The sequence below is a fragment of the Micrococcus antarcticus genome, assembly GCF_044872765.1.
Classification (GTDB): domain Bacteria; phylum Actinomycetota; class Actinomycetes; order Actinomycetales; family Micrococcaceae; genus Micrococcus.
In genome coordinates, this window is sequence record NZ_CP085253.1 from 801,681 (window position 1) to 915,052 (window position 113,372).

General features: G+C 73.3%; 99 protein-coding genes, 1 tRNA gene, 3 pseudogenes and 1 other annotated feature (2 of these 104 cut by a window edge). Of the genes and pseudogenes, 42 read left to right on the forward strand and 61 right to left on the reverse strand.

All coding sequences use genetic code 11. The features are described 5' to 3' along the window. Positions 1-2,598, forward strand: partial view of a Pls/PosA family non-ribosomal peptide synthetase gene (locus LG274_RS03695; RefSeq protein WP_298713723.1) — the 3' portion only. The gene continues 1,404 nt to the left of window position 1, outside the view; the window shows 2,598 of its 4,002 coding nt (coding positions 1,405-4,002); the start codon falls outside the window, past its left edge; the stop codon is at positions 2,596-2,598. After that, positions 2,595-3,995: a M1 family metallopeptidase gene (locus tag LG274_RS03700; protein ID WP_404465471.1), complete on the forward strand. Its 1,401-nt coding sequence runs from the start codon at positions 2,595-2,597 to the stop codon at positions 3,993-3,995. The genes LG274_RS03695 and LG274_RS03700 overlap by 4 nt, the downstream gene beginning before the upstream one ends. Before the next feature lie 28 nt (positions 3,996-4,023). On the opposite strand, the gene LG274_RS03705 is transcribed toward LG274_RS03700, so the two are convergent. Genes LG274_RS03705 through pheS form a run of 3 tightly spaced genes read right to left on the reverse strand, consistent with a single transcriptional unit; the run spans position 4,024 to position 8,352 of the window. Further along, entirely contained in the window at positions 4,024-4,677 is a 654-nt protein-coding gene (locus LG274_RS03705) for a 4'-phosphopantetheinyl transferase superfamily protein (RefSeq protein WP_298713730.1), read from the reverse strand. Between the two features lie 11 nt (positions 4,678-4,688). Further along, the gene (gene pheT, locus LG274_RS03710; protein ID WP_404465473.1) at positions 4,689-7,265 is read right to left on the reverse strand and encodes a phenylalanine--tRNA ligase subunit beta; all 2,577 of its coding nucleotides are present in this window, start codon (positions 7,263-7,265) and stop codon (positions 4,689-4,691) included. Between the two features lie 4 nt (positions 7,266-7,269). Continuing rightward, the gene (gene pheS, locus LG274_RS03715) at positions 7,270-8,352 is read right to left on the reverse strand and encodes a phenylalanine--tRNA ligase subunit alpha (RefSeq protein WP_248117127.1); all 1,083 of its coding nucleotides are present in this window, start codon (positions 8,350-8,352) and stop codon (positions 7,270-7,272) included. A gap of 86 nt (positions 8,353-8,438) precedes the next feature. Between pheS and LG274_RS03720 the strand changes: the two genes are divergently transcribed. Both LG274_RS03720 and LG274_RS03725 read left to right on the forward strand, forming a co-directional pair. Further along, positions 8,439-8,861 (forward strand): CHY zinc finger protein, encoded by a 423-nt coding sequence (locus LG274_RS03720; RefSeq protein WP_366370904.1) that lies wholly within the window; start codon positions 8,439-8,441, stop codon positions 8,859-8,861. After that, positions 8,858-9,292 (forward strand): hypothetical protein, encoded by a 435-nt coding sequence (locus LG274_RS03725; protein WP_298713742.1) that lies wholly within the window; start codon positions 8,858-8,860, stop codon positions 9,290-9,292. The genes LG274_RS03720 and LG274_RS03725 overlap by 4 nt, the downstream gene beginning before the upstream one ends. A gap of 50 nt (positions 9,293-9,342) precedes the next feature. On the opposite strand, the gene LG274_RS03730 is transcribed toward LG274_RS03725, so the two are convergent. Next, positions 9,343-9,999: a pyroglutamyl-peptidase I gene (locus tag LG274_RS03730; RefSeq protein WP_404465476.1), complete on the reverse strand. Its 657-nt coding sequence runs from the start codon at positions 9,997-9,999 to the stop codon at positions 9,343-9,345. A gap of 72 nt (positions 10,000-10,071) precedes the next feature. On the opposite strand from LG274_RS03730, the gene LG274_RS03735 reads away from it, so the two are divergent. Then, on the forward strand, positions 10,072-11,184 hold the full coding sequence (locus tag LG274_RS03735) for an Rv2578c family radical SAM protein (RefSeq protein ID WP_404465478.1): 1,113 nt from the start codon (positions 10,072-10,074) through the stop codon (positions 11,182-11,184). An 18-nt stretch (positions 11,185-11,202) separates the two neighbouring features. On the opposite strand, the gene LG274_RS03740 is transcribed toward LG274_RS03735, so the two are convergent. Then, a complete protein-coding gene (locus tag LG274_RS03740) occupies positions 11,203-11,685 on the reverse strand; it encodes a (deoxy)nucleoside triphosphate pyrophosphohydrolase (protein WP_404465480.1) in 483 nt (160 codons plus the stop codon). A 56-nt stretch (positions 11,686-11,741) separates the two neighbouring features. Here LG274_RS03740 and LG274_RS03745 point away from each other — a divergent pair, with 56 nt between their 5' ends. Together LG274_RS03745 and LG274_RS03750 are read left to right on the forward strand one after the other, a co-directional pair. Beyond that, entirely contained in the window at positions 11,742-12,971 is a 1,230-nt protein-coding gene (locus LG274_RS03745; RefSeq protein WP_298713753.1) for an MFS transporter, read from the forward strand. A 119-nt stretch (positions 12,972-13,090) separates the two neighbouring features. Then, on the forward strand, positions 13,091-13,366 hold the full coding sequence (locus tag LG274_RS03750) for a GlsB/YeaQ/YmgE family stress response membrane protein (RefSeq protein ID WP_319076231.1): 276 nt from the start codon (positions 13,091-13,093) through the stop codon (positions 13,364-13,366). Positions 13,367-13,478: 112 nt separating this feature from the next. Here the strand turns inward: LG274_RS03750 and LG274_RS03755 are convergent, their stop codons facing one another. The 4 genes from LG274_RS03755 to infC all read right to left on the reverse strand — a co-directional run bounded on the left by LG274_RS03755 (position 13,479) and on the right by infC (position 16,441). Continuing rightward, a complete protein-coding gene (locus LG274_RS03755) occupies positions 13,479-14,366 on the reverse strand; it encodes an RNA methyltransferase (protein ID WP_366370901.1) in 888 nt (295 codons plus the stop codon). 126 nt (positions 14,367-14,492) lie between these two features. Continuing rightward, positions 14,493-14,879, reverse strand: coding sequence for a 50S ribosomal protein L20 (gene rplT, locus LG274_RS03760; protein WP_298713759.1), 387 nt, complete (start codon positions 14,877-14,879; stop codon positions 14,493-14,495). A gap of 86 nt (positions 14,880-14,965) precedes the next feature. Next, the gene (gene rpmI / locus LG274_RS03765; protein ID WP_248117147.1) at positions 14,966-15,160 is read right to left on the reverse strand and encodes a 50S ribosomal protein L35; all 195 of its coding nucleotides are present in this window, start codon (positions 15,158-15,160) and stop codon (positions 14,966-14,968) included. Between the two features lie 117 nt (positions 15,161-15,277). Continuing rightward, positions 15,278-16,441, reverse strand: coding sequence for a translation initiation factor IF-3 (gene infC, locus LG274_RS03770; protein ID WP_404466000.1), 1,164 nt, complete (start codon positions 16,439-16,441; stop codon positions 15,278-15,280). Between the two features lie 285 nt (positions 16,442-16,726). Between infC and LG274_RS03775 the strand changes: the two genes are divergently transcribed. Further along, positions 16,727-17,098 carry a DUF1844 domain-containing protein gene (locus LG274_RS03775; RefSeq protein WP_248117151.1) on the forward strand — a complete coding sequence of 124 codons (372 nt, stop codon included), beginning with the start codon at positions 16,727-16,729 and terminating at the stop codon, positions 17,096-17,098. Between the two features lie 87 nt (positions 17,099-17,185). Here the strand turns inward: LG274_RS03775 and LG274_RS03780 are convergent, their stop codons facing one another. Further along, on the reverse strand, positions 17,186-17,605 hold the full coding sequence (locus tag LG274_RS03780) for a hypothetical protein (protein WP_298713762.1): 420 nt from the start codon (positions 17,603-17,605) through the stop codon (positions 17,186-17,188). Positions 17,606-17,974: 369 nt separating this feature from the next. Here LG274_RS03780 and LG274_RS03785 point away from each other — a divergent pair, with 369 nt between their 5' ends. Then, the gene (locus LG274_RS03785; protein ID WP_248117155.1) at positions 17,975-18,223 is read left to right on the forward strand and encodes a WhiB family transcriptional regulator; all 249 of its coding nucleotides are present in this window, start codon (positions 17,975-17,977) and stop codon (positions 18,221-18,223) included. 15 nt (positions 18,224-18,238) lie between these two features. Here the strand turns inward: LG274_RS03785 and LG274_RS03790 are convergent, their stop codons facing one another. The 3 genes from LG274_RS03790 to LG274_RS03800 are packed head-to-tail and all read right to left on the reverse strand — an operon-like array spanning position 18,239 to position 21,986. Further along, complete coding sequence (locus LG274_RS03790) at positions 18,239-19,747, reverse strand: sensor histidine kinase (RefSeq protein ID WP_404465485.1); 1,509 nt, start codon at positions 19,745-19,747, stop codon at positions 18,239-18,241. After that, the gene (locus tag LG274_RS03795) at positions 19,717-21,342 is read right to left on the reverse strand and encodes a CpaE family protein (protein WP_404465487.1); all 1,626 of its coding nucleotides are present in this window, start codon (positions 21,340-21,342) and stop codon (positions 19,717-19,719) included. Before LG274_RS03795 ends, LG274_RS03790 begins: the two co-directional genes overlap by 31 nt. 2 nt (positions 21,343-21,344) lie before the next feature. Beyond that, the gene (locus tag LG274_RS03800) at positions 21,345-21,986 is read right to left on the reverse strand and encodes a flagellar biosynthesis protein FlgA (protein WP_404466002.1); all 642 of its coding nucleotides are present in this window, start codon (positions 21,984-21,986) and stop codon (positions 21,345-21,347) included. Between the two features lie 257 nt (positions 21,987-22,243). On the opposite strand from LG274_RS03800, the gene LG274_RS03805 reads away from it, so the two are divergent. Next, positions 22,244-22,480, forward strand: a complete 237-nt coding sequence (locus LG274_RS03805) for a helix-turn-helix domain-containing protein (protein WP_248117160.1) — start codon at positions 22,244-22,246, stop codon at positions 22,478-22,480. 21 nt (positions 22,481-22,501) lie between these two features. Here the strand turns inward: LG274_RS03805 and LG274_RS03810 are convergent, their stop codons facing one another. Beyond that, positions 22,502-23,065: a hypothetical protein gene (locus tag LG274_RS03810; protein WP_404465489.1), complete on the reverse strand. Its 564-nt coding sequence runs from the start codon at positions 23,063-23,065 to the stop codon at positions 22,502-22,504. 187 nt (positions 23,066-23,252) lie between these two features. Here LG274_RS03810 and LG274_RS03815 point away from each other — a divergent pair, with 187 nt between their 5' ends. Together LG274_RS03815 and LG274_RS03820 are read left to right on the forward strand one after the other, a co-directional pair. Continuing rightward, positions 23,253-24,026, forward strand: coding sequence for a LysM peptidoglycan-binding domain-containing protein (locus tag LG274_RS03815; RefSeq protein ID WP_404465491.1), 774 nt, complete (start codon positions 23,253-23,255; stop codon positions 24,024-24,026). A gap of 83 nt (positions 24,027-24,109) precedes the next feature. Further along, a complete protein-coding gene (locus LG274_RS03820; protein ID WP_248117166.1) occupies positions 24,110-24,628 on the forward strand; it encodes an Rv3235 family protein in 519 nt (172 codons plus the stop codon). Positions 24,629-24,643: 15 nt separating this feature from the next. Here LG274_RS03820 and secA read toward each other — a convergent pair whose 3' ends face one another. The 6 genes from secA to mtrA all read right to left on the reverse strand — a co-directional run bounded on the left by secA (position 24,644) and on the right by mtrA (position 33,587). Then, complete coding sequence (gene secA, locus LG274_RS03825; protein ID WP_404465495.1) at positions 24,644-27,379, reverse strand: preprotein translocase subunit SecA; 2,736 nt, start codon at positions 27,377-27,379, stop codon at positions 24,644-24,646. 200 nt (positions 27,380-27,579) lie between these two features. Then, positions 27,580-28,269 (reverse strand): ribosome hibernation-promoting factor, HPF/YfiA family, encoded by a 690-nt coding sequence (hpf, locus tag LG274_RS03830; protein ID WP_298713780.1) that lies wholly within the window; start codon positions 28,267-28,269, stop codon positions 27,580-27,582. 209 nt (positions 28,270-28,478) lie between these two features. After that, on the reverse strand, positions 28,479-29,270 hold the full coding sequence (locus LG274_RS03835) for a ComF family protein (protein ID WP_404465497.1): 792 nt from the start codon (positions 29,268-29,270) through the stop codon (positions 28,479-28,481). Between the two features lie 98 nt (positions 29,271-29,368). Continuing rightward, positions 29,369-31,153, reverse strand: a complete 1,785-nt coding sequence (locus LG274_RS03840; RefSeq protein WP_404465499.1) for an LpqB family beta-propeller domain-containing protein — start codon at positions 31,151-31,153, stop codon at positions 29,369-29,371. Continuing rightward, positions 31,150-32,847 (reverse strand): MtrAB system histidine kinase MtrB, encoded by a 1,698-nt coding sequence (mtrB, locus tag LG274_RS03845; RefSeq protein ID WP_404465501.1) that lies wholly within the window; start codon positions 32,845-32,847, stop codon positions 31,150-31,152. Before mtrB ends, LG274_RS03840 begins: the two co-directional genes overlap by 4 nt. Before the next feature lie 59 nt (positions 32,848-32,906). Then, a complete protein-coding gene (gene mtrA, locus LG274_RS03850; RefSeq protein ID WP_248117191.1) occupies positions 32,907-33,587 on the reverse strand; it encodes an MtrAB system response regulator MtrA in 681 nt (226 codons plus the stop codon). Between the two features lie 168 nt (positions 33,588-33,755). Between mtrA and LG274_RS03855 the strand changes: the two genes are divergently transcribed. Together LG274_RS03855 and LG274_RS03860 are read left to right on the forward strand one after the other, a co-directional pair. After that, a complete protein-coding gene (locus LG274_RS03855; RefSeq protein WP_404465503.1) occupies positions 33,756-34,472 on the forward strand; it encodes an RNA polymerase sigma factor in 717 nt (238 codons plus the stop codon). Then, a complete protein-coding gene (locus LG274_RS03860) occupies positions 34,463-35,524 on the forward strand; it encodes a CU044_5270 family protein (protein WP_404465505.1) in 1,062 nt (353 codons plus the stop codon). Before LG274_RS03855 ends, LG274_RS03860 begins: the two co-directional genes overlap by 10 nt. A 20-nt stretch (positions 35,525-35,544) precedes the next feature. Here LG274_RS03860 and LG274_RS03865 read toward each other — a convergent pair whose 3' ends face one another. From LG274_RS03865 to LG274_RS03890, 6 genes are all read right to left on the reverse strand, one after another. Further along, positions 35,545-36,651 carry a hypothetical protein gene (locus tag LG274_RS03865; protein ID WP_404465507.1) on the reverse strand — a complete coding sequence of 369 codons (1,107 nt, stop codon included), beginning with the start codon at positions 36,649-36,651 and terminating at the stop codon, positions 35,545-35,547. Beyond that, positions 36,644-37,060: a chorismate mutase gene (locus LG274_RS03870; RefSeq protein WP_248117199.1), complete on the reverse strand. Its 417-nt coding sequence runs from the start codon at positions 37,058-37,060 to the stop codon at positions 36,644-36,646. The genes LG274_RS03865 and LG274_RS03870 overlap by 8 nt, the downstream gene beginning before the upstream one ends. Positions 37,061-37,070: 10 nt before the next feature. Continuing rightward, on the reverse strand, positions 37,071-38,207 hold the full coding sequence (mnmA, locus tag LG274_RS03875) for a tRNA 2-thiouridine(34) synthase MnmA (protein WP_248117201.1): 1,137 nt from the start codon (positions 38,205-38,207) through the stop codon (positions 37,071-37,073). A gap of 312 nt (positions 38,208-38,519) precedes the next feature. Then, positions 38,520-39,722, reverse strand: coding sequence for a cysteine desulfurase family protein (locus LG274_RS03880; protein ID WP_404465509.1), 1,203 nt, complete (start codon positions 39,720-39,722; stop codon positions 38,520-38,522). Between the two features lie 76 nt (positions 39,723-39,798). Next, positions 39,799-40,497 carry a TrkA family potassium uptake protein gene (locus LG274_RS03885; RefSeq protein WP_248117205.1) on the reverse strand — a complete coding sequence of 233 codons (699 nt, stop codon included), beginning with the start codon at positions 40,495-40,497 and terminating at the stop codon, positions 39,799-39,801. Next, positions 40,490-41,839: a TrkH family potassium uptake protein gene (locus LG274_RS03890; RefSeq protein WP_248117207.1), complete on the reverse strand. Its 1,350-nt coding sequence runs from the start codon at positions 41,837-41,839 to the stop codon at positions 40,490-40,492. Before LG274_RS03890 ends, LG274_RS03885 begins: the two co-directional genes overlap by 8 nt. Positions 41,840-41,928: 89 nt before the next feature. Between LG274_RS03890 and LG274_RS03895 the strand changes: the two genes are divergently transcribed. The 3 genes from LG274_RS03895 to LG274_RS03905 all read left to right on the forward strand — a co-directional run bounded on the left by LG274_RS03895 (position 41,929) and on the right by LG274_RS03905 (position 44,924). Beyond that, positions 41,929-42,867 carry a J domain-containing protein gene (locus LG274_RS03895; protein WP_404465512.1) on the forward strand — a complete coding sequence of 313 codons (939 nt, stop codon included), beginning with the start codon at positions 41,929-41,931 and terminating at the stop codon, positions 42,865-42,867. Positions 42,868-42,976: 109 nt separating this feature from the next. Beyond that, complete coding sequence (locus LG274_RS03900) at positions 42,977-43,456, forward strand: tRNA (cytidine(34)-2'-O)-methyltransferase (RefSeq protein WP_319076305.1); 480 nt, start codon at positions 42,977-42,979, stop codon at positions 43,454-43,456. Between the two features lie 7 nt (positions 43,457-43,463). After that, the gene (locus tag LG274_RS03905) at positions 43,464-44,924 is read left to right on the forward strand and encodes an anti-sigma factor domain-containing protein (RefSeq protein ID WP_404465514.1); all 1,461 of its coding nucleotides are present in this window, start codon (positions 43,464-43,466) and stop codon (positions 44,922-44,924) included. Between the two features lie 58 nt (positions 44,925-44,982). On the opposite strand, the gene LG274_RS03910 is transcribed toward LG274_RS03905, so the two are convergent. Next, on the reverse strand, positions 44,983-45,783 hold the full coding sequence (locus LG274_RS03910) for a PIG-L deacetylase family protein (RefSeq protein ID WP_404465516.1): 801 nt from the start codon (positions 45,781-45,783) through the stop codon (positions 44,983-44,985). Continuing rightward, on the reverse strand, positions 45,780-47,201 hold the full coding sequence (locus LG274_RS03915; protein ID WP_404465518.1) for a S1C family serine protease: 1,422 nt from the start codon (positions 47,199-47,201) through the stop codon (positions 45,780-45,782). The genes LG274_RS03910 and LG274_RS03915 overlap by 4 nt, the downstream gene beginning before the upstream one ends. Positions 47,202-47,438: 237 nt before the next feature. Here LG274_RS03915 and LG274_RS03920 point away from each other — a divergent pair, with 237 nt between their 5' ends. The 3 genes from LG274_RS03920 to LG274_RS03930 all read left to right on the forward strand — a co-directional run bounded on the left by LG274_RS03920 (position 47,439) and on the right by LG274_RS03930 (position 52,144). Continuing rightward, positions 47,439-49,622: a TPM domain-containing protein gene (locus LG274_RS03920; protein ID WP_404465520.1), complete on the forward strand. Its 2,184-nt coding sequence runs from the start codon at positions 47,439-47,441 to the stop codon at positions 49,620-49,622. Between the two features lie 146 nt (positions 49,623-49,768). Continuing rightward, positions 49,769-50,572: a PspA/IM30 family protein gene (locus LG274_RS03925; RefSeq protein WP_404465522.1), complete on the forward strand. Its 804-nt coding sequence runs from the start codon at positions 49,769-49,771 to the stop codon at positions 50,570-50,572. Between the two features lie 192 nt (positions 50,573-50,764). Then, positions 50,765-52,144: a sodium/glutamate symporter gene (locus LG274_RS03930; protein ID WP_404465524.1), complete on the forward strand. Its 1,380-nt coding sequence runs from the start codon at positions 50,765-50,767 to the stop codon at positions 52,142-52,144. Between the two features lie 139 nt (positions 52,145-52,283). On the opposite strand, the gene LG274_RS03935 is transcribed toward LG274_RS03930, so the two are convergent. From LG274_RS03935 to LG274_RS03945, 3 genes are all read right to left on the reverse strand, one after another. Then, positions 52,284-52,357: transfer RNA gene (locus LG274_RS03935), tRNA-Met, on the reverse strand. A 110-nt stretch (positions 52,358-52,467) separates the two neighbouring features. Beyond that, positions 52,468-55,617, reverse strand: a complete 3,150-nt coding sequence (locus LG274_RS03940; RefSeq protein WP_404465526.1) for a UPF0182 family protein — start codon at positions 55,615-55,617, stop codon at positions 52,468-52,470. 129 nt (positions 55,618-55,746) lie between these two features. Further along, positions 55,747-56,826: a PDZ domain-containing protein gene (locus LG274_RS03945; protein WP_404465528.1), complete on the reverse strand. Its 1,080-nt coding sequence runs from the start codon at positions 56,824-56,826 to the stop codon at positions 55,747-55,749. Between the two features lie 204 nt (positions 56,827-57,030). Between LG274_RS03945 and LG274_RS03950 the strand changes: the two genes are divergently transcribed. Beyond that, positions 57,031-58,431: a zinc-dependent metalloprotease gene (locus LG274_RS03950; RefSeq protein WP_404465530.1), complete on the forward strand. Its 1,401-nt coding sequence runs from the start codon at positions 57,031-57,033 to the stop codon at positions 58,429-58,431. Between the two features lie 14 nt (positions 58,432-58,445). Here the strand turns inward: LG274_RS03950 and LG274_RS03955 are convergent, their stop codons facing one another. Continuing rightward, entirely contained in the window at positions 58,446-59,180 is a 735-nt protein-coding gene (locus tag LG274_RS03955; RefSeq protein WP_298713795.1) for a M48 family metallopeptidase, read from the reverse strand. A gap of 102 nt (positions 59,181-59,282) precedes the next feature. On the opposite strand from LG274_RS03955, the gene LG274_RS03960 reads away from it, so the two are divergent. Continuing rightward, positions 59,283-60,140, forward strand: coding sequence for a ThiF family adenylyltransferase (locus LG274_RS03960; protein WP_404465533.1), 858 nt, complete (start codon positions 59,283-59,285; stop codon positions 60,138-60,140). A gap of 66 nt (positions 60,141-60,206) precedes the next feature. Here LG274_RS03960 and LG274_RS03965 read toward each other — a convergent pair whose 3' ends face one another. Further along, positions 60,207-62,336: an ATP-dependent DNA helicase UvrD2 gene (locus LG274_RS03965; RefSeq protein ID WP_404465535.1), complete on the reverse strand. Its 2,130-nt coding sequence runs from the start codon at positions 62,334-62,336 to the stop codon at positions 60,207-60,209. Between the two features lie 120 nt (positions 62,337-62,456). Between LG274_RS03965 and LG274_RS03970 the strand changes: the two genes are divergently transcribed. Continuing rightward, entirely contained in the window at positions 62,457-63,644 is a 1,188-nt protein-coding gene (locus tag LG274_RS03970) for a macrolide 2'-phosphotransferase (RefSeq protein WP_404465537.1), read from the forward strand. Here the strand turns inward: LG274_RS03970 and LG274_RS03975 are convergent. The 3 genes from LG274_RS03975 to LG274_RS03985 are packed head-to-tail and all read right to left on the reverse strand — an operon-like array spanning position 63,619 to position 71,060. Then, positions 63,619-67,098: an ATP-dependent helicase gene (locus LG274_RS03975; protein WP_404465539.1), complete on the reverse strand. Its 3,480-nt coding sequence runs from the start codon at positions 67,096-67,098 to the stop codon at positions 63,619-63,621. The genes LG274_RS03970 and LG274_RS03975 overlap by 26 nt on opposite strands. Further along, a complete protein-coding gene (locus LG274_RS03980; protein WP_404465541.1) occupies positions 67,086-70,553 on the reverse strand; it encodes a PD-(D/E)XK nuclease family protein in 3,468 nt (1,155 codons plus the stop codon). The genes LG274_RS03975 and LG274_RS03980 overlap by 13 nt, the downstream gene beginning before the upstream one ends. A gap of 30 nt (positions 70,554-70,583) precedes the next feature. Continuing rightward, the gene (locus LG274_RS03985; RefSeq protein ID WP_404465543.1) at positions 70,584-71,060 is read right to left on the reverse strand and encodes an MGMT family protein; all 477 of its coding nucleotides are present in this window, start codon (positions 71,058-71,060) and stop codon (positions 70,584-70,586) included. A gap of 66 nt (positions 71,061-71,126) precedes the next feature. On the opposite strand from LG274_RS03985, the gene LG274_RS03990 reads away from it, so the two are divergent. Then, positions 71,127-71,813, forward strand: a complete 687-nt coding sequence (locus tag LG274_RS03990) for a 3'-5' exonuclease (protein WP_404465545.1) — start codon at positions 71,127-71,129, stop codon at positions 71,811-71,813. A 21-nt stretch (positions 71,814-71,834) separates the two neighbouring features. Here LG274_RS03990 and hemL read toward each other — a convergent pair whose 3' ends face one another. The 3 genes from hemL to LG274_RS04005 form a co-directional block, all read right to left on the reverse strand. Further along, a complete protein-coding gene (gene hemL, locus LG274_RS03995; RefSeq protein ID WP_404465547.1) occupies positions 71,835-73,163 on the reverse strand; it encodes a glutamate-1-semialdehyde 2,1-aminomutase in 1,329 nt (442 codons plus the stop codon). Continuing rightward, positions 73,160-74,146 carry a porphobilinogen synthase gene (gene hemB / locus LG274_RS04000; protein WP_298713820.1) on the reverse strand — a complete coding sequence of 329 codons (987 nt, stop codon included), beginning with the start codon at positions 74,144-74,146 and terminating at the stop codon, positions 73,160-73,162. Before hemB ends, hemL begins: the two co-directional genes overlap by 4 nt. Before the next feature lie 90 nt (positions 74,147-74,236). Further along, positions 74,237-74,770 carry an ATP-binding protein gene (locus LG274_RS04005; RefSeq protein WP_298987325.1) on the reverse strand — a complete coding sequence of 178 codons (534 nt, stop codon included), beginning with the start codon at positions 74,768-74,770 and terminating at the stop codon, positions 74,237-74,239. Between the two features lie 92 nt (positions 74,771-74,862). On the opposite strand from LG274_RS04005, the gene LG274_RS04010 reads away from it, so the two are divergent. Then, a complete protein-coding gene (locus tag LG274_RS04010; RefSeq protein WP_298987320.1) occupies positions 74,863-75,405 on the forward strand; it encodes a GNAT family N-acetyltransferase in 543 nt (180 codons plus the stop codon). Further along, positions 75,387-75,926 carry a GNAT family N-acetyltransferase gene (locus LG274_RS04015; RefSeq protein ID WP_343281973.1) on the forward strand — a complete coding sequence of 180 codons (540 nt, stop codon included), beginning with the start codon at positions 75,387-75,389 and terminating at the stop codon, positions 75,924-75,926. The genes LG274_RS04010 and LG274_RS04015 overlap by 19 nt, the downstream gene beginning before the upstream one ends. A 454-nt stretch (positions 75,927-76,380) precedes the next feature. Here LG274_RS04015 and LG274_RS04020 read toward each other — a convergent pair whose 3' ends face one another. From LG274_RS04020 to LG274_RS04035, 4 genes and pseudogenes are all read right to left on the reverse strand, one after another. Further along, positions 76,381-77,298 (reverse strand): hypothetical protein, encoded by a 918-nt coding sequence (locus LG274_RS04020; protein WP_298987316.1) that lies wholly within the window; start codon positions 77,296-77,298, stop codon positions 76,381-76,383. 168 nt (positions 77,299-77,466) lie between these two features. Then, entirely contained in the window at positions 77,467-78,273 is an 807-nt protein-coding gene (locus LG274_RS04025) for an AAA family ATPase (RefSeq protein ID WP_404465552.1), read from the reverse strand. After that, positions 78,274-79,659: pseudogene (locus LG274_RS04030) on the reverse strand (Mu transposase C-terminal domain-containing protein). Position 79,660: 1 nt separating this feature from the next. Continuing rightward, complete coding sequence (locus LG274_RS04035; protein ID WP_404465554.1) at positions 79,661-80,260, reverse strand: recombinase family protein; 600 nt, start codon at positions 80,258-80,260, stop codon at positions 79,661-79,663. Positions 80,261-80,482: 222 nt separating this feature from the next. On the opposite strand from LG274_RS04035, the gene LG274_RS04040 reads away from it, so the two are divergent. The 6 genes and pseudogenes from LG274_RS04040 to LG274_RS04065 all read left to right on the forward strand — a co-directional run bounded on the left by LG274_RS04040 (position 80,483) and on the right by LG274_RS04065 (position 86,251). Then, positions 80,483-81,199: an FAD-dependent oxidoreductase gene (locus LG274_RS04040; RefSeq protein ID WP_404465556.1), complete on the forward strand. Its 717-nt coding sequence runs from the start codon at positions 80,483-80,485 to the stop codon at positions 81,197-81,199. Positions 81,200-81,422: 223 nt separating this feature from the next. Then, complete coding sequence (locus tag LG274_RS04045; protein ID WP_404465558.1) at positions 81,423-81,701, forward strand: FAD-dependent oxidoreductase; 279 nt, start codon at positions 81,423-81,425, stop codon at positions 81,699-81,701. Further along, on the forward strand, positions 81,698-82,168 hold the full coding sequence (locus tag LG274_RS04050; protein ID WP_404465560.1) for a MarR family winged helix-turn-helix transcriptional regulator: 471 nt from the start codon (positions 81,698-81,700) through the stop codon (positions 82,166-82,168). The genes LG274_RS04045 and LG274_RS04050 overlap by 4 nt, the downstream gene beginning before the upstream one ends. A 434-nt stretch (positions 82,169-82,602) precedes the next feature. After that, positions 82,603-83,768 (forward strand): IS3 family transposase gene (locus LG274_RS04055; RefSeq protein ID WP_248126795.1). Its coding sequence is split into 2 segments (ribosomal slippage): positions 82,603-82,879 and positions 82,879-83,768, totalling 1,167 coding nucleotides; the frame shifts between segments, so codons are not numbered across the junction. A 79-nt stretch (positions 83,769-83,847) separates the two neighbouring features. After that, positions 83,848-85,011 (forward strand): annotated as a pseudogene (locus tag LG274_RS04060) (IS3 family transposase). Between the two features lie 14 nt (positions 85,012-85,025). Then, positions 85,026-86,251, forward strand: a protein-coding gene (locus LG274_RS04065) for an IS3 family transposase (protein ID WP_404464938.1) whose coding sequence is annotated in 2 segments (ribosomal slippage) — positions 85,026-85,299 and positions 85,299-86,251 — 1,227 coding nt in all. Because the reading frame shifts where the segments join, the coding sequence is not laid out codon by codon here. Further along, positions 85,298-85,399: a sequence feature (AL1L pseudoknot), on the forward strand. Its footprint overlaps the gene before it by 102 nt. Positions 86,252-86,506: 255 nt before the next feature. Here the strand turns inward: LG274_RS04065 and LG274_RS04070 are convergent. The 5 genes from LG274_RS04070 to LG274_RS04090 all read right to left on the reverse strand — a co-directional run bounded on the left by LG274_RS04070 (position 86,507) and on the right by LG274_RS04090 (position 91,885). Then, the gene (locus LG274_RS04070; RefSeq protein ID WP_041290833.1) at positions 86,507-87,217 is read right to left on the reverse strand and encodes a DUF305 domain-containing protein; all 711 of its coding nucleotides are present in this window, start codon (positions 87,215-87,217) and stop codon (positions 86,507-86,509) included. A gap of 59 nt (positions 87,218-87,276) precedes the next feature. Then, positions 87,277-89,517, reverse strand: coding sequence for a copper-translocating P-type ATPase (locus LG274_RS04075; protein ID WP_404465563.1), 2,241 nt, complete (start codon positions 89,515-89,517; stop codon positions 87,277-87,279). A 75-nt stretch (positions 89,518-89,592) separates the two neighbouring features. Then, a complete protein-coding gene (locus LG274_RS04080) occupies positions 89,593-89,922 on the reverse strand; it encodes a heavy-metal-associated domain-containing protein (protein WP_404465565.1) in 330 nt (109 codons plus the stop codon). Positions 89,923-89,993: 71 nt separating this feature from the next. After that, positions 89,994-91,163, reverse strand: coding sequence for a HAMP domain-containing sensor histidine kinase (locus tag LG274_RS04085; RefSeq protein WP_343281977.1), 1,170 nt, complete (start codon positions 91,161-91,163; stop codon positions 89,994-89,996). After that, positions 91,160-91,885 carry a response regulator transcription factor gene (locus LG274_RS04090; protein WP_343281976.1) on the reverse strand — a complete coding sequence of 242 codons (726 nt, stop codon included), beginning with the start codon at positions 91,883-91,885 and terminating at the stop codon, positions 91,160-91,162. Before LG274_RS04090 ends, LG274_RS04085 begins: the two co-directional genes overlap by 4 nt. 156 nt (positions 91,886-92,041) lie before the next feature. Between LG274_RS04090 and LG274_RS04095 the strand changes: the two genes are divergently transcribed. Continuing rightward, positions 92,042-92,908 carry a F510_1955 family glycosylhydrolase gene (locus LG274_RS04095; protein WP_298713843.1) on the forward strand — a complete coding sequence of 289 codons (867 nt, stop codon included), beginning with the start codon at positions 92,042-92,044 and terminating at the stop codon, positions 92,906-92,908. Between the two features lie 440 nt (positions 92,909-93,348). Continuing rightward, positions 93,349-94,575 (forward strand): annotated as a pseudogene (locus tag LG274_RS04100) (IS3 family transposase). Between the two features lie 24 nt (positions 94,576-94,599). On the opposite strand, the gene LG274_RS04105 reads toward LG274_RS04100, so the two are convergent. The 4 genes from LG274_RS04105 to LG274_RS04120 are packed head-to-tail and all read right to left on the reverse strand — an operon-like array spanning position 94,600 to position 97,162. Then, the gene (locus LG274_RS04105) at positions 94,600-94,914 is read right to left on the reverse strand and encodes a hypothetical protein (RefSeq protein WP_404466087.1); all 315 of its coding nucleotides are present in this window, start codon (positions 94,912-94,914) and stop codon (positions 94,600-94,602) included. 24 nt (positions 94,915-94,938) lie between these two features. Beyond that, entirely contained in the window at positions 94,939-95,469 is a 531-nt protein-coding gene (locus LG274_RS04110) for a DUF1697 domain-containing protein (protein WP_343281980.1), read from the reverse strand. Then, a complete protein-coding gene (locus LG274_RS04115) occupies positions 95,466-96,176 on the reverse strand; it encodes an alpha/beta hydrolase (protein WP_343281981.1) in 711 nt (236 codons plus the stop codon). Before LG274_RS04115 ends, LG274_RS04110 begins: the two co-directional genes overlap by 4 nt. Continuing rightward, the gene (locus tag LG274_RS04120) at positions 96,173-97,162 is read right to left on the reverse strand and encodes an alpha/beta fold hydrolase (RefSeq protein ID WP_404465569.1); all 990 of its coding nucleotides are present in this window, start codon (positions 97,160-97,162) and stop codon (positions 96,173-96,175) included. Before LG274_RS04120 ends, LG274_RS04115 begins: the two co-directional genes overlap by 4 nt. A 143-nt stretch (positions 97,163-97,305) precedes the next feature. Between LG274_RS04120 and LG274_RS04125 the strand changes: the two genes are divergently transcribed. Together LG274_RS04125 and LG274_RS04130 are read left to right on the forward strand one after the other, a co-directional pair. After that, positions 97,306-97,743, forward strand: coding sequence for a MarR family transcriptional regulator (locus LG274_RS04125; protein WP_343281983.1), 438 nt, complete (start codon positions 97,306-97,308; stop codon positions 97,741-97,743). A 585-nt stretch (positions 97,744-98,328) separates the two neighbouring features. Further along, a complete protein-coding gene (locus LG274_RS04130; RefSeq protein ID WP_319076290.1) occupies positions 98,329-98,751 on the forward strand; it encodes an HIT family protein in 423 nt (140 codons plus the stop codon). Between the two features lie 126 nt (positions 98,752-98,877). Here LG274_RS04130 and LG274_RS04135 read toward each other — a convergent pair whose 3' ends face one another. Genes LG274_RS04135 through LG274_RS04145 form a run of 3 tightly spaced genes read right to left on the reverse strand, consistent with a single transcriptional unit; the run spans position 98,878 to position 101,694 of the window. Continuing rightward, complete coding sequence (locus tag LG274_RS04135; RefSeq protein WP_037161208.1) at positions 98,878-99,696, reverse strand: AAA family ATPase; 819 nt, start codon at positions 99,694-99,696, stop codon at positions 98,878-98,880. Continuing rightward, a complete protein-coding gene (locus LG274_RS04140) occupies positions 99,693-101,090 on the reverse strand; it encodes a Mu transposase C-terminal domain-containing protein (RefSeq protein ID WP_404465571.1) in 1,398 nt (465 codons plus the stop codon). The genes LG274_RS04135 and LG274_RS04140 overlap by 4 nt, the downstream gene beginning before the upstream one ends. 7 nt (positions 101,091-101,097) lie before the next feature. Beyond that, positions 101,098-101,694 (reverse strand): recombinase family protein, encoded by a 597-nt coding sequence (locus LG274_RS04145; RefSeq protein WP_010534181.1) that lies wholly within the window; start codon positions 101,692-101,694, stop codon positions 101,098-101,100. A gap of 193 nt (positions 101,695-101,887) precedes the next feature. Between LG274_RS04145 and LG274_RS04150 the strand changes: the two genes are divergently transcribed. The 4 genes from LG274_RS04150 to LG274_RS04165 all read left to right on the forward strand — a co-directional run bounded on the left by LG274_RS04150 (position 101,888) and on the right by LG274_RS04165 (position 104,594). Then, positions 101,888-102,247 carry a helix-turn-helix transcriptional regulator gene (locus tag LG274_RS04150; RefSeq protein WP_006590980.1) on the forward strand — a complete coding sequence of 120 codons (360 nt, stop codon included), beginning with the start codon at positions 101,888-101,890 and terminating at the stop codon, positions 102,245-102,247. Next, the gene (locus LG274_RS04155; RefSeq protein ID WP_036381382.1) at positions 102,244-102,846 is read left to right on the forward strand and encodes a cadmium resistance transporter; all 603 of its coding nucleotides are present in this window, start codon (positions 102,244-102,246) and stop codon (positions 102,844-102,846) included. Before LG274_RS04150 ends, LG274_RS04155 begins: the two co-directional genes overlap by 4 nt. A gap of 314 nt (positions 102,847-103,160) precedes the next feature. Beyond that, positions 103,161-104,231 (forward strand): NYN domain-containing protein, encoded by a 1,071-nt coding sequence (locus LG274_RS04160; protein ID WP_404465574.1) that lies wholly within the window; start codon positions 103,161-103,163, stop codon positions 104,229-104,231. Between the two features lie 129 nt (positions 104,232-104,360). Then, on the forward strand, positions 104,361-104,594 hold the full coding sequence (locus LG274_RS04165; RefSeq protein ID WP_298712077.1) for a hypothetical protein: 234 nt from the start codon (positions 104,361-104,363) through the stop codon (positions 104,592-104,594). A 15-nt stretch (positions 104,595-104,609) separates the two neighbouring features. On the opposite strand, the gene LG274_RS04170 is transcribed toward LG274_RS04165, so the two are convergent. From LG274_RS04170 to hemE, 6 genes are read right to left on the reverse strand one after another with little or no spacing between them, the layout of a single operon-like run. After that, on the reverse strand, positions 104,610-105,515 hold the full coding sequence (locus LG274_RS04170; RefSeq protein WP_404465576.1) for a uroporphyrinogen-III synthase: 906 nt from the start codon (positions 105,513-105,515) through the stop codon (positions 104,610-104,612). A gap of 1 nt (position 105,516) precedes the next feature. After that, on the reverse strand, positions 105,517-106,716 hold the full coding sequence (gene hemC, locus LG274_RS04175; RefSeq protein ID WP_298712072.1) for a hydroxymethylbilane synthase: 1,200 nt from the start codon (positions 106,714-106,716) through the stop codon (positions 105,517-105,519). 6 nt (positions 106,717-106,722) lie between these two features. Continuing rightward, positions 106,723-108,078: a ferrochelatase gene (locus tag LG274_RS04180; RefSeq protein WP_404465578.1), complete on the reverse strand. Its 1,356-nt coding sequence runs from the start codon at positions 108,076-108,078 to the stop codon at positions 106,723-106,725. Further along, a complete protein-coding gene (gene hemQ / locus LG274_RS04185) occupies positions 108,078-108,794 on the reverse strand; it encodes a hydrogen peroxide-dependent heme synthase (RefSeq protein ID WP_298987458.1) in 717 nt (238 codons plus the stop codon). Before hemQ ends, LG274_RS04180 begins: the two co-directional genes overlap by 1 nt. After that, on the reverse strand, positions 108,791-110,341 hold the full coding sequence (locus LG274_RS04190; RefSeq protein ID WP_404465580.1) for a protoporphyrinogen/coproporphyrinogen oxidase: 1,551 nt from the start codon (positions 110,339-110,341) through the stop codon (positions 108,791-108,793). Before LG274_RS04190 ends, hemQ begins: the two co-directional genes overlap by 4 nt. After that, positions 110,338-111,531, reverse strand: coding sequence for a uroporphyrinogen decarboxylase (hemE, locus tag LG274_RS04195; protein ID WP_298987462.1), 1,194 nt, complete (start codon positions 111,529-111,531; stop codon positions 110,338-110,340). The genes LG274_RS04190 and hemE overlap by 4 nt, the downstream gene beginning before the upstream one ends. Before the next feature lie 105 nt (positions 111,532-111,636). Here hemE and LG274_RS04200 point away from each other — a divergent pair, with 105 nt between their 5' ends. Both LG274_RS04200 and LG274_RS04205 read left to right on the forward strand, forming a co-directional pair. Further along, positions 111,637-112,995 carry a glutamyl-tRNA reductase gene (locus tag LG274_RS04200; protein WP_404465582.1) on the forward strand — a complete coding sequence of 453 codons (1,359 nt, stop codon included), beginning with the start codon at positions 111,637-111,639 and terminating at the stop codon, positions 112,993-112,995. Then, positions 112,992-113,372 carry the 5' portion of a TetR/AcrR family transcriptional regulator gene (locus LG274_RS04205; RefSeq protein ID WP_248117630.1) on the forward strand. It continues 267 nt past the right edge of the window, so only the first 381 of its 648 coding nucleotides appear in the window; its start codon is at positions 112,992-112,994; its stop codon lies beyond the right edge, outside the window. Before LG274_RS04200 ends, LG274_RS04205 begins: the two co-directional genes overlap by 4 nt.

A 113,372-nucleotide genomic window follows, 5' to 3' on the forward strand; every position in this document is an offset into this window, starting at 1 on the left:
CTGCCGGCCGCCCTCGTCCCGCGCCTCGCCCTCGTGGAGTCCCTGCCCACCAAGACCTCCGGCAAGGTGGACCGCCACGCCCTGCCCTGGCCCCTGCCGGGCGCCGAGGCCGCGGACGAGGGCGCCCCCGAGATCGACGAGTCCACCCCCGCGGGCTGGGTCCTGCGGCAGTGGGCGGACATCCTCGGCCAGGCCCCCGCCGGGCCGAAGACCGACTTCTTCGCCGCCGGCGGCGGCTCCCTCGCCGCGGCGCAGCTCGTGGCACGCCTGCGCCAGCGCCACCCCGCGGTCACGGTGCAGGACGTGTACCGCCACTCCAAGGCCGGCGCGCTCGTCGCCGCCGTCGTGGGTGAGGAGGGCGACGCCCCGGGCATCGAGGTGCACGACCGCCACGTGGCCCGCACCCGGCACCGCACGCAGTGGGCGCAGACCCTCGTGGGCCTGCCCGTGTTCGTGCTGCCCGCGCTCCGCCTGGGCGTGTGGACGGGCCTCGTGCTCAACGTCCTCGCCCTGACCGGCCTGGCCCCCGGGCTGCCGACCGTGTCGTGGTGGGTGCTCGGCGTGGCGGCCCTGCTCGTCGTCACCGCGCCGGGTCGCATGCTCATCGCCGGCCTCGCGGCGCGGCTGCTGCTGCGCGGCGTGGAGCCCGGCTCCTATCCGCGCGGCGGCCGCGTCCACCTGCGCCTGTGGCTGGCCCAGCACGTCACGGACCTCGTGGACCCGTACTCGCTCGCCGGCGCCGCGTGGGTCCCGGCCTACGCCCGCCTGCTCGGCGCGAAGATCGGCCCGGACGTGGACCTGCACTCGGTGCCCCCCGTGACCGGCCTGCTCGAGATCGGCGAGGGCGCGTCCATCGAGCCGGAGGTCGACCTCTCGGGCTACTGGGTGGACGGCGACGTCGTCCGGATCGGCCGGATGCACGTGGGCGCCGGCGCCGTGGTCGGCGCCCGCTCGACGCTGATGCCGGGGGCCCGCGTGGGCGCCGGCGCGCACGTGGAGGCCGGCTCGACCGTGGCCGGCCGCCTGCGCGGCGGCCAGCGCCACGCCGGATCTCCCGCCGCCAAGGTGGGCAAGGTCAAGGCGGACGGGCCCAACGTGGCGCCACCCCGGGCCACGGGCTGGCGCATCGCCTCCACCGTGGGCTCCACCGTGCTGGCCCTGCTGCCGCTCGTGGCGGCCGCCGCCGCGCTCGCCGTGGGCGCGTGGTCCCTGGCGTGGTGGCCGGAGGCGGGCGCCGCGGCCACCCCGCTGGCCGCCGTCGGGCAGACCGCCCTGCGCCTGCTGGCCGCCTCGCCGCTCATGGCGGCGGTGTGGTTCGGCACGCAGATGCTGCTGGTCCTGCTGACCGTGCGCGTGCTCTCCGTGGGCATCACGGAGGGCCACCACCCCGTCCGCTCTCGGGTGGGCTGGCAGATCTGGGCCACCGAGCGTGTCCTCGACGCCGCGCGAGACCAGCTCTTCCCCCTCTACGCCTCGCGCTTCACGCCCGTGTGGCTGCGCTGGCTCGGCGCGGAGATCGGCCGCGACGTGGAGGCCTCCACCGTGGTCCTGCTGCCGAAGTTCACCCGCGTGGGCGACGGCGCGTTCCTCGCCGACGACACCATGGTCTCCTCCTACACCCTGCAGGGCGGCTGGATGCACGTGGGCCCGGCGAAGGTGGGCAAGCGCTCCTTCGTGGGCAACTCGGGCATGGTCCCGGGCGGGCGCACCCTGCGCCGAGACTCGCTCGTGGCCGTGCTCTCCACGACGCCGGCCAAGACGAAGGCCGGCTCCTCCTGGATGGGCTCCCCGCCCGTGCGCCTGCGCCGCACCGAGGTCGCCGCGGACGCGGCCCTGACCTACGACCCGCCGGCCCGGCTCAAGGCCGCGCGCACCGCGTGGGAGCTGCTGCGCGCCATCCCCGTGTGGCTCCACGTCGCCCTCACCATCGCCGTCGGTGCGGCACTCGCCGCGCTGGCCGCCGTCGGGGGCTGGCTCCTGGCCGCCGTGCTGGGCGGGGTCGTGCTGCTGGCCGCGGGCGCGGTGGCGGCCGGCATCACCGTGCTGGCGAAGAAGCTGTTCGTGGGGCGCATCCGCACCTCGGAGCACCCGCTGTGGTCCTCGTTCATCTGGCGCAACGAAGTGGCCGACACGTTCACCGAGTTCCTCGCCGCCCCGTGGTTCGCCCGTGCCGCCGCCGGCACGCCCGCACTCGTGTGGTTCCTGCGGGCGATGGGCGCGCGGATCGGGCACGGCGCGTGGGTCGAGTCCTACTGGCTGCCCGAGGCCGACCTCGTCACCCTCGGCGACGGCGCCACCGTGAACCGCGGATGCGTGGTGCAGACGCACCTCTTCCACGACCGCGTCATGGCCCTCGACGAGGTCACCCTGGGCGACGGCGCCACGCTGGGCCCCAACTCCGTGGTCCTGCCCGCGGCGCGCCTGGGCGCGGGCACCACCGTCGGCGCCGGCTCGCTCGTCATGCGCGGCGAGGACCTGCCCGCCGGCACCTGGTGGCTCGGCAACCCCGTCGCGCCGTGGCGCATGCCGGACGGACCGGTCGCCGTCGTCGAGCACGGAAGCACCGCCGCCCCCGCCACCACCGCAGAGGAATCATGAGCACGGACCCCTACATCCTCGGAGTCGGCACGGACGTGGCGACCATCGAGCACATCGACCTGACGCTCGACGTCCGGCTGGCCGCCAACCGCGTGGCCGGCGTGGCCGTGCTGCGCGTGCGGCTGCGGCGCCAGACCTCGAGCGTCGAGCTGGACCTGCACCGCCTCGCGGCGCAGTCCGTGACCGGAACGGTGGACGGGCGCACGCTGAAGGTCCGGCACTCCCAGCCGCGCCGCACGCCGCACCGCCTCGTGGTGCAGCTGGGCGAGAGCCTCCCCGAGGGCGCCCTCGTGGAGCTGACGGTGACGTACGCGGGCACCCCCGCGCCGCGCCGCAGCCCGTGGGGCACCATCGGCTGGGAGGAGCTCACCGACGGCGTCCTCGTGGCCGGGCAGCCGCACGGCGCGTCCACGTGGCTGCCGTGCATCGACTCCCCCGCGGTCCGCTCGACGGCACAGATCACCCTGACCTGCGACGCCGGCTACCTCCCCGTGGCCAACGGGATCGGCCGGCCCGTGCGCACCCGCGGCTCCCGCGTGACGTGGCAGTGGCGCATGGACCGGCCCGTTCCCGCGTACCTGCTCACCGTGCAGATCGGGCGGTACCGCCGCGTGGACGCACCGACGGCCGTGCCCGTCCCGGCCGGCCGCGGGGCGCACGCGGCCGCCTCCCGTGTGGCCGCCGACGCCGACGCGGGCCTGCCGCCGCTGAGGCTCGTGGTCTCGCCCCGCCAGGAGCAGCGCGCCCGCGCCGCGCTGGCGCCCCAGGCGCGGATGATGTCCGCGTTCGTGGACGCCTATGGCGCCTACCCGTTCGAGGAGTACACCGCCGTCGTGGCGGACGAGGTCCTCGAGATCCCGCTCGAGGCGGCCGGCATGTCCCTGTTCGGCACCAACCACCTGGACGGCTCGTGGGAGTCGGAGCGGCTGATCGCCCACGAGATGTCCCACCAGTGGTTCGGCAATGCCGTGACGCTGGGCCGCTGGTCGGACCTGTGGCTGCACGAGGGCTTCGCGTGCTACTCGGAGTGGCTGTGGGCCGAGGCGTCGGGCCGTTCCAGCATCGCCTCGATGGCCCGCCGCGCGTGGCACCGGCTGCGCGAGGAGCCGGAGGACCTCGTGCTCGTGGACCCCGGGCCGCGGGACATGTTCGACGACCGCGTGTACAAGCGCGGCGCCCTCACCGTGTTCGCGCTGCGCGAGCTCCTCGGCCCGCGCGCCTTCCGCGACATGGTCCGGGCCTGGGTGGCGCAGCACCGCTTCGGCACGGTGGACACCGCCGCGCTGCGCGCCCACGTCCACGCGTGGGCCGAGGCGGAGGGCGTTGAGGGATCGGACGTCGACGCGCTGTTCGAGGCGTGGACCGCGAGGGCGCCGCTGCCGGCGTTCCCGGGCTGACGCCGGCGGCGGTTGCGCCCGCGCGCGGTCATCGTCCGCGTCGCACCCGGAAGGCCAGCGCCCCGACGGCGCCGGGGACGACCGTGTCGTCGAGGTCGACCACGCGCATGCCCGCGGGAGGCCGCAGGGCGGGGACGTCGGTCGGATCACCGGTGAAGCCCGTCCCGGCGGCCTTCACGACAGCCTCCTTGCGGGTCCACAGCACCGCGCGGGCGGCCGGGCGGGCGGCCTCGTCGTGATCTGCGAGCCAGCCGCGCTCCCGAGGCGAGAAGGCGACGTCCCCGAGCGCGGCGTCCGTCGCGAAGGCCGGCGCGTCCTCCCGCTCCAGGTCCAGCCCGAGGCCGGCCCCCCGCCCCGCTCCGGCCCACCACGCGCCGAGCCGGACGCGCATGCCCGGCGCCCCGGGCACCGCCACGTGCGTGAACGAGACGAGCGCGCAGCGGCCGGTCGGCAGCCCCGTGAGGGAGGGCGCCCCGTGGTCCGTCCCCCCGCAGGCCGGGCACGCGTGCCCCAGCCCCAGCGGGCCCACCGGCTCCCCCCACACATCGGCGAGCGCCGACGCGATCTCCTCCAGGAGGGCGGCGGTGGCGGCGACGGCCGCCCCCGCGGGTGCGGAGACGGCCGTCGTCAGACCCCAGCGGCCCGGAAGGCCACCCGGGGCGGGAGCGTGGCGCGCGCCCACGGGAGGACCGTTCAGCGCTGCACCGCGCCGTGGCGCCGGGCCGCGAGCTCGGTGGCCGCGGCGCGGGCCTCGGAGGCCTCGTCCGCGGTGAGCGTGCGGTCCGGGGCCCGGAAGCGCAGGGAGAACGCCAGCGACTTCGTGCCCTCGGGCACCCCCGGCCCCTCGTACACGTCGAACAGCGCGACGTCCTCGAGCAGCTCGCCCGCCCCCTCGGCGAGGGTCGCGCGCACGTCCCCGGCCACCACGGCGGCGTCGACGACGAGGGCGACGTCCTGCGTGCTGGGCGGGTACGTGGAGATGGCCTCGGCGACGACGGCCTCGGGCGCCGCCGCGGACAGCGCGTCCAGGTCCAGCTCCCACGCGCTCAGGCGCGCGGGCAGGTCCTCCGCCTCGAGCCACTGGGGGTGGAGCTCGCCGGCCACGCCGACGACGGCCTCGCCGTCCGCGACGGCCACGACGAGCTCGGCGGCGCGCCCGGGGTGGAACGCGTGGTGCGCGCCCTGCCGGACCGTGAGCTCGACCCCGAGCAGGTCCGCGACGTCCAGCGCGGCGGACACGGCGTCCTGCCAGTCCACGGCGCGCCCGGCGGCGCCGGGGCCCACGGGGGCCTCGTGCCCGACGAGGACACCGCCCACGTGCCACGGCTGCGCGGGCACGCCGGAGGACAGTCCCTCGAGCACCTCGGCGGAGGGGTGCACGCCGCGCGGCGGCACCTCGGGCGAGCCGAGCGCGCCCGAGGGCAGGAACACGCGGCCCACCTCGGCCAGCGCGAGGTCACGGAAGCCGCGGCCCAGGTTGCGGCGCGCGGTCTCCACGAGGCCCGGCAGCAGCGAGGTGCGCAGGAACCGGAACTGGGAGGAGATCGGGTTGGCGAGCGAGACCGTCGCGAGCGCGTCGGCGGCCGCATCCGTCGCGGCGCCGAACCGGCGGTTCTGCTCCTCGGAGACGAACGGGTACGTCAGGACCTCGGTGTGCCCGCCGGCCGCGAGCGCGGCGGCGACGCGGCGGCGCTGGGCCTGGGCGCGCGTGAAGCCGCGGCCCGGGGGCGCGACCGGGACCACGGAGGGGATCTGGTCGTAGCCGCGCAGGCGCGCGACCTCCTCGACCAGGTCCTCGGGGATCTGCAGGTCCGTGCGCCAGGACGGAGCGGTGACGCGCAGCAGCGGCGCACCGCCGTCGCCGGTCTCGCCGACCTCCACCTCGGCGCCGAGGGAGCGCAGGGTCTCCACGACCTCGTCCGGGGTGTACTCCACGCCCACGCGGGCGGTCGGGTAGTCCGCCGCCATCTCGACGACGGCGGGGGCCGGGCGCTCGCCGACGTCCGTGACGCCCTCGGCGGCCACGCCGCCGGCCAGCTCGACGAGTAGCTGCACGGCGCGCTCGGCGGCCTCGTCCGCGACCTCCCAGTCCACGCCGCGCTCGTTGCGCTTCGAGGCCTCGGAGGGCAGGCGGTGGCGGCGGCGGGTGCGGGCGATGGAGACCGGATCGAAGTTGGCCGACTCGATCACGACGGCCGTGGTGGCGTCCGAGACCTCGGTGCGCTCCCCGCCCATGACGCCCGCCAGGCCCACGGCGCCGACCTCGTCCGCGATGACCAGGTCCTCGGCGTCGAGGGTGCGCTCCTTGCCGTCGAGCGTGGTGAGGGTCTCCCCCGGGGCGGCCCGGCGCACGGTGATGCCGCCCTGGAGCTTGTCCGCGTCGTAGAAGTGCAGCGGCTGGCCCAGCTCCCACATGACGTAGTTGGAGACGTCCACCGGCAGGGAGATGGAGCGGATCCCGGCAAGGCGCAGCCGTGAGGCCAGCCACGGCGGCGTCGGACGGGAGGCGTCCACGCCGGTCACGGTGCGGGCCACGAAGCGCGTGCAGCCCGGGTTCCCGTAGATGGGCGCGTCGTCGTCGAGCGTGACGGGCACGCCGGCGTCGTCGGCCGCGGGCGGGGCGACGGCCTCCGCCGGGTCCGTGAACGGCCTGCCCGTGGCGTGCGCGTACTCGCGGGCCACACCGCGCATCGAGAACACGTAGCCACGGTCCGGCGTCACATTGATCTCGGCGGCCTCGTCCCGCAGGTCCAGGACGTCGCGCACGTCGGCGCCGAGCTCCGGATCCAGACCGAGGGTGGAGAGCACCAGGATGCCCTCGTGGTCCTCGCCCAGGCCGAGCTCGCGGACGGAGGCCATCATGCCGGCCGAGACGTGGCCGTAGGTCTGGCGGGGGCTGATGCGGAAGTCGCCGGGCAGGACGGCGCCGGGCAGGCACACGGCCACCTTGTCCCCGACCTCGAAGTTCTGCGCGCCGCACACGATGCCCTGCACGCCGGAGGGGTCGACGCCCTCGCCCGTGAGGGTCTGCTCGGCGCCGTCGGGCACCACGCGGACGGAGCACCAGTTGATGGTCTTGCCGTTCTTCTGGGGCTCGGGCTCCTTGGTGAGCACCTGGCCCACCACGATGGGGCCCTCGAGCTCGGCGGCGGGACGGTGGACGTCCTCCTCCTCGAGGCCGACGCGGACGAGGTCCGCCATGACGTCCTCCGCGCGGTGGTCGGCGGGGACGGGGACGAACTCCCGGAGCCAGTTCAGGGGGATGCGCATTGGATCAGACCTCCATGCCGAAGTGCTGGGAGAAGCGGACGTCGCCCTCGATCATGTCCCGCATGTCCGGGACCTCGTTGCGGAACATGAGCGTGCGCTCCACGCCCATGCCGAACGCGAAGCCGGAGAACTCGTCCGGGTCCAGGCCGGCGGCGCGCAGCACGTTCGGGTGGACCATGCCGCAGCCGCCCCACTCGATCCAGCGGGGGCCGCCCTTGGCGCCGGGATGCCAGATGTCCAGCTCGGCGGAGGGCTCGGTGAAGGGGAAGAAGTTGGGACGCAGGCGGATGGCCGCCTCCGCGCCGAACATCTGCCGCGCGAAGTACTCGAGCGTGCCGCGCAGGTGGGCCATGGTGAGGCCGCGGTCCACGGCCAGGCCCTCGAACTGGTGGAACACCGGGGTGTGGGTGGCGTCCAGCTCATCCGTGCGGAACGTGCGGCCCGGGCAGAGCACGTAGGTGGGCGCGCCGCGCTCCAGGAGGGAGCGCATCTGCACGGGGGAGGTGTGGGTGCGCAGGAGCAGATGGGCCTCGGCGGGCTCCACGAAGAAGGTGTCCTGCATCTCGCGCGCCGGGTGGTCCGGGGCGAAGTTGAGCGCGTCGAAGTTGAACCACTCGGACTCCAGCTCGGGGCCCTCCGCGATCTCCCAGCCCATGCCGACGAAGATCTCGGAGACCCGGTCCATGGTCAGGGACAGCGGATGGCGGGCGCCCGGGCGGCGGCGCCGGACGGCGGCCGTCACGTCCACGGTCTCCTCGCGCAGGATCCGCTCGGCGTGCTCGGCCTCCAGCACCGCGGTGCGGGCCGCGAGTGCCTTGTTCATGCGGCCGCGCGCGGCGCCCATGACCTTGCCGGCCTCGGCCTTGCGCTCCTTGGGCAGGGCACCGATCCCCTTGTTGGCCAGGGTGAGCGGGGCGCGGTCGCCGGTGTGTGCCAGGCGGGCGGCCTTGAGCTCGTCCAGGTCGTCCGCGGACTCGAAGGCGGCGAGGGCGGCCTGCACGGCCGCGTCCACCGCCTCGGCGTCCACGGGGGAGATCTCCGGAGCGGGCGCGGCGGACTCCGCGCCGGGCTCGGTGCTGGGTGTCATGGGGGCAACGACCTTCGCGTGCTGGCTGATGGGGGCGGGCCCAGTCTAGTGTCCGGGTGGGGACGGACACCTCTACGCTGAGCGGCATGACCGACGCCCCCGTCCCGCCGTCCGTGCCCGTCCGCGGGGTCGCCGTGGACGGGCAGACCCGGTGCGCCCACTACGCGAGCCCCCGCGACGTCGTCGCGATGCGCTTCGCGTGCTGCGACGCCTACTGGCCCTGCCACCGGTGCCACGCCGAGCTCGCCGGCCACCCGGCCGTCCCCGTGCCGGCCACGGACTTCGCCCGGCCGCATGTCCTGTGCGGAGTGTGCCGCGCCGAGCTGAGTGTCCACGCGTATCGCGCGGCCATGGCCGCCTCCCCGGACGGCGACGGCGGCGCCTCGCCCGCCTCGCCGGCGTGCCCCTCGTGCGGGGCGGGCTTCAACCCCGGCTGCTCGGCCCACGCGCACCTGTACTTCGCGGTGCCGGAGCCCGGCCGGGCCGCGGCCGAGGGGTCCGACCGATGAGGGCCGCCCGGACCCGCGGCCTGTGGAACCTCGTGAACCTGTCCACGCCCCTGGGACTCGTGGGCGCCGTCGTCGCGCGCTGCGAGCTGCGGCCGGGTCCCCTGGGCCTCATCGAGGCGCGCGGGTGGACGGCCCCCTTCCCGGGTGGGGCCGCGTTCACGGTGGGCGACGTGGTGTTCACCCGGCCCGGGCTGCGGATGACGCCGGAACTGTGGCGGCACGAGGGCGCCCACGCGGCGCAGTACGCGGCGTGCCTCGGGCTGCCGTTCCTGCCGGCCTACGCGCTCGCGGCGGCGTGGTCCTCCTGGCGCACGGGCGACCCGGCCTCCCGCAACGCGTTCGAGCGTGGCGCCGGGCTGGTGCGCGGCGGCTACGTGGAGCGGCCCGTGATCCGCACGCTCTCGCTTCGGCCGCTCCGGCGACGCGGCTGAGCGGCGGCCGGGTCGGGCGGAACGGGGCTCGGGCGCGGGCGGAGCGTCCCTCAGTGCAGGGTGCCGCCGGGGACGGTCAGGTCCGCGCCGCCGTCGAGCGCGGCCAACGCGGTCTCCGCCACGGCGCGTGCGAGGTCGGCGGCCGGCAGCCCGGGCGCGTCCGCCGTCGGCCGGTGCTCGATGTCCCACGGCACGTGCACGAACCCGGCGGCGCGCGCCGTCCCCGGAGCGTCGAGCAGCGCGTACATGACGTGGTTGCACACGAAGGCGCCCGCCGAGAGCGAGGGCTCTGCGGGCACGCCGGCCGCGCGGATGCGGGCGACGGCGCGCTTGACGGGCAGCGTGGCGAAGTGCGCGGCCGGGCCGCCGAGCCGCACGGGCCGGTCCACCGGCTGGTCCCCCGCGTTGTCCGGAATGCGGGCGTCCTGCAGGTTCACGGCCACGCGCTCCACGCGCACGGACCCGGTGCCGCCCGCCAGCCCGACGGCGACCACGGCCTCCGGGTGCATCTCCCCCAGTGCGGCGGCCAGCGCGGGCCCGGCCGCGGCGAACACGCACGGCAGCTCGACGGCGTGCGCGCTCACCCCCTGCGTCGAAAGGAGGCCGACGGCGGCGCGCGCGGCGGCGATCGAGGGGTTGTGGGCGTCCCCGCCGAAGGGCTCGAAGCCCGTGAGGAGGACGCGGACGGGGGTGGCGTGGACGGTCATGCGCCCAGGGTAGGCGCGAAGAGGAATCGAACATGCTTGCGATGTCATTCGAACATGTGTTCTACTGAGGTCATGCGATGGGAAGCGCAGACCCTGCGGTCCGAGGGCGGATCCGAGCAGGCGGAGGACGGCACACCGGCCGGAGCCCCCGCTCTGCTCCCGCTCTCGGACCTGCAGCGGAGCATCACCACGCCCGAGTTCGCAGGCATCACGTTCCACGAGGTCCTGGCCAAGAGCGTGCTGAACTCCGTCCCGGAGTCCTCGGCGATGCCGTTCCGCTGGACCGTGAACCCGTACCGCGGCTGCACCCACGCGTGCCGGTACTGCTACGCCCGCAGCACGCACTCGTTCCTGAACCTGGACGCCGGGGCGGACTTCGACCGGCAGATCGTCGTGAAGGTGAACGCCCCCGAGGTGCTGCGCCGGGAGCTCGCGCGGCCCACGTGGGGCCGCCAGAGCGTGGCGCTGGGCACCAACACGGACCCCTACCAGCGCGCCGAGGGCCGGTACCGGCTCATGCCCGGGATCATCGCCGCCCTCGCGGACTCGGGCACCCCGTTCTCCGTGCTCACCAAGGGCACCCTGCTCGCTCGGGACGTCCCGCTGCTGCGTGCCGCCTCCCGGTCCGTGCCCGTGCAGGTCTCCCTCTCCCTGGCGGTCCTGGACCCGGCCGTGGCGGCAGCGGTGGAGCCGGGGACGCCGTCCCCGGCCGCGCGGCTGCGCCTCATCGAGCAGCTCGCCTCCGCCGGGGCCGAGGTCACCGTCATGGCCATGCCCCTGCTGCCGTGGCTGACGGACTCGGAGGGGCAGATCGACGCGCTCATGCGGGCGGTCGCCGGAGCGGGCGCCGCCCACGCGCTGGCCGGCGCCCTCCACCTGCGTCCCGGCGCCCGGGAGTGGTACCTCGCGTGGATCGAGCGGGACCATCCCCATCTGCTGGAGGGGTACCGCCAGATGTACGCCCGGTCCTCGTATGCCCCGGCCGCCTACCGCCGCACGCTCGCGCGGTCCGCGGCCGAGGCCGCCCGGCGGCACGGGCTCGGCCGCCACGGCGCGCACGGCGTGCGGCGCGACGACGGCCCGCGCACGGACGGCTCCCCCGCTCCCGCGCCGCGGCGGACGGGGCGTCCCGGGCCGACGGCGGGTCGCTCGGACCTCGCGGAGGCGCAGCCCGCGCTCTTCTGAGCGCGGCGGCCGCCGCGCTCAGGCGAAGGCGTCCTCCAGCTGCGCCAGCACGGCGTCCACGATCGGCCGGTCGGCGGGGATCCACGGGTGGGCGTGGAGGTCCTCGGCGGTCAGGGGCGTCCACGCGAGCCGGTCATGGTCCTGCAGGGCCGCCGGTTCGGCCGATCCCTGCTCGAGGACGCCGTAGAACACGCGCATCCGGGCGCCGTCGGCCAGCTTCCATCCGATCGTCTCCGGAGCCGCCACCTCCGCGCCCAGCCGCACGCGCGCGCCGAGCTCCTCCCGGATCTCGCGCAGCAGCGCCTCGCGGTCCGACTCCCCCGGCTCGACCTTGCCGCCCGGGAACTCCCACAGCCCGGCCAGGGACGCGGGGGCGCTGCGGCGGGCCGCCAGGAGGACACGCGGGGCCGCGGCGTCGTCGAGGAGGGCGACACCCACCACCGTCCGCCTCGCCGGCGGGGGCGGCACGGTGGGCGTGGCGTGCGATGTGTCGGAGGTCATGTGGCCACCCTAGCCAGCGGCGGCGACCCGCCCGGTGCACTCCGTAGGCTTGAGCGGTGCTGACCCCCTCTCCCGACTCTCCCACCCCCTCCGGGCCTGACGCCCTCGTGCGGCGCCGCCCCGCCCGCCTGCTCCCCGCGATCCTGGCGCTCGCCCTCGGCAGCTTCGCGATCGGCACCACCGAGTTCGCGATGATGGGGCTCCTGCCGCAGGCGGTCGACGACCTCGGCGTGGGATTGGAGACCGGCGGCGTGCTCATCTCCATGTACGCCCTCGGTGTGGTCGTGGGCGCCCCCGTCCTCGCCGCCGCGTGCGCGCGCATGGACCGCCGGCTCACGAGCATGCTGCTCATGGCCCTCTTCGCGATCGGCCACGCGGCCTCCCTGCTGGCCCCGGACGTCACCACCATGATGCTCGCGCGCTTCGTCTCGGGCCTGCCCCACGGTGCGTTCTTCTCCGCCGCCGCCCTCGCGGCCGCGGACCTCGCCGGCCCCGCCCGGCGCGGCCAGGCGATCGCGTGGGTCATGGCGGGGCTCTCGGTGGCCAACGTGATCGGGGTGCCCCTGGCCACGGCCGTGGGCCAGGCGTCCGGCTGGCGCTGGATGTTCGTGATCGTGGCGATCTGCGCCGTCGGCTGCATCGCGGCGACCGCATTCCTCGTACCTCCGGTGCCCGCCCCGCCGGGCTCGTCCGTGGCGAACGAGGTCCGTGGCCTCGCCTCCCCGCGGCTGTGGGCGACCGTCGCCGTCGGGGTGATCGGGTTCGCGGGGATGTTCGCCCTCTACACCTACATCACGCCGCTCCTGACCCGGGTTGCGGGGCTGGATCCGCGGTGGGTCCCCGCCGTCCTGGCGCTCTACGGCGTGGGCATGGTGGTCGGGACGCTCGTGGGCGGCGCCCTCACCGACCGCGACCCCGTGCTGACCCTGCGCGTGAGCTTCGCGGCGAGCGCGGTGGCGCTGCTCGGTGTCGGCCTCACCGCCTCGTGGCTGCCCGTCATGATCGTGTTCCTCTTCCTGGTGGCGGTGACCGGCTCCGGCATCGCCCCGGCCCTCCAGGTGCTGCTGGTGGACTCCGCGCCGTCCGCCCCGCAGCTGGCCGGGTCCCTCAATCACTCCGCGCTGAACATGGCCAACGCGATGGGCGCCTGGGTGGGGGCGACGGCGATCGGCGCGGGGGCATCCCTGCAGGTCCCGCCCACGATCGGCGCGGGGATCGCGGCGCTCGGACTGGCACTTTCCCTGATCCTGGTGAGCCGCAGACGGATTTCCGCGTCGGGAAAATGAGAGTCGGGTCACCGCATTGATCGGTTGTCAGCGGGTGACATACCCCCATAGGGGTTGATACAGTCGCAGGCGTAACGGCGTCACACAAGTGCACGTCCCACCATCGAAAGGTCTTCATCATGGGCTTCATTGCTTGGATCATCCTCGGCCTCATCGCCGGCGCCATCGCCCGCATGATCCTCCCCGGCTCGCAGGGCTCGGGCTGGATCGGCGCGCTCATCACCGGCGTCCTCGGCGCTCTCCTCGGCGGCTGGATCGGCCAGCTCCTGGGCTTCAACCCCAACCAGGAGTTCTTCTCCCTGACCACCTGGATCTTCGCGATCCTTGGCGGCGTCATCGTTGCAGCCATCTGGCAGGCCGTCGCCGGCCGCATGGGCCGCGGCACCCGCGTCTGATCCTCGCGATCTGACACGCACCGCCTGAAAGGGGCGGGGGACCGGACACCCGGTCTCCCGCCCCTTTCGCATGCCCGCATCGCGGGCCTCCCGCGTCCGGCGGGCCCCGGGGTCAGGCCCCGTCGGCCCGGGCGTCTCCGTCGCGCGGAGCCGCCATCGCGGAGGCGTAGAGGCACACCGTGGCGGCCGTGCCCACGTTCAGGGACTCGGCCGCCCCGTACAGCGGCACCGCCACGCGACGGTCGGCCCGGGACATCTCCTCGTCGTCCAGGCCCTGGGCCTCGTTGCCGAACAGCCACGCCGTGGGCCCGCCCGTGATGTCACGGGGCAGCGTGTCCAGGCGGTCCGGCGCATAGCCGTCGGCCGCCCACACCTGCAGGCCCGCGGCCCGCGCCCGCTCCGCCGCCTCTCCCACCGGCACGCCGACCGCCAACGGCACGTGGAAGAGCGATCCCGCGGTGGACCGCACCACCTTCGGGTTGAAGGGGTCCACGGAGCCCGGGGTGAGGACCACGGCGTCCGCGCCCGCGGCGTCCGCGGCCCGCAGGACGGTCCCCGCGTTGCCGGGGTCCTGCACCCGGCAGAGCACCGCGGCCAGGCGGGCGCCCTCCAGCACGGCCGACGCCGAGCGCTCCTCGGGGATCCGGGCCACCGCCACGATCCCCTGTGCCGTCACCGCATCCGACATCGCGCCGAGCACCTCGGCCGTGGCCGTGCGCACGGGCACGTCGGTCAGGCGCCCCACCAGTGCGGCAAGGTCCGGGTCGCGCTCGGCGAGCCCCTCCCCCACGAACACCTGCACCAGGACGTGGCCGGCGGGCCATTGCTCGACGGGCGCCGGCCCCTCGCCCAGGTGGGCGCGCAGGGCTTCGCGGCACCCCTGGGGGCCCTCCACGAGGAACGTGCCCGTGCGGCGTCGGGCGGAACGGGTGGCCAGTGCGGCGACGGCACGGACGCGGTCCGCCCGAGGATTGGCGAGCAGGGCGGCGTCCGGGGTCATGCGGGGGCTCCTTCGGGGTGGGGCAGGGGCGGGGACGCCGATGGGGGCGGGCCGGAATCGGCCCGCCCCCATCGGCGTGGTGCTCACGTTCGCGCGCGAACCGCGCGACGCGCGCTCCGTGTCGGCTCAGCGGCCGGCGGCCGGGGCGTTCACGTCCTCGGGCAGCGCGGCGCGCGCGGTCTTCACCAGGGCGGTGAAGGTGGCGGCGTCCGAGACGGCGATCTCGGCCAGCATGCGGCGGTCGACCTCGACGCCGGCCAGCTTCAGGCCCTGCATGAAGCGGTTGTAGGTCATGCCGTTGGCGCGGGCGGCCGCGTTGATGCGGGTGATCCACAGGCGGCGGAAGTCGCCCTTGCGCTTGTGACGGTGCTGGTAGTTGTAGGTGAACGAGTGGAGCAGCTGCTCCTTCGCCTTGCGGTACAGGCGAGACCGCTGACCGCGGTAGCCGGACGCGCGGTCCAGCATGGTCCGACGCTTCTTGTGGGCGTTCACTGCCCGCTTCACACGTGCCACGTGCGACTCCTATCTGTGATGCCCCGCCGGTGCGTCCGAGAGCACGTCGGCGGGAGGGTGCCCGGCACAGGGCCGGACGGGGGTGATCAGATGCCGAGCATCCGCTTGATGGTCTTGATGCTGCCCTTGGAGACGACCTTGTCGCCGGCGAGGCGGCGGGTCAGGCGCGAGGACTTGTGCTCCAGGTAGTGGCGGCGGTTGGCCTGCTGGCGCATGATCTTGCCGGAGCCGGTCACGCGGAAGCGCTTCTTGGCACCGCTGTGGGTCTTCATCTTCGGCATGGCTGCCGTTCTCCTTCGTTCTTCAGCTGCCGGACACGGGTGGTGCGGCAGTGCTGTGCTCACCCATCCCGTGCGGGATGGGCTGGACTGGGACGGCCCGAGGGCCGACGTCGACGCTCAGGCCCCCTTGGCGCCCGGCTTCGGCGCACCGCCACGCGGGACGCCGGGCTTGGGCGGGGTGGGCATCGGCCGAACGGCGCCCGGCTTGGGGGCACCGGGCTTCGGGGTCGCGACGGGCTTGGGGGCGGCGGCGGGCTTCGGCGCCGACGCCGGCTGGGTGACCGGTGCCGGGGCGCTCGGCTGGGCCGCGGGGCGCGGAGCGGACTCCGACGTCGGCGCGGCGCCGCGGCGCGGCTCGGCCGAGCGGGGCGCGGACTGCGGACGCGGAGCCGCCTGCGGGCGGGCGGGCCGCTCCTGGGCCGCCGGGCGCGCCTGCGGCGCGGGGGCCTTCACGGACTCGGAGGGCGCCTGCGACGCCGGGGCCTCGGGGGCCTCCACCGCAGGAGCCGACGGGGTGGTGCGCGGCTCGGCCGCGAGACGGCGCAGCTCCTCCGGGAACGCGTCGCCCACCGAGTTCGAGACGGGCGCGGCGTTCTCCTTGGCCTTCTTCTCCGCGGCGGCACGCGCCTCACGGGCGGCCTGGTCACGGCGCGAGCCGCCGTCGGCACGCTCGCGATGACCCTCGCCGGAGTCCTTGCGCTGCTCGGCGCGGGCCTCCGCCTTGGTCTTGTGCGGGCCGATGACCATGACCATGTTGCGACCGTCCTGGCGCGGCTGCGACTCGACGCTGCCCAGGTCCGCAACGTCCTCCGCGAACTTGTGCAGGAGCTTGATGCCGAGCTCCGGGCGCTGCTGCTCGCGGCCGCGGAACTGGATGATGGCCTTCACCTTGTCACCCTGGCCCAGGAACTTCTTGGCGTGGCCGGTCTTCGTCTCGTAGTCGTGCGTGTCGATCTTCAGGCGGAAGCGGACCTCCTTGAGGACCGTGTTCACCTGGTTCTTGCGCGATTCACGGGCCTTCACGGCGGCCTCGTACTTGTACTTGCCGAAGTCCATCAGCTTGCACACCGGAGGCTTGGCCGTGGGGGCCACCTCCACGAGGTCGAGGTCGGCCTCGGCCGCGAGCCGCAGTGCGTCCTCGATGCGGACGATGCCGGCCTGCTCGCCGTTCGGGCCGACGAGGCGGACTTCCGGAACGCGAATACGCTCGTTGATGCGGGGATCGCTGATGGCGCTACTCCTGTGTTGAGACGACGGGGTGGACTCCGCGCGGCGCGACAGGACGGGCCTCTGAAACCAGAGAAGGCCTCCCCTGCGGTGACGCAGACGGAGGCCTCGACGCGATCCCGACGGACGGGACCCTCGACAACGGGACGCGACGGGCGAGACGCGCCCGGCGGACCGATCGGTGACCCGGCAACTCGGCCCGGCGGTGCCGGACATGCTGCTGACGCGGGTGGGAGGAGGCCTCCACTTGTCCTCCCGGGGCTGGCGCCGCGGCACCGGGCCCGTGGGCCAGACTGCTGCGTGCACAGACCGGGAGTGGTCTGTGGGAAGCTTACCACCATGACCGATGAACGTCACCCCCAGGCCCCGCAGGACGCCGGCGCGCCGGCCGAGATCCGCGACATCCACGAGGTCCCCGCCGTGGAGGTCATCACCACCACGGCCGTGCACCTCATGACCGCCGCCGCCGTGAAGGTGGGACTCGCCGACAGCCCGGACGCGCGAGAGCTCATCGACCTCGACGAGGCCCGCAAGCTCATCACGGCCCTCGCCGGCCTCGTGGTGTCCGCCGCCCCCGAGATCGGCAGCCAGCACGCCGGCCCGCTCCGCGACGGCCTGCGCTCCCTGCAGCTCGCCTTCCGCGAGGCCTCCCCCTTCCCGGACGCGCCGGGCAAGGGCCCGGGCGAGAAGCTCACCGGCCCGGTCAACTGACCGCGCCCACCACAGACGGGCCGCCGCCTCCCTCGGAGGCGGCGGCCCGTCGTCGTCCCGGAGCCCGGGTCCGTGCCGGCTGACGCCTCAGCGGCGGTCCGCGCCGGCGGGCGTCCCATCGGAGGCGGGTGAGAGGTGCCGGGTGACCGGACCCGTGAACAGCGCGATGAGGGCGGCGCCGGAGAGCACCAGCAGCCCCGCCCCCAGCGGTGCGGCGCCCATGCTGATGAGCCACCACGAGAGCAGCACGGCGAACAGCTGCACCGCGGTGGTGGCGCCCCGACTCCAGGCACGCCCGCGCACCATGGCCACGGCGGCGGCGCCGACCCACACCCCGAGCAGCAGGTAGAGCACCGCGAGGAACACCTGGGCTCCGGACGGCAGGACGCCGCCGCCCACGTGGGCCAGGGCGTCCACGGCGAGCCACAGCAGGGCGATCGACTGGGCGGCGAGCACGCCCGCCACCAGCAGGACGGCCGCGGGCGGGCGGCGACGGGACGGGGCCATGGGGGACTCCCCTTCGGGTGGTCGAGACGACGATGGGCGGTCGGCAGCGGGGCGCGCGGCCGGCTCCACGCTACGCGCTCCCGGCCGCGGATGCCGCTCGCCGAGGTGACGAACGACTCACCCGCGCGGCCTGTGATCGTTGTCATTCACCTCTTGTTCACACTGGGGCCCCGTGCGAGGATTGTTCCCAATGCAATCGACGGGGGCCGAATCGCCAAGACTCGGTCCCCGTTCTGATGACCGGGTCGTGCACGCCCCGGGGCCCGGCCCAGAGCCCGTGGAGCCCCGAGCGCCCACTCCAGGCCGCGGCCACGACTCCCCGGGGACCCACGACGGACCCGGGACACTAGACAGAAAGCGAGCATCCCCATGGATTGGCGCAGCAAGGCCGCGTGTCTCGACAAGGACCCGGAGCTCTTCTTCCCGGTGGGCAACACCGGCCCGGCCCTCCTCCAGATCGAGGAGGCCAAGGCCGTGTGCCGCACGTGCGACGTGATCGACACGTGCCTCAAGTGGGCCATGGAGTCCGGCCAGGACTCCGGCGTCTGGGGCGGCATGAGCGAGGACGAGCGCCGGGCCATGAAGCGCCGGGCCGCCCGCGCGCGCCGCGCGTCCTGACCCGCCGACGCGGCGTCAGGACGCTGGCACCCGCACGCTGACGCGCGTGCCGCCGTCGGGGAGCCGCTCCCAGCGGATGGCGCCCCGCAGGTCCCCCTCCACCAGCGTCTGCACGATCCGCAGCCCGAGCCCCGACGACGTCGGCGCCGGCTGGAAGTCGCCCGCCTCCCCCTCGAGGGGAGCGCCTGTTCCGCCGTCCTCCACCGTGACCACCAGGACACGGCCCGAGGGCGTGTCCTCCTGACGCGCGCGCAGCGCGACGTGCCCCCCGCCCGGCCCGGTCCCATGCTCCACCGCGTTCGTGGCCAGCTCGTTGAGCACCAGGGCCAGCGGCGTGGCCACGTGCGTCGGGAGCTCGCCGAACTCCCCCGTCACCTCCGTGGCGAGCGGCCGGCCGTCGCCCGCCACCTCCACCGCGAGCCGGAACTGCCGCTGCAGGAGGCCGTCCACGGGGATGTGGCCGTCGATCTCCTCGCTGAGCGTCTGATGCACGAGCGCGATGGTGTCCACGCGTTGCATCGCCTGACGCAGTGCACGCCCGGCCTCAGTGGAGTCCATCCGCCTGGCCTGGATCCGCAGCAGCGAGCCCACGGTCTGCAGGTTGTTCTTCACGCGGTGGTGGATCTCGCGGATCGTGGCGTCCTTGCTCACGAGACGCTGCTCCTGACGGCGGAGCTCAGTGACGTCGCGGAGCATGAGGAGCGCGCCCGTCCAGCCGTCACCGCCACGCAGGGGGACACTGCGCACCGTCAGGGTGGCGCCGCCGGCCTGCACCTCGGTGCGCCCGGCCCGCCGGCCGCCGAGGATGGACCACGCGCCCTCCTCCACGGGACGCCGTGCCGCGGCGGTGCTCAGCAGGATGTCCGTGAGCGCACGCCCGAGCAGCGGTGCGGTCACGCCGAGGCGTCGCAGGGCCGAGACCGCGTTCGGGCTCGTGAAGCGCGCCCGCGAGTCCGCGCCCAGCACCACGAGCCCGTCGCCGACGCGCGGGGTTCCCCCGATCCAGAAGGCCGGCGGATCCTCCGGGTCGGGCCAGCGGCCATGCTGCATCATGTCGAGCAGCTGGTCCGCGGCTGCGCCGTAGTTCTCCTCGATCGCCGAGCGGGCGGGCCGGCTGTTCGGGTCCGCGTGGGCGCTCACCACGCCGATCACCCGTCCCTCGCGGACCACGGGCCACAGCCGCACCTGGAGGGTGCCGCCAGGGGCGACCACGGGCTCCACGCCCTCGCCCGGGGCGTCGGCCCGCCACACCCGGTCCACGAGGGCACGCAGGTCGGCGCGGACCCGAGAGCCGACGATGTCGCGCTGGAACAGCGTGGGGGCCGTGAAGGGACGCACCTGGGCCACGGCCACGTAGCCGCCGGCCGGCTCGGTGTGCGGCACGGGGTACCAGAGGACGAGGTCGGCGAGGCCGAGGTCGGCCACGAGCTGCCAGTCCCCCACGAGCATCTGCAGCCAGGAGCGCTCCTGCTCCCCCAGGTCGGGGTGCGAGTTCAGGGGGTCCGACGCGAGAGTGCTGACCATGGGACCAGCCTACGGCCGCTCCCCCGCCGCCCTGCGGCAGCCTCCTCCTCCGTGCCCGACCGCGTCGCCCGCCGCCGACGGCGCCCGTCCCCCGGCGGCACGGCCCCCTCCCTGCGCGCGAGGGACGCGACGGACCGGCGCAGGGGGCTGGACGGGGCCGCCTCAGCGAGCACCTGCCCGCCCAGCAGTGCACGGTCCGCGGCGCCCGGGTCCCACGGAAGGAACGCGGCCACGGGCACGGGAGGTCCGTAGCGCGCCCAGACCGAGCTCACCTGGGCCCGCGGCGACACCCCGGACGCCCCGGCCCGCGTGCGGTTCACCACCACGCCGACGCCCTCGGCGGTCACCGTGCGGCCGAGGGCCTCGACCCCTCGGATGAGGCGCGGGAGGCCCACGGCGTCCGCCGTCCCCACCGCCAGCACCCGGTCCGCGGCGCCGAGCGCGGCGAGCGTGGCGGCGTTGCGCTGTGGGGCGGGGACGTCGAAGGAGAGCTCCTCGTCCTCCTCGAGGCTGAAGCCCACGTCCACGACCACGCGGTCCCAGTGCTCGCGTGCCGCGCCCAGGATGCGCTCGACGGCCGAGCCTCGCACCTCCGGCCAGCGGTCCGGCCGGGACAGGCCCGTGAGCACGTCCATCTCCGCCCCGGCCACACGGACGCGCACGGCGGCCTCCACGAGATCGGCGGCCGTGATGCGCTCACGGTCCGCCCGTCGTGCTGCCCGGGACACGCCCGCCGTCTCGTCGGCCAGGCCCAGATGTGCGCCGACGGCCGGTCCGTAGGTGTCCAGGTCCACCAGGAGGGTGGCCAGCCCCGTGAGCGCCAGCTCGGCCGCCACGTTCACCGCGACGGTGGTGCGGCCCGGGGCGCCCGTGGGTCCCCAGACCACGACGACCCGACTCGGCCCCCGTCCCGAGGCACCGTCGCCCGGGCCGCCGTCGTCCGTCGCCGCCTTCGGCGCATCGTCCCCCACGTCCTCGGTCAGCACCGTGGGGGCCGCACCGCCGTCCGTCGTGGCGGCACCCTCGCCGGTGTCCGGCGCGGGGCCGCCCCACACCTCGGAGAACGCGGAGTCCGGCACGGGCTGCCCTGCGAGATCCCAGCGCGCCGTGGGATCGACGCCCACCGGGAGGGATCCGGTGTCGACCTCCACGGTGCCGGGGACGGCGTCCACGGAGTCCACGAGGGCCTCCACTCCATCCGGCTCCTCCTCGGCCAGGCCGGCCGTGGGCTGCACCCCCAGTGCGGCGGCGCGCGCCGCGTCCTGGATCGCGCGGGCCAGCTCGAGGGGCGCGGCGTCGGCGCGCAGGCACGGCACGCCGAGCTCGCGGAGGCGGACCCGCTCGGAGCGGATGTCGCTCAGGGCCACGATGCCCACGGGCCGCGGGGCCGCCTCGAGCTCGTCCAGGAACGCGCGGGTCAGCTCGTCCGATCCACCGGCCACCAGCACGGCGTCCACCATGCCGGAGCGTGCGGCCGCGATCAGCTCGGCGAGGTCGGCGGCGCGACGCAGGACCGTGACCTCCCTCTGACTGCGTTCGAGGACCCCGATGAGGTCCGTGCCGGGCGCCACGGTGACGGCCAGGGAGATCCGCACGGTCAGGCCGCCCCGAGGGCGGGGACCACCGTGATGCGGGCGTCCGTGACCTTCGCGTCGAGCAGGCGAGGCAGCACGTCCTCGTCCACCATGAGCTGCACGCGTGCGGCGGGTCCTCCCCCCAGGGCGCCCTGGTCCTCGGCGAGCTCGATGATCTCGATCCCCTCCGCGAGCCGCTGCGGGTCCGCGTGACCGCGGCCGCCCTCCACCGGCGCGGCGACCCACACGTCCACCCGGTCACCGACCCCGACGCCGTCCGGCAGCGGCTCGTCGAGCTCCACCCCGACGGGCCGGCGACGCTGGGGGTCGACCTCTCCGAGCAGGCGCAGCGGCACCAGCTCGCCCGCCCGCACGGTCCCCGACGCCACGCGGCCCGCGGGCGGCGGCCCGTCCGCGCGCAGGTAGAGGTGCCCGGCGTCGCCGAGGTTGGCCTCCGCGGGCGCGAACTGCTCCGCCTCGACGGGGGCTCCGGGGACGATGTCCCGCGTGGCCGCCCAGTACGACTGGGTGCGCTGGGATGCGGAGACCAGGGCGACGACCCCCGCGACCGAGGCGAGCACCAGCACGAGCCCGACGATCAGACGCGGATCCCGCCACCGCGGACGACGCAGCCGCGTGCCCTCGGCCGGCGCGTTGACGTGCATGGACACGGTGGGTCCCCCTTCAGGACGGGCCCGGCGAGGGGCCGCGCGGGCCTGAGCACCCCGTCGGTGCCTCCCCCGCTCCGCGCTGGCACCAGGGTATCCACCGACGGCGCGGGATCCCATGCCTGGCGCCTGGGTGTGGAAAAGTGTCCGGAGCCGTCCCGGTCACGATTCAATGGGGGACGACGACGCGGTCGCGACCCCGACCGCGTCCGCCCGCCTCGGAGCTCCGGGGCGACGACCCGTGGAGGAGCATCGTGCAGCGCTTTCTGACCCTGACGGACGTGGCCGAGGTCCTCAACGTCTCGGCCGGGCAGGCTCGCGCGCTCGTGCGCAGCGGAGAGCTCCAGGCCATCCAGGTCGGAGGCCGCGGCCAGTGGCGGATCGAGCAGTCCTGGCTGGACGAGTTCATCCAGCGCCAGATGGAGCGCACGCAGGCCCGCGTGCGGGAGTGGGCGGAGTCCGGGACGGACATGGACGCGGACGTGCGCTGAGCCGGCCCGTCGGTCCCGTCCTCACTCCAGCCCCTCCGCGCCCCGCACGAGCCCGACCGCGGAGAACGGCACCACGAGCACGCCCCGCACCGCTCCGCGGCGGCGCGCCTCGTCGCGGGCGTGGCGGGCGATGTCCAGGTGGTCCGCGCCGACCCGGTCCACCGTCCCCTCCACGATCACATCGCCCCGCAGGCCGACCACCGTGACGGCGGCACGCGAACGCGCCACGCCGCGCAGCACCGCCGCCAGCCCGATCTCACCGGCCACGCCGGCAGGCTCGGGGACCGCGGCGCCCAGCGACCCCTCGACGGCCGCCACCGCGGCCGTCCGCACGACGGCGGAGCCGCCTCCGGTCAGGTCGACGCCGAACCACGTCCGCCCCACGGTCCGCACCCGGACGTGGAGGGCCTGTCCCCCCACGAGGTGCACGCGGAGCTCCGCGCCGCGGGCGCCGCGGAGCCGGTCCGCCAGCGTGATCCCGGCCCACTCCGCGCGCGTGAGCTCGGCGGCCTCGGCCACCGTGCCCTGCCACCCGAGGTCTGCCCAGCGCGCCTCGATGTCCTCGAACAGTCCGTCCCACCGCATGCCGCCAGCCTAGGGGTGCGGCAGCGGCGGGATGAGGTGCGCCGTCCGTCCGACGTCGCCGCGTCACCGAATGACAGCAAACGACATCAAAGGACACCATTGACAATCGAACGGGACCAGGTTTGACTGTGGATCGTCAAGCGACACCGGCCACGGGGCCGGCACCGCACCAGGCCTGGAGGGGACCATGCCGCACATCCTTGACCATCACGCCGCCCACACAGCGGGGTCCGCGACGCGCACCGACGTGGCGGGGACCGTCCTGCTGACCCTCTCGGGGCCCGTCCTGCTCCTCTCGGCCGCCACGTTGACGGCGGCCGCTCCGCGCGGCCCCGGCCCTCAGCTGACGCACGCCCTCGGCCTCGCGGCCGGGGGCGCCGGTGCCTTCCTCCTCCTGTGGTGGTGTCTCGGCGCGCTCGGCATCGCCCTCATGGCGTTCGGTGAGCACGCGGGCCACCGCGGGCTCACCCGGATCGGCTCCCGCATGGCCCCCGCCGTGATGCGGCGGGCGGCCTGCGCCGTCCTGGGGCTCCACCTCATCGGTGCCCCCGCCGCCTGGGCCGCACCCGCGCCGGCCCCCGCCACGGCGGCGGCGCTCGCCGATGCGTCGTGGACAGCCGCTCCGAGCCCCACACCTCGAATCGGCACGGTCCCCGGACCGCTGCCCGACGCTGGCTGGATGCCGCGCTCCCCCACCCCTGCCCCGCCCGGCTCCGCGGACCGGCCGACGCAGGATCGGCCCACGGTGACCGTGCGGTCCGGGGACTGCCTGTGGGACATCGCCGAGGAGGAGCTCGGCCCGGACGCGACGCTGCGCGAGGTCGACCTGCGCTGGCGCGAGTGGTACCGGGCCAATCGGGCGGTCATCGGCGAGGACCCCCACCTGATCCTGCCGGGCACCGTGCTGGTGGCCCCGGTCTTCTCCCCCCATGTCCCCGAGGCCGGCGGAGCCCGCAGATGACACGCGCGGTCCACTCCGACCCCGGCACCCGCCTCGACCATTCCGCCCGCCGTCCCCCTGCCCTCAGCCTCCCGGAGGATCCCATGACCGCTCTCGCCGCCGCCCACCCGCCCGTCGCCATGTCCCGCCCGTCGTCCGCACCACCCGTCCGAGGGCAGGGCCGCCCTGGCCAGGAGAGCCTGCTGCACGGCCCTGCCCGCCGGCCCTCCGCACTGCCTGGCACGGAGGAGCTGGTGCGGCGGGCCGCCGCGGAGCAGGGACGCGAGGAGCTGCGTCGCGCCAGGTCGCTCGTCGCAGTCGTCGCCGTCGCGTGCGTCGAGGTGGAGGCGGGTCGGCGTCCGCTGCGCGACCTCGCCGGCTGGCTCTCCCCGGAGGTCTACGACAAGGTCGCACGGCGGCTGGAGCTGCTCGCCTCGTCACCGGCGACGCGCGGCACCGGCACGCCGCCGCCCCGACCGGTGGGCGCACGGGTGTGCGAGGTCGCCCCCGGCCGGATCGAGGCCAGCGCCACGGTGTTCACCGACGGGCGCGCCCGGGCCTTCGCCCTTCGTCTCGAGCGCCGTCTCAGCCGGTGGAAGGTGACCACGGTCGAGATGGGCTGACGCCGGCCCGCCTCGTCAGTCGCGGCGTTCGCGTCGCTGGGCGGCGCGGCGGGACCGGCGGTTCGTGCCGGCCTCCACAGTGGCCCCGGACTCCGTGGTCACCTGGGTGGCCGTGGCCGTGCCGTCCTCCGAGGGGCCACTCAGGCGCAGCTGCGCGGGCTGCCGCGGGGCGTCCACGCCCTCCACGCTGATCTGCGGCGTCATGGTGGCCGCGCGGGCGTCCTTGATCCCCGGCAGGCTCGTCGGGGCCGGGGCGGCGGAGATCTGCGCCTGGAAGAGGGTGCGGACGGACTCCTCGCGGATCGCGGCGAGCATCGCCTGGAACAGGGTGTAGCCCTCGCGCTGGTACTCCACCAGCGGCTCTCGCTGGGCCATCGCGCGCAGGCCGATGCCCTCCTTGAGGTAGTCCATCTCGTAGAGGTGCTCCTGCCACTTGCGCCCGATCACGGAGAGCACGACGCGCCGCTCGGCCTCGCGCAGCGCCTCGGAGCCCACCTGCGCCTCGCGATCCTCGTAGGCCAGCAGGGCGTCGGAGACCAGCTCGCGGCGCAGGGTCGTGGCCTTGAGGCGGCCCCGTCCGCCGGTCTCGGTGAGCACGTCCTCCGGACTGATGCCCACCGGGTAGAGCTGGGCGAGGTCCGCCCACAGGGCGTCCAGGTCCCACTCCGTGGGGTGGCCGTGCTGGGTGGCGGCGTCCACGATGCCGCCGACGGCGTCCTCCACGAACTGGCGCACCCGCGCCGCGAGGTCCTCACCCTCGAGGATGGAGCGGCGGTCCGCGTAGATGGCCTCGCGCTGGCGGTTCATCACGTCGTCGTACTTGAGGACGTTCTTGCGCTGCTCCGCGTTGCGGCCCTCCACCTGGGTCTGCGCGTTCTGGATGGCCGCGGAGACCATCTTGAACTCGAGGGCCATGTCGTCCGGGATGGAGGAGCTGTTCATGATCCGCTGCGCCGCGCCCGGGTTGAAGTTGCGCATCAGCTCGTCCGTCAGGGACAGGTAGAAGCGGGACTCGCCCGGGTCGCCCTGGCGGCCGGAGCGCCCGCGCAGCTGGTTGTCGATGCGGCGGGAGTCGTGGCGCTCGGTCCCGAGCACGTAGAGGCCCCCGGCCTCGATCACGGCGTCGTGGTCCTCCCGGACGGCCGCCGTCGCCTCCTCGAGCACGGCGGGCCAGCGGGCCTCGTACTCCTCCGGATGCTCAGTGGCGTCGAGGCCGAGCTCCTGCATGCGGGCCACGGCCGCGAACTCGGCGTTGCCGCCGAGCATGATGTCGGTGCCGCGGCCGGCCATGTTGGTGGCCACGGTGACCGCGCCCGGGCGGCCGGCCTGCGCGACGATCGCGGCCTCGCGCGCGTGGTTCTTCGCGTTGAGCACCTCATGGCGGATGCCCTCCTTGGCCAGGAGCGTGGAGAGGTACTCGGACTTCTCCACGGACGTGGTGCCCACGAGCACGGGCTGCCGGGCGGCGTGGCGGTCGACGATGTCCTTGACGACGGCGTCGAACTTGACCTTCTCGTTCTTGTACACGAGATCGTTGCGGTCAACGCGCTGCTTCGGCCTGTTCGGGGGGATCACCACGACGCCCAGGCCGTAGGTGGACGTGAACTCGGCGGCCTCGGTCTCCGCGGTGCCGGTCATGCCGGAGAGCTTGTCGTAGCCGCGGAAGTAGTTCTGCAGCGTCACGGTGGCCAGCGTCTGGTTCTCTGGCTTGACCTCCACGCCCTCCTTGGCCTCGATCGCCTGGTGGACGCCCTCGTTGTAGCGCCGGCCCGCGAGCACGCGGCCGGTGTGCTCGTCCACGATCTGGACCTCGCCGTCCAGCACCACATAGTCCTTGTCCCGCTTGAACAGCTCCTTGGCCTTCACGGCGTTGTTCAGGAACTGGATGAGGGTGGTGTTCTGGGACTCGTAGAGGTTCACGATGCCGAGGTGGTCTTCCACGGCCTCGATGCCCGGCTCGAGGATGCCCACCGTCTTCTTCTTGTGGTCCACCTCGTAGTGGGTGCCCTCCTCGAGGCGCCGCACCACGCGGGCGAACTCCGCGTACCACCGGTTGGCCTCGCCCTGGGCGGGCCCGGAGATGATCAGCGGCGTGCGGGCCTCGTCGATGAGGATCGAGTCCACCTCGTCCACGATCGCGTAGTGGTGGCCGCGCTGGACCAGCTCGTCGAGGGACCAGGCCATGTTGTCCCGCAGGTAGTCGAACCCGAACTCGTTGTTCGTGCCGTACGTGATGTCCGCGTTGTACTGCGCGCGGCGCGTGGCCGGGTCCTGGCCGGAGAGGATCACGCCGGTCTCCATGCCGAGGAAGCGGAACACGCGGCCCATGAGGTCCGCCTGGTAGGACGCCAGGAAGTCGTTCACGGTGATGACGTGGACGCCCTTGCCGGTCAGGGCGTTCAGGAAGGCCGGCGCGGTGGCCACGAGGGTCTTGCCCTCGCCGGTCTTCATCTCCGCGATGTTGCCGCGGTGCAGGGCGACGCCGCCGAGGAGCTGCACGTCGTAGTGCCGCTGGCCGAGGGTGCGTCCCGAGGCCTCCCGGACGGCGGCGAACGCCTCCGGCAGCAGCAGGTCCAGGGACTCGCCGTCCGCGTGCCGCGCCTTGAGCGCGTCCGTCTCGGCGCGGAGCTCGGCATCGCTGAGCGCTCGGAAGTCCTCCTCGAGCAGGTTCACGGCGTCCACCGTCCCCCTCATGCGCGAGAGCACACGGTTGTCGGAGATCTTCAGGACGCGGTCGATGATCGAAGGCACTGGTTCCTCTGCTCCCTAGCGGTGTGGCCGAGCACGCGGGGAGCGCACCCTCGGCCGGCCGATGCGCGGTCTTCTGCGACAGTCTACGGTCCGAGCCCGGACGCGCCGCGGCGCCCGCTCGGTGGCGCGGGTGCCGCGGCGCACGGGGCAGTCCGCGGAGCACCCCGGCGACGACGTGCCTGCCGCCGGGGTGCCCGTGCTCAGTCGGCGGAGGCCTGGTACTCCCGCTCCTGGACCCTCTGGCCGGCCACGTGGTCGGCCGGCAGGGACTCGTCGAGGCGGATGACGCCGTAGCTCCACCCGCGGCGGCGGTAGACCACGGAGGGGACGCCGGTCTCCGCGTTCTGGAAGAGGTAGAAGTCGTGGCCCACCAGCTCCATGGCGTCCACCGCCTCGTCCACGCCCATCGGGGTGGCGGGGAACGCCTTCTCGCGGATCCGCACGGGCGTGCCGGGCTGGGGCTCGCCGTCGTCGGCGGCGTCCTCGCCGGCGGTCGGAAGGTCCGCTCCGGTCGCGGGCAGCGGCGGGACGAAGGCCACCTCCCCGGCACCGCGGGAGGACGCCGCGCCGCGGCCCGTCCGGCGGTCCTTGCGACGGTCACGCAGGCGGCGCAGGCGCTCGGCGAGTCGCCCGCAGGCCAGGTCAAAGGCGGCCAGCTTGTCGTCCGCCGAGGACTCGGCCCGGATCACGTCCCGCGGCCCGCGCACGGTGAGCTCCACGGTCACGGACTCCTCGGAGTGTCGGTGGTGCGAGCATTTGGTGACCTTCACCTCGAGCTGGGTGGCGTCGCCGGCCAGCGGCTCCAGCCGTGCCGCTCGCTCCGCCACATGCTCGCGGAACCCGTCCGTGAGCTTGAGGTCGTGGGCGATGTAGCTGACATCCATGGTCATGGCGTCCTCCTGGTCCGACGGTCACAGACGCCCCGCCGCGCAGAAGGGGTGGACGACCTCTCGGACCGCCTCCCGACCCTGCAGGTCGGCGACCGGTCAGAGGGGAGACCTCCTTCCAGCCGCCGGCGGGACGGGAACCGGGGAACCGGTTCCGTGCCCGCCACCCTACGCCGCGGGGCTCCCGCATTCCAGTGGTTTCGTGACGCGCCTCACGGTCCAGGTCTCGTCGTGGTCCCCCGCCGCCCCGGCTCCACCCCGGCCACCACCACCGCCCCCACGGGCCGGGCGCCGGCCTCCCACGCGGCCGCGGCGAGCGCCCTGAGGGTGGCTCCGGTGGTGACCACGTCGTCCACCAGGAGCACCGGCGTCCCCGCGGGCACGCGACCGGGCATCGGCCGCCAGCGGCGGGAACGGCGGCGGCGCTGCGTGGCGCCGGATCCCGCATGCTGCGGCGCACCGCCCGCCCAGCTCGGCATGGCCGCGACCGCGCCCCGGGGCGCCATGACGAGGTCGGAGCGCACCCACTCCGGCGGGAGACCACGGGCGAGCTCCGCCACCGGGTCGTAGCCGCGCCGGCGGAATCCGGCCGCGCTGCCCGGCACGGGGAGGAGGAGGGCGGCAGCGGCGTCCGGCACGCCGGGGTCGCACCGCAGGGCCGCCGCGGCCAGGGCGAGGGCCTCCCCCAGCGGCGCACGCAGGTGCAGGGCGTGGTGGTCCTTGAAGGCCAGGAGCGCGGTGGACAACGGCGGCTCGTACACCCCGGCGGCCATCACGGGCAGGGGTGCGCCGCCGGGGCCGAGCGGGAGCGCCAGCGCCCCCTCCTCCACGCGCCGCGGCCGTGCGAGCGCCGCCTCCAGGTCACGGCGGCACACCGGGCACAGCCGGGTGGCCGGCTCCCCGCACACGACGCACTCCGCGGGCAGGACCAGGTCCACCAGCCCCTCGACGATCGCGCCGACTCCTCCGGCACCGCCCCCGTGCCGGCTCTCACTCCCCCGCATGGGACCAGGCAAGCACCGCCGTGGACGGCCCGCCCCCGCGCGTGCCCCCGCTGGGGACGAGGGCGCCCCCGGTGACTCCTGTGCAGGGGCCTCGCGGCTCAGCCGGGGAAGGCCAGATCGCGCACGGGCCGGCTGAGCTCCTGTGCCCGCCACGAGGACCCGACCAGCATGAACACGGTGTCCTGCGTCTCGGCGTACAGTGTGCCGCGGTCCCCGGCCGAGACGCCGGTGAGCCCGGAGAGCGGGTTGAGCTGACGCGTCGTGCCGGCGAGGTCGATGATCTCCGGGGTCACCCGGTCGTCCTCGTCCCTGGCTGTCGCGCTGGCGATCAGGCTGGTGTCCCCCACCCACTCCACCAGGTCCGGATCCTCCTGGCTCGGCAGCAGCAGCGGCTCGGTCAGGGAGGCGGGCACGCCGTCGGAGCCTCGCACGACGCCGGCCACCCGCACGGTGCGCCGCTCGCCGTCGTCCACCACGAGCGCGGCCCGGGCGCCGCCGCGGGAGATCCGCAGGGCGACGATGCGCTCGCCGTCCTCCAGCCACGGGGCGGTGACCACGCGCCCGGAGCCGTCTCCTCCGGGCTCGAGGGGGCTCGCCTGGATCCGCGCGGACCCGCCGGCGTCGACCGTCCAGGCCCAGCCGAGCGCGTCGATGCTCGGCGGGGTCAGGCCGGTGCCCCTCACGGCCTGCTCCAGCCTGCCCTCCGCGGTGGCGAGGTAGAGGGAGGTCCGGTCCTGAGTGAGGAACGCGAACCGGGTGCGGTCACGGCTCATCGCGGGGACCGCGGGGTGCAGGTCGGCGACGTTCGGGACCCCGCCCACGGGCGTCACGCTCAGACCCTGGAAGAACGCGAGTCCGCCGGTGGAGGGGGCGACGCCCACCTGCACCGACTCGGCGGGCGGGTCGACCTGGACCGGGACGGGGGTGGCGTCGCCGCCGCTCGAGGCCAGGGGGGCGCCCTCCACCGAGACCTCCACCCGGTTCACGGAGGCCAGGCCCGTGAGCGTGAGCCGCAGCTGCTCCTCCATGCGGTAGCGCGCCTCCGCGTCGGCGCCCTCGACGGCGGCGTCCACGAGGTCCACGCGGGCCACGCCGGCTTCGTCCACGGGGACCGCGGGGTGGGTCAGGTCGGTCCCGGAGCGCACGGGGAACGCGGACACCGTGGCCCCCGTGAGGTAGGGCGCGGGGCCGTGGAGCAGCGCGCGCGTCGCGGCCGTCACCGTGGTCCCGCGATTGACGAACCACCGCACGTCCGCGACGGCGTAGGTCATGGTCTGGTCGAAGAACACCAGGTCGTGCGGAGCGTAGACCTGGGTGAACTGGGAGAGGGAGAGCAGTGTGCCGTCGTCGACCGCCGAGATCCGCGGGCCCTGCTCGGTCTCGTCGAGGGTGATCTCCCAGGCGCGAGTGCTGCCGGGCGGGGCCATGGTGCGCAGCCCGTACTCGTCCACCTCGGAGTCCACCTCCACCTGGATCTGGTAGGAGTCCTCGGCCACCCGCGTGATGGTGGGCTGCGCCGAGTAGACGACCGTGCGCTGGGCCGGGTTCCACTGCTGCGTGGCGGGACCGGTGAGGTACTCGCGGGCGATCTCGTAGTCGTCCTGCGGGCTCGTGCCCGCCAGGATGAACCCGCGGATCACCTCCTCGGCGTCCGCCCCGTCGGCGGGGCCGGGCGGACGGAACTGCGGGGTGTCGGCGGAGGCACGGTTGTCCGCGAGGGGCTCTCCGGTGCGCACCGGGGAGGACTGGGGGATCTGCGTGCAGCCCGCCAGCACCAGGCAGGCCGCGAGGGTCGCGGACAGGGCGGCCGTGCGCCGCCCGCGGGAGGTGGGCGGGCGGAGCGGGGCTCGGCGGCGCGGCTCGGCTCGATGTGGATCGCTCACGATTCCTCCTCGGACAGGGGCGGGGCGGGGATCGGGTGGGATCCGGCCCCTGAGGGGTCGCCCCCCGGACTCCGGCCGTCCGCGGCCGCCGCGGCGATCACGGCGTTCCAGCGCGTCTCGGGCAGCGGGCGGTCCAGGTCGTCGGCGCGCCGCCGGCCGGACTCGGAGTACTGGGGCGGGGTGCTCATCGCGGCGCGCACGAGCGGCTCGGGCGCCTCCATCCCGGCCGGGGTGGCGGACCGCCGGCGGGGCAGGGAGAGCATGAAGCATGATCCCACGCCCAGCTCGCCCCACGCCTCGAGGCGGCCGCCGTGCAGCCGGGTGTCCTCCGTCGCGATGGAGAGGCCCAGACCGGAGCCGCCCGTCGTGCGCTTGCGCGACGGGTCGGCCCGCCAGAAGCGGTCGAACACGCGCTGGACCTGCTCGGGGCTCATCCCGACGCCGTGGTCCACGACCGCCACCGTGACCACCTTGACGTCGGCGCCCACCACGACGTCGACGGGCGCGCCGTCCGCGTGCTCGATCGCGTTGTTGACGAGGTTGCGCAGGATCCGCTCGATGCGTCGAGGGTCCACCTGGGCCTCGAAGGTCTGCCCCTCCGCCCGGCCGAGCGGCACGAGGTAGACGGGCACCTCCGCCTGCTCGGCGAGGGGCTGGGCGGTGAGCACCACGTCACGCGCCAGCTCCAGCAGATCGGTGCGCTCGAGCGCGAGCGAGGCCGCGCCGGCGTCGAAGCGGGTGATCTCCAGCAGGTCCGCGAGCATGGCCTGGAAGCGGTCCACCTGGTGGTGCAGCAGCTCGGTGGAGCGTCGGTTCACGGGGTCGAAGTCCTCGCGGGAGCCGTAGAGCACGTCGGCGGCCATCCGCACCGTGGTGAGCGGGGTGCGCAGCTCGTGAGAGACGTCGGAGACGAACCGCTGCTGCATCTGGGAGAGCTGGGCCAGCTGGGTGATCTGATCCTGGATGCTGTCCGCCATCCGGTTGAACGAGGTCCCCAGACGCGCCAGCTCGTCCTCGCCGCGCACGGGCATCCGCACGGCCAGGTTCCCGCCGGAGATCGCCTCGGCGGCGCTGGCGGCCTCCTGGACCGGGCGGACGAGACGGCCCGCCGCCCACGTGGACAGCACCACGTTGAGGACGATGAAGCCCGCGCCGAACACGAGCAGGACCCGCAGCACGGAGTCGAGGGACTCCTGGACGTCGGAGAGGTCGTAGACGAGGTACAGCGCGTAGCCGGCCCCCGGGGGCAGCACCACCTGGGTGCCGAAGGCGAGCGCGGGCCGCGGGACGCCGGCGGCGTCGGGCAGGGAGATGCTCGCGTCGTACACCCCGGGGCCCTGGGCCACGGCCCGTTGCAGGTCCTCCGGGATCACGGACGGATCGAACTGCGCGGAGGAGATGGTGCCGACATAGGCGGACTCGGACTCGGGCAGCGGCGTCAGGTGGAAGCGACGACGGATCGTGGTGCCCGTGTCCCCCTCGAGCGCACGCAGCGTCTGGCTCACGAGCGCGTCCGTGCTCTGGTCGTCCGAGGCGGTGGAGCCCGCGAAGGTCTCGTGCACCCGGCTCAGACCGCGCCGGGCCTCGGCCTCCACCTGCTGGTACCGGGACTGGAAGAGGGCCTGGGTGATCTGCTGCGTGAGGAACCCGGAGAGGGCCAGGCCGGCCACGAGTGTCAGCAGGGCGGCGAGCACAGCGCTGCGCAGCCGGAGGGACTGGGCCCAGCGGTGGCGCAGTGCCGTCCACGCGCGCGTCAGGACTGGCCCGCCTTGTACCCCACGCCGCGGACGGTCAGCACCACGGACGGGTTCTCGGGGTCACGCTCCACCTTCGAGCGCAGGCGCTGGACGTGGACGTTGACGAGGCGGGTGTCCGCCTGATGACGGTAGCCCCAGACCTCCTCGAGCAGCATCTCGCGCGTGAAGGCCTGACGCGGCTTGCGGGCCAGCGCCACGAGGAGGTCGAACTCAAGGGGCGTGAGCGAGAGGGCGGTGCCGCCGCGGGTGACCTGGTGGCCGGCCACGTCGATCTCCACGTCCCCGATGCGCAGCAGCTCCGCGGGGCGGGTCTCGCCCTCGCGCAGGCGCGCGCGCACCCGGGCCACGAGCTCGGCCGGCTTGAAGGGCTTGGGCACGTAGTCGTCCGCGCCGGACTCCAGCCCGCGGACCACGTCCGCGGTGTCGGACTTGGCCGTGAGCATCACGATCGGCACGTCCGACTCGGCGCGGATCAGCTTGCAGACCTCGATCCCGTCGATGCCGGGCAGCATGAGGTCCAGCAGCACGAGGTCCGGGCGCTCGGCGCGGAACGTCGGCAGAGCGGACGTGCCGTCGGCGGCGAACGCGGGCTCGAAGCCGTCGTTGGTCAGGACGATGCCGATCATCTCCGCGAGCGCCTCGTCGTCGTCCACCACCAGGATCTTGGCCCTGCTCATCGTTCCTCCTCGTCCGCTTCACGTCCGGGCGTCCCCGACACTTCGGATCGTAGCGCCCCGGGCGGACGCCGGGCGCCCTCGGCCGTCACCGCCGCCCGGAACGTCACCGATTCGTGACGACGGCCGACCCCGGTGGGAACCCTGCGCCGCCCGCGGACATGATGGGGCATGGACACCTCCTCGACTCCGCCGCTGACGGACCTCGGCGACGTCGCCCTCTGGGCCCTCGTGCGGGGCGACGACGCCGACGCCTTCGCCGCCGCCTTCGATCGCCATCAGGCGCGAGTGCACCGTCACGCCCGGCGCTGGACGGTCACGCCGCACGACGCCGACGACCTCGTGGCCGCCGTATTCCTGGAGGCATGGCGCCGCCGGGAGGACGTGAGCGTCGTGGACGGATCCGTCCTCCCCTGGCTCCTCGCCGCCGCCAACAACGTCCAGCGCAATCGTGCCCGCTCCGCCGTGCGCAGCAGCCGTGCCATGGAGCGCCTTCGCCGCCGCAGCGCGACGTCGGCCCCCGACCACGCGGACGACGTCGCCGAGCTCGTCGACGCCGAGCGGCGCGCCGACACCGTCCGGCGGGCGTTCGCGCGGCTCGACCCGATCGCCCAGGACGTCCTGACCCTCTGCGTGCTGGAGGACCACCCGATGGCCGCTGCGGCCGAGGTGCTCGGCTGTCCCGTCGGCACCGTGAAGTCACGGCTGAACCGGGCCCGGCGCAGCCTGCGCCGGGCCCTCGAGGACACCGCACCGGACGCCCCCGTCACCGCCCTCCCCTCGGTGCCGGCCGCCGGCCCCGTCCCTCCCCGCCGTTCCGACACGCCTCGCATCGTCACCCGCCCCGCGTCGCCCACCCTCACCGAGAGGACCGCCTCATGTCCGTGAGCACCCGTCACCAGCCCCCTGCCGACGCGCTCGGCCCCGCCCTCGACTCCGCACTGCTCGGCCGCGCAGACCGCTCCCCCTCCCCCGATCGGGTCGCGGCGCTGCGGGAGCGCATCCTGGAGGACGCCTCGTCCGAGGCGGTCCTCCCGGCCTCGGAGACCGACTCCTCGCGCCGTCCCCGCGCTCAGCGGTGGCTCGCCGCGGCCGCCGTCGGCGCCGTCGTCGTCACGGGCCTCGGCGTGGTGCCGGGTGCCGTCGCGGAGGCGGAGGCGAGCCAGGTCCTCACCGACACGGCCGCGGGGATCCGGTTCACCGACGACCTGGTCCCCGGGCCGGGCCAGTACATCCGAGTGGACTACCGCCACACCCAGAAGGCGATGTCGGGGCCGGGCGGAGTGCAGGATGCGCTCTCTTACGGCCGGGCCCGCTACCTCCCGGCCGACCCGGGCCGCGACGCCGTCGACGTGCCCGATCCGACGCTCGCGGCGGACGGCAGCGTGCTCTCCCAGGAGCCCTCGACCTCCTACCGGGCGGACGCGATGGGGCCGGGCAGCCTGCCGCAGAGGCTCGAGGTCGACAGCCTCGAGGAGGTGCCCCGGGATCCCGACCAGCTGATCCGGTTCTTCCGGGACCGGTATCACGGCGGCTCCGCCTCGAGGGACGCGAACCTGTTCGTGCAGCTGACCGACACGCTGCGCGAGCCCGGCCTCCCCGCCGACCTGCGTCGAGGCCTCGTCGCGGCCCTGGCCCAGGCACCCGGGGTCCGGGTGGAGGAGGCGGTCACGCTGTCCGATGGGCGCACGGGCGTCGGCGTGAGCCGCGCCGAAGTCCTGCGGATGGGGGCCATCGAGCAGATGGTGCTGGACCCGACCACGGGGCAGGTGATCGGCGAGCGCGATCTCGTCGGATTCGGCGTCGGGGAGTTCGGGACGACGGAGGTCGTCTCGGAGTCGACCACCCGGCTCTCGATCGTCGACGAGGCCCCGAGGGCCCAGGTGCACATCGACGACCACATGGGGCCGAACGGGGAGGACATCACCCACCTCCCCTGAACCCCGGGACACCCGACGTCTCAGCCGAGGAGCTCGCCGACCCGCGCGTTGAGCTCCTCGGCGTCGGTGCGCAGCCGGCGCAGCACGGCTGCGTCGTGCCGCCCGCCGACCGTCAGCGTCACGCGGCGCAGCAGGGCGGGGTCCATGCCCATCCGGTCCCACGTCCGGACGATCGTCGCGGGCCGCTCGGCGGTGCGCAGGGTGACGCGGCGGCCGGCGTCGGCCCAGCCCGCGACGACGCCCCACTCCTCAGGCGTGGAGCCCGGCCCCTCGAGCGCGCCCACGGGGAGCATGAGGGACACCGGCTGCCGCGTCGTCCCCGTCTCCGACGGGGGCGGCGCGTCCGGGAGCGCCTCGGCCGCGAGCGCAGCCAGCGCGGCATGGTCCGGCGCGCCGTCCTCGGACCCCACGCCCGCCCGGCCCGGAGCGAGCCACGCATCCTCGATCCCCCCGCGCGCCCTGAGCCCGGTGAACAGCTCGCGCCACACGTGCCGCGCCTCGTCTCGGGGCATCGAGCGCACGGTGCGGTATCCGCTCGCGGTGGGCAGGGCTCCGGCGAGCACCGCGGCGGCCCACGGCTCGTCCAGCACGACGCCGAGACGGCGCGCCCCGGTGGTCTCCCGCAGGCGCCCGAGCGCCTCGATGAGCCCTTCCCGGTAGGACTCGGCGACGTCGCGGCGTGCACCGGCGTCGATGAGCACGCGTTCACCGCCGGGCAGCCACAGCGCCCCGAGCAGACTCAGCGGCCCGCGCACGCGCACCGCGAGGCGCTCGGTGGAGACCCCCTCGGCGCCGGCCGTGTCTGCCCAGCGGTGGGCGTCCTCGCGCCAGAAGGACGCCGCCCGCCGCCGGTCCATGCCGGAGCCGACGACACCGGGCGGGCTCACCCGCCAGCCGTGGGGCTGCAGGTCCACGGGGAGCTCGTGCAGGAGGGCGGCCGAGCGTCCGACGTCGTCCGCGCCGGGGCCGCGGTCCGGCAGCTCGGGGAGCACGGGCCAGTGCTGGCCCTCGAGCTCCCCGTGGGTCGCGCGGTGGGCCTCCGCGGCATCGGTCCCGGACCACGGGGACCCGCCGAGGGCGCGCACCGACGTCGCCGACGGTGGCTCAGTGGCGACCGGCTCAGGCACGGGCCCCTCCGTCAGCATCACGGGCGGCGTCCTGCCGGACCACGGGGACCGTTCCGGTGCGGGGGCCGACGTCCTCGCCCGCCGCGATGGCGCGGTGGTGGCGGATGACCTCGGCGATGACGAAGTTCAGGAACTTCTGGGCGAACGCGGGCTCGAGCTCGGCGTCGTGGGCGAGTCGCTGGAGGCGCTCGATCTGCGCGGCCTCTCGTCCCGGATCCGAGGGAGGGAGGTCATGCTCGGCCTTCAGCCGGCCGACGCGCTGCGTGAACTTGAAGCGCTCGGCGAGGAGGTAGACGAGCGAGGCGTCGATGTTGTCGATGCTTCCGCGGATCGCGAAGAGCTCGTCGAGGACGGCCGGGTCGGTGGACGCGTCGAGGGAGCTGGCATGCGGGTCGTAGTCGGCGCTCATGACGGGAAGACTACGCACCCGCGGGAGCGGCGAGGCGGGCGTTGCGCGCGGCGTCGATGGTGGCCTGGCCGAGCACGCGCGTGCCCCGGTAGAGCACGGCGGACTGTCCGGGGGCGACCCCGCGCAGTGCCGCGGCGGGCTCGATCTCCCAACGGGGGGCGCCGTCGTCGCCGGCGGCCTGGCGGGCGCGGGCCGGGACGATCTCGCCGTGGGCGCGGAACTGCAGCTCGCAGTCGAACCAGTGCCCGGCGGCGGCCTCCGGCAGCGGCGACCCCGCCCACGTCGGGCGGATGCCGGTGATGCGGTCCACGTCCAGCAGGTCGCGGCCGCCGACCACCACCGTGTTGTCCTTCGGGCGCACCTCCAGGACGAAGCGGGGCCGGCCGTCGGCGGCCGGGCGGCCGATGGCCAGCCCCTTGCGCTGGCCCACGGTGTAGGCCTGGGCGCCGGCGTGGGTGCCGAGGCGCTCGCCGTCGGGGCCGACGATGGGGCCGGGCTCGAGCTCGATGCGCTCGGCGAGCCAGCCGCGCGTGTCCCCGTCAGGGATGAAGCAGATGTCGTGGGAGTCCGGCTTCTGGGCGACCGTGAGGCCGCGCTCGGCCGCCTCGGCGCGCACGAGCGCCTTGGACGGGGTGTCCGCCAGCGGGAAGAGGCAGTGGGCCACCTGGTCCGCGGTCAGCACGCCGAGGACATACGACTGGTCCTTCGCGTCGTCGGCGGCGCGGTGGAGCTCGAGCGCCCCGTCCGCGCCGGGGCGCACGGCGGCGTAGTGGCCCGTGCAGACGGCGTCGAAGCCGAGCTCGAGGGCACGCTCGAGCAGGGCCGCGAACTTGATCTTCTCGTTGCAGCGCAGGCACGGGTTGGGCGTGCGGCCCGCGGCGTACTCGGCCACGAAGTCGTCCACCACGTCCTCCTGGAACCGCTCGGAGAAGTCCCACGTGTAGAAGGGGATGCCGAGCCGCTCGCACGCACGCCACGCGTCCTGCGCGTCCTCGATGGTGCAGCAGCCCCGCGAGCCGGTCCGCAGCAGGCCCGGCATGCGAGACAGCGCCAGGTGCACCCCGACGACGTCGTGACCGGCGTCCACCGCCCGCGCGGCGGCCACGGCCGAGTCCACTCCCCCGGACATGGCGGCGAGGACCTTCATGGGGATGCCTTTCGACGGGGAGCAGGGCTGGACAGTCTACCGAGCCGGCCCCAAGACCGTGCATGGTCGCCGCCGCCCGATGGGTCCTCCTGCCGCGAAGGCGCGGGGGGGGGATCAGGAGCGCAGCCGCCAGCACCGCAGAGAGGCCCAACCCCCACCAGAAGAGCGTCCCGGCCGCTCGGTGACGACAGGCACGCCTCTGCACTCGACGCCGTCCCCGTCGGCATGTCCCCTCCATCTGCCGCGCGCTCACGCGACCCCAGGGCAGACGATCACCTCAGCGCCCCCAGGACGAGGGGCTTCATCGACTGCTCACCGTCCGGAAGGACGCAGCCGCCCCAGCGCCCCCACGAGCGCCGCCACGTCCTCCGCCGTGCTCGTGTGCCCCAGCGTGAACCGCTGCGTCGCCCGCGCATCCGCCTCGGTCCGCCCCGGCAGCGCGAGCACCACGTGGGACGGCTCGGCGACGCCGGCCGTGCACGCCGAGCCGGAGGACGTGTCCAGCCCGGCCATGTCGAAGCCGAACAGCAGCGCATCCGCGCTCTTCCCCGGCACGGTGACATGCACGTTCCCCGGCAGCCGCCGTGTCCCGGCGGGCAGCCGCTCCCCCGTGGCCGGGTCCACATCGCGCGGCCCGGTGAGCGTCACGCCCCCCACCGCGTCGACGGCGGCGATCACCTCGTCCCGCAGCGCACCGAGGCGCTCGGCCTCGCCCGACTGCTCGGCCACCGCCTCCTCGACGGCGGCCGCCAGCGCCGCCGCCAGCGCCGCCGACACCGTCCCGGAGCGCAGGCGCCGTTCCTGCCCTCCGCCGTGCGCCACCGGCTCGAGCGACACGTCCCGCCGCACGATCAGCGCCCCCACGCCGACGGGCGCGCCGAGCTTGTGCCCCGACAGGGCGAGCGTCGCCGGCCCGGACCCTGCGAAGTCCACGGGCACCGCGCCCACGGCCTGCACCGCGTCGGTGTGCATAGGCACCCCGTGCTGCGCCGCGATCCGTGCCGCCTCCGCCACGGGCTGCACCGTGCCGATCTCGTTGTTCGCCCACATCAGCGTCGCCAGTGCCGTGCGGTGCGGCGCCTCCGCGAGGGCCGCCGCCCACGCGCCGAGGTCGACGGCGCCGTCGTCGTCCACCGGGACGAGCACCGACTCGGCGCCCTCATGGGCCACGAGCCAGTCGACCGTGTCCAGGACGGCGTGGTGCTCGATCCCGGTGTGCACGATCCGCGTGCGGCCCCGGTCCGCCGCGCGGCGCGCGCGGAAGAGCCCCTGGACGGCGAGGTTGTCCGCCTCCGTGCCCCCGGAGGTCAGCACCACCTCGGACGGGTGCGCCCCGACGGCGGCCGCGATGCGCTCGCGGGACTCCTCGAGCCCCAGCTTGGCGCGGCGGCCCGTGGCGTGCAGCGAGGCGGGGTTGCCCACCTCCCCGGCCGCGCTGGCGAACGCCGCGAGCGCCGCGGGCCGCGCCGGGGTCGTCGCGGCGTGGTCCAGGTAGACGCGTCGGGGCGTGGTCACGGGGCGGACGGGGTCACGGGGCGGGTCTCGGGCACGGGGCGAGTCTACGGAGCGCGGGCACGGACGCCGCCGCCCCTCAGCGCAGCGCCGCGAAGGCCTCCACGGCGCGCGTGGGGCCGGCCACGAGCAGCGTGTCCTCGGGCACGAGCACGTGATGGCCGGGCGGGTACGCCCATCCGTCGCCGCTGCGCAGGGCGACGACGCGCACCCCGGTCTCCCCCGCCAACCCGGCCGAGCGCAGGTCCTGCCCGAGGTGGCGCTGAGGCGCGGACGTGCGCACGATCGCGAAGCCGGGCTCGACCTCCACGAAGTCGTCGAGGGCGTTGAGCACGAGGTGGGCCACGCGGCGGCCCATGTCCCGCTCGGGGTGGACCACGTGGGCCACGCCCAGCTGCTGGAGGATCGCGCCGTGCCGGGGGTCGTTGGCCTTGGCCCACAGATGCGTGACGCCGAAGCGCAGCATCAGCGAGGTCGTCAGCACGGACCCCGCGAGGTCTCCGCCGATCGCCACCACCACGTGGTCGGCCTCGTGCACGGACAGCTCGCGCATGGCCTCCTCGTCTGCGGTGTCGGCGCGCACCACGTAGGTGAGCCGGCCATGGAGGGACTGGACGACGGCCGGGTCGTGGTCGACGCCCAGCACGTCACGGCCGGAGGCCATGAGCTCGAGGGCGACGGAGGCACCGAAGCGGCCGAGGCCGAGCACCACCACGGTGGAGCCCAGGGCGCCGGTGGACGGCTTGGCCGAGAACAGGGAGCGGAGCGGATCAGCCAATCAGGGGCCTCTCTTTCGGGAGTTCGTAGTGGCGCGTGCGGGTCTTGAGGGCCAGGGCGCCGGCCACGGTGGCCGGGCCGATGCGCCCCACGAACATGAGCACCATGAGCACCAGCTGCGCCAGCGGCGGAAGCTGGGCGGTGATGCCGGTGGACAGCCCCACGGTGGCGAACGCGGAGACGCATTCGAAGAGCACTTGGTCGGTGGTGAAGGACGTCATGCCCATGAGCAGCACCGTCCCCGTGATCACCGCGGCGGCCGAGAGCATGATGACCGTGATCGCCTCGCGATGCGTCGAGCGGGACAGGCGGCGGCCCATCACGTTCACGGCCGCGTCGCCGCGCAGCTCGGTGACGACGACGGCGCCCAGCACCACGGCCGTCGTGATCTTCACGCCGCTCGCCGTGCCGGCCGGGCCGGCGCCGATGAACATCAGCAGGTCCGTGGCCATGAGGGTGACGGGGTGCATCTGCCCGTAGTCGAGGGAGTTGAAGCCGGCGGTGCGGGTGGTGACCGACTGGAAGAACGCGGCGAGGACGCGGGAGGCCGGGTCCAGGGCACCCAGCGTGCGCGGGTTGTTCCACTCCATCACGAGGTACATCGCGGTGCCCGCGGCCAGCAGCGCCACGGTGCCGACCACCACGATGCGCGCCGTGAGCGGCCAGCGGCTTGGCCTGCGGAAGTGCCGGACGAACGTGACGTACACGGGCAGGCCCAGGCCGCCGGCGATGATCGCGGCGGCGATCGGCAGGCACACGAACGGATCGGCCACGAAGTCCATGAGGTTCGCCGAGTGCAGGGCGAAGCCGGCGTTGTTGAACGCGGAGACGGCGTGGAAGAGCCCGTGCCACGCCGCGGTGGGCAGCGGCAGGCCGTGGCCGAGCCAGAACCGCAGGGTCAGGCACGCCGCCACGCTCAGCTCCACCGCCGCGGAGACCGTCACGAGAAGGCGCAGCACGCCGGGCAGGTCCCCGATCCCGGAGGTGCGCGAGGAGGCGGCCGCGTCCAGCCGCTGGGTCAGCCCGAGGCGACGCATCACCAGCAGGCCCATCAGGGAGGCGAACGTCATCACGCCGAGGCCTCCGAGCTTGATCAGGCAGAGGATGACGACCTGGCCGAACCCCGTCCAGAACGTCTCGGTGTCCACCACGCCGAGGCCCGTCACCGTGGTGGCGCTCGTGGCGGTGAAGGCCGCCTCGAGGAGCGTGGGCGCGCGGCCGGCATAGGACGCGGGCAGCCGCAGGGCGGCGGTGCCGAGCGCGATCACGACGAGGAAGGACAGGACGACCGCCTGCACGGGACGCAGCCGCGGACGGCCGGGCATGCGTGGCGCTGAGGGCATGGGCACGAGCCGGGAATCTACACCCGCGTGGGGCGCCACGCGGAGCACTCCCGCGATTCCCGGCGCGAGGCGTGCGACACAATGGTGCGATGGCGCACGACGACGGGGACCACCGCACCGCGTATGAGGTCCTGGGCGTGCCCCGGGCCGCCACGGAGGAGGCGGTCCGCCGCGCCTACCGCCGCGCGGCCCGGCAGACCCATCCCGACGTCGGCGGGGACCCCGCGGCCTTCCGCGCGCTCACGAGGGCATGGGAGACCCTGGGGGACCCCGAGGCCCGCCGGCGGTATGACCTGTCCCTCCCGACGGACCCCGCGCGGGGCGCCGCCGGGCCGGGGGCGGGAGCACCGTCCGCGCGCGCGGCCGAACGGCCCGGCGCGACGCCCGTCCGCTACGACCCGCCGCCGGGCGAGGCGTCCGCGGACCTGGCCGTGCTGGACCTGGCCCGATCGAGCCAGCGCGTGCACGGCGCGCCCCGGCCCCGGGGCCTCCTGCCGGACGAGCACCGCGTGCTGCGTCAGGCCCGGACCCTGGACCTGCTGATGCGCCACGTCCTCGACGCGCTGCCGGCCGCGCGCATCCTGACGGGCCTGCGCCTGGCCGGCCGCTGGGGCCGGCCCCTGGACGTGGACCACGCGGTGCTCTGCGGGCACCGCCTGGCGCTGATCGGATCGGTCCAGGTGCCGGACGGCGTCTACACGTGGGACGGCACGGACCTGCGGGCCGGGACCCGCCCCGTCGCGCCGCCGCTGCTGAGGCCGGCCATGATGGCGTGGCAGCACGCCCTGCCGCACGTCACCGTGGGCGGCTTCGTGCTCGTCATGACGGACCGGGACGCCATGCACACGCCCGTGATCCGGCACGCCCGCGGCGCGGACGACCCCGCCGCGCAGGAGGACCTCCTCACCGAGCCGCCGGCCGCGGGCAAGACGTTCCTGCGGGACCTGCTGCTCTTCCTCGGCTCGGGCGAGCACCGCGACCTCGTGGACCGCCGGGTCCTCGGCGCGCTCGTCGCCCGGCTGCACTGACCGGGCCCGGCACTACCATGGGCGGGTGCCCGATCTCCCCGCGTCCGCGCCCCTCAACCCCCATGCCGCAGCGGAGCGGGGCCCCGCTCCCGGCACGCCCGGGTTCCGGATCCTCCTGCACTCCCCGGAGATCCCCGGCAACACGGGCAACGCGATCCGGCTCGCCGCCATCACGGGTGCGGAGCTCCACCTCGTGGAGCCGCTCGGCTTCGGCTTCGAGGACGCCCACCTGCGCAGGGCGGGCCTGGACTACCACGACCTCGCCGTCGTGACCGTGCACCCGGACCTCGAGGCGGCGTTCGCCGCGCTGGGCCCCGCGCGGGTCTTCGCGTTCACGGCCCGGGGCGGCGTGCGCCACGACGAGGTGGCCTACGAGGCGGGGGACGTGCTGATGTTCGGGCGCGAGTCCACCGGACTCGACGCGGAGGTGCTGGCCCACCCGCGGGTCACCGCCGCGGTCCGCCTGCCGATGCAGCCGTCCCGGCGCTCCCTGAACCTGGCCAACGCCGTCTCGGTCGCCGTGTTCGAGGCGTGGCGGCAGCACGGCTTCGCGGGCTCCGCGGCCCCGGACGGCGATTCCCTACACTGAGGTCACCATGGACACGACTGACGCGCACGAGACCCCCGCCCCCGCGCTCGAGGAGCAGGGCGGGCGCTCGCCCTCCGACCCGCTCACGGTGGACGCCCTGCTGCGTCAGAGCGCCCGGGGGGACCGCGCGTCCTTCTCCGCGTTCTACGACGCGACCGTGCCGTGGGTGCACGGGATGGCGGCGGCCATGTTCCGCTCCCCGCGGGACGCGGCCGAGGCGACGCTGCAGACCTACCTCGCCGCGTGGGAGGCGGCCCCCGAGGCCGAGCTGGACCTGAGCGAGAAGGACGACGCCGCCCACCGCGAGCGCCTCGTGTTCGCGTGGCTGGAGGTGCTGGCCCACCGTGTGATGACCGGACTGCTGCGAGAGGAGGCGGAGCCCGGTCGGGGCCGCCTCCCCGACGGCGCCGGGCCGGCCGCCTCCGACCGTCACGCACCTCCGGAGGACCTCAGCGGGCGGGTCGATCCCGCCGCCTTCGAGGCCGTCCGCGGTGCGTGGCTCGGCGGCCTGACCGACGCCCAGCTCGCCGAGCGACTGGGCCTTCCGCGCGACACGGCCCGCACCCTGGTGCGCAACGGCGTCCGCCAGCTCACAGCCGCGCACCGCACGCTGGCCCGCGGACTCGACCAGCCCGCCGACGCGGACGCGGCCCGGACGACCGACGTCCCCCTCGGCGCCACCACCGCCGAGGACCTCGAGGCCGGCCGCGGCGCCCAGCTGGCGGACCTGGCCGCCCTCCATGCCCTGAGCCCCGAGGACCACGCCGCGGCCGTCGACGCCGTGCGCCGCCGCGGCGGCGGTGACCTGGCGGTGTGGCGATCGCGCGTGGACGGCGCCCGCCGCGCCGTGACATGGGCCTTCCGCGGCGTCGTGGCGGAGCCGCCCTCGGCCCTGCTGGACGACCTGCTCCACCGCCTGCCCGCTCCGGCCGCGGAGGACGCGGCCGGCAGGCCCGTCCGTCCGCCCCGGGACCGGCGGCGACCGCTGAAGATCGCGCTGCTGGCCCTCCTGACGCTGCTCGTGGTGGCCGCGGGCGCGTGGGTGGCCTGGGACCAGTTCTCCCGTCCCGGGATCGTGCACCGTGTGGAGTCGGCCCAGGACCTCTACACCACGTCCACGTATCCGGGGCGCCAGGGCGGGACGCTCCAGGCGTTCCTCTCCCCGGATCAGAACAGCGGGTTCGTCACCGTCAACGGCATGCCCCGGCTTCCCGAGGGCAGGGCCTACCAGGTGTGGCTCTACCCGAAGGACGGCTCGGCCCCCTCCTCGCTCGGGCAGTACGGCTCCGGCGACTTCGGGGACCCGCTGGCGTTCCGCGGTCTGGACCGGTTCGCCGCGCTCTCCCTCACCGAGGAGGCGGACGACTCTCCCGCCGTCCCCACCTCGAAGCCCCTCGTCAGCATCAGCCTGGACCCCGGCTCGCACACCGGGCCCCAGTACGGCGGACGCCCCTCCGGCCACGGCTGAGACGCACCGACCCGCATCGATCGCGGCCCCCGCTCCTCTCGGGCGGGGGCCGCGGCCGTCAGAAGCCGGCGATCGTGCCGGGGCCGTTGACGGTGACGAGGTGGAAGGCCTCGGCCGAGCCCGCGGGGCCGGCCGGGCCCGCGGCGGCACGGTGGTTCTCCGCCAGCATCCCCCGCACGTGCCGGCGCATCCCCTCCAGGTCCGGGTGCTGGGAGAGGTGCGCGTCGAGGGCGCGCAGCTTCACGTCCTCCAGCCCCGTGACGTCCACGGCGAGGTTCCTCCGCTCGGCGGGCGCCGTGTAGAGCATCAGGTGGCGGATGCGGAACGCCTCGAGGCCGGCCTCGGCCAGCTCCGGGTAGCCGTACGGATTCTCCACGGCGGGGTACGCCGCGCGGACCACCGCCTCCCCGCACGCGAGATGGTCGGGATGGGCGGCCTGCATGCGCTCCCAGTCCCGCTCGGGGTGCGGGGAGAGGACGACGTCGGGGCGCACCTCGCGCATGAGGCGCACGAGCGCCCTGCGGACCCGGTGGTCCGGCTCGAGGTGGCCGTCCCGCTCCCCCAGGAACCGCACGTCCTCCACGCCGATCGCGGCGGCGGCCGCGCGCTGCTCGGCATGCCGGCGGGCCGTCATGGCCTCGGGCCCCGCGGAGTCGAAGCCGCCGGCGTCGCCGTCGGTCACCACGCACAGGACGACGCGCAGCCCGGCCGCGCAGAAGCCCGCCAGGGTCGCCGCGGCGCCGAAGTCGAGGTCGTCCGGGTGGGCGCCCACGGCGAGGACGGTGCGCCAGCCGTGCTGCCGGGCGAGCGCCGCGGGGGTGACCAGGGCGGTCGCGGCCGCGTTCGTCGCGGGCGTCACGCGGCGCCCCCGTCCGCGAAGGTGACGTCCGCGGTCCTCTCCTCGCCGCCACGGCGGTAGTGCACGGTGGCGGTGTCGCCCACGCGCTGCTCACGGACGACGGCGGTGAGGGACTGCGCGTCGGAGACGGCGCGCTCCCCCACGGCGGTGATGACGTCGCCGGACTCCAGCCCCGCCGTCGCGGCCGCGGAGTCGGCGACGACGTCGCGCACCCGCGCGCCGGCGCTGAACACGGCCGCCGAGTCCTCCGATCCGCCCTTGGCCTGCGCAGGCTCGGGGGTGACGCTCACGCCGAGCATGCCGTGGGTGGCCTCGCCGTCCTCGATCAGGTCCTGCGCGATCCGGTGCGCGTAGTCCACCGGGATGGCGAAGCCCACGCCGATGTTGCCGGCCTCCCCGGAGCCACCGGCGCCGCCCGCGGAGGCGATCGCCACGTTCACCCCCACGAGGCGGCCCTGGGCGTCCACGAGGGCGCCACCGGAGTTGCCCGGGTTGATGGCCGCGTCGGTCTGCACCACGTTGATGTACACCTCGCCGTGCTGGGCCTGCTGCGCGGAGTTCGGCAGCTCGAACCGGAAGCGCTCCGAGCCGGGTGCGCCGGCGGCGGCGTCCTGCTTCGGGGCCTCCGAGGAGGCGACCGCGATCGTGCGGTCCAGCGTGGAGATGATGCCGTCCGTCACCGTGTTCGGCAGGCCCAGGGGCGCGCCGATCGCGATCGCGTCGTCGCCCACCTTCAGGTCCTTCGAGGAGCCGAGCTCGATGGGGGTGAGCCCCTCGGCGTCGATCTTCAGCACCGCGAGGTCGGAGAGCGGGTCCGTCCCCACCACCGTGGCGGCGTACACCGTGCCGTCCGAGGTGCGGACCGTGAGGGACGGGTCGGCCGCCTGCCCGCCCAGGGTCACCACGTGGGTGTTGGTCAGGATGTGGCCCTCGGCGTCGAGGATCGAGCCGGAGCCGGACCCAGAGCCCTGGGGCGAGGTCGCGGAGATCGTCACGACGGAGGGCAGCGCCTTCCCGGCGGCCTGCCCCACCGCGGTGGCCCCCGTGGGCGGGACGGAGCCGCCGGGCGTCGCGCCGGCCTGGGCCTGCTCTCCCTGCCCCGCACCGCCCTGGCCCTCCTGGGCGGTGCCGGCGACGGCGGCCGGGGCGTCGTCCGCGAGGCGGCTCACGCCGGCGCCCACGCCGCCGCCCACGAGCCCGGCGGCCAGCACGGCCGCGGCGAGCGCGCCCACGCCCACGCGGCGCGCCGGACGCACGGCCGCCGCGCCGGAGCGCGTGCCGGCTTCAGGCTCATGATGGGGGGTGGCACCCTGGTGGAGGGTCGCGTCCTGGAGGGGGGCGGTCTGCGGCCCCCGCGTGGTCTCGTCCACGGCGTCCTGCCTCTGCTGCTCGTTGCCTGGAGGCCCGGTGCGGGCCACGCTCTGCGAGCGGACCCGGGCCCTCCGCGCGTCGGTCCTGCCCCGGCGGCGCCCCCATCGTTCCCCCTCCGCCTGGACGTGTCCTGAACGTCTCATCCACATGCGGGACGAAGCAGGGCGGGGCGGACGGGACCCCTGGTTCCCCCGCCGGGCGGCCCCTACACTCGAGCGCAGGTTCCCCCGGGCGCCGCCCTCCTGGCGGCGTCCGCTCCGCACGCCCACCGAAGGAGCGCCTGCATGGCCATCCCCGCCCCCACCACGCACGTCGGCCGGCTCAGCCGCGCCGTGACCGCGGGAGGCGTGGGCCTCGGCCTCGCCGCGCTGGCGGCGCCCGCCGCCCACGCCGTGGTGGCCGTGCCGCCGGGCGTGCAGGTGGTGGACGAGGCGGGCGTCCTCTCCTCCTCCGAGGAGCAGCGCCTCACGCAGGACATCCAGCAGATGCGCCGCGAGACCGGTCAGAACCTCTACGTGGTGTACGTGGACCAGTTCGGCGTCGGGGGCTCCCAGGGAGTGGTGGAGGACGTCAATGCGTCCCGCCCCCTGGGCTCGAATGACCAGGTGCTGGCGATCGCGGTGGAGGAGGGCCTCTACGGCTTCGACGCCGGCAGCGCCCTCAACCGGATGCAGGGGGACATCACCTCGGCGTACATCGGTCCCGCCCTGCCGACGTCGGACCCGGCCGACTGGCTCGCCCCGGCCGAGGCCGCGATCGCGGGCGTGGACGACGCCGCCGACGGCGCGCTCGACGGCCGGGGGGCCAGCGGCGCGCAGCTCGATCCGGGCGGCCCGCTCCCCGCGGGCGCCGGGGCCGGCGGCGCCGCCCGGCAGGACTCCGGGCAGCAGGACGCCGCCCCCTCCGACGGCGCGGGCGGCCCGCTGACCGGCCTGCTCGGCGCCGGCGCGGTGGCCGCCGCGGTGGCCGGCGGCGTCGCGGTGGCCCGGGGCCGCAAGCGCAAGGGCGGGGGCGAGGCCCGCGGCCGCGAGGTCGCGGCCGGTCCCGCTGCCCCGCGCGACCCCCTGGACGCGCTCCCGGTGGAGGAGCTGCGCACGAAGGCCGGCTCCAAGCTGGTGGCCGCGGACGACGCGATCCGCTCCTCCGAGCAGGAGCTCGGGTTCGCGATGGCCTCCTACGGGGAGAAGTCCGTGGGGACGTTCCGCGAGGACCTGGACAAGGCGAAGGAGCACATGCGCGCCTCCTTCCAGCTCCAGCACCAGCTCGACGACGAGATCCCGGACACCGAGGCCGACCAGCGCTCGTGGCTCAAGGAGATCATCGCGCGCTGCGACGAGGTCGGCGCGGCGCTGGCCGCCCACGAGAAGGAGTTCAACTCCCTGCGGGACCTCGAGAACCGCGTGCCCGAGGCGCTCGCGGGCATCGCCGCCAAGGTCCCGGCGGCCGAGGAGCGCGTCCGGCGGGCGGAGTCCGCGCTCGTCGCCCTGCACGGCTCATACGCCGAGTCCGCCCTCGCCGAGGTCAAGGACAACGCCGCCCAGGCACGCCAGCGCATCGAGTTCGTCCGCACCGCGGAGGCGAAGGCGAAGGAGGCCTGGAACTCCGGGGATCGCTCCACCGCCGCCCTGGCCGTGCGCGCCGCAGAGGAGTCCCTCGCCCAGGTGGACACGCTCACCGCGGCCGTCGACGGTGCGGACCAGTCCCTGCGGACGATGCTGCAGAACGTGCACACCGGCATCGCCCAGTCCGAACAGGACGTGGCCGAGGCCGAGGCCGTGGTCCGCTCCGGCGCCCACGCCGACCTCGCCGGCCCCGTGGCCGGCATGAAGCAGACCCTCACCACGGTCCGCTCCTCCCTCGCCTCCGGACGACCTGACCCGCTGGACCTCCTGCGCCGTCTCGAGGCCGCGCACCGACAGCTCGACGTGCCGCTCTCCAGCGTGCGCGACGGCCGCGAGCAGGCCCGCCAGGCCGCGCAGATGCTCCAGGCGGCGATCGCCCAGGCCCAGGCGCAGATCGACGGGACGGCCTCCTTCATCGGCGCTCGCCGCGGCGCCGTGGGATCCGAGGCGCGCACCCGGCTCGCGGAGGCGGACCGCGCCCTCCAGACCGCCATGCAGCTGGGCGGCTCCGACCCCGTGACGGCCCTGCAGCACGCGCAGCGCGCCTCCCAGCTGGCCGACCGCGCGAGCGAGCTCGCGCAGGAGGACGTGAGCGGCTTCGGCTACGGCGGCGGCATGGGCACCATGGGCTACGGCCCCGGCATGGGCTACCAGCGCAGCGGCGTCGGCGGCGGCTTCGCGGGCGGACTCGGCGGCGCGCTGCTCGGCGGCATCCTCATGAACTCGATGCTCGGCGGCGGCCACCACGACTCGTGGGGCGGCGGCGGCTTCGGCGGATTCGACGGCGGCGGGCTCGGCGGCGGCGACTTCGGCGGCTTCGGCGACATCAGCGGCGGAGGCTTCTGATCGCCCACGACTCCGGCGTCGACGCGCCGGCCCCGGCCCGGTCCTGACCGGCACGGGACCCGTCCGCCCTCGGGCCGGCCGGGACGCACGAACCACCGCGGGCCGCCGGCCCGCGGGAAGTGGAACACCGACGAAAGGCAGACATCATGGTCAAGCAGTCCATCCTCGGTCGCATCAGCACCCTGGCCAAGGCCAACATCAACGCCATGCTCGACAAGGCGGAGGATCCCCAGAAGATGCTGGACCAGATGGTCCGGGACTACACGAACAACATCGCGGAGGCCGAGGCCGCCGTCGCCCAGACCATCGGCAACCTGCGCATGATCGAGGACGACTACCGCGAGGACCAGGACGCGTCCCGCAGCTGGGGCCAGAAGGCCCTCGCCGCCTCGCAGAAGGCCGACGACTTCCGCAGCAGCGGCGACACCGCCTCCGCGGACAAGTTCGACAACCTCGCCAAGGTCGCCATCGAGCGTCAGATGGACGCCGAGCGCCAGATGAAGTCGGCCGAGCCGACCATCACCTCCCAGCGCGACATCGTGGAGCGGCTCAAGACCGGCCTCGACCAGATGAAGGTCAAGCGCCAGCAGCTGGTCTCCAAGCGGGACGAGCTCACGGCCCGCGCGAAGTCCGCCCACGCCCAGTCCGCCGTGGCCGACGCCGTGAAGTCCATCGACCTGCTGGACCCCACCTCCGAGGTCAACCGCTTCGAGGAGAAGGTCCGCCGTGAGGAGGCCCGCGTGCGCGGCCAGCAGGAGCTCGCCTCCTCCTCCCTGGACGCCCAGTTCGAGTCCCTCGAGGACCTCGGCGAGCAGACCGAGGTCGAGGCGCGCCTCGCTGCCCTCAAGGCCGGCCAGTCGCCCGCCCAGATCGAGTCCTCCGCCGCCGAGGGCCAGAACCTCCAGCTGGACTACGCCGAGGACGAGACGGCCACCCGGGCCCAGGCCTGATCGCCTGCGGGACGACGCCGGCCGCGCCGCGGCCGCGTCCGCCCCTCGACGACGGCGACGTCGAGCACCCCTCCCGGGTGCCCGGCGTCGCCGTTTTCGCGTCTGCGGGGGCGGATTGCTAGGGTCCCCCAGTCCCCCGCATCCCTCGGGGGATCCTCGTTCCTCCCTCGCACCCGACAGGGGTACCTCCACATGCAAGACCAGTTCACGGCGTGGTCCGTCCTGGTGGACGGGGGGCTGATCGGCGCGCTGCTCGCCGTCGGCACGCTCGGCCGCGCCCTCATCAAGCCCCTCCAGACCCTGATGATCCCCGCCTCGGTGATCGCCGGCATCCTGGGGCTGGCCTTGGGCCCGAACGGCGCCGGATGGCTGCCCTTCAGCTCGCAGCTGGGCACCTACGGGTCGATCCTCATCGTCATCGTCTTCGTCTGCATCGCGCTGACGGACGACTTCGACGTGCGCAAGATCGGCCGTCCCGTGGGTTCGTTCGCGGCCTACGGCGTGCTGATCTACGCGTCCCAGGTGGCCCTCGGCGCGCTCGTGGCGCTCGTGGTGCTCAAGCCGCTGTTCGGCACCCCGGACTCCTTCGCCGCCCTGCTGTTCGCCGGCTGGGCCGGCGGCTTCGGCTCAGCCGCGGCCGTGGGCCAGGCATACGCCGCGAACGGGGACGCGACCGTGACGTCCCTGGCGTACACCTCCGCCACCGTCGGCATGATCGTGGGCGTGGTGGGCGGCATCATCCAGGCCAAGATCGGCGCCAAGCGCGGGCACGCCCAGGAGTTCGCCGGCCTGACGTCCATCCCGGACGAGCTGCGCACCGGCGTGCTCAGCCAGGTGGAGGAGCGCCCCGTGATCGGCCGCCACACCTTCTCCGCCGCCTCCGTGGAGTCCCTCGCATTCCAGGTCGGCATCGTCGCCATGATCGCCGCCGCCGCCCACGGCGTCGTCACGTGGATCACCGCCGTGTGGCCGCAGGTCGTGGGCGAGGGCGGGCCCCAGCTGATCATCCCGGCGTTCGCGATCGCGTTCATCATGGGCCTGGTCGCGCGCGTGCTGTTCCAGGCCACGCGGACCGCGCAGTTCCTGGACTCCGCCTCGCTCAACTCGGTCTCGGGCACCGCCACGGACATCCTCATCGTGTGCGGCATCGCCTCGATCGCCCCCACCGTGGTGGTCGAGTACTGGCAGCCCCTGCTCGTGCTCTTCGTCGTGGGCCTGGCCCTCGCGCTGGCGCTCGGCACCTTCGTGGCCCCGCGCGTCATGACCGACTCGTGGTTCGAGAAGCAGCTGTTCACGTGGGGCTGGGCCACCGGCGCGGTCGCCACCGGCGTGGCCATGCTGCGCATCGTGGACCCCAAGCTGAAGTCCGGGACCATGGAGCAGTTCGGCGTGGCCTACATTCCCGTGGTGCCCGTCGAGATCGCCGCCGTCTCCTTCGTGCCGCTGCTGCTGATCGCGGGCCTGGCCTGGTCGGTGGTGGGCATCTGGGGCGCGATCGCCGTCGCCGCGATCCTCGTCTCCATCTGGCTGCGGCGCACGGATCCGGCGCGCCGGACGGCCGTGAAGGCCTGAGCGTCCCGCACTCCGACGGCGGCGTCGGGCGGTCCCCCACCACGAGCGGTGGAGGTCCGCCGGACGCCGCCGTCGTCTCAGCCGGGGTCCTCCCGGACACGCACGAAGGCCCCCAGCAGATGCTGGGGGCCTTCTCTCGTTGCGGGGGCAGGATTTGAACCTGCGACCTCCGGGTTATGAGCCCGGCGAGCTACCGAACTGCTCCACCCCGCGGCGACTCGTATGACTATACACACCCGGAGCAGTGCGTTCAAATCGAGGACAGCCGCCCGTCACCTGACGGCCACGCCCCCGCCATCCGAGACGGCGGGGGCGTGGTCGGATCAGCCCGCGGGCTGGGGCTCGGGGGCCTCCTCCGCCCCGTCCGCGGGCGGGGTCCCGCGCAGGGCGTCGTCGGCGGCCGTCGCCCGCTTCAACGCCTCGTCGAGGCGCTTCTGCTGCTCGCCGTAGGCGGCCCAGTCGCCCGCCGCCATGGCCTCCTGGCCGCGCGCGATGGCGTCCTGCGCCTCCGCGAGCGCGGCGCTCAGCTCCTGGTCCGCGGGCTTCGGCTCCCCGGGCTCACCCTGACCGGGCTCACCCTCGCCGTCGCCCTGATTCTCCTCCGGGGTCACGGCCCCGGAGTCGCCGCCGAAGACCTGGTCCAGGGCCTCCTGGAGGGTGTCGGCGAAGCCCACCCTGTCCCCGAAGGAGACCAGCACCTTGCGCAGGGTGGGGTAGGACGTGGCGCCCGAGGAGCGCACATACACGGGCTGCACGTAGAGGATGCCGCCCGCCACCGGGAGCGTGATCATGTTGCCGTTGAGCACCTCGGAGGCGCCCTGGCGCAGCAGGTTCAGCTCCTGGGAGACACCGGCGTTGGAGTCGAAGTTGGCCTGCGCCTGGCCCGGCCCGGGGACCGTGGTCTGGCGCGGCAGCTCCAGCAGACGGAGCGTGCCGTAGCCCTCGGCCCGCTCACCGTCCCTGCCCGTGCCGGCGTCGCCGCTGGCCGAGAGGAACCCGTAGAGGACGTTGCGCTGCTGCGAGCCCTCGGTGATCTGCGGGATGTAGGTGGTGGTCAGCGAGTACGCGGGCTCGTCCTGGCCGGGCACCTGCAGGGTCATGTAGTACGGGGGCTGCTTGACGTTCGGGTCGTCCTGCGTGGGGTCGGCGGGCACGGACCAGGCGTCGTTGTTCTCGTAGAAGTCGTCCGCGTCGGTCACGTGGTAGCGGCCCAGCAGCTCGCGCTGCACCTTGAACATGTCCTCCGGGTAGCGCACGTGGTCCAGGAGGGCGGCGCTCATCTCCGAGTAGGGCTTGAGCGAGGACGGGTACACGCCCTGCCACGCCTTCAGCAGCGGGTCCTCCTCGTCCCAGGCGTAGAGCTCCACGGAGCCGTCGTAGGCGTCCACGGTGGCCTTCACGGAGTTGCGGATGTAGTTCACCTGGCCGGTCAGCAGCGCCCGCTGGTCGCGGTTCAGCGCGTCCTGTGTGGCGTCGCCGAGGCGCTGCGACGTGGAGTAGGGGAACTGGTCGGACGTCGTGTAGGCGTCCACGATCCACTTCACGCGCCCGTTCACGATCGCCGGGTAGGCGTTGGTGTCCACCGTCAGGTACGGGGCCACCTTGCGGACCCGCTCCTCCGGATGGCGGTCGTAGAGGATCTGCGAGGCGCTGTTCACATCCGAGGAGAGCAGGAGCTCGGGCGAGCCGAACTTCACGGCGTAGGCGAGCTTGTTGAAGAGCCCGCCCACGGCCGGGCCGCCGTCGCCGGCGAAGGTGTAGGCCGTGTCCTCCCCGGAGTCCGCCGTCTGGGGGCGGTCGCGCTCGACGGCGGGGGCACCCTCCGGCGCGCCCACCACGGAGTACTCGGGCGAGTTGAGCCCGAAGTAGATGCGCGGCTCGTACTGGGAGTCGTCGGTGAGCGGGCCCCGCGAGGGGATCTCGGAGAGCAGGAACGAGGGACGGCCGCCGGCCGCCACCTCGGAGGCGTCAGCCATGACCATGCCGTAGCCGTGCGTGTAGATGGCATGGCGGTTCACCCAGGACTGGGAGTCCTCCACGTTCACGTCGCGCGCGGCGAGGATGGTGTCCCGGGACTCGCCGTCCACCTCGTAGCGGTCCACGTGCAGCGTGCCGGGGAACGAGTAGTAGGGGCGGAACTGCTGGAGCTGCCCGAAGGTCTGCGAGATGAGGTTCGGGTCCATGAGGCGCACGTTGGCCGTGTTGGCCTCCTCGCCGGCGAGGGCTCCCTCCTGCGCCTCGACGCTGCCCTCGTAGGTGGTCACCTGCACGTCGTCGAGGCCGTAGGCCTCACGGGTCATCCGGATGTTGCGATCGATGTACTCGGCCTCGAGCGTGCGCTCGGAGGGCTGCACCTGATACTGCTGCACCAGGTACGGGTAGGCCGTGCCCACCACGAGGGCGGTGATGACCAGCACGGCGGTGCCCACCAGCGGCAGGCGCCACTGTCCGGAGAACACGGTCCACACGAACAGCGCGGCCACGATCAGGGCGGTGACCGCGAGGATCGCGGAGGTGGGGATCACGGCGTTGACGTCCGTGTACATGGCGCCCGCCCACGAGCCGGTCTGCGACTGCGTGGTGCGGTACCGGTTGAGCCAGAACGTGACGGCCTGGAGGAGCAGGAACAGCGCCAGCGTCACGGCGATGTGGACCCGCGCGGAGGGCGTGACGGACAGTCCCCCGGAGTCCTCCACCCGCACGGAGCCGTACAGGTAGTGGATGATCAGGCCGGCGATCCCCGCCACGAGCACCACGGAGACGAGGTACCCGACCACGAGGGTGAGGAACGGGAGCGTGGCCAGGAAGAACATGAGGTCCAGGCCGAACTCGGGGTCCGTCTGGCCGTAGGGCACCTGGTGGAGGAACAGCTGGACGGTCGTCCAGCCGTTCATGGCCGCCGAGCCCGCGAAGAGGCCCAGGATGACCGGCACCGCGAGGAACACGAGGCGGCGCATGGGCTCGAGCTGGCGCTGGGCCTGGCTGAGCGAGTCACGCGCGTCGGCGGGGGCGTCCTGCCGGCGGTGGCGCCACGCGAGCCGCATCGCCAGCCACACGGCGGAGCCCATCAGGAGCGCGCCGATCAGGAACAGGGCCGCCTTGGTGAGGACCTCGGTCCAGAAGACGTCCTCGTAGCCCACCTGGGAGAACCAGAGCACGTCCGTGTACACGTTGGTGAACAGCACGAACAGGCCCACCAGGATCGCCACGGAGACGATCGTGAGCACGAGCGCACTGGGGCGGCCGGGGGTCGCCGGCCGGGGCCGGCCGGCCGCCGAGCTGCCGTTGCCGTCGCCGGGCCCGCTGGGACCGCCGCTGCCGGGGCTCGCGGGCCCGCCGTCGCCCGGGCCCATGGGGGCGCCGCCGAAGGGGCCGAAGCCGCCGAAGGGGCCGGAGCCCCCCGCGCCGGCGGATCCGCCGCCGTCACGGGGCGGGCCGCCGAAGGGCCCGCCGCTTCCCTGTCCGAAGCTCACTGTCTCTCCTCTCCCCGCCGGGGGCGGGGTCTGCGGTCGGCGCCGTGCCGGGCGGCACGGGCGTCTGGGGTCCGGGGTCGTCCGCCGCGGCCACGGAGGGGACGCGCGGGATGTCGAAGGGCGGGGGGATCACCCACAGGTGGGCACCCCGTCGGGGGTCTCGCCGCGGCCCACGGCCTCGACCACGCCACGTGCGGTCGTGAGGGTGTCCACGGCGTAGACGGCGATGCCCTCGGGCACTCGGCCGTCGAGGTCCGCGCAGTTGGCGGCCGGGGCCAGGAACACGGCCGCTCCGGCGTCGGCGGCGCCGCGCACCTTCTGGGCGATGCCGCCGATGGGACCGACCTGGCCTTCCTCGGTGATGGTGCCGGTGCCCGCGATGTGCGCGCCGCCCGTCATCGCGCCGGGCGTGAGGCGCTCCAGGACGGCGAGGGCGAACATGGTGCCCGCGGAGGGACCGCCGATGTCCTCGAGGCTGATCTCCACGTCCACCGGGAAGTCGTACACGGTCTCGAGGAACACGCCGATCTGCCACGCCTGGCCCGCGCCCTCCGGCGCGGCGCGCACGGGGACCTCCACGTCCGTCTCGACGCCGTCCCGGAGCACACGCAGGGCGACCGGCCCGGGGCCGGCGGCGTCGACCGCCGAGCGCAGGGCGGCGACGTCGTCCACGGGCGTCCCGCCCGCCGCGAGCACCTCGTCGCCGGCACGCAGCACGTCGCGGGCCGGGCTGTCCGGGGCGAACTCCCGCACGGCGAGCCCGCGGCCGTAGTCGCGGCCGAGCTCGTGCAGGGCGGCCGCCGTCGCCAGGTCCTGGGAGGCGGTCATGGCCCCCGCGTTGGACTCGCTCACCTGGTCCGCGGACACGCCCGTGGGGTAGACCAGCTCGCGCGGCGTGGTGTCGCGTCTCGGGTCCACGAGCGCGCTCGCAAGCTCGAGGACGGAGGTGGAGCCCGTCGGCGGGCCGGAGACCATCACGGTGGTCATGTCCAGGGCGCCCTCCCCCGGGTCTGCCCGGGAGGCGCCGTCGACGGTGAGGACGGGGTGGCCGTCGGCCTCCCCCAGCACGTCGATGGCCGGGCCGGGCCCCTCCAGCAGGTACGGCGCGGGCAGCGCGAGGGCGGTGGCCGCCGAGGCGGCGGCGATCCATGCGGAGACCGACGGGCGCGCGGCGCCGCGGCGGCTCCTTGCGCGGGGCACTGCGGGCACGCGACACCGACTTTCCTGCCGTGGTCCTGGATCAGGGGCCGTCGCCGCAGGCGCGGACGCGCTGGCGGGGGGACGGTCGCACCAGTCTACGGGGCCGCCGCGGCCGGGGCCGGGCCGGAGCGCCGTCGTGCGCCCTGCGCGAACCGCGGCGCCGCGCCGTCCATCCGTGGGCCTGGCGCGAGGCCCGCGGATACGCTGTTCGGCATGACTGACCACCCGCAGACCCCCGGATCCGACGACGGCCGCGACCCCCTGGAGGACATGCTCCGGCAGATGTTCGGCGGGCAGGCCCCGGACGTCGAGGAGATCCGCCGCGCCATGCAGGGCATGGGCGGGACCGGCGGCATGCCCTTCGACCCCTCCCGGCTGGACCCCGCCATGATGCAGCAGGCCATGGCGCAGTTCCAGGCCATGATGAACCCGGGCGCGGGCTCCGAGGGCCCGGTCAACTGGACCCTGGCCAAGCAGGCCGCGCGCCAGGCGGTCGCGGGCGAGGACCCCGCCGTGGGCTCCTTCGCTCGCCGCGAGGTGGACGAGGCCCTGCGCCTGGCCGAGCTCTGGCTGGACGGCGTGACGGACACGGAGTCCACGGGGCAGATGGGGGCCGCGTGGTCCCGCGCCGAGTGGGTCGAGGCCACCATGGAGAACTGGCAGCGGATGACCGGCCCCGTGGCCGTCTCGCTCGCGAACGCGATGTCCGCCGCCATCGAGCAGCAGCTGCCCGGCCAGCTGCCCGAGGGCATGGACCCCTCGATGCTGGGCGGCCTGCAGCCCATGCTCAAGAACATGGGCGGCACCATGTTCGGCCTCCAGCTCGGCGGCGCCGTGGGCGCGCTCGGCAAGGACGTGCTCTCGGGAACGGACATCGGCCTGCCGATCGCCGGCCACCGCCTGGCCCTGATCCCCGTGAACATCGAGGAGTTCGGCGACGGGCTCAGCGTCCCGGACGACCAGGTGCGCCTGTACCTCGCGCTGCGCGAGGTGGCCCGCATGCGCCTCTTCCTGCACTCCCCGTGGCTCGAGCGGGACCTGTTCGCCGCGATCGAGCAGTACGCGGCCGGCATCCGTCTGGACGTGAGCGGGATCGAGCGGGCCGCGGAGTCCGTCGACCCCATGGACCCGGAGTCCATGCAGGCCGTGTTCGACGGCGCCTCGTTCATCGCAGAGCCGGATGCCACCCAGCGCGCCGCCCTCGAGCAGCTCGAGCTGCTCATCGCCCTCGTGGAGGGCTGGGTCGACGTCGTCGTCGCCGAGGCGGCCACGCCGCTGGAGTCCGCGAGCGCGCTGCGCGAGACCATGAACCGTCGGCGCGCCTCCGGGGGACCCGCCGAGCAGGCGTTCGCCGCCCTCGTGGGCCTCGAGCTGCGCCCGCGCCGCCTGCGCGAGGCGGCCGCGTTCTGGGAGCACGTCACGGCCGAGCAGGGCAAGGAGTACCGCGAGGCGATCTGGCGCCATCCCGAGCGCCAGCCCACGGGCGAGGACCTCGACGACCCCACGGGCTACGCGGAGCGCCGCACGGCCGCGGACGCCTCCACGGACGCCCTCGACGACGAGCTGCAGCGGCTACTCGACGGCGGCTTCGGCGAGGCCCCCAAGGAGGGCTGAGCCCCGCGCCTGCCTCAGCCCCCCTCGACGTCGTCGCTCCAGCCCGGGGCGGCGACGTCGTCGTCTGCGGAAGCGGGCCCGGCGGCGAGGCCGCGGCCCTGCGCGTAGGTGACGCCGGCGAGGAACGCCATGGCCTCGGCGTAGCGGGGGTGGCGGGCGACGAGCCTCTGGAAGCGGGGCCCGTGGCCGGACTCGAGCAGGTGGGCCACCTCGTGCACCAGGACGGCCTCCACCACCCAGTCGGGCATGCCGCGCAGCTGCGCCGAGAGCCGGATGGTGCGCCGAGCCGGGGTGCACGATCCCCAGCGGTGCCGCTGCCGCGTGGACCACGTGACGCTCACCGGATCCGCCTCGCCCCCGTAGTGCTCGGCCGAGACGCGGCGCGCCCAGGCCAGCAGGGCGGCGTCGCCCGGGGCGGAGGCCCCGGGGTCGGGCGTGGCGGGCGAGGACGCCCCGGGCGTGGACGTGCGGGGACGGCTCGGATCAGGCCCGGCGCCTCCGTCGGTCGGCGGCGTGGGACCCGCGGGCGCCGGGGCCGCGCCCGCGCGCTCGACCATGCGGGAGATCCATTCCCGCTCCTCGGCGCGGGAGAGCCGGGCGGGGACGGAGACCTGCAGGCGGCCCTCGCGCCACACGGCGGACACGGTGCGCGTGCGCGCGGTGGAGCGCACGAGCCGCACCGGCGTGCCCTCCCAGTCCAGGTCGACGGTCTCGCGGACCGGGCGGGAGGCGGGGCGACGCGGCGGCATCACACCATTGTGCGCGACGGCTCCGCGGATCCCTGTGGATGAGGCCCCCGCGGCGCCTCCCTCGTGACACCGTGGGGCCACGTCGAGCGATCGGAGACCTCCATGCCCCGCCCCCTCCCGCTTCCCGACGGCGAAGGCCGTCCCACCTCCTCCGCTCCTCCCCACGGCCCGCCCGTGGACTTCCCCGACGGCGTCCACGTCACGGGGCTCGGCCGCACCGGGCTGGCGATCGCCCTGCTCCTGGCCAGCCGGGGCATGGGCCCGCTCGCCCTGTGGGATCCCACGCCCGTGGGGGCGTCGGACCTCGGCACGGGCTACCGGCCGGCGGACCTCGGCCGGCCCCGTGCCGTCGCGGCCGAGCGGCGGATCCGCGAACTCCACCCGCGCGAGCAGGTGTTCGCCCACCATGGGCCGGAGGCCGTGCTCATGGGGACGGCCACCGTCTCGGTGACGCGCGGACGGATCGACGAATCGCTCGTGGCGCGGGCGCTGGCCGCCGAGCACCCGCTCCTGCCGGTGGTCGTGGACGAGGAGTCGGCCGTCGGGCCCTGGACGATCGCCGGATCCCCCGGGTGCGCCCTGTGCGAGCACGTCCGCCGCCCGGCGGAGGAGGCCGCCACCGGCCGCAGCCGCGACGCGGCGTGGGAGGACGGGCCGGGCGAGGAGGATCCGGAGAGTGTGCTCGGGGCACTGCGCACCGCCGTCCTCGTCCACGACCTGCTGGTCGCGGGCTCCTCCTCCCCCGCATGGCAGGGCGTCGTGCGCAGCTGGGCCTATGCGCTGGACGAGACCACCGAGGGCGTCCGCCCGCGGCACGGGTGCCCGTGCGACCCGGACGGGATGGCGGCGGACCTGGCCGCGCTCACCCGGGAGCTGAGCGGGGAGCTGCACCAGGAGTTCGGGGTGCTGCCCGGCTTCGGCGGGCCGCCGGACCTCGGGGAGCCTTCGTCGGGGGCCTGACCCGGGCGCGTGATCCGACCCCCCGGCATCTCGGGCGGGCGTGGTGACTCAGGCGGACCTGGTGACTCAGGCGGGCGCGGTGCCGTGGAGCAGCTCGAGCACGTCCGGGCCGTAGCGGTCCAGCTTGGCCTTGCCCACGCCCGGGACCTTGATGAGGTCGAGGGGGGTGGCCGGCATGGCCTCCGCGATCGCCACGAGGGTCGCGTCCGTGAACACCACGAACGCGGGCACCTTCCCCGCGCGGGCGGTGCTGGCGCGCCAGTCCCGCAGGGTGTCGAGAACGGCCTCGTCGTAGGTGGCCGGGCAGTCCAGGCAGCGGCCGACCTTGCGCTCGGCGCCCGTCTCGAGGGCCTTGCCGCACGTGCGGCACGTGGCCACGGTGGCGCCGCGCCGCCGACCGCGGGGTGCGCCTGCCCCGGACGCGGCGGCGGGGGCGTGCTCGCGGGTGCCGCCGAGGGTCGGGTCGATGTCCCGCAGGAAGCGGGAGGCCCGCCGCGAGGCGCGCCCGCCGGTGCCGCGGGAGAGCGTCCACGTCAGCGACAGATGCTGGCGGGCGCGCGTGATGCCCACGTAGAGCAGGCGGCGCTCCTCGTCGATCTCGGCGGGCGTGTCCGCGAAGGAGATGGGCATGAGCCCCTCGGACAGCCCCACCAGGAAGACCGCGTCCCACTCGAGGCCCTTGGCCGAGTGCAGGGAGGCGAGCGTGACGCCCTGCACCGTGGGGGCGTGCTGGTGCTGGGCGCGCTCGTCGAGCTCGGCCACCAGCTCGGTGAGCGTGAACTCGGCCCCGCGGGCGGCGGCCAGCTGGTCGGCGAGGTTCACGAGCGCGTGCAGCGACTCCCAGCGCTCGCGCGCCGCGCCCGTGGCGGCGGGCGGCTCGGCCGAGTACCCGAGGGAGGCCAGGACGTCCCGTGCACGGGCGGTCACCTCCTCCCCTGTGAGGCCCGGGTCGGCGCGTGCCGCGGCGCGCAGCTGCAGGATGCCGTCGCGCACCTCGCGGCGGGAGAAGAAGCGCTCGCCGCCCCGCAGCTGGTAGCCCAGTCCCGCCGCGGACAGAGCGGTCTCGAACGCCTCCGACTGGCCGTTCGTGCGGAAGAGGACCGCGATCTCGGCGGGCGGAGTGCCCCCGTCCACGAGCTCGCGGATCCGCTGGGCCACCCAGCCCGCCTCGGCCTCGTCGTCCGTGCACTCGGCGAAGACGACGTCGGGCCCCGCGGGGCGCTGCGAGGTGAGCTGGAGCGGCTCGGGCCAGTGCGGGAGCCGGCGGTCGCGCTGCCCCTCCGCCGTGCGCGCCGCGAGGAGCCGGTTGGCGGCCTCCACGATCTGGGGGCTCGAGCGGTAGTCGCGCACGAGCTTGACGACGGTGGCCTCCTGGTGGCGCTCGCGGAAGCCTGTGAGGAAGCGGGAGGTCGCGCCCGTGAACGAGTAGATCGTCTGGGAGGAGTCACCCACCACGCACAGGTCCGCGCGGTCCCCGAGCCAGAGGTCCAGGAGGCGGTGCTGCAGCGGGGAGACGTCCTGGTACTCGTCCACCACGAAGACGCGGTACTGGTCCCGGATCGTGGCCGCGATGCGCGGCTCCGTGGAGAGGATGCCCACGAGGATGAGCAGCACGTCCTCGAAGTCGATCATGTTGCGGGCGGTCTTGGCCTCCTCGTACCCCGTGTAGAGGCGTGCCACGGTGGTGGCGGTCCAGCCCGAGGGCATCTCCCGCCCCTTGGCCGCCTCGGCGTATCCCTCGGGAGCGTGGAGGGAGACCTTGGCCCACTCGATCTCGCCGGCGAGGTCGCGCAGCCCGGCGCGGTCCACGCTCATGCGCATGCCCTGGGCCACCTGGGTGAGCAGGCGCACCTTGTTCTCCACGAGCGTGGGCATCGGACCGCCGACGGCCTGCGGCCAGAAGTACTGCAGCTGGCGCAGCGCGGCGGAGTGGAACGTGCGGGCCTGGACGCCGTCCACCCCGAGGTCGCGCAGGCGCGTGCGCATCTCCGCGGCCGCGCGCGCAGTGAACGTCAGCGCGAGGGTGCGGTGGGGGTCGAACACCCCGGAGGCGACGCCGTAGGCGATGCGGTGGGTGATGGCGCGGGTCTTGCCCGTGCCGGCGCCGGCCAGGATGCACACGGGGCCCCGGAGGGCGGTGGCGGCCTGCCGCTGCTCGGCGTCGAGCCCGCGGAGGATCTCATCGGGAGTGCTCATGCGGGACGAGTCCTCCTCGGTGTCCAGGGTCTGCGCGTCCGGCGACGTCCCACCGTACCAACCCGCGGACGCCGGTGCGCCCCACCGCGCTCGGGCGTGGGCGCGCATAGGGTGGACCCCGTGCACCGTCAGTCCCTCCACCTCGCAGCCCTGGCCGCCGCGGCCGTCCCCGGCCTGACCCCGGTCTCGGTGGTCGCCAGCCCGGACGACCCCGCGGACTTCTCCGCCGCCGTCGTCGTGGACGCCCAGCGCCAGTGGTGGCGCGTGCGCTCCCCGCGCACCCCGGAGGCGGGGATCCGCCTGGAGACCGAGCTGCAGGTGCTCGCCGCGCTCACCCCGCGCGTGCGCGCGGCCCTGCCCTTCCGCACGCCCTCCGTGGCCGGCGCGGTGCGCCTGGGTGGCCTGCGCACCTTCGTGTACCAGGACATGCCGGGCCGTCCCCTCCCCCTCGAGGACCTCGTCGTGCTCGGCGAGCCCGCGGTGCAGGACGTCGGCCGCGTCATCGCGGCCGTGCACACCCTGCCCTCCTCCGTGGTGGACCTCGCGGACCTGCCGGTCTACACGGCGGAGGAGGTGCGCAACCGCCGGCTGCATGAGCTGGACCAGGCCGCCACCACGGGTCGCATCCCCCCGGTGCTGCTGCGCCGCTGGGAGGAGGCCATGGAGGAGGAGGCCCTGTGGTCGTTCTCCCCGGTGCCGGTGCACGGAGACCTGCACGAGGACAACCTGCTCGTGGAGCGCGGCCGGGTGGTCGGGGTGACCGGCTGGACCGACCTGCACGTGGGCGATCCCGCCGTGGACCTCGCGTGGTTGGCCGCCGCCGAGGACCCCGACTTCGCCGAGCGCGTGCTGGACGCCTACCGCGGGCGGCGCGCCGACGCCGGAGCCGGTGACGACGGGGACGAGCACCTGATGCGCCGCGCCTCCCTCCTCGCGGAGTTCGCGCTGGCCCAGTGGCTGGTGCGTGGCGTGGACCGCCACGACGCGGACATGATCGCCGAGGCGGAGGACATGCTGGCCGAGCTGGCCGACGCTGTCCGGGGCCGCACGCACGGGAGCGCACCGGAGCACGCCGACGGCGAGGCGGCCGACGGCGAGCCGGCGGGCGACGCGGTGGATGCCGACGACGAGGACGCCGACGGTGACGACGCGGGCCGCGAGCGCGAGCCGGACGAGGCCGACGACCAGACCGCCGCCCTCACCGTGGTGCCGGCTCCGGGCCGGGAAGCGGACCGGGCCGCCGCCCGGGGTGCTCGCCGGGCGCAGAGCCCCGGCGACGGGATCACGGGCGGTTCAGCGCCTCGGTGACGATGCGCTCGAGCTCATCCTCCCCCGGCAGGTGGGCGAGCGAGCGCTCGACGCCGTGCGCGACGTAGACGAAGCTCGCCCCGATGTTCTCGAGCGGGATCCCGTGCAGGCGTGACCACGCGAGCCGGTAGACCGCCAGCTGCAGGCCCTTGACCTCGAGGTCGCGGTCCGACGGCACCGCGCCCGTCTTCCAGTCCACCAGCTCCCACGCGGCCTCGGGATCGAGGGGCATCCCCTCGCGGGCTCCCGAGCAGTAGATGGCGTCCACGCGCCCGCGCAGGGTGATCCCGGCGACCGTGGTCTCCACCGCCGCCTCCACGAACGCGGGGGTCCGGTCCGCCCAGCGCGAGGACCGGAACCACTCCTGCATCGGGGCGAGGTCCAGGGCGTCGTCCACCCACTGGTCGGCGGCGTCCGAGGGGTCCTCGATGTCCAGCATGCCCGTCGCGCCGAACCGGTCCTCGAGCCAGGCGTGGAACGCCGTGCCGCGGCGCGCCGCGTGGGCGGGCGGACGCGGCATGGGCCGGCGCAGCTGCTCGGCCACCGCCTGCGGGTCCGCCGCCAGCTCACCGTAGAGCGAGACGGAGACGTGGCTCGGCAGCGCCACCTGGCCCCCGGTCCCGGCGATGTCCCGGCGCCGCAGCAGCACCCAGGCGAGCTCCCGGGCGATCTCCGGGTCCGCCTCGAGGTCCTCGGGGGCCGCGCCTCGGACGCGCGCGGCCGCGGACTCGACCGCGGCACGCCGCGGCCGGGAGCGGGACGGGAGCTTCTCCCAGCGGTCCTCGTCCTCGGGGTCCTCCGGGTCAGCGACGGCGACCTCCGGCCCCGTCAGCGGGTCGAACGGCCACCAGGCGGCGAGCAGGCGGCCGGCCATGGGGTTCTCCTCCGTCAGCTCGGAGGGGTCCGGCTCGTGGCCGATCTCGATCCCGGGGAACGAGCCGGCGAGCGCGGCGACCTCCTCAAGGAACTCGGACGGCGCCGCGGGGTTCTTGTTCGTCCCCTTCCAGCGGGTGGTGCTCAGCCACAGCCGGCTCCGCGCGCGGGTGAACGCGACATACGCGAGCCGCCGCTCCTCCCGCCTCCCGTGGGCGTCCACGGCGATCTGGTAGGGCTCGGGCAGCCCCTCGGCATCCTTGGACGTGTAGGTCCTGCCGGCCGACTGCGCCCAGTCGCGCATGTTCTCAGCCCATCCGGCGTCCCACTGCGGCAGTGAGGCCGCGTCACCGCGCAGGGCCCACGGCAGCGCGCCGTTCGCGGGCGCGGTCCAGCGGTCGGACCGAGCCGAGGGGAACGAGCCCTCCATGAGCCCCGGCACCGCGACGACGTCCCACTCCAGTCCCTTGGACGCGTGGGTCGTGAGCACCTGGACCACCCCGGGGGCGGGCTCCCCGGCCTCGATGCCGAGGCCCTTCTCGTGCTCCTCCACCGACGCCGTCCAGGCGAGGAACGCGGAGAGCCCCGCCGCCGCCGTCGTGCCGGCGGCGAAGCCGCGCGCCGCGTCCTGGAACGCGTTGAGGTGGCGGCGGGCGGAGGCCCCGGACGCGTCGGGGCGCAGGGCCACCTCCACGTCCAGGCCGATCTCCCGCTCGACCTCGGCGATGAGCTCGGCGGGCTCCGCGTCCGCACGAGCGGAGAGGCGCCGCAGGAGGCGGTTGGCCTCGCGCAGGCGGCGCAGACCCTCGTCCGAGAAGCCGCGCCCGCGGGAGCCGGTCCAGTCGAAGCCCTCCCGTGGCAGCGAGTCGAGGGCCTCCAGCAGGGCGGGGGCGTCGGTGTCCTCCTCGGGGCTCACGTCCGCGGCCTCGACGTCCGCCGCCCCCTCGGCTCCGGCGGCCCGCAGGCGGGAGACGAAGCGGGCGCGTTCGTGGAGCACCTCGAGGTCCGCGGGGCCGATGCGCCACCGGGGGCCGGTGAGCATGCGGACCACGTGGTCGTTGCGGGAGGGGTCGGCGAGGACGTGGAGGACGGCGAGCACCTCGGAGACCTCGGGAAGGGAGAGCAGTCCCGAGAGGCCGAGGACCTCGTAGGGCAGGCCTGCCTCGTCGAGGGCCGCGAGCACCGGCACGAACTGCGCGCGCGTGCGGCACAGGACCGCCCGCGTGAGGCGGGTCCGGCCGTCGGCCGCGACGTCCGGCAGCGCCGCCAGCCGCTCCGCGAGCGCCCTCGCCTCCTCGTCCTGGGTGACGTGCCGGTCGATGCGCACCTCCCCCTCGCCCGTTCCGGGGCGGGGGCGGAGGGGTCGCAGCTCGATGGGCGAGCCTGCCCCCGCCTCCGCGTGGACGACGAGCGGAGCCGCCACTGTGTTGGCCGCCTCCAGCACCGCCTCGTCGTTGCGCCACGCGACGGTCAGGTGGGAGACGTCCGCGTTGACGCGCCGAGTCCCGCCGTCGGGGAGCGCCTGGACCCGCGGGAAGGTGCCCGGGAAGGCGAAGAGCTGGCCGGCGGAGGCGCCGCGGAAGCCGTAGATGGACTGGTGGGGGTCGCCGACGGCCGTGACGCAGTGCCCGAGCCCGGGCGCGTCCGCCTCGGGGCCGGTGGGGCCGAAGAGCCCGGCGAAGATCTGCATCTGGGCGTGTGAGGTGTCCTGGAACTCGTCCAGCAGGACGACGGGGAAGCGACCGCGCTCCTGCTCCCCCGCACAGGGCACCTCCCGGGCGATCCGCGCGGCGTGGCGTAGCAGGTCGCCGAAGTCCATCGCGTCGCGCTCCTGCTTGGCCTCGTCGTAGCGGGCCACGAGGTCGGCCATGAGGGCCCGGTCCTCGAACGCCTCGATCAGCTCGAGGATCACGCGGGAGGGCTCCTTCATGCGGGCCGGGAGCGGGAGCCCCCGGCCCTGGGCGACGAGCGCCTCCAGGTGCGCACGGACGTCCTCGGGGGCCACGAGGTGCTCCGCCATGTCCCCCGCGAGGCGCAGCGCCTGGGAGATCAGCGTGGAGGGCCGGACGCCGAGGCGGTCCGCCACGATCGGATGGGACTCCACGACGCCGGCCATGATCCGGTGCGCGTCGGCGTCGCCGAGCAGCACGGCCTCGGGCTCCACGCCGATGCGCAGCCCGTGGTCGCGCACGAGCGCGCCCGCGTAGGAGTGGTACGTGGACACGGCGGCGCGGCCGAGGTCCTCCGGCTCGCCGTCGAACCCGGGGATCACGAGCCCGGAGCGCAGCAGGGCGTCCACCTTGTCGTTGATGCGGTGGGCCAGCTCGCCGGCGGCCTTGCGCGTGAACGTGACGCCGAGGATCTGGTCGGGCCGCGCGTGGCCGTTGGCCACGAGCCAGACCACGCGGTCGGACATCGTGGCGGTCTTGCCGGAGCCGGCGCCGGCCATGACGAGCCGGGGCGTGAGCGGAGCGGTGATGACCTCGGCCTGCTCGTCCGTGGGCGGATGCACCTTCAGGCGGGCGGCGATGTCCTCCGGCGCGTGGACCGCGGCGGGGACGTCCATGTTCAGCGGTTCCATTCGGTGACCTGCCTTCCTTCGGCGCAGAGGGGACAGACGGACGGCAGGGCGCAGCCGGCGGACCCGTCGTGGAGGGCGAGGAAGCGGGGCCCGACGGTCCGGCGGGCGGCCGTGAAGACCTGGTCGAGGGCCCAGCGGTCCTCGTCGGTCAGCGCGGCCTGCTCCTGCACCTTCGTCTTCTGGGTGCCCGCGCCGAGCTGGACGAGCGCGGCCCCGGCCGGGGCGGACGGCTCCGCCAGCTGCGCGAGGGCGGCCCGCAGCGCCGGGTCGGCCTCCGGGTCATCCCGCAGCACCGACACCCCGTGCGCGCGCAGGGCGACCTGGTAGGCGGCGAGCTGCGGCTGGCGGGGCAGCTCGGCCGCCGACGGCGCGCGGCGGCCCGTCTTGAGGTCGACGATGTACGGGCGTCCGGCCGCGTCCACCTCGAGCCGGTCGATGACGCCGTTGATCAGCACCGTCAGTCCCGCCCACGTGAGTTCGGCCCGCATGGGCACCTCCTGGGCCAGGGCGCGCCGCCCCGCGGCCCGCACGACGGAGAGGTAGCCGAGGTAGGCCTTCGCCAGCTCGCGGGCCCGGGCGTGCTCGAGCTCGCTGACCCACCCCCCGGGCAGGCCCAGCTCCGGCAGGCGACGCTCGAGCTCGGCGCGCACGGCCTCGGGCGGGCCGTCCGGGTGGTGCTCGGCCACGGAGTGGACGAGGGTGCCCACGGACTGCGCCAGCGTCGCTCCAGCCTGGGACCCCACGTGGTAGAGCAGCCAGTTGAGGGGATTGGTCAGAGCAGTCTCCACGCGGGACGGCGAGAGGCGGACCGGGTGGTGGGCCACGTCCGTGAGGGCCTCCTCTGTGGACAGCGGCGCGAGGCCCCACCAGTGCGCGGGGTCTGCGGTCTCCACGCCGTCCGCGGCCAGCCGGGCGAGGGCCGCGGCGGCCGCCGCCGGATCCACGGCCCCGGCGCCTTCCTCCCCCTGCTCGAGGGCGCGGCGGAGCCGCGCGACGAGCGCGCCGGCCGTCAGCGGCGGCGCCACCTCCGTGAGGGGGCGGACGCCGCTCTCATCGTCGCCGGGTTCCGCGGGGGCCAGGAGGTCGAGGAAGTCGGAGGGCATTTCGTCCTCGTTCCGCACGGCGGTGGCGAGGACGCGGCGGCGCGCCCGGGAGACCGCCGCCGCCAGCATGCGCAGCTCGTCCTGCCGCGTCTCCTGCAACCGGGTGCGGTGGTCCGTCGGCCACGCGGAGGGGTCGGGCGCGAGCAGCAGGTCAGCGAGGTCCGTGGCGCCGAGCAGCTGGCCGCGCAGCCGCGTGTTGGGCCAGACGCCGTCCTGCAGGCCCACGACGATCACGGTGTCCCAGTCGCGACCGGCGGCGACGGCGGAGGCAGGGGTCAGCACGTGGACGGCGTCCCCGGTCTCCGCGCGGCGCGCGAGGGTGTCCATCGGCAGGTCCTGGGACTCCATGTACCCGCGGAAGTCCTCGGGCGAGGATCCGGGGAACTGGTCCACGAAGCGCTCCGCCACCTGGAACAGCGCCACGACGGCGTCCAGGTCTGCGTCCGCCCGCCGCGCGTCCCGGCGGGTGTCCGCCCCGTCCACCCGCCCGAGGGCGATCGAGCGCCAGCGGTCGGCCCGGCCGGAGGCCGACCACAGGGCCCAGAGCACGGTCTCGGCCGTCGCCCCGGGAGCGGCGGCCGCCTCGAGGCCGGCGCGGAACATCCACGCCACGCGCCGCAGGGCACGATGCCGCCCGGCCTCCTCTCCCGCGAGCGCCGGATCCGCGAGGGCGGCCACGAGCAGCTCGTCCGACGAGCGCCGCCCTCCGCGCGCCCGCTCAGCCCGCAGCAGGTCCTGGCGCAGCCGCCGCACGTGCAGCGCCGTGGCCGCTCCGTAGCGCCCGGTCAGCAGGCCGACGAGCTCCTCAGGGTCCAGCACGGAGACGACGTCGGTCTGGGGGTCCCCCGCCAGGGTGGCGCAGGCGCCCAGGAGGGTCAGCAGCGGGGCCACCGCCGGCTCCTCCTTGAGCACGGTGCCCGACGCGTCGCGGGTGACCGGCACGCCCTCCGCCTCGAGATGCCGGGCGAGCGCCGCGACGCGGGAGCCGGAGCGGGCCACCACGAGGAGCCGGTCCAGCGGCACGGACTCCTCGTGATGCACCCGCAGGACCCGCTCGAGGACGAACTGGTCCTCGTCCGCCCGCGAGCGCACGACGTGGCCGCGCACCTCGCCGCCCTCCTGTGCCGGCAGCGCCGTGCGCCGGGCCCGCTCGACCGGCTCGTGCCGCTGCCGGACCCGCCGGGCCACCCGCAGGTACCCCTCGAGCACGCCGGCCGCCATGCGGTGCCCCTGGGCCAGGACGACGGTCCGCTCCCCCGGCGCCGGCGACGCCGGGGCGCCCGGCACGGGAGCCGGGTCCAGGGCGGTGGGGTACTCGCGGACGAGGTCCGGGCGGGCGCCGCGGAATCCCTCGACCGTGGTGTCGGGGGTCGCCGTGAGGAGGACGTCCCTGCCGACGCCGAGGACGCGGAGGAGATCGTGCACGGCGGGGGTGGCCTCCTGGAGGTCGTCCACCACGAGGGCGCTCAGCCGGGCGCGTTCCGCCCGGGCGAACTCGACGCCGGCACGGTCCCGCTCCGGGTCCTCCGGGAACCGCTCCGTCAGGACGAGCGCGGCGGCGCGGATGAGGCCGGCGGGGTCGAAGGCCTCCGCCATGCCCAGGTCCAGGCGGTCCCGGTAGTCCTGGACGAGGACGGCCGCCGCCTCCCACGCCGGCCGCCGGTGCACCTCGCCCAGCTCCTGCAGGCGGCCGGGCTCCACCCCGAACTCGCTCATACGGTCCACCAGCTCGCGCACCTCACGGCGGAACCCCCGCGTGCCCACAGCGGGGACGACGTCGGCCGGCCACTCCGGACCGGCCGCGTGGCCCTGGGCGTAGCCCTCCAGGAGCTCGGCGATCACCGTGTCCTGCTCGGCGCCGGACAGCAGCCGCGGGGCGTTCGCCAGGTGCCGGAGGGGGCCCGTGACGCGGGCGCGGCGGAGCAGGTCGAACGCGTAGGACGCCCACGTGCGCACCGGCGTGACGGCGCGCGTGCCGTGCCCCGTGGCCTCGAGGCGCTCGGTCAGGGCGTCGCGCAGACGGGCCGCGGCGTCCCGGCTCGGCGCGAGGACCAGGAGGGACTCGGCATCCGTCCCCGCCTCGAGCCGCCGCGCGGCGTACTCCACGGCCGCGGTGCTCCGCCCCGTGCCGGGCGCACCGAGCACGAGGACGGCCCCGTGCCCGGGGGCGAGGCCCGCCACGGCCTCCTGCGCGGGGGTGAGCTCGACCGTCTCCGCCCGCTGCCGCCCTTCGCGGACGAGGAGGGCGTGCACGGGCGGCGCAACGGGCTCCTCGGCCTCGTCCGCCGCGAGGATCGCGGCCTCCTCGAGCGCCCCGTCCGGGGCGGCTGCGGCGTGCTCGTGTGCGCTCATGGGGTCATCCTCCCATCGGCGCGGGACAGGTTAAGGGGTGCGCCCGCTTGCCGGGCTGATGCTCCCGCGGCCGTGGTCCACGCGCGCCGCGAGGTCGGCGATCACCGCGAGCGCGGGGCCGTCGCCGTCGTCGTGGGGATCCCAGGCGGCACGGGCCAGGTCCACACGCGGCAGCCCGCCGGCGGCCGGGCGCAGCGGCGTGCCCTCGCGATCGCGCGCGGGCGCGGCGCGGGCGGCGAGGTCCTCGGGCAGGGACCCGTCGGCCCGCACGACGCGCCACCACGGGGTGCCCGGATCCGCCTCGGCCATCGCGCGTCCAGCCTGTCGCGCGCCGCCGCGGCCCAGGATCCGCGCGAGCGCCCCATAGGACACGGCACGCCCCGGGGGCACGAGGCACGCGACGGCGGCGAGCGCCTCCGCCACCGTCAGCGGACCCTCGGGTGGCGCGGCGGGGAGGGGAGGAGCGCGGCGCGGCGGAGCGGGGCGCGGGACGGCGGCGGAGGACACGAGCCCATCCTGCCCGCCCGCCGGAGGGTGCTTCACGCGTCCGGCTCCGGCGGTAGCGTGGCGGACGTGAATTGGCATGAGCAGATCCGAGCCGGGTTCGACCTCGAGACCACGGGCAGAGACCCCCAGCAGGCGTTGATCGTGACGGCCACCATCGTGATGGTGGACGCCTCGGGCGCGGCCGTGTCCGCCGCCGAGTGGCTCCTGGACCCGGGCGTCCCGATCCCGGAGGAGGCGGCGCAGGTGCACGGTGTCACCACGGAGCGGGCCCGCGCCGAGGGCATGCCCGCGGCGCAGGGGGTCATCGAGATCACGGAGACGCTGCGGGACCTCTTCGCGGCCGGCATCCCGGTGATCGCGTTCAACGGGGTGTACGACTTCACGGTCATGGACCGTGAGGCGCGGCGGCACGGCCTGACCCCGCTCGACGCCGCGCCCGTGATCGACCCCTACGTGCTGGACAAGCAGCTGGACCGCTACCGCAAGGGCAAGCGCACTCTCACCGCCGTCTCGGAGCACTACGGCGTGCAGCTGGAGGACGCGCACACCTCGGCCGCGGACGCGCTCGCCGCCGTCCAGGTCGCGGACCACCTGGCCCGCAAGTACCCCGCAGTCCAGATCGAGCTGTCGGAGCTGCACGCGAGGCAGGCCCAGTGGAAGGCCGAGCAGGCCGCCAGCTTCGAGGAGTACCTGCGCCGGAAGGATCCGGCGGCCACGGTCTCGCGGGAGTGGCCGGTCGAGCCCGGCACCTGACCCTCGGAGCTCGGACCGCTTTCAGCCCTGCGGCGTCGCGGCCGCGGCCGCCCTCACCGCGCCGGGAAGGGCCTCGAGGACCGTGCCGATCGCGGCGTCGTCGTGCGCCGCCGAGACGAACCAGGCCTCGAAGACCGACGGCGGCAGGTACACGCCCGACTCCAGCATCGACTGGAAGAACGGGGCGTAGCGGAACACCTCCTGGCCCTGCGCGTCGGCGTAGTCCTTCACGCCGCCCTTCGACGTCCCGAACGCCACGGAGAAGAGCGTCCCGGCGCGCTGGATCGAGTGGTCCACGCCCTCCGCGTCGAGCGCCGCCACGAGGCCCTCGCGGACCGCGTCGGAGGCGCGCTGCACGGCGGCGTACACGGCGTCGTCGGCGCTGCTCAGCGTCGCGTACCCGGCGGCCATCGCCACCGGGTTCCCGGAGAGCGTGCCCGCCTGGTACACCGGGCCGAGCGGGGCCAGGTGGTCCATGATCGCGGCCGAGCCGGCGAGCGCGGCGACGGGCATGCCGCCGCCGATCACCTTGCCGAAGCACCAGATGTCCGGGGTCCAGCCCTCGGGCTCCCCGCTGAGGCCCCACGCGCCGCGGCTCGTGGCGCGGAAGCCGGTGAGGACCTCGTCCCAGATCAGCAGCGCACCGTGACGCTGCGTGATCTCGCGCAGGAACGCGTTGAAGCCGTCCTGCGGCTCCACCACGCCCATGTTGCACGGCACGGCCTCGGTGATCACGGCGGCGATCTCGGACCCGCGCTCGGCGAACGCCTTCTCCAGCTCCTCGCGGGAGTTGTACGTGACCACGAGGGTCTCGGAGGCGGCGGCCTCGGTGACGCCGGCCGAGCCGGGCAGTGCCGCCGTCGCGACGCCGGAGCCGGCGGCGGCCAGCAGGCCGTCGGAGTGGCCGTGGTAGCAGCCGGCGAACTTCACGATGAGGTTGCGGCCGGTCACCCCGCGCGCGAGGCGCAGGGCGGTCATGGTGGCCTCCGTGCCGGTGGACACGAAGCGCACGCGCTCCACGGGGACCTTCGAGGCGATCAGCTCGGCGAGCGCGGTCTCCGACTCGGTGGAGGTGCCGAAGCTGAGGCCGCGGTCCACGGCGGCGTGCACGGCCTCCACCACGGCCGGGTGGCCGTGGCCGAGCAGCATGGGACCCCACGAGCAGACGAGGTCCACGTACTCGCGGCCCTCGACGTCGTAGAGGTACGGCCCCTGCGCGCGCTCCATGAAGCGGGGCGTGCCGCCGACGGAGCCGAACGCGCGCACCGGCGAGTCGACGCCGCCGGGGATGACGGTCTGGGCCGCGGCGAACGCGGCGGCGTTGGTGGTGCGGGGGGTGCGGGTGCTCACAGGGAGCCCTCCTTCATCCAGCGGCCGAGCTCGGCCGCCCAGTAGGTCAGCACGGTGTCGGCGCCGGCGCGCCGGATGGAGAGCACGGACTCGGTGATCGCGGCGCGGCGGTCGATCCAGCCGTTCGCGGCGGCGGCCTCGATCATCGCGTACTCGCCGGAGATCTGGTACGCGGAGACCGGCACGTCGGCCATCTCGGCGACATCGCGCACGATGTCCAGGTAGCTCATGGCGGGCTTCACCATGACCATGTCCGCGCCCTCCTCGAGGTCGAGCGCCACCTCCAGCATGGCCTCGGTGCGGTTCGCCGCGTCCATCTGGTAGGTCTTGCGGTCGCCCTGCAGGGCGGAGTCGACGGCGTCGCGGAAGGGGCCGTAGAACGCGGAGGAGTACTTCGCGGCGTACGCGAGGATCGCGGTGTCCTCGTGGCCGGCGTCGTCCAGGGCCTCGCGGATGACGCGCACCTGGCCGTCCATCATGCCGGAGGGGCCCACGACGTCGGCGCCCGCCTCGGCCTGCGCGACGCCCATACGCCCGTAGATCTCCAGGGTGGCGTCGTTGTCCACGGCGCCGTCCTCGCGGAGCACGCCGCAGTGGCCGTGGTCGGTGAACTCGTCCAGGCAGAGGTCGGACATGACGACGAGCGCGTCCCCCACCTCGGCCTTCACGTCGCGGATGGCGGCGTTGAGCACGCCCTCAGGGTGCAGGGAGGCGGAGCCGGTCGCGTCGCGCGTGGCCGGGACGCCGAACAGCATGATGCCGCCCAGGCCCAGCTCGGCGGCCTCGGCCGCGGCCGCCTTGAGCGAGTCGGTGGTGTGCTGCACCACGCCCGGCATGGACGCGATGGGCTGCGGCTCGGCCACGCCCTCCTTGATGAAGGCCGGCAGGATCAGCTCGGCCGGGTGGAGGCGGGTTTCGGCGACCAGGCGGCGCATGGTGGCGGACTGGCGCAGACGGCGGGGGCGCTGGTGGGGGAACGACATGGCCTCGAGTCTAGGCCGTGGGCCGGACGCGGCACGGGTGCGCGGTCCCCCTCAGGACGCCGCCCGGGCCGCCGACGGCGAGGGCGCGCGTCACCGGCGGGGCAGGGCCGCCAGCGCGTCGCGCAGCGCGGCCGCGCGGGTGGTCGTGTCGATCACGGTCCGGGGACCGTCGCGGTCGACGTCCCACGCCACCCAGCCGTCCGCCTGGACGTCATCCCAGGTCGGGACCCGGTGTCCGGGGATGTCGGCCGCGCGCGTCTCGACCCGGCGGCGATGCTCCCGTTCGTCAGGCAGGACCGTCTCCAGGACCACCAGCCGCGCGCCCGCCCGCGACGCGGTCCCCGCCCAGCCGGCCCGGGAGGCGGGGACGGGATGGACGGCGTCGACGACGACGTCGTGGCCCAGCAGCAGGTTGGAGACCGCGAGCTCGTGCACGACGGCGTAGCCCGCAGCGCCCACGTGGTCCTGGACCCGTCCCAGTGCGGTCTCGACGGCGTCCACCCGCAGACAGCAGGCGCCTGTCGCCCGCGCGAGCGCCTGGGCCAGCGTGGTCTTGCCCGTCCCGGCGCGTCCGGCGAGCACGCACAGCCAGGGCCGGTCGCCTCCCTCGATCACCGTTGCCATGGGGCCCATGGTGCCGGTGACGACGCCGGCGCGCCCGCCGACCCGCCGGGGCGGTGTTGACATCCGCACGCCGACCCGATCCCGTGGGGCCCATGACTCCCCCGATCCACCTGCGCCCCCTCCGCCCGGACGACGCCGACGAGATGGTCGTCGTCCTCTCGGATCCGGCCCTGTACACGTTCACGGGCGGCGAGCCTCCCGCCCGGGAGGGCCTCTCCCGCCAGTACGCCGTCCAAGCCCGCGGCCACTCCGACGACCGCAGCGAGACGTGGCTCAACCACCTGGTGGTACTCGACGACACCGGGGAAGCCGTCGGCTACGTGCAGGCCACCGTGCCCGTCTCGGGCGGGCCCGCCGAGATCGCGTGGGTGATCGGCGTCCCCTGGCAGGGCCGGGGCCATGCGACCGCCGCGGCGCGCCTGCTGCTCGACGAGCTCGCCCGGCGCGGGGTCCCCGAGGTCGTGGCCGACATCCACCCCGACCACGCTGCCTCGGCCGCCGTGGCACGGCGGCTCGGCCTGCGCCCCACCGGACACCTCGTCGACGGCGAGCAGCGCTGGGAGGGACCCGTCGCCGTCGCGGACGGGGCCGTCCCGGCCATGAGGAGAGGAACCCCGTGCCCACCGACCTGCTAACCCTCCACCTGTCGCCGGCGCGGCCTGGCGAGCACGTGCCCGGCGGCCTCGAGCTGCGAGGCCTGGAGGTCGAAACGGCTGACGAGCTGGCCCGGTGCTACTTCGCCAGCTACCCACCGGGCGTCGCCGCCTCCGACCTGGCCGAGGCGCGCGAGGAGATGGACGCGACCTTACGCGGCGACTACGGGGAGCTGCGCGCCGAGGCGAGCGCCTCAGCGTGGGTGGAGGGCCGCCGGGCCGGGGCGGTCATGGTCGTCACGCACTCGATCTGGGACGCGGACCTCGCGGGGCCGTTCATCATCGACCTCTTCACCGATCCCGCCGCGCGCGGGAAGGGGGTCGGGCGCGCCCTGGTACAGCACGCCGTCGACGCCTGCTCCGCCGCCGGCGACCCCGCCCTCAGCCTGCGCTTCGGCGAAGGCACCTCCAAAGCGGCCATGGGGATCTATCGGCGGCTCGGATTCCGACCCGTTCGGCAGGGGGAAGCCGGTCATTCCTGGCCGAGCCGCTTCGCGCCATGACGCTGGGCATCGAGACGGAGCGCGTGGGCATCCCGAGCGCCCTCGCCGCCGACCCCTGGCGCCCTGCGTGCGGCGCCGAGCGTTCACCCGTACCAGGTGGCTCCCGGTTATCGCTCCAGCAGCCACGCCGGCTCTGCGCCGGACGCCGTCCTGCCCGGCGCGCTCGACTCATGGACCTGGCCTCGCAACACGTCCATGAGCACCGCCTCAAGATCGCCCGGGCATCTCGTAAGCAGTCGGCTCAGGTCCGTCCGCTGCCCGGTCACCCGTCCCGGGTCCGCCGGTGGCGGCCGCCCCTGCCAGGGCACCACCGTGAGGACCCCCGCGATCACGTCAGCATCCAGGAGCCACGCACAGCGGTTTCGGCTGAAGTGCCGCCGCTCCAGCTCGACGACAAGCCTGCACACCGCCTCCATAGAGGGCATCGATCCGGAAGAGGACGGCCTGCGGGTGCTCACCTCTCCCCCTTCTGAGTACGGTCACCCGCCCGTGCCGGCCCCGCGGAGCCGATATCAGCGGCAGTCGCGCGGCGGATCCATCCGCCGCCGGGCCCACGGTGCCAGCTTTGCCTGGGCTCGTCCGACTCGCGCACCGTGTCGGTGAGCCATACGGTGGTGTCCGGGCCCCACCCGGCGAGGACCGTGGCCGCATCAGCGTCTACGGACAGCGCCCGGGTGGCTGAGCTGAGATAGCCCATGGTGGTCAGATGCACCGCGTCCCACTCCGAGGCGACCTGCTCCCAGTCCGGTATGACCCAACGGCCGGACCGGCCCGTCACCCGGTACCAGTCGTGCCGGCGTGAGGCACTCACCTCCAGAGGGAACTCCCGGCACAGCCGCACCCAGTCACCGGGGGCGTGGATCTCATACGTCCTCCCCGCCCCCTGCACCGGGATCACCGTGGCCGCCTCCGCGCCGAGAGCGTCCTCGACGAGGTCCAACCCGGTGGGGATCTGCCCGAAGCCAGCAGTGACTCCCTGAGGGATCGACCACCAGCTCCCGGACCAGTTCGCCGTGGGGTCGGCCGGGCGTTCGACGGTGGCGCGAGCCTCCTGCAACCGCTCCTCCTGGGCCCATTCCGACAGGACGCGACCCGGGTGACGGGTCAGCCGGGTCGGATCCTCGAAATCCCGCCAGTCGGCGACCCACTGCACCGGCTGGCGTGGACGTCCCCAGGGCCGGGACGCGGGTGAGGCCACGACGGCGGCGGCCACGGGTGCCAGGGCGGCGCGGATGACCGACTGCCCAGCCAGCACGTCCTCCCCGTCGGGCTCCTGCCAGTACCTGGCCGATTCCACGGCGCTGACCAGAGCCGACTGGACCACGTCGTCCGAGAGGCCCGAGAGGTCGAGACCGGTCAGGGCCCCTGCCACCTCGTCCGGGGATACCGTCGGAGGCGAGACCGGGACGCGGCGGCCCTCGTGGACAGCCCACACGAGACGGGCGCCGCCCCGATCCGGGTCCAGCTCTTGCCCGAGCCAGAACACCAGGTCTGTGGAGTTGATCGGTGGATGGCGTGCTTCTGGTGGGGGTGAGTGGCGTTAGCTGGTGATGAGGGTGCTGACGGCTGCTTCGATGACGTCGTCGGTGATGGTGTCGAGTTGGTTGATCTTCAGGACGCGTCCGATTTGGGGGAAGAGGCGCTCGAGGAGGCGGAAGTTGCCTCGGGTGATGCGTTCGATCGCGGCGATGGCCTGGGCGTCGGTGAAGTCTTCGGGGTCGAGGGTGCGGCCGAGGCGCTTCCAGTGGCGGGTCAGGACGAACAGCAGTTCCTCGCGCGCGAGGGCGCGGTAGCGGTGGGAGAACCCGAGGCGGCTGTAGAGCTGGGGGTAGTGGCGGAACCGCTGGTCGATGCCGGGCATCCCGATGAACATGAGGGCGACGTGGTGGCGGTCGTGGAGGTCTCGGAGTAGCTCGAGTGAGGTCGGCGTGAGACGTTCGGCCTCGTCGATGATGATCAGCTCGGTGAAGTCGATGGTGCGGGGAACTTCGGTGGTCGTGATCTTCCCGATCGCGCAGAGATGCTCGTAGATCAGCACTCCGACCTTGCCGCGGTAGAACTCGATGTCGCGCATGAGATCGCGGTGCTTGGCGAGGACCTCTGGGGTGTAGAACACGGTGCGGGAGCGGTGGGCGGCGGCGTAGTGTTTCAGGTCGGCCTCGCTGCGTGGCCCCCAGGCTTGGATGAAGGGTTCGAGGGTGTCCCAGTGGGCGTACCGGCGGGCGGACTCCGTCTTGCCGACCCCGGCCTCGCCGTGGCAGATGCCCATGGTGACGTCCTTGCGGATGGCGCCGGCGAACTCGGTGAAGCGGCGGTGTTCCTTGGTGACGATGAAGTCGCGGTTCATCTACTCGTCCTCTTCGTAGGTCTTCAGGCGCTTCCTGGGCCGTCGCGCGGGAGCGGGCGGGTCGTCAGGGGGTCGTGGAGTCGTGGGGATGCGGTCGTTGATGTCTTTGCGCAGTTGCCGGCGGCGGGCTCGTCGGGCGGTTTCGATGTCATGGAGGCTGTAGCGCTGGTTGGGGTGGGCTTCGTCAATCGCTGTGCATACGAAGGAGTCGTGGTCGTATACCCGGATCTCGGACAGGTCCCGGGGGTCGTAGCGGATGGTGACCGTGCGCCCGACGAACGAGGCGAGCGTGGGCGAGAGGTAGCGCTGGCCTTGGAAGTGGATCCCGTCGCGCTGGACGGTGCGATGCTTGGAGACCCGCAGAAGTAGCCCGTCGAGCTCTTCGAGACTCTCGGGGAGTCGCGGCAGCCATCCCTCAGGGATCCAGGCCACCTCCGGGCTCGTGCGGATCGCGGTGTGCGTGCGCTGGTTGTACTGGCCGACGAACTCCCCGACGGCTCGGTCGAGACCAGGAAGGTCCAGCACCGGCACGGGGTGTGGGTGTCCAGGGGTGAGGCGCCCGGGCAGGGTCGCGAGCAGTTCGGTGTTGACGGTGTGGAAGAACCGCTCGATCTTTCCTCTGCCCTGGGGGCGGGCGACGGCGGAGTGGATGATGCGGATCTTCAACGTGATCGCGGTGTACTCGAGATGATGGCTGGTGAAGTCGCGGCCATGGTCGACGTAGAGCACGTCCGGGATGCCGCACATCGGCCAGGCGGGGTCGCTCTTGGGCCAGATCGCTTGGCGCAGCGCCAACGCGGTGTTCATCGCCGAGGGCGCGCCCTCGAAGACCATGTACCCGCAGATCGCCCGCGAGAAGTCGTCCATGACCGTGGTCAACCAGGGCCTGGATGGTCTCCCGCTGGGGTCCTAGATGAGGATGTCGAGCTCGGTGTGGTCGACCTGCCACAGGGCATTGGGGTGCTCTGCGCGATGGCGGAAGACGAGCTCGTGGCGATCCCGGTAGGACGCTGGCCCCTCAAGCGCGAGCGTCACCATCGCTGGATCCAATGCCTGCACGACCGACCGCACCGTCGCGTAGCTCGGCGTGCTCACGCCTCGTTGTGCAGCCTCGGCTACGGCCAGGCGGTGCAGCGTCGCGATGGTCGGGCGAGGCGTGGTCAGAGCCAGGTGCTCCACGAACGCCAGCAGCTCAGGCGCGGTCCGACGCACGCCGGCATCGGCGCGCTGCGCCCGCTCAAGAGCCGAGATGCCACCTGTCCGGTAGAGGCTGTGTCAACGCGAGAGCGTTCGCTCTCCCACTCCGGTCTCCCGAGCGAGGCTCGCCAGTGGGATGCCGTCTTCGACGTGGAGCCGCAGGATCTTCCACTTCTGCGGCCCGTCCATGTCACGCCTGCGCGATGCTCTCGCGAGCGGCGGCGTCCCGCTGGTGGCGGTAGAGCGTCGCCCGTGACCATCCCACCAGGCGCGCCGCCTCCTCAGCGGTGCGCCCCTTCGCTCTCTCTTCGGCAGCGATCGCGAGCTTGCGATCCACGACCTCCGGGTTCACGGGCGGCCGGCCGAATCTCGTGCCCTGGGCCCGGGCTGCTGCGATTCCCGCGTTGACGCGCTCGGTGATCAGCTCGCGTTCGTACTCCGCCAGTGTTGCCAGCATCCCGAGCATGAGCCGGCCCGACGACGTCTCGGGATCGATCCCGTCGGAGACCGACTGGATCTTCACGCCGCTGTCCCTCAGCAGGTTCACGGTGTTGAGCACGTCGATCAGCGACCGGCCCAGTCGGTCGATCCGCCAGACCACCACCGTGTCCTCAGGCTCCGCGTAGGCCAAGAGCTTCTTCATGCCCGGACGCTCCGCTGCGCTTTTCGCCCCGGATGTCACGTCCGAGAACACGTCCCGCTTTTGCACGCCGGCGGCAAGGAGAGCGTCGAGCTGCAGTGCCGGGTCCTGCCCCGCCGTCGACACTCGCGTGTACCCCAGAAGCCTCATTACCACATGATGCCCCATAAAATCGGTCCGTCGGAAGATCTGAGACAAAAACGGTGCGACGACTTCTCGAGACACTCCGGCCAACTGTGCCCAGCTCGAGACGATCCGCCCGCCACCCGAGCGGATGTCTCACAAAACTGTACCTTCACGAGATGCTTGGTCATCCGGCCGGATATGCAAGAACCATCGAGCGGAGAATCAACCTCTTGATACTATTGCGGCATGAGGATCATCGTGTGTGGGGCAGGTATGGGTGGTCTCGCGCTGGCACACGGACTCTCGGGGAAGGCTGAGGTCGTAGTTGTAGAGCAGGATGTCGCTGCCGCGGAGACGGGCGGGTATCGCATTAGCCTCAACGATGAAGCCTGCGGCGCACTCGCAGATTTGATCCCAGGGGCGCTGATGGAAGAAATCCGGCTGGTATCAGACACCGGGAGCGCGTTCGAGCAGTTCACCATCGCGGACTCCCAATTGCGTCCGATCGTGGTCGCGGCTGAACCCACCGGACAGGACCGCATCTTGGCGCAACGCCAAGTGCTGAGAGTCCTGCTTGCGAGGGACATCAGCGCCTCGATCCGATTTGGATCGACAGTGCGCGATGTAGCACAGGATGACACGGGTGCAGCGGTCACGCTTTCAGATGGCTCCGTTGTTGATGGTGACCTTGTGGTGGCCGCCGACGGCGCAAATTCGACGGTCATCTCTTCGTTCCTCGGCACGTCGCCCACCCGCGATCTTGGTCTCACCGGTATTGCGGGATGGGCACCGCTCGGAACAGACGACCCGCCGACCTACCTGCGCCGGGGTCCGGCCTTGGCGTTCGGGGCCGACGGCACCGGCGTCTTCCTCTCGATCTACAACCCCCCCCTCGCGACCTGCGACCGACCCGACAGTTGCGGCTTTGACCGGCGGGCCAGCTCTTATCTGGGGCACGATTAACCGCAGCGAGAGCCTCAGAGGCACCCGACACACATCGGCAGGTGACCTGGTCCAGCAGGCGGGCGCGTTGCTCACGCGATGGTCGCCCTGGCTAACCGAGCACGTGTCGGCCTCGGACCTCGAACGTGTTGCAGCGTTCAGGTTCCGGGCGGCAAACCCATCCGGACCGATCGCAGATTGGACGCCTCGCAGTGTCACGGGGCTCGGAGATGCGATCCACGCGATGCCACCGACCGGCGGTCGGGGTGCGTCGACGGCCATCTGTGATGCCGCCGACCTCGTTGATGCCATCACCGAGCATCTGGATGGCGCCCCGTTACACTCCGCACTCGCCCGCTACCAGCGTTCTATATCACCCCGGGCCCGCGCAGCGATCCGTGAGTCCCTTGGTCCCGTGCGAGTAATCAACGTTCTGCGTCATCGACCAGCGCAAGCCCTGGCCCGACCTCTGCTGAGCGTCGCGGGTGCGTGGGGACAGCGTCGCTATCGCGGCACGCCATGAAGGCGGCGCTCCGATCAGGAGGTGACCCCAACCTTGTCTTGGTGCTGTGGGAATTGCAGCAAACTGCGCGTGAAGCCGCACGTCATCTCGAGCGGACAACCAGAGCCGCGGGGATCAGCACGGCCGAGTTCGGCGTGCTGGCGTGCACAACCGATGACCCTGGGATCACGCAGGCGCAGATCGCGCGCCAACTCCATATTCGCCCTCAAGCGCTTACCGCTACCGTCAACAAGCTCCAGCGCCGCGGCCTCATCCGCGGCAGTACCGAGGGCCGTGGGCGACCATCTCACCTCACAATCACCGATCAGGGACGAACTGCCCTCGACGCCGCATGGCCATCGATCGTCGCCCTCAATGAGCCCGCTAACCTGCAGCTCACAGAGGATGCAGCGAGCTCTCTTGCCGCACAGCTCGCCCAACTGCGTGAGAACCTGGCCATGACCGGACCAGCGACAGCGCCTCGCTGACGACGTCGTTGAAGCCGCAGCGGTCGTCGTGGATCACCGTCACATAGCGGCCACACAACGCCGCCACCGAGCTATCAACTCCACACACCAGGTCCGCGACCCGCGGGCTGAGCGCCCTCGCCGCTTCGAGGCAGAGACGCCGCCCCCGCGGACCGGCCAGCAGTGCCTGTGTGCTCGCTTCCATCGGACCATCCTCCCCCGACCCCCACGACTCGTCGAGGGCCACCTCCGCCCCCGTGGCCCCGTCGTGCTGGAACCACAGCGTCGCCTCGGCCCGAAACGGTCTTGCCTGTCGCGCTCGGCTCGCGCTGGATGTGCTCACCTTTGACTCGCGGCGAGGGTCTGCCGTGAGTTTGGTTGACATCTTGACCTGACCTATGGGTCGGTTTCCAGTTGACGTCGCTAGCCGATGGTCTTCATGGAAGGCTCATCGCATGCCCCGCCCGTACCCTCCAGAGTTCCGTGCCCGGGCCATCGCTCTGGTCCGCGAAGGCCGACAGGTCAAGCAGACCGCGCAGGCCCTCGGTATCCACGAGGTCACCCTCCACACCTGGCTCCGACAGGACGACATCGACCACGGCCGCCGGTCTGGACTCAGCAGTCGCGAGTCTGCCGAACTCCGCGCGGCTCGCGGTCGCGTCCGGCAGCTCGAGCAGGAGATCGCGATCCTCCGCCGCGCTGCGACATGGCTCGACGAGGAGGGAGGAGTGGACCCAAAAGGGCGCACCCGGTGATCGACAGACTCGTCGACGCCGGAGCTCCAGTGCACACCTGCTGCCGCCTTCTGGGCGTCTCTCGCCAGGGCTACTACCGCTACCGGAAGCGTCCCACCAGCGCCACCGAGCTCCGCCGACGCTGGCTGACTGGACTGATCCGCGAGATCCACATCGCCTCTCGTGGCACCTACGGCTACCGCCGGATCCACGCAGAGCTCACCATGGGCATGAAAATTCCCTGCTCGAGCCGACTCGTCTGGGTCCTCATGACCCGCGCGGGGATCGGAGGACTCCCTGGGCCGGCCCGCATCAAGCGCCTCAAGGGAGTCGCCACCGCAGACGACCTGGTGAACCGGAAATTCCATCGCCTCGAACTCAACGAACTGTGGGTCACCGACATCACCGAGCATCCCACCCGCGAAGGCAAGGTCTACTGCGCCGCGGTCCTGGACGCTTGCAGCCGCAAAATCATTGGCTGGGCCATCGACTCCAAGCAGGACTCCACCCTGGTCGTCAACGCCCTGGACATGGCCATTCGAGCACGCCAGCCAGATCCTGGAGGGATCGTGCACGCAGACCACGGAGTCCAGTTCACCTCCTGGGTCTTCACGCAGAAGATCCGCTCCGCGGGCCTGCTGCCCTCGTTCGGGACCGTGGGAGACGGCCTGGACAATGCGATGATGGAATCGTTCTGGTCGAGCATGCAGATCGAGCTGCTGAACCGGAAGAAGTGGAAGACCCGGATCGAACTCGCGAACGCGATCTTCGAGTACATCGAGGTGTTCTACAACCGCCACCGCCGACACTCCTCACTCGAGTACGCGACACCGAACGACTACGACCTCGCCCGCACCCCGCAGGCACTCGCAACCACCGGAAGCTAGTGATCGAGAGTGGAAACCAGGCCATAGGTCAGGTCATCTGATCTGTGGTCCCGGGATGGACTGCTGGAAGGATGGCCTCATGCCCGCTGCATACCCCCGAGAGTTCCGCCAAGACGTGGTCGCGATCGCCCGCAAGGGCCAGATGCCGATCGCGCAGGTCGCGAAGGACTTCGGCATCACCGCCTCCTGCCTGCGTCGCTGGCTGGCCCAAGACGATGTCGAGGCCGGGATCCGGCCGGCCATCACCAAAGCTGAGAACGAGGAGCTGAAGGCGCTCAAGCGCCGCAACCGTGAATTGGAGATGGAGAACGAGGTCCCACGCCGCGCCGCCGCGTATCTGTCGCAGGCGAACCTGAAATTGGGTCAGTCCCCACAATGACCTATCCCGTCGTGAAGGACCTGGCCCGCGACGGGATCCCCGTGAAACTCTCCTGCCAGGTCCTCGGGTTCACCCGTCAGGCCTACTACCAGTGGCCGGCCGAACCTGTCAGCGCGCGGGAATGGTCCGACGCGCATGCCGCCAACGCCGACCTCGATGCCCATGCTGATGACCCGGAGTTCGGATACCGGTTCCTGGCTGAGAAGCTCCGCGACCGTGGCCTGGCCGTATCGGACCACCAGACGTTGAAGGCCTGCCGGCTCGTGCGTGTCCGCTGCTGCCACTGGATCCGCCGCGGCTCGGGCAAGCGTCCTGGCCCTGCCGTTCATGATGATCTGGTTCGTCGTCAGTTCCGCGCTGAGAAGCCGAACCAGTTGTGGCTCACGGACATCTCAGAGCATTGGGCCGGGGACTTGCAAGCTCTACCTCTGCGCGGTCAAGGACGTGTTCTCGAACCGGATCGTGGGCTACTCGATCGACCGGCGGATGAGCTCGCAGCTGGCCGTGGAGGCCCTGCAGATGGCTCTGGCCCGGCGCGGAGGAAAAGCCGGCGTCCAGGGCTGCCGTGTGCATTCGGATCGTGGGTCGCAATTTCGATCCAGGCGATTCGTGGAGACGCTGCGGGTCAACGGCCTGGTCGGGTCGATGGGCAGGGTCGGTGCTGCTGGGGACAACGCGGCGATGGAATCCTTCTTCGCGCTGTTGCAGAAGAACGTGCTGAACCGGCGTCGCTGGCAGTCCTTCGACCAGCTCCGGCTCGCGATCGTGAGCTGGATCGAGCGGACCTATCACCGCCGTCGTAGGCAGGCCCGTCTCGGGAGACTCACCCCTGAAGCGCTCTGGGTTTCGTTCCGATCCAACTGAAGGAGAATCGGAACATGCCCAAGAAGTACACCCCCGAGCTGCGTGAGCGCGCTGTGCGGATGGTCCTGGAACGCCAAGCCGCTCAAGGAGGGCCTCGCTCGCACTCCATCCGAGCCATCGCCCCGCAGGTCGGAGTCGGTGAAGAGACGCTGCGCATGTGGTGCAACCGCCACGGCCACGAGATCACCCAGGCGCCGGCGGGAGAAGATCTGCAGCAGGAGAACAAGCGCCTCAAACGTGAGCTCGCTGAAGCCAGGCGTGCGAACGAGATCCTCAAAGCCGCCTCGGCTTTTTTCGCCAGGGAGCTCGACCGCCCCACGACGAGATGATCGCGTTCATCGACGAACACCGCGATCAATTCGGGGTCGAGGCCATCTGTCGCACCCTGCGTGCGACGGAATGTGGGTTCATCACCTCCCGCGGCTACCGGGCCGTGAAGAGTCGACCGGCTTCCGCTCGGGCCCTGCGCGATACGATCCTCATCGAGGAGCTCAAGCGGATCCATGCGGAGAACTACGGCGTCTACGGGGTGCGCAAGATGCACCATGCGATGCGCCGCGCCGGGTGGGAGATCGGCCGGGACCAGGTCGCCCGCCTGATGAAGCTCGCCAGCGTGGAAGGGGTTCGGCGCGGCCGCAAGCCGATCACCACGAGGCCGGCAGGCGAGCCGGATGCTCGTCCTGACCTCGTGGAGCGCTGCTTCACCGCCGAGCGGCCGAACCAGCTGTGGGTCGCTGACATCACCTACGTCAGGATCCTGGGCGGGTTCTGCTATGTCGCTTTCATCACCGACGTCTACTCCCGGCGCGTCGTGGGATGGGCGGTCTCGGGCAGCCTGCACACCGCGGGGCTGCCGTTGCTCGCCCTCGAGCACGCACTGGTCTCCACCGGCGCTACCCGCGGGCGGCAGGGCCTGATCCACCACTCGGATCGGGGAAGCCAGTACGTCAGCTTGGCGTACTCGGACGCGCTCATCACCGCCGGGGTGACGGCTTCGGTAGGCACCGTGGGCGACTCTTACGACAACGCCCTGGCCGAGACCGTGAACGGGCTCTACAAGGCCGAGCTCATCCACTCCAAGCGGATCTGGGAGTCCGTCGAGGCGGTCGAGCTGGCCACCATGGGGTGGGTGCACTGGTGGAACACGCAGCGTCTCCACGAAGCGCTCGGCTACCGCACTCCAGTGGAGGTCGAGGCGGCCTACACTCACGACCAGGATTCAGCGCCCGTTGCGTCCTGACCTCGGAACGAAACCCAGGGCGCTTCACCCCCGTCGAGTTCGAGATGGTTCAATCAGTCCAGGCGGCTGCCGCCGCCTGATAACTCGTGTCAACCAAACTCACGGCAGACCCGCCCTAAGGGATGGCCCTCCTGTCGTCGAAGCAGGGGCCGGCCTCACCCAGGGCGGCCCATCATCCGCTGACGGCACCACACCTCCAAGGACGGCCCGTCCACCGAACGGGCCCTCCTTGGGATTGTGGTGCGGCGATGCCGGTCAGGTCGCGGGCAGCTCCTGAAGCATCTGTTCCATCTCGGTGATCTCGGCCTGCTGGTCCGCGACGACCTTTTCGGCCAGGGCCACGGCCTGCGGGGTCTGCCCGCCCTCGACCTCGTCCTGGGCCATCTCGATGGCGCCCTGGTGGTGGGCGGTCATCTGCTCCAGGTACAACCGGGCGGCCTCGGTGCCCTGGGCCTGCTCCAGGGCGGCCATGTCCTCCTCGGACATCATCCCGGACATCCCGCCGTGGTCCATGCCCTCCATACCGCCCATGTCTCCCATGTCCACGGGGTCTTCACCCCAGGCGGTGAGCATGGCGTTCATGCGCTCGATCTCCGGGCCCTGGGCGTCGATGACCTTCTGGGCGAACTCGGCCACCTCGGCCGGGATCTCATCCTTGGCCAGCAGCATCTCGCTCATCTCCACCGCCTGCTGGTGATGCGGGATCATCATCTGAGCGAACATCACGTCCGCGTCATTGTGCTCGGCGGAGACCTCCTCGGCCGAACCGGTGGCCGAGCTAGTAGCCGATTCCGTGGCGGACGGTGTCGCGGTGTCCGTGGCCGCAGGGGTGGCGGCGGGGGCGGAGCCGGTCGCGGTGGCCGAGGCCTCAGCGCCGGCGTTCTCGTCCTGGGCCCCGGTGCCGCAGGCGGTCAAGGTCAGGGCGGAGGCCAGGGTCAGGGCGGTCAGCGTCATGGTGCGTTTCATGGTGGGTCCTTTCATGGTGGGTTGAGGGTTCACATCAGGGTTCACGCCAAGGGGCGAGATCAGGAAACCGCAGCCGGCTGAAGGGCAGCCTGCGACCGGGGGTGCTCGAGAGGAGCCAGGTGCTCCGGGTCCAGGTCGGTGCGGCGCAGCAGCTGGGCGTTGAGGGCCACCACGATGGTGGAGACGGACATCAGGATCGCGCCCACCGCGGGGGAGAGCACGAAGCCGATCGGGGCCAGCACGCCGGCGGCCAGCGGGACGGCGAGCACGTTGTATCCGGTGGCCCAGACCAGGTTCTGGATCATCTTGGTGTAACTGGCCTTGGACAGGTGGATCATGGATAGCACGGCACGGGGGTCATTGCCGGCCAGCACCACGCCGGCCGATTCCATGGCCACGTCGGTGCCGGCGCCGATGGCGATGCCGACCTCGGCCCGGGCCAGGGCCGGGGCGTCGTTCACGCCGTCCCCGACCATGGCCACGGACAGGCCCCGGGCCTGCAGTTCGGTGACCTTGGTGTCCTTGTCCTGGGGAAGGACCTCGGCGAAGACCTCGTCGATGCCCAGATCCCGCGCCACGGCCTCGGCGACCTGGCGGGCGTCGCCGGTGATCATCGCGACCTTGACCCCCCGGGCGTGCAGGGCGGCCACGGCGGCCCGGGACTCGGGGCGGATCTTGTCCTCCACGGCGACCGCGCCGATAACGGACCCGTCGCGGACCACATGCAGCACCCCGGCCCCCCGATCCGTCCAGGCCCGGACATCGGCGGCCAGTGCCTCGGGGGTGTCCAGGGTGAGCTCGCGCAGCATGTTCGGCCCGCCGACGAGGACCTCGGCCCCGGCCACGGTGGCCGTGACCCCGCGGCCGGTGGCGGCCTGGAATCCGGTGCCGCGCAGGCCCAACCGGGCGGCCTCGGCATGACTGGTGGCGGCGGTGACGATGGCCCGGGCCACCGGGTGCTCGCTGTCGGCCTCGGCCGCGGCGGCGTAGGCCAACAGCTCGGCCTCGGAAATGCCGGGCGCCGCGGCGACACCGGTGACGGCGTGGGCGCCCTCGGTCAGGGTGCCGGTCTTGTCAAAGAGCACCACGTCGATGGTCCGCATCTTCTCCAGGGCCATCCGGTCCTTGATCAGCAGCCCGGCCTTGGCGGCGCGTTCGGTGGAGATCGCGATCACCAGCGGGATGGCCAGGCCCAGGGCGTGCGGGCAGGCGATCACCAGCACGGTCACGGTGCGGGTGACCGCATCGGTGGGCTGACCGATCACGGTCCACACGATCGCGGTGATGATCGCCGCCCCCAGGGCGAACCAGAACAGCAACGCGGCGGCCCGGTCCGCCAACGCCTGGGCCCGGGAGGAGGACTCCTGGGCGTCGGCGACCATCCGCTGGATCCCGGCCAGAGCGGTGTCGGCACCGACGGCCTCGATGCGCACCCGCACGGTGTTGTCGGTGGCCACGGTCCCGGCCACCACCCGCTCCCCGACGGTGCGGGCCACGGCCCGGGATTCGCCGGTGATCATCGACTCGTCGAACTCCGCGGCGCCTTCCAGGATGGTCCCGTCGGCCGGCACGCGGGCCCCGGAGCGCACCAACACGGTGTCCCCGACCGCCAGCTCGCCGACGGGCACGGTCACGGTGTCTCCGTCCACGATCTTCTCGGCCTTCTCCGGCAGCAGCGCGGCCAGGGCGTCCAGGGCGGAGGATGCCGCGCCGAGGGCGCGCATCTCCATCCAGTGCCCGAGCAGCATGATGGTCACCAGCAGGGCCAGTTCCCACCAGAAGTCCAGCATCAGGTCCCCGATGCCCAGGGAGGTGATCCAGGAGGCGACGAAGGCCACGGTGATGGCCATCGCGATCAGCAGCATCATCCCCGGCTGGCGGGAGCGCACCTCGGTGAGTCCGCCCTTGAGGAAGGGGGCGCCGCCGTAGAGGTAGATCACGGTGCCCAGCACCGGGGCGATCCACGCCGAACCGGGGAACTCAGGGACGTGGTAGCCCAGCAGTTGTCCGACCATGTGGCTGAAGAACACCACCGGGAGTGACAGCACCAGCGAGACCCAGAACCGGTTCTTGAACATCGCGGTGGAATGCCCGGCGTGCTTGCCGTGGTCATGGACCTGGTGCTCCTCGTCCAGGGCCGAGTGGGCGTGGCCCTGGGGCATGGCCTGCCCGTGGGTGGCCGCGTCCGCGGGGTGGTGGGCGGCATGGTCGGTGTGGTTGGCGTGGCCGGCGTGGGGGTTCGGGTCTGGGTGTTCGGCGGTCTGGTCGGTGGGGTGATCGTGGTGGTGCGGGGTGCTCATGGTGTTCCTTCTGCTCGGCGGTCTGTTCGGCGACCGGCTCGGCGGTGGGGCGCCGACCTCGAGGGGATGTGTCGGTTAGATCCGGACGCGGTAGCCGGCCGCTTCGATGGCCGTCCGCACGGAGTCCGCGGAGGCGGGCCCGGTCACGGTGACGGGGGAGGCCCCGCCGGCGACCAGTTCGACCCGGACATCGTCCACCCCGTCCAGGGCGCTCACGGCCTCGGTGACGGAGCCCACGCAGTGTCCGCAGGTCATGCCCTCCACCTGGTAGGTCGCGTCGCCGGCGCTCGTCCCGGTTGAGTCGGCACTCTGGCGCCCGGCGGGGGCGGTGGCGTCGGCGGCTGGGGCGCAGCACGAGCAGCCGTTGGTGGCCCCCGGCAGCGGGGTGCGGGCGGATTCGGTCATGACGGTCTCCTTCAGGTCTGAGGGCGGCGCCGGACGGCGCCTCTCCTCTTGGTATATACCCCCCGGGGGTATTATTCAAGGGGTGGAGCGCCGGTGTTCACGGTGGATAAACGGGTGCGCCGGTAGGTGGGCTGGTCGGGGGGCTGCTTGGTGGGCAGGTCGATGGTGAACGTCGCCCCGTCCGTGGTGGAGGTGGCGCTCAGGGTGCCGCCGTGGGCCTGGATGAGAGCTCGGGAGATGGCCAGGCCGACCCCGGAGCCGCCGTGGTCACGGTCGCGGGCGGTGTCCCCGCGGTAGAAGCGTTCGAAGACGTGCGGCAGGTGCTCGGGAGAGATCCCCTCCCCGGTGTCGGTGACGCTGAGCGTGACCCCGGACGGGCTTTGTCGGGCCTCGAGGGTGACCCGGCCCCCGGCCGGGGTGTGGCGCAGGGCGTTGGTGAGCAGGTTGCCCAGGACCTGGCCCATGCGCTGGCGGTCCACGTCCACGGCCAGGCCCGGATCGGCGTCCATGGTCAGGGCCACGCCCTTGGTGGCGTAGGCCTCCTTGTGGGCCTCGGTCGCGGCATGCAGCAGCCCGCTGACCCCTTGGGGGCTGCGGTCCAGTTCGATCCGGCCCTCCTCGGCGCGGGAGACGTCGTTGATGTCCTCCACCAGCCGGGTCAACCGGGCCAGCTGCTCGCCCATCAGCTCACCGGTGGGCTCGTCCCAGTGGGACACCCCGTCTTGCAGGGCCTCGTGGTAGACGGTCAGCACGGAGACGGGGGTGCGCAGCTCGTGGGCCAGGTCCGAGAGCATCCGTCGACGGGTGTCCTCGGTGCGCTGAAGCCGTGCGGCCATGGTGTTGAAAGACCCTGCCAGCTCCTCCACCTCGGTGCCGGCGCCCATGGCCGGCACGCGGGTGTCGTACCGTCCACCGGCCATGGCCTTGGCCGCCTGGGTCAGGGCGTTGATCGGACTCTGGATCCGGCGGGCGACATGCCAGGTCAATGCCAGACAACAGATCAAGGCCGTGGCCAGGGCCACGCCCAGGGTCCAGAAGTTGGCGTCCCGGTAGGCCTGCTCCACGTGCAGCACCTGGGCTGCATCGTGTCCGGCCCCGGCCTGTTCCAGGTGCTCGTGGAACAGTGGTGGGCCGGCCAGGGAGGCCACCACCACCGCGGCCAGCACGCTGGCCCCCACCACCAGCAGCTGGGCGAAAAAGAACCGGGCCGCTAATCCTTGGTAGCGCCGCCGGCCGGTCATTGCTCCGCCATCCGGTAGCCGACCCCGCGGACGGTGTCGATATAGCGGGCCGGGTCCGCGTCGAGCTTGCGGCGCAGGTTCTTGATGTGCACGTCCACGAGCCGTTCATCGCCCACCCAGGCCGGGTCCCAGACGATATCGATCATCTGGCGCCGGGAGACGGCCTGGTGCGGGCGCCCCGACAAGGCGGCCAGCAGGTCGAACTCCGTGCGCGTTAGTTGCACCACCTGGCCCGACACGCGGGCCTCGTGGGCGGCCAGGTCGATGACCAGGTCACCGCAGACCCGTTCCGGTTCGGGGGCTGACACCGTTGTGCGCGGCCGGCGCATGACCGCCCCCACCCGGGCGACCAGCTCCCGGACGCTGAAGGGTTTGGTGATGTAGTCATCGGCCCCCACCGCCAATCCCTCCAACCGGTGGTGCTCATCGCCGCGGGCGGTGAGCATCAGCACATAGCACTCGGAGAAGGCCCGCACCCGCCGGCACACCTCGATCCCGTCCAGCCCGGGCAGGCCCAGGTCCAGGACCATCACGTCGGGCTCGTGAACCCGGGCGGCCTGCACTGCGGCCGGGCCGGTGTGGGTGAGGGCCACCTCGTAGCCGGCCCGCTCCAGGTAGGTGGCCACCATGCGCGCCAGCGGCTTCTCGTCATCGACCACCAACACCCGGCCGGCCGCCGGACCAGTCCCAGTGTCAGTCCCAGTGCCAGTGCCAGAGTTCATGGGTCCAGTCTCGCTCTGTCTCGCGCCCCGGCGGCTCAGAACGGTGCCGGGGCGGGGAATCTTCATCGAATCTTCAAGGCAAACCGCCCCATCCCGGCGCGTCACCGGCCGACAATGGTAGAAGCCCCGCCTTTTGGCCCGGGGCGGAAAGGCTCCATGACCCCCCTGACCCGCAGAACCCTGATCGCCGGCGGGCTGACCCTGCTCGGCGCTGGCACCCTCACCGCCTGCGCCGCGCCGAACCCCGCGACATCCCCGGCGGCCGGCACCGGCACGCAGGGCACCGGCACGGCCATCACCCACGTCCATGCCCTCACCCGGGACCCCGAGTCCGGTGAGGTGCTGCTGGCCACCCACCAGGGCCTGTTCCGGCTCCAGGACGGGGAGCTGACCCAGGTCGGTCCGGTCGTGGACTTCATGGGTTTCACCCTGACTCCCGAGGGCCGCTACCTGGCCTCGGGTCACCCCGCGCCGCGCACCGGCCTGCCCGAGCCGCTGGGCCTGGCCGAGTCCACCGACCGGGGCCAGAGCTGGACGGTGCTCTCCCGCGGCGGCGCATCCGATTTCCACGCCCTGGCCGCCGGCCCGAACGGGGTCCTCGGCTTCGATGGGCAACTGCGCGCCAGCACCGACGGCCTCACCTGGCAGAGCCTTGAGATCCCCGTCGCCCCGGCATCGCTGGCGATCTCCCCCCAAACCGGGACCGTGCTGGCCACCACCGAAACCGGCATGTTGCGCTCGACCGACCACGGCGCGACCTGGACCACCCTGGACACCCCCCAGCTGATGCACCTGGTCGCCTGGGCCGATGACACCACCGCCGTGGGCGCCGGCACCGAGGGACACCTGCTGACCAGCACCGACGCCGGCGACACCTGGACCGCCAGCGACCGCCCGGTCGGCACGGCCACCGCCCTGGGAACGGGCATCACCGACGACGGGCAGACCGAAGCACTGCTGGTCGTCGGCTCGACCGTGCTGTCCACCACGGACGGCGGGAACACCACCGAATCGCTGCTGTGACCTCCTCCCGCCGCCCCCTGTCCGGCTGGCCCGCCCTTCGAACCGTTCTGGGCACCCTCGTGTTGATCCTGGGCCTGCTCGGGATGCACGCTGGTACGGGCACCAGCGCGGCTTGGGCCGCCACCGGTACGGCCGCCGCCACAACTGTTCATCACCTCGGGCCGGGGGCCATCGGTCCGGCCGGCATGGTGCCCGAGGTCGTGCTCCCGGCCGAGCCTGCCGGGGATGAGGCAGCCGACCCCGGGCTGCCGGTCTGTGCCCTGGAGGCCGTGGACGATACCTGCGCCTCGGCCCTGACCAAGGCACCTGTCGTGTCCCACTTGGCCTCCCGGGCCCTCCTGCCTAGCCCCGGTGGGGGACTGACCGCACCACCCCTGCCCTGGGTTGCCCATTGAAGCGCCCTGGGTTTCGTTCCGATCCAACTGAAGGAGAATCGGAACATGCCCAAGAAGTACACCCCCGAGCTGCGTGAGCGCGCTGTGCGGATGGTCCTCGAGCGCCAAGTGGCCGAGGGAGGCCCTCGCTCACACTCGATCCGGGCTGTGGCCCCGCAGCTCGGCGTCGGCGAGGAGACTCTGCGCATGTGGTGCAACCGCCACGGCCACCAGATAGCACCAGCGCCTGCCGGCGAGAGCATGCAGGAGGAAAACAAGCGCCTCAAACGTGAGCTCGCTGAAGCCAGGCGCGCGAACGAGATCCTCAAATCCGCCTCGGCTTTTTTCGCCAGGGAACTCGACCGCCCCACGACGAGATGATCGCGTTCATCGACGAACACCGCGATCAGTTCGGGTTCGAGGCCATCTGTCGCACCCTGCGTGCGACGGAATGTGGGTTCATCACCTCCCGCGGCTATCGTGCCGCGAAGAGTCGGCCTGCCTCCGCTCGGGCTCTACGAGACGAGCTCCTCATCGAGGAGCTCGAGCGGATCCATGCCGAGAACTACAGCGTCTACGGGGTCCGGAAGATGCACCACGCGATGGCCCGGGCCGGGTGGGAGATCGGCCGGGACCAGGTCGCCCGACTGATGAAGCTCGCCGGCGTGGAAGGGGTGCGGCGCGGACGTAAGCCGATCACCACGAGGCCGGCAGGCGAGCCGGATGCTCGTCCTGACCTCGTCGTGCGCTGCTTCACCGCCCAGCGGCCGAACCAGCTGTGGGTCGCTGACATCACCTACGTGCGCACGATCTCGGGGTTCTGCTTGAGTCGCTTTCATCACCGACGTGTACTCCCGGCGCATCGTGGGATGGGCGGTCTCGGGCAGCCTGCACACCGCGGGGCTGCCGTTGCTGGCCCTGGAGCACGCACTGGTCTCCACCGGCGCTACCCGCGGGCGGCAGGGCCTGATCCACCACTCGGACCGAGGCGCCCAGTACGTCAGCTTGGCCTACTCCGACGCGCTCATCACCGCCGGGGTGAGCGCCTCGGTGGGCACCGTGGGCGACTCCTACGACAACGCCCTGGCCGAGACGGTGAACGGGCTCTACAAGGCCGAGCTCATCCATGCCAAGCGGCTCTGGGAGTCCGTGCAGGCGGTCGAGCTGGCCACCATGGGGTGGGTGCACTGGTGGAACACCACCCGCCTCCACGAGGCCCTCGGCTACACCACCCCGGCCGAGGTCGAGGAGGCTTACACTCACGATCAGGATTCAGCGCCCGTTGCGTCCTGATCTCGGAACAAAACCCAGGGCGCTTCACTCGCGCACCATCCAGTACGACACATCGGTGGCGTGGTGCTCATCCAGGAGCCGGTCGAAGATCCGCTTCGCGGTGTGCCGCTGCTTGCGGGGTGCGTCTAGGTCGGCACGCAGCCAGTCGTCGATGACTCCTCGGTATCGGTCCAGCCGTGACCCGCGCTTCGGGGGAGGCTTCCGCTCCTTCGGCCAGGCCGACTCCAGAGCGGCGACCACGGTCCGGTAGCCGACGCCGTGCTTGCGTTGCAGCGCACGATTCGAAATCCCCGCGCAGGCGTCGCGCCGAATCGCCGCGTACAGCTCGATTCGATTCACTGCCCGGCATCCGCTATGGCGGCTTCAGTGGATGCCGGCCGAAATTGTCCCGAGAAGTCGCTGAATCGTCGCCAAGGTCCGCGTCGTGACCGGCACGGACAGCAGTTGCTCGAGGCCCCCGGTGACGTTGCCTGCGGTCTGGCGCGGCTTCCAGCAGACGCTGTGGGCGTAGTCGGGCTCCAGGGCGCGGATCTCTACGAGACCATCTGGGCTGCGGAACGGCAAGCGGACAGCCGGGAGCTGGCGCACGTCATAGAACGAAATCATCGAGCGGTAGACGCCTTCGCCGGGATCTACCGGAGGCACATCCTCGACCGCACTTCGAATCTGCTCCAGCGCCCGGATGACGACAGGTTGCTGATATCCCGTGGCCCGCAGTTTGAGGATCGCCTCGGCCGATGTCTTCTCCGGATCGATAGACTCGAAAGCGACCGTTCCGTTGCTTTGGAAGCTGCGGGCGGCCGCCGGACCGCCGAACGCGTCGACGAGCTCGTCACCAGTGGGACTGCCTGGGTGGCCGAGGTTGAGGTTGCGGAACAAGGCGACGGTGATCATGAAGTGGCCAGCTCCACGATGACGCGCGCCGTCTCCGCCGGCCGGGTGATCATCGGCCAGTGGCCGGCATCGAGCGTGCGGTAGCTCCATCCGAGGTGCTCCGCCGACACCTCGACGGCTGGAGGGCTGGTCCGGAGGCAGCGGACGTAGGCTACGGGCACGCCCGCTGCGCTCAGCGGCTCGTTGATCGCAGGTTGCATGTAGGTGCCGATCGGTTGCGCGGTCAGGTGCTGCTGCATCCACGCGAAGTCGGCGTCGCCGATGCCGTTGCCCGGGTAGAGCTGGTCGAGCTGCTCTCGGGAGAACCACGGGATCGCCCCGTCGTTGGCGAGGCTCGTCATGAACGCGGCGACGTCGGCCCCCATCACGTCGAACCACGACCTGCCCGGCTGCGGTAGAGCGGCGTCGATGAGGATGAGTCGGCGAATGCTGTGCGATCGTCTTTCGAGTACGGCCGCGGCGACGTAGCCAGCGAATGAGTGAGCGACGAGAGTGGCATCCGCCTGGTCCGTGAGGGATTCGTGGACGTCCTCGACCCAGTCATCCAGCCCGACGGCGGCCGCGGGCGTCGCGTCGTCACCCGTCGTGCGCAGCTGCGGGGTCATGGTGTGGAATCCGTGGTCGTGCAGGATCGGTGTGACGCGTTCCCAGGCCCAAGGGCCAAGTCCGCTACCTCCGATAAGGACGATGGGGCTGCTCGCGGTCATGTGTCTGCTCCTATGCGGTCGATAAAGTCGGTCAGGTCGTCGACAAGCTCGGCGGGCGAATCAAGTGAGGCGACATGGCCGCCGCTGTCATGCGGGCACCAGGCAACGAGGTTGTTCTCGCGGGACGACACCGAGCGGGCGGCGTAGTCCCCGTGGCCGAAGGCGCTCACTGCGGTCGGCACGCCGCCAGCAGCGGCATCCAGGTCGGGAGCGTCCATCGAGTAGATCCGCACGCTGGTGCCTGCACTCGCTGTCAGCCAGTAGAGGGTCGCGTTGGCCACGATGAAGTCGGTTCCCAGGCCGAAGTCAGTCCCGAGTGCGGCCTGCCACAGCTGGTACTTGTCGAGCTGCCAGGCGAGCAGTCCCACCGGCGAGTCCGACAACGCGAACGCCAGCGAGTCTGGCCGACGACTCTGCAGCTGAAGGTATCCGCCGCCGTCGACGGCGAACCCCCTCAGCCTGCTCCAAGCAGGCTGGTCGTCCGCGCTCTCGGCCATGAAGCCTCGTAGCCCTGCGCTCACGTGGACACCGATGACGCGCCCGGGTTCGACTGCGGCGATGGCTCGAGCGACGACGGAACCCCAGTCCTGTCCATGGACGAGGAACCGGTCGTGGCCCATCGCCCACATGGCCTCAGCCAGTAGGCGCGCTGAGTCGGTGATCGACCATGAACCTGGTGGCAGCGTCGAGGTGCCGAATCCGGGAAGGGACGCCAGCACGATCTCGGAGGCCAAGGCCTGGAGGGGCTCGATCACGCGATGGAAGGCCAGGAACGAGGTGGGCCAGCCGTGCAGGAGCAGCATCGGCACGCGCCCTGATCCGCGAAACCTGACGGCATGGACGCGGGCACCCCCGATCCTGAGGTCGACGTGCTCACCCAATCCATCGCGGCTCTCCTGCTGAAGCCACTGGTCCCACTCAGCCGCATACTGCTCCACGATCGACGGCGCGAGACCGCGCACCCCCGCCTCCGACGAGGGCAGCACCGGCCACCGCGTCTGACTCAAGCGGCTTCGGAGCGACTCGAAGCCCGCTTCGGGAGCCCCGAGTGCAACCCACGAGAAGTTGGTAGCATGCTGTCACATCGCCACCCTAGGAGTATGACAGCGTGCTGTCAAAGCATAGAAGTGTGAACGCCGACGCCGACTCGGCACTGCATGCCATCTTCGAGGTGAACCGGCTCCTGCGCGACGCCGGGGAGCAAGTGTCCGCGGCGGCAAGTCAAACGCATTCCCGGCGCATGGTCCTCCAGGCCGCCGGCGACCGCGCGACCGTTCCGGACATCGCCCGCCGGCTCGGGCTCCAGCGGCAGAGCGTCCAGCGCGTCGCCGACGAGCTCGTAGCAGACGGTCTTGCGCGCTACGAGGACAACCCACGCCACCAGCGGTCCCGACTCCTCGTCACGACGGCAGCCGGAAAAAGCGCACTCGCGGCGATCCAGAGCGCTCACCGTGCGTGGGTCGCGGAAGTGGTCGCCACGGTCGGCGAGCTCGACTGGGAACGCCTCAGCGGTGACCTGGACCGGATCACGCGAGCCGTTGGGAAACATGCGCGGCACCCTGGCTAGGTCGCGGCGTGCACGGCCAGGCATCTGGGCTGGCGTCCGGTGGTGTCGACTCTCGCCAACATGCTGACTCGATGGATCCACATCGGTGCTCGAACTCGCCTACAAGCGGTGTCGGACGAGACTTCCGTATCCACCGTAGTCACCGCGGAAGGTCGCGTTCATCTCCTCGCACGCCTCGTCTAGATCGGAGGCGGCGACGTCGGGTGGGTAGCTCATGAGATAGCACTGGGCCAGATCGTCGGCCATCCCAGCGTCCAATCCTCGAAAGTCGAGTCCTCCAGGGAGCTGGCCAGCAGGGTAGAGCTGCGGCAAGTGAAGAGTCAGAAGGTCAGTGGGCACAGTTGTTCCTCTCGTGATGGTGGGGTGTTCAGCGCGATGCCGTCAGAGAGTGAACATGGCTAGGAAGATAGCAGTGCAGAGGCGCAGTGGAGATAGGGCGAGACGCTCGGAGTGTGAGGGGCTGGTCTCGCGCTCGTGGAAGCGCAGCCGCGAACGGTCGTTTGCTGCGGGCGAGATCCATGCCAGTTGGCTCGCCAGCTCACGCATCTCTCCTCCCGGCGGTGCAGGCCCTCCTATAGTCGGACGATGGGAATCTCCTGCCCCTTCTGCGAAGTCGCCGAGCGGCGCACCCCCGCCCATGTGGTCACCGAAGGTGCGCTTTCGCTCGTCTTCCTTGACCTCTATCCGGTCGCAGACGGTCACTGCCTCATCACCCCTCGGCGCCATGTCCCCACACTCTCCGACCTCCGACCCGAGGAAGGCGCCGAGATGTTCACCCTCGCCACGCGAGTGGCCGGCGTCATCCGTAGGACCCTGGCTCCCGCGGTGAACCTGCACCTATCAGACGGCGTTGAAGCCGAACAGGACGTGCCCCATGTTCACCTGCACGTGATCCCTCGCCACCGCGACGATCAGGTGTCGATCCACCTGCCCCCGTCCTCGACCCCGACAAGCCCGGAAGCAACCGTAACGGCGCTACGGATTGGGATGCACATACAGAGCAGCTAGGCAGATGCGGCACAACCGGTCGTTTGTGGCGTCCTCACCATGAGACTCCGAATAGCGTGCTCGTAGCTCTCTGGGTGTGACTTCGTCTGCTGAATGGCGGGGTTCTTCGGTCGCTTCGTGGCGGGGTCAGGTGACACCGATGACCAGGGTGCTCTGTGCGGCTTCGATGACGTCGTTGGTGATGGTGTCGAGTTCGTTGATCTTCAGGACCCGCTGGATCTGGGGGAAGAGGCGTTCGAGGAGCCGGAAGTTGCCGCGGGTGATCCGTGCGATGGCTGCGATGGCTTGGGCGTCGGTGAAGTCGTCGGGGTCGAGGGTCTTGCCGAGGGATCGCCAGTGTCGCTCGAGGACGAACAGCAGTTCGTCTTGTCCCAGGGGCCGGTACTGGTGGGCGAAGCCGACTCGGCTGTAGAACTGGGGGTAGTGGCTGAACTGCTTCTCCAGGCCGGGCATGCCGATCAGGATCAGGGCGATGTCGTCGCGGTCGTAGCGATCGCGCAGCAGTTCCAGAGCGGCGGGACGCAGTCGTTCGGCCTCGTCGACGATGATCAGCTCCACGTAGTTCCTGCCGTGTCGCCATCCCCAGGCCTCGGGAGTGGCCGTGCCGGGAGGTACGAGGTGCTGCTCGATGCACATGTTGGTGCGGGTGATGGCTTGGGTCAGCTCGTCCTTCAGGGTCCGCGGGGTGGTCAGCACGCTGGGGGTGTAGAGCACGGTGCGGCTCCGGTTCAAGGCGGCGTAGATCTTGGCGTCGTTGTCGGAGCGCGGCCCCCAGTAGGTCAGCAGGTCATGAGCCTTCTCGTAGTGTGCGTAGCGGCGCGCGGAGAGTGTCTTTCCTACGCCGGCTGATCCGAAGCACAAACCGATGGTGTGCCCGCGGCGCACGGCGTCGGCGAACTCGGTGAAGCGGCGGTGCTCCTTGGTGACGATGAAGCGCTGGCTCACCTGAGGTCCTCCTTGTAGATCTTCAACGCCGACCTCGGCGCCGGAGCCGGTGCTTCGGTGATCCGTGGCGTCTCGGTAGGTGCGGCCACGAGGGCGATGCGTTCGTTGATGCCGGCTCGCAGCGCCCGGCGGCGGGCGTTGCGCGCGGCCTGGATCTCCTTGAGGCTGACCTTCTGGTCGTGGTGCTCTTGGTTGACGGCCTTGCAGACGAATTCGTCGTGATCCAAGACGCGGATCTCGGTGATGTCGCGGGGGTCGTAGCGGATCACGACCGAGCGTCCGACGTAGCCGGCCAGAGTTGGCGAGACGTAGCGCAGGCCCTGGAAGCGGATGCCATCGCGGCGCACGACGCGGGTCTTGGCGACGGTCAACAGCAGCCTGTCGAGGTCTTCCAGGCTCTCGGGCATTCGGGGCAGCCAGCCATCGGCGATCCACGCGCTGCGCGGGGAGGTTCCGAGCTCGCTGTGCGTGCGGTCGTTGTAGGTGGCCACGAACGCCTCCAGGGCGCTATCGAGGGCGGCCAGGGACAGTTTCGGTGTCGGCCAGGGGTGCCCTTCGGTGATGTGTCCGGGCAGGGTGGCGAGTAGCTCGGTGTTGATGGTGCCGAAGAACCGCTCGATCTTGCCCCGTCCCTGGGGTCGGGCGACGGTGGAGTGGATCAGTCGGATGTGGAGGTCGACGGCGGTGTGGGCGAGCTGGTCACTGGTGAAGTCGCTGCCGTGGTCGACGTAGAGCACGTCGGGCAGGCCGCACATCGGCCAGGCCGGGTCGGTCTTGTGCCAGATCGCTTGGCGCAGCGCCAGGGCGGTGTTCATCGCCGACGGTGCGCCCAGGAAGACTGTGTAGCCGCAGACCGCCCGGGAGCAGTCGTCGAGGATCGTTGTCAGCCATGGCCGTGCGGGCTTGCCGTCGGTGCCCACCACCAGGATGTCGAGCATGGTGTGATCGGATTGCCACATCGCGTTGGGCAGCTCTGCTTGCCGGCGTAGCACCAGCTCGTGCTTGTCGCGGTAGGACGCTGCGCCCTCCAGGGCGAGGGTGACCATGCCGGGATCCAGGGTCCGCACGATGTCCCACACCACCGAGTAGGAGGGGACCGGCCACCTCCGGGCGGCGCAGATGCCCGTGACTTTGCGATGGATCGTGGCGATGGCCGGCCGCGGCTTGCTCAGTGCCAGGCCCTCGATCAGGTCGACGAGGTCGGGCGGAAGGCGGCGGGAGCCGGCGTCCGCCCGTGAGGCTGTCTCCAGTCCGGCGTAGCCGTCGGCGCGGTAGCGGGCGTGCCAGCGCTCCAGGGTCCGCAGCCCTACATCGGTCTCGCGAGCTAAGCGCGCGAGGGGCACCTGGTCCTCGACGTGGAGCCTGAGGATTCGCCACCGCGCTCGAGCGTCCACGACGCACCTACTGCAAGGCGTTCTCGCGCCCGCGCTCGGCGCGCTGAAGGGCGCGGTAGACCGTGGAGCGGCCCACGCTGAACAGCTCGGCCAGCTCGCCCACGGTGTGCTCGTCGGCAGCATGTAGCTGGACGAGGTGAGCTTCTTGCCGGGGGGTGAGTTTCGGTGACTTCCCGCGCAGCCGGCCCTTGGCCTTGGCGACCTTCATCCCCTCGCGGGTGCGGGCACGGATGAGGTCGGCTTCGAACTCGGCGACCATCGCCAGCACGTTGAACAACAGTTTCCCCATCGGGTCGGTCGGGTCGTACACCGATCCGGCGATGCTCAGCTTCACTTCCCGCGCCGCGAGGTCGTCGGCGATCTGGTGGGCATCACGGACTGAACGCGCCAGCCGATCGAGCTTGGTGACCACGAACGTATCGCCGTCCCGACAGGCAGCCAGCGCCTGCCGCAGGCCCTCACGGTCGGCGTTGCGGCCCGTGAGCCCGTGATCGACGTAGATGCGCTTGGGATCGACGCCGAACGCCGCGAGTCCGTCACGCTGCGCGGTTAGGTCCTGCTCGTCGGTGGAGACTCGGGCATAGCCGACCTTCAAGGGGGACATGCTCCCCAGTGTGTCATATACCCTCCCTTCACCGGACAGTTCACCGGACGGGTCTTACGGGACAGCCCGCCAGGCGTGCCGTCGTTCCTCTCGATAAGTAGCGGTGGTGTCCGGTGAGGGTTCCCCTTACGGGCATGCGATCTGGGCTGACGCCTGTGACCGAGTGTTCAGTGCGCGCTGTATAGTTCAGTCCATGCTGACTATTGCTTCGCGTCTCGACGTGATGAACCGCCTGGGTCGTGCACTGGCCGACCCCACTCGATCCCGGATCATCTTGACCCTGCTCGACCATCCCGCTTACCCGGCGGAACTGGCCCGAGATCTGGACCTGACACGCCCGAACGTGTCCAACCACCTGGCATGCCTGCGCGATTGCGGGATCGTCGTCTCCGAGCCCGAGGGTCGTCGGACACGATATGAGATCGCCGATTCGCACCTGGCGCAGGCGCTGACGGCACTGGTCGATGCCACCCTGGCAGTGGACGAAGACGCCCCGTGCATCGATCCCGCCTGCTCGCTTCCCGGATGCGACGCAGCTGGGGAGGGCGCATGATCCTCACCTCGGTCTTGCAGGCGATGGGCCTGTTCGCAGCGACCAACATCGACGACATCATCGTGCTCTCCCTCTTCTTCGCGCGAGGGGCAGGCCAGCGCGGCACTACCGCCCGCATTCTGGCCGGCCAGTACCTCGGATTCGCCGGCATCCTCGGTGCCGCGGTCCTGGTGACCATCGGTGCCGGAGCATTCCTGCCCTCGGCAGCCATCCCGTACTTCGGTCTCATCCCTCTGGGCCTCGGCCTCTGGGCCGCATGGCAGGCCTGGCGCGGAGACGATGACGACGATGACGACGAGGCCAAGGTTGCCGGCAAGAAGGTCGGTGTGTGGACAGTCGCAGGCGTCACCCTTGCCAACGGCGGCGACAACATCGGCGTCTACACCCCTGTCTTCCTCAGCGTGGAACCTCTCGCAGTAGTCGCCTACTGCATCGTCTTCCTCGCGCTCGTCGCGGTCCTGGTGGCCCTGGCAAAGTTCGTCGCCACCCGCCCCCCGATCGCCGAAGTGCTCGAACGCTGGGAGCACGTCCTCTTCCCCATCGTTCTCATCGGCCTCGGCATCGTGATCCTCGTCAGCGGCGGAGCCTTCGGACTCTGACGTAGCGGCAGCGATCCAAACGGCCCCGACCGGGCGCACCCCTCTCGGTTCAGACCGCGACACCTACCTGCAGCCAGTCCTGCGTGATCGCGGCAACAAGACCGCCACGGAGCGCTGCAAAAACCCCGCCACCAAGCGAACGAAGCCACACCGAATAGCGTTCTCATTGCTCTCTGGGCACGCCACAACCGTCGCCACAACCACCTCGCCACAACCTCCGCCGCCTCACCGTTCATGGCGCGTGCTGACCACCCACACCCGGGGCCGCCGCAGTCGCCCCTCTCCACCACGATCCCCCGGCTACCCTGGGAGGCATGTCTGAACCCACCGCAGCCTCCCTGCGCATCGCCGTCCTCATGGACAGTGACAACGTCTCCCCCAAGTACGCCCCGCTGATCCTCGAGGAGCTCGCCACCTACGGCACGCCCACGATCAAGCGCGCCTACGGGGACTGGACCACCACCAACCTCAACGGATGGAAGAAGGCGCTGAACCACCACGCCATCCAGCCCGTGCAGCAGTTCGCCTACACCGTGGGCAAGAACTCCTCGGACTCCGCGCTCATCATCGACGCGATGGACCTGCTCTGGATGGGCAACGTGGACGCGTTCGCGCTCGTCTCCTCCGACTCCGACTTCACCCGCCTCGCCACCCGTCTGCGCGAGTCGGGCAAGCGCGTGATCGGCCTCGGCGCCCGCAAGACGCCGGCCTCGCTGCGCAACGCCGTGGACCAGTTCATCTACCTCGAGCTGCTCGGCGCCGAGGACGACCACGACGTCGACGTCGAGACCGACGACGACGCCTCCGAGGCGTCCGACGAGTCGGCCGCCGAGAAGCCCTCGCGCTCAGGCCGAGGCCGCGGACGCGGCCGGGGTCGGGGCCGCTCCGCCGAAGACAAGGACGCGAAGGACGACGACGCCGCCTCGGGCGACCAGAACTCCGACACCGCGGCCGCCGCGGGCGGGACCGACGAGTCCGCCGCCGAGCAGGCCGACACACTCGCAGAGCCGAAGGCCGCCGCGCGCGGTCGCCGCAGCCGCCGTGCGTCGTCGTCGGGATCGGAGGCGGCCATCGCCGAGGATCCCACGCCGCCGGAGGTGCCGGTGGACGCGGAGCCGGACGCCGACCACGACGTCGCACCGCGCATCAACCTGCAGTCCGCGCTCGTCAAGGCCGTGACCGCCACGAGCTCCGACGACGGCTGGGCCTCGATGGGCCTGATCGGCCAGCACCTGAGCCGCACCCACGTGGACTTCGACCCCCGCGACTTCGGGCACCAGAAGCTCTCCACGCTCGTGGCGGACCAGCCCTACCTGCAGACCCGCACGGAGGGCCGCTCGATCGAGGTCAGCCTCAAGCGCCGCAGCCGCCGCGCGGAGGGCTGAGCGCCCTCACCCCGCGACGCGGACAGGGGACGGCGGGCGAGCGGTGGGCAGGCTCGCCGCCCGCCCGCCGTCGCCCTGTGTTCACCCCAGATCCACCGGATGGTCCCCGAACGCCTCTACGATGGTCGAATGGCCAACACCCTGGAGTTCCTGCGCGGCGTCGACCGCCTGCACGCCTTCTACACCGAGAACGTCCGCATGCTGGCACACGCCTATGACCTCTCGGATGAGGAGGCCTCGACGCTGCTGTCCAACACGGGCTTCGCCAACGTCGCCGTGGCCATCCTGCGCGAGCCCCGCGTGGACATCCTGGGCTCTCTGGGCGAGCGCCCGGAGGACGAGAACGGCGACGGCACCCTCTGACGCCTCGGCGCTCCGTCAGCCCAGCCCGGCGAGAGCGGCCAGCACGCCCGCGGCGTCGGGCGTGGCGCACGTCCCCGCGAGCGGCAGGCCGAGGCGCACGCACGTGGCGCGCGTCGGCTCGCCGATGGCCAGCAGGCGCACCCGCTCCCGCGCCGCCGGCCCCAGGCCCCGTTCGGCGAACTGCTCGGCGGACGAGGAGCTCGTGAGGAGCACCACCGTGCCCGGCTCGGCCTCGGACAGCTGGGCAGGCGTCACGACGGGCGCGTCGGGAGCTGCCGTGCACGCCTCCGCGACGACCGGGTCCGAGGCGGCCACGGATCCCTCTCCCTCGGCGAGCAGCCGTCGCCACGGCGGCGTCCCGGGATACGGCACGGTGCGGTAGGCGACGGCGGTGCGCACGTCCCAGCCCGCCGCGCGGAGCCCGTCGGCCAGCGCGGGCCGGGCGAGGTCGGACTGGGGCAGCCACGCGATCGGCACGGCATGCCCCTCCGCGGGGGGCCAGAGGCCCTCGACGACCTCCGGGGCCGCCGTCGGTCCGGTCATCCCGGCCAGGATGCCCCGGGCCGACCGGTCCTCGGGGGGCGTCCAGACGCGGATGCCGGGCGAGGCGGCGACCAGCACGTGCGCCGTCCCGGGGCCGGTGGCGACCGCCCGCACGCCCTCGTCGACGCCTCCGAAGTCGTGTCCTCGCAGCGCCCGCACGGCGTTGGGGCTCGTCACCACGAGCACGCCGCGCGCACCCGGGGCGATGAGCTGCATGGACATCCTGCCGAGGGCGTCCGCCTCCGCGCCGCCGGTCAGCACGAAGTCCACGAGCGGCAGGAACGCGACCTCCACGGCCTCCCCGCCCACGACGGCGCCCGACAGCCGGGCCTCCAGGGCTCCGGCCTGAGCGGGCTGCCGGGTGAGCAGGACGCGCACGTCAGGCCTCGGTGTCGGTGCCGGTGGCGTCGACGTCGGCGGGGGTGCCGCCCTCGTAGACGTCCTCGGCGGACTCCTTCACGCCGCGCACGGTGCCGGGCAGCAGGTCCGCGCCCTCCGCGATGAACAGCTCCGCCAGGTGCACCCCGAGGGCCTCGGCGGCGAGGAACAGGGTGTCCTCGATCCACTCGGCGGCCTCGGCCGGGTCGGCGGCGACGTCGTCCGGCACGGGGTCCAGCTGCACGGAGGAGGTGCGGCGCAGCACCTGGGAGCCGTCGACGGCGGCCACCATCGCCCGCATCTCGATGCGCGGCGCCCCGGAGTCGAGGTCCTCCACGGTGGCGAGCGCCCCGATCGGCGCGGCGCAGCCGGCCTCGAGGCGGCGCAGCAGCGCCCGCTCGGCGGTCACGGCCACATGCGTGGGCAGGTCGTCCACCAGCTCGAGGGCGCTCCGCAGGACGGCCTCGTCCGAGTCCGGATCGAGGCCCGCGAGCCCCCCGGCCGGGCCGTCCATCAGGGACTCGTCGAGCAGGGGCCGCTCGTCGGCGCGGATCTCCACGGCCAGGGCCCCCTGGCCCGGCGCCGGGACGAGGACGTCCGGGTCGATGCGCTCCGTGATGACCTCGCCCATGCCGAGCCGGTCCAGCCCGGCGCACGCGAGGATCACGGCGTCGAGGTCGCCGCGGGGGGCTCCGGCCGCGGCGGGGGCGCCGTCGTCGTGCTGCTCGAGCCCCGGCACGCGCGCCAGGCGCGTCTGCACGTTGCCGCGGATGTCCACGAGCTCGAGGTCGGGCCGCAGCGCCTTGAGCTGGGCCACCCGGCGGGGCGAGCCCGTGCCCACCCGCGCACCCTCGGGCAGGGTCTCCAGGGTCAGGCCGTCGCGCGCGCACAGGGCGTCGCGCACGTCCGCGCGCGCGGGCACCGCCGCGATCTCCAGGCCCGCCGGCTGGGCGGCCGGCAGGTCCTTGAGGGAGTGGACGGCGGCGTCCACCGCGCCGTCGAGGATCGCCGCGCGCAGGGCCGACGCGAACACCCCGGTGCCCCCCAGCGAGGCGAGCGATCCGGTGGTCACGTCGCCCTCCGTGCGGATCACCACGAGCTCATGGGACAGCCCGGCGCGCTCCGACACGGCCTCCGCCGTCTGCCGGGTCTGCGTGGTGGCCAGGGCCGAGCCACGCGTGCCGATGCGCAGTGCCTCCATGACGGCTCAGGCCTGCGGGGGCTCGACGGCGGCGTCAGCGGCGGTGCCGTCGGACCCCGCCTGGTGCTCGGCGAGCCCTCGCACCGGCGCGTCCACGGCCGACGTCGTGGGGCGCACCGATCCGTCCCGCATCACCTTGGAGCAGCAGTCCGGACGGCACACGTCGTACCAGGCCGGGAAGCAGCCCTGGGCGGCGCGGCCCTCGCGGCGGCCCAGGCGCTCCTCCACGATGTCCACGAGCCCGGCCACGAAGCGCGGGTCCGTCCCCGGGGTCGGGGTGCGGCGGAAGCCGACGCCCAGCTCGGCCGCGGTGTCCTTCGCCTCGGTGTCGAGGTCCCACACGACCTCCATGTGGTCCGACACGAAGCCCAGCGGCACGACCACGAAGCCCGCCACCGCGCGGCCCGTCTCGTCCACGGGCGCCTCGGGGCCGGCCAGGTTCTCCATGGCGTCGTTGATGTCCGGCTCGAGCCACGGCACCGACGGCGGGCCGGAGCGGGACTGGTACACCAGGGACCAGTCGACGTCCTCGCCACCGGGCACGCCCGCGAGGATCTCGCGGGCCACGTCCAGGTGCTGCGCGGAGTAGACGTCCGCGCCCTCGACCTCGCCCGGCTCGCCGCCGGCGGCCTCGCGGAGCGCGGCGGCGGTGCCGCGCGGCCCGGCCGCGGCGGCGTCGGAGACGGGGATCGAGTGGGTGGCGAACAGCACGTGGATCCGGGCGTCCTCGCCGAGCTCCGCGCGCAGGGACGCCAGGTCGGCGGCGAGACCCTCGCGGAAGGGGGCGATGAAACCGGGGTGGTTGAAGTACTGGCGCGTCTTGTCCAGGTCCACCTTCCCCTCCAGGCCGGTCTTCTCCATCGCCATGCCCATGTCCTCGCGGTACTGGCGGCACGAGGAGTAGCAGGAGTAGGCCGAGGTGGTGACGGTGAGGATCCGGCGATGGCCGTCCTCGTGCATCTGCCGCAGCGCGTCCGGGACGTACGGCTCCCAGTTGCGGTTGCCCCAGTAGACGGGCAGGTCCATGCCACGGGAGGCCAGCTCGGCCTCGATCGCGGCCTTCAGCGCCCGGTTCTGCCCGTTGATGGGGCTGACCCCGCCGTTGGCGCGGTAGTGGGTGGCCACCTCCTCGAGGCGCTCGTCAGGGATCCCGCGGCCGCGCGTGACGTTGCGCAGGAACGGGATCACGTCCTCCTGGCCCTCGGGCCCGCCGAAGGAGGCGAGCAGCAGCGCGTCGTACTCCTTGGGCGCCATGGCGCCCGCGGCGTCGTAGTCGAGGCCGGGCTCGGCCCGCTCGACCTCGATCGGTCCGGACGGGATCGTCTCGGCGGGGGCGCCCCCCGCGGCGTTCTGTCCGCTCATCAGGCCAGCACCTCCAGCAGCTCGGCGGTCTCCACAAGGCGGCCCGTGTAGAACGGGACCTCCTCGCGCACGTGCATGCGCGTCTCGTTGTTGCGCAGGTGGCGCATCATGTCCACGAGGTCCTTCAGCTCCGGAGCCTCCAGGCCCAGCAGCCACTCCCAGTCGTTGAGGCCGAACGCGCTCGTGGTGTTCGCCCACACCTGCGGGAAGTCCTGGCCCAGCTTGCCGTGCTCGCGCAGCATGCGGGCGCGCTCCTTGGGGTCGAGCAGATACCAGTCGTACGAGCGGACGAACGGGTAGAAGCACAGCCAGTCCAGCGGCTTGCGGCCCATCGCGAAGGCCGGCACGTGCTCCTTGTTGAACTCCGCCATCCGGTCCGCACCCATCGCGGACATCACCGTGGTGGTGCGCTCCAGGAGGCGGGTGCGGCGCAGGGCGCGGATGCCGGACTGCAGGTCCTCGGGGGTCTGCGAGTACATCCACACCATGACGTCGCCGGCCTCGCGCATGCCGGAGATGTCGTAGGTGCCGCGCACGGTCACGCCGCGGCCGGCGAGGCCCTCGACGACGGCGTCGAACTCCTTGACCGCCTTGCGCGCCTCCTTGCCGGACAGGTCCAGCCAGCCCGGCTCACCCTGCGGGCGGGCGAACATCGTATAGGTGGTGAACCAGTCCTTGCCGGCGGCGGCAGGAGTGGTGGTCGCGTCCTGGGTCATGGTGCTCCGTCCTCGTTCGTCTCGTCGTTCTTCGTCGGTGTGTCCAGATCGGCTCGGGCACCGTCGGCCGCGAACACGGCCTCCACCCCGGCCACGATGGCGGCCAGGCCGGTCCCGTGCACCCAGCTTCCCACCGCGTCCAGGCCCGGCACGGGCGCGGCCCACGCGAGCAGCGCGTCGGTGGCCTCCCGATCGGGCCCGGCCTGGGGCGGGATGGAGTGGCGCCAGCGCGTGACGGCGCGGGCCACCACGTCCTGCTCGGCCAGCGGCACCCCGGTGAGGGCGGCGGCGTCGGCGAGGCCCTGGGTGAGGAGCTCCTCATCCCCGGAGCGGGGGCCGAGCTGCTCGTCCCCGCCGCCGTGGCGCCCGTAGGAGAGACGCAGCACGTGCCGGTGCGGGTGGCGCGGCTCGCCGTCGGCGCCGGGACGGGCCACGACGTCGCGCAGCCAGTCCCACTTGACGGTCGCGTGGGTGAGGGCCTTCGCCGCCACATCGGTGCCCTCGGCCACGAGCACGCCCGTGCCGCGCGGGGCGGCGTCGAGCCCGGGGGCGTCGACCACGAAGGTGGCGAGCGCGACGCCGTCGGACAGTGCCGGCCCGTCAGCCTCGCCGAGCACGCCGTGGGAGAGCGGGGAGAGCAGGTCCCATGCGGTGGACCCGTCCACGGCGAGGACCACGCGGTCCACGTCGAGCCCGCGCACCACCTCGTCGTCGCGGTCGGAGATCTGGGCCCACCACCCCTCACCCACGCGGGAGAGGGCGGCCACGCGCACGCCGCGGAGCACGGTGACCCCGTCCTCGCGGAGGGACTCCACGAGGCGTGTCGTCAGGCGGTTCATGCCGCCCTCGAGGCCGGCGACGGCGGCGCCGGGCGTGGCGCCCCCGCGCAGGGCCGCGACGCCGGCGGCGAGGCCGCCCTGGGCGACCGCGGCCGCGAGCAGGCCTGGCGCCACGCGCTCCACGTCCACCACGGCGGGGTCGGCGGAGTGCACGCCGCCGACCACGGGGCCCACGAGGCGCGTGAGCACCTCCTCCCCCATCCGGTCGGCGACCAGTTCGGCGACGGTGACGGGGCGGCCCGCGGCGAGGGCCTCGGTCCACCGGTCCATCGGCGCGTGCGCGTCGGCCCGGGCGCGCTCGAGCCCCGCGGAGCTCAGGGCCCGGGCGAGGTCGTCGGCGTCGAGGTCGCCGGGGATGCCCAGGAGACCCAGGCGGGGGGCCGGCACCGTGGCCTCCGGGCCGTGGAGCCACGAGCCCAGCGGGGCGGGCGCGACGATGCGGCCGCCGAGCCCGAGCTCCTCCAGGAGGTCCCGCACGGCGGTTCCGCGCACCGCGAACGACTCCGCGCCGCCGTCGAGCTCCAGGGCCTGGGTGCACCCCGTCCCGGACTGCGAGATCGAGGGGACGTCGAGGAAGCGGGAGGACAGCGCGCCGCCGAGCACCGAGGTGGCCTCGGCGAGGGTGACGTCCCAGCCCGCTTGGCGCAGCCGGCGGGCGGAGAGCAGGCCGGCGATGCCGCCGCCCACCACGAGGGCCGTCCCGCTCACGCGCGCCCCCCCGGGGTCGCGGGGATCGAGTGCACGAGCTCGACCACGCGGGTGAGCACGTCCGGATCGGTCTCGGGCGGCACCCCGTGGGCCAGGTTCACCACGTGTCCGGGGGCCGCCGCGCCGGAGGCGACGACGCCGCGCACGTGCGCCTCGAGCACGGGCCACGGGGCGGCGAGGAGGGCCGGGTCGACGTTGCCCTGCAACGGGACCGCACCGCGACCGTCGGCGCCCGGATTCGCGCGGAGGCGGCGATCGGCCTCGGCGAGCGTGAGGCGGTGGTCGACGCCGACGGCGGAGGCGCCGGCGTCGCGCATGTGGTGGAGGAAGTCGCCCGTGCCGGTGCCGAAGTGCAGCAGCGGCGCGCCCCCGGGCACGCCCGGGCCGGCCATGTCGCCCACGTGGGCGAGGGCCGCGGCCGAGTGCGCCTGGACGTGCTCGAGGTAGTCGTCCGCGGAGAGCGAGCCGGCCCACGAGTCGAACAGCTGGGCCGCCGAGGCGCCGGCCTCGAGCTGCGCGCGGAGGAACTGGCCGGAGACCCGCGCGGCCCAGCCGGCCAGCGCCGCCCACGCCTGCGGATCGCCGTGCATCATGCGGCGCGGCCCGAAGTGGTCTCGGGAGGGACGGCCCTCCACCATGTAGGCGGCCAGCGTGAAGGGGGCGCCCGCGAAGCCGATGAGCGGCCGGTCCCCGAGCTCGGCGACGGTGGCGGCGACGGCCTCGCGGATCACGTCCAGGGCGGAGTCCTCGAGGTCCGGCAGCGCCGCGGCGTCCCGGGCGGTGCGCACGGGGGCGCCCAGCACGGGGCCCACACCGGGCTGGATCTCGACGTCCACGCCGGCGAGCTTCAGCGGCACCACGATGTCGGAGAAGAAGATGGCCGCGTCCACGTCGTGGCGCCGCACGGGCTGGAGGGTGATCTCCCGGACGAGCTCGGGCATGAGGCAGGACTCGAGCATGCCGACGCCCTCACGGACCTTCTTGTACTCCGGCAGCGAGCGGCCGGCCTGGCGCATGAACCACACGGGGCGGCGGGAGGGCTGCTGGCCGCGCAGCGCCCGGATGAGCGGGCTGGCCGCGGTGGAGCGAGCGGTGTCGCCCGTGCGGAGCGGGTGCCCGGCGGGGAGCGCGGGGGCGGGGACGCCGGCGTCCGGCGTGCCGCCCTCGGGAGTCAGAGGATCAGTGGACATGACCCCATCCTCGCACCGGCTCCGCCCGCAGGCATATCGCGACGGCTGTGACGCGGGCCGCGTTCCCTGCCGATCCGGCCGCCGGCGCGTAGGATGGCTGGCGCTGTGACTGTCTTCTCCCTGGTGGCCTCGCACCACGACCTCGACCTGGACACGGTGGCCCGCTTGAGCGCGGGGACCACCGGCGTCTGCTCCGCCCTGCCCTCCCCCGCCACGGCGGGGGCGGTGGTGCTGGCCACCTGCAACCGCGTGGAGGTCTATGCGGAGGCCGCCGAGGGGCGGGTGGAGGAGGCGCGGGAGCACCTCGTGGCCGCCATCGCCGAGAGCAGCAGCCTGCCGGACGACTCCGTGCGCGGCGCGTTCCGCGTGCTCGGCGCCGATGCCACGGCCCGCCACCTCTTCGAGGTCGGCGCGGGACTGGACTCCGCCGTGGTGGGCGAGCGGGAGATCGCCGGCCAGGTGCGCCGCGCGCTCCTGGACGCCCGAGAGAAGGGCACGGCCTCCGGCTCGCTCGTCCGCCTCTTCGAGGCCGCCACGCGCACCGCCAAGGACGTGGGCTCCCAGACGGCGCTCGGCGCCACCGGCCGCTCCGTGGTCTCCGTGGCCCTGGACCTCACCGAGGAGCTGCGCGGCCTGCACGACGCCGACGCGCGCGACGCCTTCTGGGCCGATGCCTCCGTCCTGCTGATCGGCACCGGCGCCTACGCCGGGACGACCCTGGCCCAGCTGGCCGACCGCGGCGCCGTCGCCGTGGGCGTGCACTCCGCGTCCGGGCGCGCCGAGCAGTTCGTGGCGGACCGCGGCGGCTGGGCGCTCCCGCTCGGCGGGGAGAACGTGGCCGGGGCCGTCGCCGAGGCCGACGTGATCATCGGCTCCTCCGGCGGGGACCGGCAGATCAGCCCCGAGCGCCTCGCCCAGCTGCGCGAGGGCTCCGCGCACCCCCTCACGGTGGTGGACCTGGCCCTGTCCCGAGACTTCGACCCCGCGGTCGCCGAGGTGGAGGGCGTGGACCTGATCACCCTCGAGTCCGTCCGCCTGGCCGCGCCCGAGCAGGCGCGCGCCGCCGTGGACGAGGCGCGCTGCCTCGTGGACGGCGCCGTCGCCGAGTACTCGGCCGCCCAGCGCAGCCGCAGCGCGGACGCCGCGATCAAGGCCCTGCGGCGCCACACCCTCACGGCCCTCGACCACGAGATGGAGCGGGTCCGGGCGCGCCACGGGTGCACCGCCGCGTCCGAGGAGGTGGAGTTCGCCCTGCGCCGCATGGTGAACCAGTTCCTCCACGGCCCGAGCGTGCGGGCCAAGGAGCTCGCCGCCCAGGGCAGGCTCGAGGAGTACGAGCGCGCCCTCGAGGTGCTGTTCGACATCGCCCCGCCCTCGGCCGCGCCCGCCCCGGCCCCCGCCGAGGAGGCCTGCCCGGCCCACCGCGCCGCGGAGGGCGGGCCGGGCGCGGCCCGCACCGCATGAGCGTGCACCCCGGTGAGGGGGCGGGCCCGCGCGAGCGGACCGTGCGGATGCCGCGCGCCCAGCGGCGCCGCCAGCTCCTCGGGTGCGCACGCGGCGTGTTCGTGGAGCACGGCTACGCCGGCACGGCCATGGACCAGATCGCGGAGGCGGCCGCCGTCTCCAAGCCCGTGCTCTACCAGCACTTCCTCGGCAAGCACGAGCTCTTCCTCGAGCTGCTGGACACCGAGGTGGCCGACCTCACGGGCCGCCTCACGGCGGCCATGTCCTCCCCCGGCGACAACCGTCACCGCGTGCACGCCACGGTGGAGGCGGTCTTCGCCTACATGGGATCCCCCGGGCGCTCCCACCGGCTGCTCTTCGACTCCGGCGCCGAGCAC

Bases quoted from the DNA above. Each gene is read 5' to 3' on its own strand.
- LG274_RS03700 (WP_404465471.1), top strand. From the start codon at position 2,595: ATGAGCACGGACCCCTACATCCTCGGAGTCGGCACGGACGTGGCGACC.
- pheT (WP_404465473.1), bottom strand. From the start codon at position 7,265: ATGCGCATCCCCCTGAACTGGCTCCGGGAGTTCGTCCCCGTCCCCGCC.
- pheS (WP_248117127.1), bottom strand. From the start codon at position 8,352: ATGACACCCAGCACCGAGCCCGGCGCGGAGTCCGCCGCGCCCGCTCCG.
- LG274_RS03720 (WP_366370904.1), top strand. From the start codon at position 8,439: ATGACCGACGCCCCCGTCCCGCCGTCCGTGCCCGTCCGCGGGGTCGCC.
- LG274_RS03725 (WP_298713742.1), top strand. From the start codon at position 8,858: ATGAGGGCCGCCCGGACCCGCGGCCTGTGGAACCTCGTGAACCTGTCC.
- LG274_RS03730 (WP_404465476.1), bottom strand. From the start codon at position 9,999: ATGACCGTCCACGCCACCCCCGTCCGCGTCCTCCTCACGGGCTTCGAG.
- LG274_RS03735 (WP_404465478.1), top strand. From the start codon at position 10,072: ATGCGATGGGAAGCGCAGACCCTGCGGTCCGAGGGCGGATCCGAGCAG.
- LG274_RS03740 (WP_404465480.1), bottom strand. From the start codon at position 11,685: ATGACCTCCGACACATCGCACGCCACGCCCACCGTGCCGCCCCCGCCG.
- LG274_RS03750 (WP_319076231.1), top strand. From the start codon at position 13,091: ATGGGCTTCATTGCTTGGATCATCCTCGGCCTCATCGCCGGCGCCATC.
- LG274_RS03755 (WP_366370901.1), bottom strand. From the start codon at position 14,366: ATGACCCCGGACGCCGCCCTGCTCGCCAATCCTCGGGCGGACCGCGTC.
- rpmI (WP_248117147.1), bottom strand. From the start codon at position 15,160: ATGCCGAAGATGAAGACCCACAGCGGTGCCAAGAAGCGCTTCCGCGTG.
- LG274_RS03775 (WP_248117151.1), top strand. From the start codon at position 16,727: ATGACCGATGAACGTCACCCCCAGGCCCCGCAGGACGCCGGCGCGCCG.
- LG274_RS03780 (WP_298713762.1), bottom strand. From the start codon at position 17,605: ATGGCCCCGTCCCGTCGCCGCCCGCCCGCGGCCGTCCTGCTGGTGGCG.
- LG274_RS03785 (WP_248117155.1), top strand. From the start codon at position 17,975: ATGGATTGGCGCAGCAAGGCCGCGTGTCTCGACAAGGACCCGGAGCTC.
- LG274_RS03790 (WP_404465485.1), bottom strand. From the start codon at position 19,747: ATGGTCAGCACTCTCGCGTCGGACCCCCTGAACTCGCACCCCGACCTG.
- LG274_RS03800 (WP_404466002.1), bottom strand. From the start codon at position 21,986: ATGCACGTCAACGCGCCGGCCGAGGGCACGCGGCTGCGTCGTCCGCGG.
- LG274_RS03810 (WP_404465489.1), bottom strand. From the start codon at position 23,065: ATGCGGTGGGACGGACTGTTCGAGGACATCGAGGCGCGCTGGGCAGAC.
- LG274_RS03815 (WP_404465491.1), top strand. From the start codon at position 23,253: ATGCCGCACATCCTTGACCATCACGCCGCCCACACAGCGGGGTCCGCG.
- LG274_RS03820 (WP_248117166.1), top strand. From the start codon at position 24,110: ATGACCGCTCTCGCCGCCGCCCACCCGCCCGTCGCCATGTCCCGCCCG.
- hpf (WP_298713780.1), bottom strand. From the start codon at position 28,269: ATGACCATGGATGTCAGCTACATCGCCCACGACCTCAAGCTCACGGAC.
- LG274_RS03835 (WP_404465497.1), bottom strand. From the start codon at position 29,270: ATGCGGGGGAGTGAGAGCCGGCACGGGGGCGGTGCCGGAGGAGTCGGC.
- mtrA (WP_248117191.1), bottom strand. From the start codon at position 33,587: ATGAGCAGGGCCAAGATCCTGGTGGTGGACGACGACGAGGCGCTCGCG.
- LG274_RS03855 (WP_404465503.1), top strand. From the start codon at position 33,756: ATGGACACCTCCTCGACTCCGCCGCTGACGGACCTCGGCGACGTCGCC.
- LG274_RS03860 (WP_404465505.1), top strand. From the start codon at position 34,463: ATGTCCGTGAGCACCCGTCACCAGCCCCCTGCCGACGCGCTCGGCCCC.
- LG274_RS03870 (WP_248117199.1), bottom strand. From the start codon at position 37,060: ATGAGCGCCGACTACGACCCGCATGCCAGCTCCCTCGACGCGTCCACC.
- mnmA (WP_248117201.1), bottom strand. From the start codon at position 38,207: ATGAAGGTCCTCGCCGCCATGTCCGGGGGAGTGGACTCGGCCGTGGCC.
- LG274_RS03890 (WP_248117207.1), bottom strand. From the start codon at position 41,839: ATGCCCTCAGCGCCACGCATGCCCGGCCGTCCGCGGCTGCGTCCCGTG.
- LG274_RS03895 (WP_404465512.1), top strand. From the start codon at position 41,929: ATGGCGCACGACGACGGGGACCACCGCACCGCGTATGAGGTCCTGGGC.
- LG274_RS03905 (WP_404465514.1), top strand. From the start codon at position 43,464: ATGGACACGACTGACGCGCACGAGACCCCCGCCCCCGCGCTCGAGGAG.
- LG274_RS03920 (WP_404465520.1), top strand. From the start codon at position 47,439: ATGGCCATCCCCGCCCCCACCACGCACGTCGGCCGGCTCAGCCGCGCC.
- LG274_RS03925 (WP_404465522.1), top strand. From the start codon at position 49,769: ATGGTCAAGCAGTCCATCCTCGGTCGCATCAGCACCCTGGCCAAGGCC.
- LG274_RS03930 (WP_404465524.1), top strand. From the start codon at position 50,765: ATGCAAGACCAGTTCACGGCGTGGTCCGTCCTGGTGGACGGGGGGCTG.
- LG274_RS03950 (WP_404465530.1), top strand. From the start codon at position 57,031: ATGACTGACCACCCGCAGACCCCCGGATCCGACGACGGCCGCGACCCC.
- LG274_RS03955 (WP_298713795.1), bottom strand. From the start codon at position 59,180: ATGCCGCCGCGTCGCCCCGCCTCCCGCCCGGTCCGCGAGACCGTCGAC.
- LG274_RS03960 (WP_404465533.1), top strand. From the start codon at position 59,283: ATGCCCCGCCCCCTCCCGCTTCCCGACGGCGAAGGCCGTCCCACCTCC.
- LG274_RS03965 (WP_404465535.1), bottom strand. From the start codon at position 62,336: ATGAGCACTCCCGATGAGATCCTCCGCGGGCTCGACGCCGAGCAGCGG.
- LG274_RS03975 (WP_404465539.1), bottom strand. From the start codon at position 67,098: ATGGAACCGCTGAACATGGACGTCCCCGCCGCGGTCCACGCGCCGGAG.
- LG274_RS03980 (WP_404465541.1), bottom strand. From the start codon at position 70,553: ATGAGCGCACACGAGCACGCCGCAGCCGCCCCGGACGGGGCGCTCGAG.
- hemB (WP_298713820.1), bottom strand. From the start codon at position 74,146: ATGTCGTTCCCCCACCAGCGCCCCCGCCGTCTGCGCCAGTCCGCCACC.
- LG274_RS04005 (WP_298987325.1), bottom strand. From the start codon at position 74,770: ATGGCAACGGTGATCGAGGGAGGCGACCGGCCCTGGCTGTGCGTGCTC.
- LG274_RS04010 (WP_298987320.1), top strand. From the start codon at position 74,863: ATGACTCCCCCGATCCACCTGCGCCCCCTCCGCCCGGACGACGCCGAC.
- LG274_RS04025 (WP_404465552.1), bottom strand. From the start codon at position 78,273: ATGAACCGCGACTTCATCGTCACCAAGGAACACCGCCGCTTCACCGAG.
- LG274_RS04035 (WP_404465554.1), bottom strand. From the start codon at position 80,260: ATGAGGCTTCTGGGGTACACGCGAGTGTCGACGGCGGGGCAGGACCCG.
- LG274_RS04040 (WP_404465556.1), top strand. From the start codon at position 80,483: ATGAGGATCATCGTGTGTGGGGCAGGTATGGGTGGTCTCGCGCTGGCA.
- LG274_RS04045 (WP_404465558.1), top strand. From the start codon at position 81,423: ATGCCACCGACCGGCGGTCGGGGTGCGTCGACGGCCATCTGTGATGCC.
- LG274_RS04050 (WP_404465560.1), top strand. From the start codon at position 81,698: ATGAAGGCGGCGCTCCGATCAGGAGGTGACCCCAACCTTGTCTTGGTG.
- LG274_RS04070 (WP_041290833.1), bottom strand. From the start codon at position 87,217: ATGAAACGCACCATGACGCTGACCGCCCTGACCCTGGCCTCCGCCCTG.
- LG274_RS04075 (WP_404465563.1), bottom strand. From the start codon at position 89,517: ATGAGCACCCCGCACCACCACGATCACCCCACCGACCAGACCGCCGAA.
- LG274_RS04080 (WP_404465565.1), bottom strand. From the start codon at position 89,922: ATGACCGAATCCGCCCGCACCCCGCTGCCGGGGGCCACCAACGGCTGC.
- LG274_RS04085 (WP_343281977.1), bottom strand. From the start codon at position 91,163: ATGACCGGCCGGCGGCGCTACCAAGGATTAGCGGCCCGGTTCTTTTTC.
- LG274_RS04090 (WP_343281976.1), bottom strand. From the start codon at position 91,885: ATGAACTCTGGCACTGGCACTGGGACTGACACTGGGACTGGTCCGGCG.
- LG274_RS04095 (WP_298713843.1), top strand. From the start codon at position 92,042: ATGACCCCCCTGACCCGCAGAACCCTGATCGCCGGCGGGCTGACCCTG.
- LG274_RS04110 (WP_343281980.1), bottom strand. From the start codon at position 95,469: ATGATCACCGTCGCCTTGTTCCGCAACCTCAACCTCGGCCACCCAGGC.
- LG274_RS04115 (WP_343281981.1), bottom strand. From the start codon at position 96,176: ATGACCGCGAGCAGCCCCATCGTCCTTATCGGAGGTAGCGGACTTGGC.
- LG274_RS04130 (WP_319076290.1), top strand. From the start codon at position 98,329: ATGGGAATCTCCTGCCCCTTCTGCGAAGTCGCCGAGCGGCGCACCCCC.
- LG274_RS04145 (WP_010534181.1), bottom strand. From the start codon at position 101,694: ATGTCCCCCTTGAAGGTCGGCTATGCCCGAGTCTCCACCGACGAGCAG.
- LG274_RS04150 (WP_006590980.1), top strand. From the start codon at position 101,888: ATGCTGACTATTGCTTCGCGTCTCGACGTGATGAACCGCCTGGGTCGT.
- LG274_RS04155 (WP_036381382.1), top strand. From the start codon at position 102,244: ATGATCCTCACCTCGGTCTTGCAGGCGATGGGCCTGTTCGCAGCGACC.
- LG274_RS04160 (WP_404465574.1), top strand. From the start codon at position 103,161: ATGTCTGAACCCACCGCAGCCTCCCTGCGCATCGCCGTCCTCATGGAC.
- LG274_RS04165 (WP_298712077.1), top strand. From the start codon at position 104,361: ATGGCCAACACCCTGGAGTTCCTGCGCGGCGTCGACCGCCTGCACGCC.
- hemC (WP_298712072.1), bottom strand. From the start codon at position 106,716: ATGGAGGCACTGCGCATCGGCACGCGTGGCTCGGCCCTGGCCACCACG.
- LG274_RS04180 (WP_404465578.1), bottom strand. From the start codon at position 108,078: ATGAGCGGACAGAACGCCGCGGGGGGCGCCCCCGCCGAGACGATCCCG.
- hemQ (WP_298987458.1), bottom strand. From the start codon at position 108,794: ATGACCCAGGACGCGACCACCACTCCTGCCGCCGCCGGCAAGGACTGG.
- hemE (WP_298987462.1), bottom strand. From the start codon at position 111,531: ATGTCCACTGATCCTCTGACTCCCGAGGGCGGCACGCCGGACGCCGGC.